The sequence below is a fragment of the Micromonospora sp. NPDC047738 genome, from assembly GCF_040642675.1.
Classification (GTDB): domain Bacteria; phylum Actinomycetota; class Actinomycetes; order Mycobacteriales; family Micromonosporaceae; genus Micromonospora.
Map to the genome: position 1 here is coordinate 115,344 of NZ_JBEYSO010000005.1, position 115,343 is coordinate 230,686.

General features: G+C 70.8%; 94 protein-coding genes and 1 pseudogene (2 of these 95 cut by a window edge). 55 read left to right on the top strand and 40 right to left on the bottom strand.

Annotated features, from left to right (window positions below):
- Together ABZ783_RS10715 and ABZ783_RS10720 are read right to left on the bottom strand one after the other, a co-directional pair.
- On the bottom strand, nt 1-926 hold the 5' portion of the coding sequence (locus tag ABZ783_RS10715; RefSeq protein WP_357436103.1) for a sugar ABC transporter ATP-binding protein. It extends 580 nt beyond the left edge of the window; only the first 926 of its 1,506 coding nucleotides appear in the window; its start codon is at nt 924-926; the stop codon falls past the left edge of the window.
- Nucleotides 927-999: 73 nt separating this feature from the next.
- Complete coding sequence (locus ABZ783_RS10720) at nt 1,000-1,836, bottom strand: DeoR/GlpR family DNA-binding transcription regulator (RefSeq protein ID WP_357436105.1); 837 nt, start codon at nt 1,834-1,836, stop codon at nt 1,000-1,002.
- A 259-nt stretch (nt 1,837-2,095) separates the two neighbouring features.
- On the opposite strand from ABZ783_RS10720, the gene ABZ783_RS10725 reads away from it, so the two are divergent.
- The 6 genes from ABZ783_RS10725 (at nt 2,096) to ABZ783_RS10750 (ending at nt 11,733) form a co-directional block, all read left to right on the top strand.
- Nucleotides 2,096-4,582, top strand: a complete 2,487-nt coding sequence (locus tag ABZ783_RS10725) for a LamG-like jellyroll fold domain-containing protein (RefSeq protein ID WP_357436106.1) — start codon at nt 2,096-2,098, stop codon at nt 4,580-4,582.
- Between the two features lie 106 nt (nt 4,583-4,688).
- Nucleotides 4,689-5,753 carry an ABC transporter substrate-binding protein gene (locus tag ABZ783_RS10730; protein WP_357436108.1) on the top strand — a complete coding sequence of 355 codons (1,065 nt, stop codon included), beginning with the start codon at nt 4,689-4,691 and terminating at the stop codon, nt 5,751-5,753.
- The gene (locus ABZ783_RS10735; RefSeq protein WP_357436109.1) at nt 5,753-7,279 is read left to right on the top strand and encodes a sugar ABC transporter ATP-binding protein; all 1,527 of its coding nucleotides are present in this window, start codon (nt 5,753-5,755) and stop codon (nt 7,277-7,279) included. Before ABZ783_RS10730 ends, ABZ783_RS10735 begins: the two co-directional genes overlap by 1 nt.
- Complete coding sequence (locus ABZ783_RS10740; protein WP_357436110.1) at nt 7,272-8,234, top strand: ABC transporter permease; 963 nt, start codon at nt 7,272-7,274, stop codon at nt 8,232-8,234. Before ABZ783_RS10735 ends, ABZ783_RS10740 begins: the two co-directional genes overlap by 8 nt.
- Complete coding sequence (locus ABZ783_RS10745) at nt 8,231-9,250, top strand: ABC transporter permease (protein ID WP_357436112.1); 1,020 nt, start codon at nt 8,231-8,233, stop codon at nt 9,248-9,250. The genes ABZ783_RS10740 and ABZ783_RS10745 overlap by 4 nt, the downstream gene beginning before the upstream one ends.
- Before the next feature lie 236 nt (nt 9,251-9,486).
- A complete protein-coding gene (locus ABZ783_RS10750) occupies nt 9,487-11,733 on the top strand; it encodes a penicillin acylase family protein (RefSeq protein ID WP_357436114.1) in 2,247 nt (748 codons plus the stop codon).
- Here ABZ783_RS10750 and ABZ783_RS10755 read toward each other — a convergent pair.
- Nucleotides 11,715-11,936, bottom strand: coding sequence for a hypothetical protein (locus ABZ783_RS10755; protein WP_357436116.1), 222 nt, complete (start codon nt 11,934-11,936; stop codon nt 11,715-11,717). The two genes, ABZ783_RS10750 and ABZ783_RS10755, sit on opposite strands and share 19 nt — an antisense overlap.
- 99 nt (nt 11,937-12,035) lie before the next feature.
- On the opposite strand from ABZ783_RS10755, the gene pdxY reads away from it, so the two are divergent.
- The 3 genes from pdxY (at nt 12,036) to ABZ783_RS10770 (ending at nt 16,119) form a co-directional block, all read left to right on the top strand.
- Nucleotides 12,036-12,887, top strand: a complete 852-nt coding sequence (gene pdxY, locus ABZ783_RS10760; RefSeq protein ID WP_357436118.1) for a pyridoxal kinase PdxY — start codon at nt 12,036-12,038, stop codon at nt 12,885-12,887.
- A 100-nt stretch (nt 12,888-12,987) separates the two neighbouring features.
- Complete coding sequence (locus tag ABZ783_RS10765) at nt 12,988-14,496, top strand: aminotransferase class I/II-fold pyridoxal phosphate-dependent enzyme (RefSeq protein WP_357436120.1); 1,509 nt, start codon at nt 12,988-12,990, stop codon at nt 14,494-14,496.
- 297 nt (nt 14,497-14,793) lie between these two features.
- Nucleotides 14,794-16,119: a phospholipase D-like domain-containing protein gene (locus ABZ783_RS10770; protein WP_357436122.1), complete on the top strand. Its 1,326-nt coding sequence runs from the start codon at nt 14,794-14,796 to the stop codon at nt 16,117-16,119.
- Nucleotides 16,120-16,536: 417 nt separating this feature from the next.
- Here the strand turns inward: ABZ783_RS10770 and ABZ783_RS10775 are convergent, their stop codons facing one another.
- Nucleotides 16,537-17,538, bottom strand: a complete 1,002-nt coding sequence (locus ABZ783_RS10775) for a WYL domain-containing protein (RefSeq protein ID WP_357436124.1) — start codon at nt 17,536-17,538, stop codon at nt 16,537-16,539.
- A gap of 70 nt (nt 17,539-17,608) precedes the next feature.
- Here ABZ783_RS10775 and ABZ783_RS10780 point away from each other — a divergent pair, with 70 nt between their 5' ends.
- The 7 genes from ABZ783_RS10780 (at nt 17,609) to ABZ783_RS10810 (ending at nt 22,778) form a co-directional block, all read left to right on the top strand.
- Complete coding sequence (locus ABZ783_RS10780; RefSeq protein WP_357436126.1) at nt 17,609-18,409, top strand: DinB family protein; 801 nt, start codon at nt 17,609-17,611, stop codon at nt 18,407-18,409.
- A gap of 2 nt (nt 18,410-18,411) precedes the next feature.
- A complete protein-coding gene (locus ABZ783_RS10785; RefSeq protein ID WP_357436128.1) occupies nt 18,412-19,098 on the top strand; it encodes an alpha/beta hydrolase in 687 nt (228 codons plus the stop codon).
- 152 nt (nt 19,099-19,250) lie between these two features.
- A complete protein-coding gene (locus tag ABZ783_RS10790) occupies nt 19,251-19,817 on the top strand; it encodes a GNAT family N-acetyltransferase (RefSeq protein ID WP_357436130.1) in 567 nt (188 codons plus the stop codon).
- 178 nt (nt 19,818-19,995) lie between these two features.
- Nucleotides 19,996-20,643, top strand: a complete 648-nt coding sequence (locus ABZ783_RS10795; protein ID WP_357436131.1) for a hypothetical protein — start codon at nt 19,996-19,998, stop codon at nt 20,641-20,643.
- A gap of 244 nt (nt 20,644-20,887) precedes the next feature.
- A complete protein-coding gene (locus ABZ783_RS10800; RefSeq protein WP_357436132.1) occupies nt 20,888-21,748 on the top strand; it encodes an aldo/keto reductase family oxidoreductase in 861 nt (286 codons plus the stop codon).
- Nucleotides 21,749-21,918: 170 nt separating this feature from the next.
- Nucleotides 21,919-22,206: a DUF2277 domain-containing protein gene (locus ABZ783_RS10805; RefSeq protein ID WP_073838320.1), complete on the top strand. Its 288-nt coding sequence runs from the start codon at nt 21,919-21,921 to the stop codon at nt 22,204-22,206.
- A gap of 107 nt (nt 22,207-22,313) precedes the next feature.
- Complete coding sequence (locus tag ABZ783_RS10810) at nt 22,314-22,778, top strand: hypothetical protein (protein WP_357436134.1); 465 nt, start codon at nt 22,314-22,316, stop codon at nt 22,776-22,778.
- Nucleotides 22,779-22,867: 89 nt separating this feature from the next.
- Here the strand turns inward: ABZ783_RS10810 and ABZ783_RS10815 are convergent, their stop codons facing one another.
- The 5 genes from ABZ783_RS10815 to ABZ783_RS10835 form a co-directional block, all read right to left on the bottom strand.
- Nucleotides 22,868-24,679, bottom strand: a complete 1,812-nt coding sequence (locus ABZ783_RS10815) for a glycoside hydrolase family 15 protein (RefSeq protein WP_357436136.1) — start codon at nt 24,677-24,679, stop codon at nt 22,868-22,870.
- Nucleotide 24,680: 1 nt separating this feature from the next.
- Nucleotides 24,681-25,157, bottom strand: coding sequence for a hypothetical protein (locus ABZ783_RS10820; protein WP_357436137.1), 477 nt, complete (start codon nt 25,155-25,157; stop codon nt 24,681-24,683).
- A gap of 368 nt (nt 25,158-25,525) precedes the next feature.
- Nucleotides 25,526-26,713 carry an ArgE/DapE family deacylase gene (locus ABZ783_RS10825; protein WP_357436138.1) on the bottom strand — a complete coding sequence of 396 codons (1,188 nt, stop codon included), beginning with the start codon at nt 26,711-26,713 and terminating at the stop codon, nt 25,526-25,528.
- A 133-nt stretch (nt 26,714-26,846) separates the two neighbouring features.
- Nucleotides 26,847-28,121: a Zn-dependent hydrolase gene (locus tag ABZ783_RS10830; RefSeq protein ID WP_357436139.1), complete on the bottom strand. Its 1,275-nt coding sequence runs from the start codon at nt 28,119-28,121 to the stop codon at nt 26,847-26,849.
- An 81-nt stretch (nt 28,122-28,202) separates the two neighbouring features.
- Nucleotides 28,203-29,318, bottom strand: coding sequence for a diaminopropionate ammonia-lyase (locus ABZ783_RS10835; RefSeq protein WP_357436140.1), 1,116 nt, complete (start codon nt 29,316-29,318; stop codon nt 28,203-28,205).
- Between the two features lie 111 nt (nt 29,319-29,429).
- Here ABZ783_RS10835 and ABZ783_RS10840 point away from each other — a divergent pair, with 111 nt between their 5' ends.
- Nucleotides 29,430-30,356: a LysR family transcriptional regulator gene (locus ABZ783_RS10840; RefSeq protein ID WP_357436143.1), complete on the top strand. Its 927-nt coding sequence runs from the start codon at nt 29,430-29,432 to the stop codon at nt 30,354-30,356.
- A gap of 148 nt (nt 30,357-30,504) precedes the next feature.
- On the opposite strand, the gene ABZ783_RS10845 is transcribed toward ABZ783_RS10840, so the two are convergent.
- From ABZ783_RS10845 to ABZ783_RS10855, 3 genes are read right to left on the bottom strand one after another with little or no spacing between them, the layout of a single operon-like run.
- Nucleotides 30,505-31,470 carry an ROK family protein gene (locus ABZ783_RS10845; protein WP_357436145.1) on the bottom strand — a complete coding sequence of 322 codons (966 nt, stop codon included), beginning with the start codon at nt 31,468-31,470 and terminating at the stop codon, nt 30,505-30,507.
- A gap of 4 nt (nt 31,471-31,474) precedes the next feature.
- Nucleotides 31,475-32,944, bottom strand: a complete 1,470-nt coding sequence (locus ABZ783_RS10850) for a M81 family metallopeptidase (RefSeq protein WP_357436146.1) — start codon at nt 32,942-32,944, stop codon at nt 31,475-31,477.
- 12 nt (nt 32,945-32,956) lie between these two features.
- The gene (locus tag ABZ783_RS10855) at nt 32,957-34,102 is read right to left on the bottom strand and encodes an ROK family transcriptional regulator (RefSeq protein ID WP_357436148.1); all 1,146 of its coding nucleotides are present in this window, start codon (nt 34,100-34,102) and stop codon (nt 32,957-32,959) included.
- A gap of 294 nt (nt 34,103-34,396) precedes the next feature.
- Between ABZ783_RS10855 and ABZ783_RS10860 the strand changes: the two genes are divergently transcribed.
- From ABZ783_RS10860 to ABZ783_RS10880, 5 genes are all read left to right on the top strand, one after another.
- Entirely contained in the window at nt 34,397-36,202 is a 1,806-nt protein-coding gene (locus tag ABZ783_RS10860; RefSeq protein ID WP_357436150.1) for a peptide ABC transporter substrate-binding protein, read from the top strand.
- Between the two features lie 77 nt (nt 36,203-36,279).
- A complete protein-coding gene (locus ABZ783_RS10865; RefSeq protein WP_357436151.1) occupies nt 36,280-37,239 on the top strand; it encodes an ABC transporter permease in 960 nt (319 codons plus the stop codon).
- Nucleotides 37,236-38,159: an ABC transporter permease gene (locus ABZ783_RS10870; protein ID WP_357436153.1), complete on the top strand. Its 924-nt coding sequence runs from the start codon at nt 37,236-37,238 to the stop codon at nt 38,157-38,159. The genes ABZ783_RS10865 and ABZ783_RS10870 overlap by 4 nt, the downstream gene beginning before the upstream one ends.
- 12 nt (nt 38,160-38,171) lie before the next feature.
- The gene (locus ABZ783_RS10875) at nt 38,172-40,292 is read left to right on the top strand and encodes an ABC transporter ATP-binding protein (RefSeq protein WP_357436154.1); all 2,121 of its coding nucleotides are present in this window, start codon (nt 38,172-38,174) and stop codon (nt 40,290-40,292) included.
- A 22-nt stretch (nt 40,293-40,314) separates the two neighbouring features.
- On the top strand, nt 40,315-41,028 hold the full coding sequence (locus ABZ783_RS10880; protein WP_357436156.1) for a copper homeostasis protein CutC: 714 nt from the start codon (nt 40,315-40,317) through the stop codon (nt 41,026-41,028).
- A 17-nt stretch (nt 41,029-41,045) separates the two neighbouring features.
- Here the strand turns inward: ABZ783_RS10880 and ABZ783_RS10885 are convergent, their stop codons facing one another.
- The 5 genes from ABZ783_RS10885 to ABZ783_RS10905 all read right to left on the bottom strand — a co-directional run bounded on the left by ABZ783_RS10885 (nt 41,046) and on the right by ABZ783_RS10905 (nt 47,581).
- Complete coding sequence (locus ABZ783_RS10885) at nt 41,046-43,097, bottom strand: glycogen debranching N-terminal domain-containing protein (RefSeq protein ID WP_357436158.1); 2,052 nt, start codon at nt 43,095-43,097, stop codon at nt 41,046-41,048.
- A gap of 2 nt (nt 43,098-43,099) precedes the next feature.
- On the bottom strand, nt 43,100-43,462 hold the full coding sequence (locus ABZ783_RS10890; RefSeq protein WP_357436160.1) for an SCP2 sterol-binding domain-containing protein: 363 nt from the start codon (nt 43,460-43,462) through the stop codon (nt 43,100-43,102).
- A 105-nt stretch (nt 43,463-43,567) separates the two neighbouring features.
- Nucleotides 43,568-46,021 carry a pyruvate dehydrogenase gene (locus tag ABZ783_RS10895; protein WP_357436162.1) on the bottom strand — a complete coding sequence of 818 codons (2,454 nt, stop codon included), beginning with the start codon at nt 46,019-46,021 and terminating at the stop codon, nt 43,568-43,570.
- Nucleotides 46,018-46,695, bottom strand: a complete 678-nt coding sequence (locus tag ABZ783_RS10900; protein ID WP_357436164.1) for a phosphoribosylanthranilate isomerase — start codon at nt 46,693-46,695, stop codon at nt 46,018-46,020. The genes ABZ783_RS10895 and ABZ783_RS10900 overlap by 4 nt, the downstream gene beginning before the upstream one ends.
- A gap of 28 nt (nt 46,696-46,723) precedes the next feature.
- Nucleotides 46,724-47,581, bottom strand: coding sequence for a MurR/RpiR family transcriptional regulator (locus tag ABZ783_RS10905; RefSeq protein ID WP_357436166.1), 858 nt, complete (start codon nt 47,579-47,581; stop codon nt 46,724-46,726).
- A 106-nt stretch (nt 47,582-47,687) separates the two neighbouring features.
- Here ABZ783_RS10905 and ABZ783_RS10910 point away from each other — a divergent pair, with 106 nt between their 5' ends.
- The 12 genes from ABZ783_RS10910 to ABZ783_RS10965 all read left to right on the top strand — a co-directional run bounded on the left by ABZ783_RS10910 (nt 47,688) and on the right by ABZ783_RS10965 (nt 59,218).
- Nucleotides 47,688-48,983 (top strand): extracellular solute-binding protein, encoded by a 1,296-nt coding sequence (locus ABZ783_RS10910; RefSeq protein ID WP_357436168.1) that lies wholly within the window; start codon nt 47,688-47,690, stop codon nt 48,981-48,983.
- A 68-nt stretch (nt 48,984-49,051) separates the two neighbouring features.
- Nucleotides 49,052-49,957 (top strand): sugar ABC transporter permease, encoded by a 906-nt coding sequence (locus ABZ783_RS10915; RefSeq protein ID WP_073838336.1) that lies wholly within the window; start codon nt 49,052-49,054, stop codon nt 49,955-49,957.
- The gene (locus ABZ783_RS10920; protein ID WP_357436170.1) at nt 49,954-50,850 is read left to right on the top strand and encodes a carbohydrate ABC transporter permease; all 897 of its coding nucleotides are present in this window, start codon (nt 49,954-49,956) and stop codon (nt 50,848-50,850) included. Before ABZ783_RS10915 ends, ABZ783_RS10920 begins: the two co-directional genes overlap by 4 nt.
- A gap of 38 nt (nt 50,851-50,888) precedes the next feature.
- Complete coding sequence (locus ABZ783_RS10925; protein ID WP_357436171.1) at nt 50,889-52,067, top strand: aminotransferase class I/II-fold pyridoxal phosphate-dependent enzyme; 1,179 nt, start codon at nt 50,889-50,891, stop codon at nt 52,065-52,067.
- Nucleotides 52,068-52,143: 76 nt separating this feature from the next.
- The gene (locus tag ABZ783_RS10930) at nt 52,144-53,082 is read left to right on the top strand and encodes a pseudouridine-5'-phosphate glycosidase (protein ID WP_357436173.1); all 939 of its coding nucleotides are present in this window, start codon (nt 52,144-52,146) and stop codon (nt 53,080-53,082) included.
- A 14-nt stretch (nt 53,083-53,096) separates the two neighbouring features.
- Nucleotides 53,097-54,077 carry a carbohydrate kinase family protein gene (locus ABZ783_RS10935; RefSeq protein WP_357436174.1) on the top strand — a complete coding sequence of 327 codons (981 nt, stop codon included), beginning with the start codon at nt 53,097-53,099 and terminating at the stop codon, nt 54,075-54,077.
- Between the two features lie 223 nt (nt 54,078-54,300).
- Nucleotides 54,301-54,699 carry a hypothetical protein gene (locus tag ABZ783_RS10940; protein WP_357436175.1) on the top strand — a complete coding sequence of 133 codons (399 nt, stop codon included), beginning with the start codon at nt 54,301-54,303 and terminating at the stop codon, nt 54,697-54,699.
- 127 nt (nt 54,700-54,826) lie between these two features.
- The gene (locus tag ABZ783_RS10945) at nt 54,827-55,768 is read left to right on the top strand and encodes a DUF817 domain-containing protein (protein ID WP_357436482.1); all 942 of its coding nucleotides are present in this window, start codon (nt 54,827-54,829) and stop codon (nt 55,766-55,768) included.
- A gap of 131 nt (nt 55,769-55,899) precedes the next feature.
- Entirely contained in the window at nt 55,900-56,142 is a 243-nt protein-coding gene (locus ABZ783_RS10950) for a hypothetical protein (protein ID WP_357436176.1), read from the top strand.
- A gap of 123 nt (nt 56,143-56,265) precedes the next feature.
- Nucleotides 56,266-57,072, top strand: coding sequence for a tryptophan 2,3-dioxygenase family protein (locus ABZ783_RS10955; RefSeq protein WP_357436177.1), 807 nt, complete (start codon nt 56,266-56,268; stop codon nt 57,070-57,072).
- Entirely contained in the window at nt 57,069-58,199 is a 1,131-nt protein-coding gene (locus ABZ783_RS10960; protein ID WP_357436179.1) for an aminotransferase class V-fold PLP-dependent enzyme, read from the top strand. The genes ABZ783_RS10955 and ABZ783_RS10960 overlap by 4 nt, the downstream gene beginning before the upstream one ends.
- A complete protein-coding gene (locus ABZ783_RS10965) occupies nt 58,196-59,218 on the top strand; it encodes a methyltransferase (RefSeq protein ID WP_357436181.1) in 1,023 nt (340 codons plus the stop codon). The genes ABZ783_RS10960 and ABZ783_RS10965 overlap by 4 nt, the downstream gene beginning before the upstream one ends.
- 7 nt (nt 59,219-59,225) lie before the next feature.
- Here the strand turns inward: ABZ783_RS10965 and ABZ783_RS10970 are convergent, their stop codons facing one another.
- Genes ABZ783_RS10970 through ABZ783_RS11005 form a run of 8 tightly spaced genes read right to left on the bottom strand, consistent with a single transcriptional unit; the run spans nt 59,226 to nt 67,298 of the window.
- Entirely contained in the window at nt 59,226-59,951 is a 726-nt protein-coding gene (locus tag ABZ783_RS10970; RefSeq protein WP_357436183.1) for an aspartate/glutamate racemase family protein, read from the bottom strand.
- A complete protein-coding gene (locus tag ABZ783_RS10975; protein WP_357436185.1) occupies nt 59,948-61,225 on the bottom strand; it encodes an FAD-dependent oxidoreductase in 1,278 nt (425 codons plus the stop codon). Before ABZ783_RS10975 ends, ABZ783_RS10970 begins: the two co-directional genes overlap by 4 nt.
- A 16-nt stretch (nt 61,226-61,241) precedes the next feature.
- Nucleotides 61,242-62,117 (bottom strand): family 3 encapsulin nanocompartment shell protein, encoded by an 876-nt coding sequence (locus ABZ783_RS10980; RefSeq protein WP_357436187.1) that lies wholly within the window; start codon nt 62,115-62,117, stop codon nt 61,242-61,244.
- 17 nt (nt 62,118-62,134) lie between these two features.
- Nucleotides 62,135-62,974: a methyltransferase domain-containing protein gene (locus tag ABZ783_RS10985; protein ID WP_357436189.1), complete on the bottom strand. Its 840-nt coding sequence runs from the start codon at nt 62,972-62,974 to the stop codon at nt 62,135-62,137.
- A gap of 22 nt (nt 62,975-62,996) precedes the next feature.
- Nucleotides 62,997-63,827, bottom strand: a complete 831-nt coding sequence (locus ABZ783_RS10990) for an SDR family oxidoreductase (RefSeq protein WP_357436192.1) — start codon at nt 63,825-63,827, stop codon at nt 62,997-62,999.
- 5 nt (nt 63,828-63,832) lie between these two features.
- A complete protein-coding gene (locus ABZ783_RS10995; RefSeq protein WP_357436193.1) occupies nt 63,833-64,807 on the bottom strand; it encodes a sulfotransferase domain-containing protein in 975 nt (324 codons plus the stop codon).
- On the bottom strand, nt 64,804-65,976 hold the full coding sequence (locus ABZ783_RS11000; protein WP_357436195.1) for an MFS transporter: 1,173 nt from the start codon (nt 65,974-65,976) through the stop codon (nt 64,804-64,806). Before ABZ783_RS11000 ends, ABZ783_RS10995 begins: the two co-directional genes overlap by 4 nt.
- The gene (locus tag ABZ783_RS11005; RefSeq protein WP_357436197.1) at nt 65,973-67,298 is read right to left on the bottom strand and encodes an aminotransferase class I/II-fold pyridoxal phosphate-dependent enzyme; all 1,326 of its coding nucleotides are present in this window, start codon (nt 67,296-67,298) and stop codon (nt 65,973-65,975) included. The genes ABZ783_RS11000 and ABZ783_RS11005 overlap by 4 nt, the downstream gene beginning before the upstream one ends.
- Nucleotides 67,299-67,939: 641 nt before the next feature.
- On the opposite strand from ABZ783_RS11005, the gene ABZ783_RS11010 reads away from it, so the two are divergent.
- A complete protein-coding gene (locus tag ABZ783_RS11010; RefSeq protein WP_357436198.1) occupies nt 67,940-71,182 on the top strand; it encodes a S8 family serine peptidase in 3,243 nt (1,080 codons plus the stop codon).
- A 62-nt stretch (nt 71,183-71,244) separates the two neighbouring features.
- Here ABZ783_RS11010 and ABZ783_RS11015 read toward each other — a convergent pair whose 3' ends face one another.
- Nucleotides 71,245-72,300 carry a S8 family peptidase gene (locus tag ABZ783_RS11015; RefSeq protein WP_357436200.1) on the bottom strand — a complete coding sequence of 352 codons (1,056 nt, stop codon included), beginning with the start codon at nt 72,298-72,300 and terminating at the stop codon, nt 71,245-71,247.
- Nucleotides 72,301-72,715: 415 nt separating this feature from the next.
- A complete protein-coding gene (locus ABZ783_RS11020) occupies nt 72,716-73,288 on the bottom strand; it encodes a histidine phosphatase family protein (protein WP_357436203.1) in 573 nt (190 codons plus the stop codon).
- 281 nt (nt 73,289-73,569) lie between these two features.
- On the opposite strand from ABZ783_RS11020, the gene ABZ783_RS11025 reads away from it, so the two are divergent.
- Entirely contained in the window at nt 73,570-74,187 is a 618-nt protein-coding gene (locus tag ABZ783_RS11025) for a hypothetical protein (protein ID WP_357436205.1), read from the top strand.
- Here the strand turns inward: ABZ783_RS11025 and ABZ783_RS11030 are convergent.
- From ABZ783_RS11030 to ABZ783_RS11045, 4 genes are all read right to left on the bottom strand, one after another.
- A complete protein-coding gene (locus ABZ783_RS11030; RefSeq protein WP_357436206.1) occupies nt 74,184-74,909 on the bottom strand; it encodes a phosphotransferase in 726 nt (241 codons plus the stop codon). The two genes, ABZ783_RS11025 and ABZ783_RS11030, sit on opposite strands and share 4 nt — an antisense overlap.
- Before the next feature lie 75 nt (nt 74,910-74,984).
- On the bottom strand, nt 74,985-75,887 hold the full coding sequence (locus ABZ783_RS11035) for a carbohydrate ABC transporter permease (protein ID WP_357436208.1): 903 nt from the start codon (nt 75,885-75,887) through the stop codon (nt 74,985-74,987).
- Nucleotides 75,884-76,726, bottom strand: a complete 843-nt coding sequence (locus ABZ783_RS11040) for a sugar ABC transporter permease (protein ID WP_357436483.1) — start codon at nt 76,724-76,726, stop codon at nt 75,884-75,886. Before ABZ783_RS11040 ends, ABZ783_RS11035 begins: the two co-directional genes overlap by 4 nt.
- Before the next feature lie 182 nt (nt 76,727-76,908).
- The gene (locus tag ABZ783_RS11045) at nt 76,909-78,174 is read right to left on the bottom strand and encodes an extracellular solute-binding protein (RefSeq protein WP_357436210.1); all 1,266 of its coding nucleotides are present in this window, start codon (nt 78,172-78,174) and stop codon (nt 76,909-76,911) included.
- Between the two features lie 273 nt (nt 78,175-78,447).
- Between ABZ783_RS11045 and ABZ783_RS11050 the strand changes: the two genes are divergently transcribed.
- A complete protein-coding gene (locus ABZ783_RS11050) occupies nt 78,448-79,617 on the top strand; it encodes an ROK family protein (RefSeq protein ID WP_357436212.1) in 1,170 nt (389 codons plus the stop codon).
- A gap of 6 nt (nt 79,618-79,623) precedes the next feature.
- On the opposite strand, the gene msrB is transcribed toward ABZ783_RS11050, so the two are convergent.
- Entirely contained in the window at nt 79,624-80,067 is a 444-nt protein-coding gene (gene msrB / locus ABZ783_RS11055; protein WP_357436214.1) for a peptide-methionine (R)-S-oxide reductase MsrB, read from the bottom strand.
- A 251-nt stretch (nt 80,068-80,318) separates the two neighbouring features.
- Here msrB and ABZ783_RS11060 point away from each other — a divergent pair, with 251 nt between their 5' ends.
- Together ABZ783_RS11060 and ABZ783_RS11065 are read left to right on the top strand one after the other, a co-directional pair.
- Complete coding sequence (locus ABZ783_RS11060; RefSeq protein WP_357436216.1) at nt 80,319-80,981, top strand: methyltransferase domain-containing protein; 663 nt, start codon at nt 80,319-80,321, stop codon at nt 80,979-80,981.
- 211 nt (nt 80,982-81,192) lie between these two features.
- Nucleotides 81,193-82,359, top strand: a complete 1,167-nt coding sequence (locus tag ABZ783_RS11065) for a hypothetical protein (RefSeq protein WP_357436218.1) — start codon at nt 81,193-81,195, stop codon at nt 82,357-82,359.
- Nucleotides 82,360-82,382: 23 nt separating this feature from the next.
- On the opposite strand, the gene ABZ783_RS11070 is transcribed toward ABZ783_RS11065, so the two are convergent.
- The 3 genes from ABZ783_RS11070 to ABZ783_RS11080 form a co-directional block, all read right to left on the bottom strand.
- The gene (locus tag ABZ783_RS11070) at nt 82,383-82,622 is read right to left on the bottom strand and encodes a hypothetical protein (RefSeq protein WP_357436219.1); all 240 of its coding nucleotides are present in this window, start codon (nt 82,620-82,622) and stop codon (nt 82,383-82,385) included.
- Nucleotides 82,623-82,677: 55 nt separating this feature from the next.
- The gene (locus ABZ783_RS11075) at nt 82,678-85,869 is read right to left on the bottom strand and encodes a patatin-like protein (protein ID WP_357436221.1); all 3,192 of its coding nucleotides are present in this window, start codon (nt 85,867-85,869) and stop codon (nt 82,678-82,680) included.
- Nucleotides 85,870-85,997: 128 nt separating this feature from the next.
- Nucleotides 85,998-87,974, bottom strand: coding sequence for a BTAD domain-containing putative transcriptional regulator (locus tag ABZ783_RS11080; RefSeq protein WP_357436222.1), 1,977 nt, complete (start codon nt 87,972-87,974; stop codon nt 85,998-86,000).
- A gap of 98 nt (nt 87,975-88,072) precedes the next feature.
- Between ABZ783_RS11080 and ABZ783_RS11085 the strand changes: the two genes are divergently transcribed.
- The 5 genes from ABZ783_RS11085 (at nt 88,073) to ABZ783_RS11105 (ending at nt 92,763) form a co-directional block, all read left to right on the top strand.
- Nucleotides 88,073-88,951, top strand: coding sequence for an alpha/beta fold hydrolase (locus ABZ783_RS11085; RefSeq protein WP_357436223.1), 879 nt, complete (start codon nt 88,073-88,075; stop codon nt 88,949-88,951).
- 65 nt (nt 88,952-89,016) lie between these two features.
- On the top strand, nt 89,017-89,466 hold the full coding sequence (locus tag ABZ783_RS11090; RefSeq protein WP_073838364.1) for a helix-turn-helix transcriptional regulator: 450 nt from the start codon (nt 89,017-89,019) through the stop codon (nt 89,464-89,466).
- A 33-nt stretch (nt 89,467-89,499) separates the two neighbouring features.
- Nucleotides 89,500-89,850, top strand: a complete 351-nt coding sequence (locus ABZ783_RS11095; RefSeq protein WP_357436226.1) for a VOC family protein — start codon at nt 89,500-89,502, stop codon at nt 89,848-89,850.
- The gene (locus ABZ783_RS11100; RefSeq protein WP_357436228.1) at nt 89,847-90,299 is read left to right on the top strand and encodes a pyridoxamine 5'-phosphate oxidase family protein; all 453 of its coding nucleotides are present in this window, start codon (nt 89,847-89,849) and stop codon (nt 90,297-90,299) included. The genes ABZ783_RS11095 and ABZ783_RS11100 overlap by 4 nt, the downstream gene beginning before the upstream one ends.
- A gap of 64 nt (nt 90,300-90,363) precedes the next feature.
- A complete protein-coding gene (locus ABZ783_RS11105; protein WP_357436230.1) occupies nt 90,364-92,763 on the top strand; it encodes an excinuclease ABC subunit UvrA in 2,400 nt (799 codons plus the stop codon).
- Between the two features lie 63 nt (nt 92,764-92,826).
- Here the strand turns inward: ABZ783_RS11105 and ABZ783_RS11110 are convergent, their stop codons facing one another.
- The gene (locus ABZ783_RS11110) at nt 92,827-93,957 is read right to left on the bottom strand and encodes an FAD-dependent monooxygenase (RefSeq protein ID WP_357436232.1); all 1,131 of its coding nucleotides are present in this window, start codon (nt 93,955-93,957) and stop codon (nt 92,827-92,829) included.
- Nucleotides 93,958-93,981: 24 nt separating this feature from the next.
- Between ABZ783_RS11110 and ABZ783_RS11115 the strand changes: the two genes are divergently transcribed.
- The 3 genes from ABZ783_RS11115 (at nt 93,982) to ABZ783_RS11125 (ending at nt 97,579) form a co-directional block, all read left to right on the top strand.
- A complete protein-coding gene (locus ABZ783_RS11115) occupies nt 93,982-94,707 on the top strand; it encodes a TetR/AcrR family transcriptional regulator (RefSeq protein WP_357436234.1) in 726 nt (241 codons plus the stop codon).
- Between the two features lie 414 nt (nt 94,708-95,121).
- A complete protein-coding gene (rox, locus tag ABZ783_RS11120) occupies nt 95,122-96,546 on the top strand; it encodes a rifampin monooxygenase (protein ID WP_357436484.1) in 1,425 nt (474 codons plus the stop codon).
- A 184-nt stretch (nt 96,547-96,730) separates the two neighbouring features.
- Nucleotides 96,731-97,579 carry a GNAT family N-acetyltransferase gene (locus ABZ783_RS11125; protein ID WP_357436236.1) on the top strand — a complete coding sequence of 283 codons (849 nt, stop codon included), beginning with the start codon at nt 96,731-96,733 and terminating at the stop codon, nt 97,577-97,579.
- Between the two features lie 13 nt (nt 97,580-97,592).
- On the opposite strand, the gene ABZ783_RS11130 is transcribed toward ABZ783_RS11125, so the two are convergent.
- Complete coding sequence (locus ABZ783_RS11130) at nt 97,593-100,199, bottom strand: AMP-binding protein (RefSeq protein WP_357436237.1); 2,607 nt, start codon at nt 100,197-100,199, stop codon at nt 97,593-97,595.
- A 107-nt stretch (nt 100,200-100,306) separates the two neighbouring features.
- Between ABZ783_RS11130 and ABZ783_RS11135 the strand changes: the two genes are divergently transcribed.
- Genes ABZ783_RS11135 through ABZ783_RS11145 form a run of 3 tightly spaced genes read left to right on the top strand, consistent with a single transcriptional unit; the run spans nt 100,307 to nt 103,919 of the window.
- Entirely contained in the window at nt 100,307-101,320 is a 1,014-nt protein-coding gene (locus tag ABZ783_RS11135; protein WP_357436486.1) for an iron ABC transporter substrate-binding protein, read from the top strand.
- A 53-nt stretch (nt 101,321-101,373) separates the two neighbouring features.
- Complete coding sequence (locus tag ABZ783_RS11140) at nt 101,374-102,894, top strand: iron ABC transporter permease (protein WP_357436488.1); 1,521 nt, start codon at nt 101,374-101,376, stop codon at nt 102,892-102,894.
- Entirely contained in the window at nt 102,891-103,919 is a 1,029-nt protein-coding gene (locus ABZ783_RS11145) for an ABC transporter ATP-binding protein (protein ID WP_357436239.1), read from the top strand. The genes ABZ783_RS11140 and ABZ783_RS11145 overlap by 4 nt, the downstream gene beginning before the upstream one ends.
- A gap of 27 nt (nt 103,920-103,946) precedes the next feature.
- Here the strand turns inward: ABZ783_RS11145 and ABZ783_RS11150 are convergent, their stop codons facing one another.
- Together ABZ783_RS11150 and ABZ783_RS11155 are read right to left on the bottom strand one after the other, a co-directional pair.
- The gene (locus ABZ783_RS11150) at nt 103,947-104,099 is read right to left on the bottom strand and encodes a contact-dependent growth inhibition system immunity protein (RefSeq protein WP_357436241.1); all 153 of its coding nucleotides are present in this window, start codon (nt 104,097-104,099) and stop codon (nt 103,947-103,949) included.
- Nucleotides 104,100-104,239: 140 nt separating this feature from the next.
- On the bottom strand, nt 104,240-109,777 hold the full coding sequence (locus ABZ783_RS11155) for a carboxyl transferase domain-containing protein (RefSeq protein ID WP_357436243.1): 5,538 nt from the start codon (nt 109,775-109,777) through the stop codon (nt 104,240-104,242).
- A gap of 329 nt (nt 109,778-110,106) precedes the next feature.
- On the opposite strand from ABZ783_RS11155, the gene ABZ783_RS11160 reads away from it, so the two are divergent.
- Nucleotides 110,107-110,667, top strand: a complete 561-nt coding sequence (locus tag ABZ783_RS11160) for a GNAT family N-acetyltransferase (protein ID WP_357436245.1) — start codon at nt 110,107-110,109, stop codon at nt 110,665-110,667.
- Nucleotides 110,668-110,680: 13 nt separating this feature from the next.
- On the opposite strand, the gene ABZ783_RS11165 is transcribed toward ABZ783_RS11160, so the two are convergent.
- On the bottom strand, nt 110,681-111,538 hold the full coding sequence (locus tag ABZ783_RS11165; protein WP_357436246.1) for a hypothetical protein: 858 nt from the start codon (nt 111,536-111,538) through the stop codon (nt 110,681-110,683).
- Nucleotides 111,539-111,680: 142 nt separating this feature from the next.
- On the opposite strand from ABZ783_RS11165, the pseudogene ABZ783_RS11170 reads away from it, so the two are divergent.
- The 4 genes and pseudogenes from ABZ783_RS11170 to ABZ783_RS11185 form a co-directional block, all read left to right on the top strand.
- Nucleotides 111,681-112,457: pseudogene (locus ABZ783_RS11170) on the top strand (ThuA domain-containing protein); the annotation flags it as partial.
- A 199-nt stretch (nt 112,458-112,656) separates the two neighbouring features.
- Complete coding sequence (locus ABZ783_RS11175) at nt 112,657-113,007, top strand: YciI family protein (protein WP_357436248.1); 351 nt, start codon at nt 112,657-112,659, stop codon at nt 113,005-113,007.
- 23 nt (nt 113,008-113,030) lie between these two features.
- Nucleotides 113,031-114,284 carry a DUF6596 domain-containing protein gene (locus tag ABZ783_RS11180; protein WP_357436490.1) on the top strand — a complete coding sequence of 418 codons (1,254 nt, stop codon included), beginning with the start codon at nt 113,031-113,033 and terminating at the stop codon, nt 114,282-114,284.
- Between the two features lie 4 nt (nt 114,285-114,288).
- Nucleotides 114,289-115,343: the 5' portion of a P1 family peptidase gene (locus tag ABZ783_RS11185; RefSeq protein ID WP_357436250.1), read on the top strand. 79 nt of this gene lie beyond the right edge of the window; the window shows 1,055 of its 1,134 coding nt (coding positions 1-1,055); it begins with the start codon at nt 114,289-114,291; its stop codon lies off the right edge, out of view.

Below are 115,343 nucleotides of genomic sequence, written 5' to 3' on the forward strand. Positions count from 1 at the left end.
GCGCCGGCGATCGCCTTCGCCGTCTCGCTCCGGCCCGCACCCAGCAGCCCGCTGAGGCCGACGACCTCGCCCGGCCGGAGGTTGATCGACACGCCGCCGAGAACGTGGCGGCGGGTGAGTCCGGTGGCCTGCAGGATCGGCGGGTCGGCGGGCTCCGCGGCCACGCCGCCGGGGGCCGGCGCCCCGCGCGCCACCCGCCGGCCGAGCATCAGCGACACGAGCCGCATCCGGTCGAGGCCGGCGAGCGGACCCGTGTGCACCAGCCGGCCGTCGCGCAAAACGGTGGCCCGGTCGCAGATCCGCTCGATCTCGGCGAGGCGGTGGCTGACGTAGACGATCGACCGGCCCTGGGCCCGCAGCGCGTCGAGCATGGCGAGCAGTCGTTCGACCTGATCGTCGTCCAGGCCGGCCGTGGGCTCGTCGAGGACGATCACCGAGGTGCCGATGGCGACCGCGCGGGCCACCGCGACCAACTGCTGGATCCCGGCGTCGAACGACTCGACGGGCTGGCGTACGTCGATCCGTAGGCCGCAGCCGGCCATGATGTCGCTCGCCCGGGTGTTCATCGCCGCGACGTCGATGAGGCCGAGCCGGTGGCGCGGTTCGCGGCCCAGGAACAGGTTGCGGGCGACGCTCATCTGGGGGACGAGGTTGGCCTCCTGGTGGACAGCGCCAATCCCGGCGCGCTCGGCGTCGCGCGACGAGGAGAACCGCACCGGCGTGCCGCGCAGCCGCAGCACGCCCGCGTCCGGTCGGTCGATGCCGCAGAGCACCTTGACCAGGGTCGACTTGCCGGCGCCGTTCTCGCCGAGGATGGCGTGCACCTCGCCCTGTCCGAGGGTGAAGGAGACGTGGTCGAGCGCGCGGGTGCCGGGGTAGTTCCGGACCACGCCCGCGGCTTCGATCACGGTGCTGCTGCCTACCACGGTGCCTCCTCGCAGCGGCCGGCGAGCCGGCTGAGGCGAATGATCGCGCACGGCGAGTGGAATGGTAAAGATGTCAGGGCCGGGCGACGTGCAGCCGGATGGCCCGGTTGGCCAGTTCGTCGAGCACGTCGCGGGGGGCGGCGTCGTCGGTCACGAGGTGGTCGATCTCGTCCGTGGGGATGGTCTGCACCATGGTGTCGACTCCGATCTTGGTGTGGTCGGCGAGTACGACGATCTCCTCGGCCGCCGCGGCGAGCGCCCGGTCGACGCTGGCGACCTGCATGTTCGGCGTGGAGACGCCGCGTTCGGCGGTGAGGCCGTTGCCTGAGATGAAGGCGCGGCGGACCCGCAGACCCGCGAGCGAGCGTTCGGCGGCGCTGCCGACCAGCGCGAGGATGGCGCCGCGCAGCGTACCGCCGGTGAGGACGACCTCGACCCGCGGCGCGTTGGCGAGCGCCTGGGCGACCAGCAGCGAGTTGGTCACGACGGCGAGTTCGGCATACCGGGTGAGCTGTTGGGCGAAGAGTTGGGTGGTGGTGCCGGCGCCGATGACGATGGCGTCGCCGTCCTCGACGAGCGATGCCGCGAGCTCGGCGATGGCGGCCTTCTCGGCGGCGGCGACCTGGGCCTTTTGGGCGTACGTGGGTTCCCGGGACAACGCACCGGGCAGGGTGGCCAGCGCGCCGGGCAGGGTGGCGCCGCCGTGATGGCGGTTGAGCAGCCCGTCGGCCTCCAGGATCCGCAGGTCACGTCGGACGGTGACCTCGGAGGACTGCACGGCCTGGGCGATGTCCCGCAGCGAGACCGCGCCGTTGGCGTGCATCAGTTCGAGGATGCGTTGCCGGCGCTCGGCGGCGAACATGGTCCGCCGGCCCTCGGTCGCCGTCCGGGAGTCGTCGCCAGGTGCCACGTTGTCCTCTCTTCGTGAACGGGTCGGTCTGGTTTTGATCGTACTCCGCACGGTCGGAGGGCCAGGTGAGAGCGCTCCCGGATCGTTTCTGATCGGATCTGATCGAATGCTATTGACTTGAGATCGTGACGATGATTGATTGTTTCCCAACGATTTCAGGCAGGCCTCCACCCGGTCCGGCCGGCTCAGCTCCGGCCCGCTGCCCGGGCGCTCCGGCCTGCCCTCTCACGCCATGCTCGTGAGAAAGGGGCCCTGAACGATGAGAAGAGCAGCCACCGTGCTGGCCGCCGTGGCCTGCGTGCTCGGCGGCGTGCCAGGGGTCGCGCGCGCCGAGGCGACCTGGCATCCGGGCACACCACCGATCGCCACGCCATGGACCGGCCAGGTGTCGCCGGACAACGCGCTTCCCGACTACCCCCGTCCGCAGCTGGTCCGTAAGAGGTGGGAGAGCCTCAACGGGGTCTGGCAGTTCGCGGGGGCGCACGAAGGCGAAGCTCCGCCGATCGGCGAGCAGCTCAGCGAGCGGGTGCTCGTGCCGTACCCGATCGAGTCGGCGCTGTCCGGCATCCAGCGGCACGAGGACCGGATGTGGTACCGGCGCACGTTCGGCGTGCCGGCGAACTGGCGGATCGGCGGCGACGAGCGGCTGCGGCTCAACTTCGGCGCCGTCGACTACGACGCCACGGTCTGGGTAAACGGCGTCAAGGTCGCCACCCACCGCGGCGGCTACGACGCCTTCAGCGTCGATGTCACCGACGCCCTGCACGGCCGGGGAGCCCAGGAGTTGGTGGTCGGCGTCGAGGACCGCACCGACCAGACCTGGCAGCCGGTCGGCAAGCAGCGCAACCGGCCCGACCGCGGCATCTTCTACACCTCGTCCTCCGGCATCTGGCAGAGCGTGTGGATGGAGCCGGTGTCGGCGAGCCACGTCGAGCGGCTGCGGATGACCCCGGACGTCGACGACGCCAGCCTCCGACTCACCGCGCAGGTCGCCGGCGGCAGCGGCCGCACGGTCGAGGCCGTCGCCTACGCCGGCAACAAGGTCGTCGGCCGCGCGTCCGGGCCGGCCGGCGCCGAGCTGCGCGTCCCGGTGCCGAACCCGCAGCTGTGGTCGCCCGACTCTCCGTACCTCTACGACCTGCAGGTGCGGGTGCTGGACGGCCGGAAGGAGGCCGACCGGGTCGAGTCCTACTTCGGCATGCGCGAGGTGACCAAGGTCAAGGGCGCCGACGGCAAGCTTCACCTGGCCCTCAACGGCAAGATCCTGTTCAACATGTCCACCCTGGACCAGGGCTTCTGGCCGGACGGCATCTACACGGCACCGACGGACGAGGCGCTGCGCTTCGACATCGCCGAGACCAAGCGGCTCGGCTTCAACACGATCCGCAAGCACATCAAGGTGGAGCCGGACCGCTGGTACTACTGGGCCGACCGGCTGGGCCTCATGGTGTGGCAGGACATGCCGGCCATGCGTACGGGGGGTATCCCGCCGGTCGACGCGCAGCAGGAGTTCGAGCGGCAGCTGAAGGAGATCGTCGCCGAGCACCAGAGCTGGACCTCGATCACCGTCTGGGTACCGTTCAACGAGGGCTGGGGCGAGTGGGACCGCTCGGCGACCGGGCGGATCGCCGACGAGCTGCGGGCCCAGGACCCGAGCCGGATGGTCAACGCGCACAGCGGCGTGAACTGCTGCGACTCCAAGGGTGATTCGGGGCGCGGCGACATCGTCGACTTCCACCAGTACGTCGGACCGGCCTCGCCGGTGCCCGGCGGGGACCGGGTCGCCGTGGACGGCGAGCACGGCGGCTTCGGTCTGAAGGTCGACGGCCACATGTGGTTCGGCGACGGCCACGCCTATGAGATGACACCGGACAGCGCCACGCTCACCCGACGCTACGTGGAGAACCAACGTGACCTGCTGACCGTGGCCAACCGGTGCGGGCTCTCCGGCGCCGTCTACACCCAGACCACCGACGTGGAGCACGAGGTCAACGGCTTCTACACCTATGACCGCCAGGTCCAGAAGATGGACTTCGACCGCGTCCGGGACGTCAACCGGGCCATCGTCCGCTCGGTCGACGGCACCGGCGCGAACGCCCCGCAGCTGCCGCCGGGCACGCCCGGGCTGACCGGGGTGGGCTGGTGGCCGCTGGACGAGGGCGCCGGCACGGTGACCGACGACAAGGCCGGCAACCACGACGGGACGTTGGTGAACGGCGCGACCTGGACCACCGGCCACTCCGGCGCCGCGGTGCAGCTCAACGGCGTGAACCAGTACGTCGACACGGGTGCCGCGATCCTCGACACCACCGGCAACTACTCCGCGTCGGCATGGGTCAAGCTGGACAGCCGCGGCGGGTTCGCCACCGCGGTCAGCCAGGACGGCGGCAGCCACAGCGCCTTCTTCCTGCAGTATTCGGGCGCGGACAACCGGTTCGCGTTCAGCTTCGCCGGGGTCCGGGCGCTCGCTCCGGCCGCACCCGAGACCGGCCGCTGGTACCACCTGGTCGGCGTGCGGGATGCCGCTGCCGGCACGTTGACGCTCTACGTCGACGGTCAGCAGGCTGGCACGGCCAGTTCCTGCCTGGGCGAGGCGTCCAGCGGACCGACCGTCATCGGGCGGGCCAGGTTCAACGGCGGCCCGGTCGACTACTGGCGCGGCGCGATCGACCAGGTTCGGATCTACGACCGCGCGCTGTCCGCCACCGAGGTCGGTCAGCTGTACGCCTCCGGAGGCCTGCGGTGAGGCGAATCCGCCTCCTCGCCGTCGCCGCCGCGGTGCCCACCGCGGCGGCGACGGCCCCCGACCCCATCCCCGCTGAGTGAGAACCGCCTCGGGAAAGGAAGCCCTCATGTCCAGGACATCCGGATTGGCGGCGGTCGCGCTGGCCGCCCTGCTCGCCACCGCGGCGTGCGCCAAGGGCGAGGACAGCGGCGATACGCCCGCACCGGCCGGCAGCGCAGGCCAGCAGGTCGTGCAGAGCCAGGGCGCCGCCGGCCCGACCTGCACCTTGCAGAGCTTCGGCGGGCAGAAGTTCGACCTGAAGAAGGACGTGGTCGGCTTCTCCCAGTCGGAGAAGGAAGCCAACCCGTTCCGGATCGCCGAGACCAGGTCCATCAAGGACGAGGCCGCAAAGCTCGGCATCGCCAACCTGCGGGTCACCAACGCGCAGTCCCAGTTCTCCAAGCAGATCTCGGACGTGCAGCAGCTCATCGCCCAGGGCGCCAAGCTGCTGGTCATCGCGCCGTTGAACTCCGACGGCTGGGAGCCGGTGCTGAGGCAGGCGGCGGAGAAGAAGGTCCCGATCATCACCATCGACCGCAAGATCAACGCTCAGCCGTGCACCGACTACCTCACCTTCATCGGGTCGGACTTCTATCAGCAGGGCGAGCGGGCGGCCGACCAGATGATCCAGGCCCTCGGCGGCCAGGGTGAGGTCGCCATCCTGCTCGGCGCGCCCGGCAACAACGTCACCACCGACCGGACCAAGGGCTTCAAGGACCGGATCCAGGAGAAGGCACCGGGCATCACCATCTCCTTCGAGCAGACCGGCGAGTTCACCCGGGAGAAGGGCCAGCAGGTCACCGAGCAGCTGATCCAGTCCCGCCCGGGCACCAAGGGGATCTACGCCGAGAACGACGAGATGGCGCTCGGGGCGGTGACGGCGCTCAAGGGCGCGGGTAAGTCGCCCGGCCAGGTCAAGATCGTGTCGGTGGACGGCACCCGCGCCGCCGTGCAGGGCATCGTCGACGGCTGGCTGTCCGCGGTCGTCGAGTCGAACCCACGCTTCGGGCCGCTCGCCTTCTCCACCACGCAGAAGTTCCTGGACGGGGAGGGGATCCCGGCCACGGTGATCATCAGCGACCAGGAGTACACGACGGCGAATGCCAAGGAGAGCCTGGGAAACGCGTACTGATGGCGACCGCGGTTCTGGAGGCCCGGGGAATCTCGAAGGGGTTCCCCGGGGTCCTCGCCCTGGACGACGTGTCCTTCCGGCTGGATGCGGGGCAGGTACATGCCCTGGTCGGCGAGAACGGCGCCGGCAAGTCGACCCTCATCAAGGTCCTCACCGGCGTGTACCGGCCGGACCGGGGGACGCTCCTGCTGGGCGGCGAGCCGGTCACCTTCGACCACCCCCTTGCCGCCCAACGGGCCGGGATCTCGACCATCTACCAGGAGGTCAACCTCGTCCCGCAGATGAGCCTCGCGCACAACCTGCTGCTCGGGCGGGAACCGCGCAGCCGGCTCGGGGTCATCGACATGACGCAGCTGTACGTCGAGGCCGAGCGCGTGATGACCCGGTACGGCATCCGCATCGACGTGCGCCGGCCGCTGCGCTCGCTCGGCATGGGCACCCAGCAGATGGTGGCGCTCGCCCGCGCGGTCTCCATCGACGCCCGCGTGGTGATCATGGACGAACCAACCTCGGCCCTGGAACCGCGGGAGGTGGACACCCTCTTCGGCGTCATCGCCGGCCTGCGGGCGCAGGGCATCTCGCTGATCTACGTGAGCCACCGCCTCGACGAGCTGTACCGGATCTGCGACCGGGTCACCGTGCTGCGCGACGGCAGGGTGGCGCACGCCGGACCGCTCGACGAGCTGCCGCGGGTGGATCTCGTCGCGCTGATGCTCGGCCGCGACCCCGCCGAGATCCGGCGGGAGGGGGCGACGAAGTTCTCCGGCGAGCACACCGCCGCAGCCAGCGGGCCGCTGCTGGAGGCCCGATCGCTGTCCCGCCGACCAGCCCTGCGTGACGTGTCCGTGCAGGTCCGTCCCGGCGAGGTGGTGGGCCTGGGCGGGCTGCTGGGCGCCGGGCGCAGCGAGACGGCCAAGGCGATCGCGGGTGCCCTCCCGCTCGACGGCGGTACGGTGCTGGTGGCTGGGCAGGAGGTGCGCCGCGGTTCTCCGGCGGCCGCGATCCGGGCCGGCGTCAGCCTCGTCCCCGAGGACCGCAAGGCCGAGGGCATCGTGCCGACCCTGTCGGTAAAGGACAACATCGCGCTGGCCGCCCTGCCCCAGCTGTCCCGGTCCGGAGTGGTGTCCGACGCCCGGGTTGACCGGATCGTCGACAGCTTCATCCGGCGGCTCCGTATCAAGGCCGCCTCCCCAGACCAGAAGGTCGCCGAGCTGTCCGGCGGCAACCAGCAGAAGGTCCTGCTGGCCCGCTCGCTGGCGACCGGCGCGAAGGTGCTGCTGCTCGACGAGCCGACCCGGGGCATCGACGTCGGGGCCAAGGCCGAGGTGCAGGCACTCATCGACGAGTTGGCGGCCGAGGGGCTCGGGGTGCTGCTGATCTCCTCCGACCTGGAGGAACTCGTCGAGGGGGCGGACCGGGTCGTGGTCCTGCGCGACGGCGCGGTCGCGGGCGAGCTGAGCGGGGATCAGGTTACGGAAGAAGCGATCATGGCAACGATTGCCGCGACAGGAGAGACCGATGGCTGACCTCGCGGTCGCGCCGCGCGCCTGGGGCGGGCGGGTACGCCTGCTCGCGTGGCTGCAGGAGTACGGCGTCTACGTGTCGGTGCTCGCGCTCCTGCTCTTCAACGTGGTGTTCACGCCGCACTTCCTCGAGGTGGCGAACTTCCGGACCCAGCTGATCCAGGTGGCGCCCGTCGTGATCACCTCGCTCGGGATGGCGCTGGTGATCGGCACCGAGGGTATCGACCTGTCCGTAGGTTCGGTGATGGCGCTCGCCTCGGCGGTGGTGGTGCTCTACCTCGGGTACGGCGCTCCGGTCGCGATCGTCGCGGCCCTGATCGGCGGCGCCGCCGTCGGCGCCGGCGGCGGCGCGCTGGTGGCGTACGTGGGGGTGCAGCCCATCGTGGCGACGCTGGCACTGCTGGTGGGCGTACGCGGCCTGGCGAACGTGCTGGTGCCGCAGCTCACCGAGTTCCGCAACCCCACGCTGATCACCCTCGGCAGCCGGTCCGTGCTCGGCCTGCCGCTGGTGGTCATCATCGCGGCGGCGCTCACCGTGCTGGTCGCTTTCCTGGTCAAGCGCACCACCTTCGGCCGCCAGCTGGTCGCCGTGGGTGGCAACCGGGCCGCGAGCCGGCTGTCCGGCCTGCCGGTACGACGCGTCCTGGTCACCGTCTACCTCATCTCCGGTCTACTCGCCGCGGTGGCCGGGGTGCTGGCCACGTCCCGGCTGCAGGCCAGCGACCCCACCTCGCTGGGCCTGCTCATGGAACTGTCCGCGATCACCGCCGTGGTCGTCGGCGGGACCCCGCTCACCGGCGGCCGGGTCCGGGTGCTCGGCACCGTGCTGGGCGCCCTGCTCATCCAGCTCCTCCAGGCCACGCTCATCAAGCACAACCTGCCGCAGTCCTGGACCCAGATGGTCCAGGCGGTCATCATCCTGGCCGCCGTCTACGCCGCCCGAGGGAGGCGCGCATGACCACCACCATCGCCGACGCGGACGCGGACGCCGGCGCCGAGGCGCGGCGCCGGCCGGGCGCACTGCGCCGTGAACGGGTCGGTCACCTTCTCCAGCATCACGGCGCGCTCATGGTGCTGGCGGTCACCGTCGTGGTCGGGGCCGTCGCCTTCGACTCGTTCGCCACCCCACAGAACGCCGCGAACATCGTGGTGTCGTCGTCGTTCCTGGCGATCGTCGCGATCGGGATGACCTTCGTCATCATCAGCGGCGGCATCGACCTCTCCGTCGGCTCCTCCTTCGTGCTCGCCGGGGTGCTGGCCGCCTACGGCTCCCGGTACGGGCTGCTCGTCGCGTTGCTGCTGCCGCTCGCGGTGTGTGGCGCGATCGGGCTGGTGCAAGGGCTGATCGTGGCGCGCACCGGCATGGCGCCGTTCATCGTGACCCTGGCGGGCCTGCTCGGCATGCGTGGCCTCATGCTCGCGGTCTCCGACGAGGGGGCGAACACCTACCTGGTGCAGAACGACGCCTTCAGCGCGCTGGGCCAGGCGTCCGTCCTCGGCCTCACCGCGCCGGTCTGGATCACGCTAGGTCTGGTCCTGCTCGGCGGCGTGCTGCTGCAGCGCACCGGCTTCGGGCAGAAGGTGTATGCGATCGGCGGCAGCGAGGAGGCCGCGGTGCTCATGGGCGTGCCGGTCGCCCGGGTCAAGGTCCTCGTCTATCTCATCTCCGGACTGCTGGCCGGGTTGGCGGGCGCCCTCAACGCCGCCCGCCTGTCCTCCGGCGTCACCATCCTCGGCGCCGGCATGGAACTCGACGTCATCGCCGCCGTGGTGATCGGCGGCACGCTGCTCACCGGCGGCGCCGGCGGGCTCACCGGGACGATGGCCGGCGTGCTGCTGCTCGGCGTGATCCAGAGCCTGATCAATCAGATCGGCGTGCTCACCTCGTCGTTCCAGCAGGTCGTCAGCGGCGCGTTTCTCGCTCTGGTGGTGGTCCTGCAGCGGATCCTGCACCGGGCGCAGCGACTGTCCTGAAGGCGGTATGCGTCGCTGGTCCACTCGCGATCGGCCGCGACTCCACTCGCGACGGATCTCGATTGTCACGAGCATGTCTCGCAGGTCAAATAGCTGTTGATCTCTATTGCCACGCCGCCCGAGCGAGTGGTACGCAGTTTGGGCCAGGTTGATCCCCAAGCGGTCAGGAGGCGGCGATGACCGTTGTCCTTCGCTGGCCGAACGGCGGCTGCTGCCCCAGAAAGGTGGACCCATTCATGAACCACGCGCAGAACGAAGGGCTGAGCCGACGCCGCATCCTGGGCGGGGCTGCCGGGCTGGCGGCGGGAGCCGCGGCCGTCGCGGCGGGCCTGCCATCCGGCAGCGCGTCCGCCGCCCCCGCGCAGAACGCGCCCGACCTCGCCCGCTGGCGTAGGCAAGCTGCGCACGTGACGATCACGCGCGACGACTGGGGCGTCCCGCACGTGGTGGGCAAGACCGACGCCGATGCCGTGTTCGGGATGATGTACGCCCAGGCCGAGGACGACTTCAACCGGATCGAACGCAACTACCTGGTGAGCCTCGGCCGCCTCGCCGAGGCCGAGGGCGAGAGCGCGATCTGGCAGGACCTGCGCCAGCGGCTGTTCATCGACCCCGAGGCGCTGAAGGGGGACTACGCGAAGAGCCCGGCCTGGTTACGCGAGCTGATGCAGGCCTGGGCGGACGGCCTGAACTACTACCTCGCGACCCACCCCGAGGTGCAGCCACGCGTGATCAACCGGTTCGAGCCGTGGATGCCGCTGAGCTTCTCCGAAGGCAGCATCGGCGGCGACATCGAGCGGGTGCCACTCACCCAGCTCGAAGCCTTCTACGGCAGGCGCGCGGTGCCGATGACCGATGAGGAGCGCGGGCTGCTGTTCCGCGAACCGAGCGGCTCGAACGGCATGGCGATCGCGCCGAGCCACACCCGTGACGGCCATGCGCTGCTGCTGATCAACCCGCACACCAGCTTCTTCTTCCGCTCCGAGCAACATGTGACGAGCGGCGACGGGCTCAATGTCTACGGCGCCGCCACCTGGGGGCAGTTCTTCATCTACCAGGGCTTCAACGCGAACACGGGCTGGATGCACACGTCGAGCGGCGTCGACAACGTCGATGAGTTCGCCGAGACGATCGTGACCGGAGCGGACGGCAGCCGCTCCTACCGCTACGGCAACGAGCTGCGGCCGTTGACGACGAAGACGATCACATTGTCGTACCGCACCGCGGAGGGCGGGCGGGCGCAGCGCAGCTTCACCACCTTCGCCACCCACCACGGCCCGATCGTGCGTGAGGCGGACGGCAAGTGGATCGCGTTCGCGCTGATGAACAAGCCCGTCGAGGCGCTGCAACAGAGCTTCCTGCGCACCAAGACGCGGGACTACGAGGACTTCATCCAGGTGGCGGGCCTCAAGGCCAACAGCTCGAACAACACGCTCTTCGCGGACTCGACGGGCGAGATCGCCTTCCTGGTGCCGCAGTTCATGCCGGTCCGAGACGATCGCTTCGACTACCGCAAGCCCGTCGACGGCAGCGATCCGGCAACCGACTGGCGCGGGCTGCACAGCCTCGGCAGCCTGCCACAGGCGGTGAATCCGGAGAATGGCTGGGCGTTCAACACGAACAACTGGCCCTGGACCGCGGCCGGCGCGGACAGCCCCAAGGCCGCCGACTATCCACGCTACTTCGACCAGGCCGGCGAGAACCCGCGTGGGCCGCAGGCCATCCGGGTGCTGAGTGCCCGGCGGGACTTCACCCCGCAGACGCTGATCGCAGCCGCCTTCGATACGTATCTCACCGCGTTCGCCCGGCTGGTGCCGGGGCTCGCCGCAGCGTGGGACAAGCTGCCGGAGGGCGACCAGCAGAAGGCGAAGCTCGCCGCGCCGATCGGCCTGCTGCGCGGCTGGGACTATCGCTGGGGTGCGCAGTCAACCGCGACGTCGTTGGCCGTGTTCTGGGCCGAGGCGCTCTGGGCGCCCCTGGCCCAGGCGGCGCGAGATGCCGGTATGTCGATGTGGGACTACCTCGCCGAGCGCGCCACCGATGCGCAGCGGCTCGCGGCGCTCGAGGCGGCGGTGGGGCGGCTGACCCAGGATTTCGGCAACTGGCAGGTGCCCTGGGGCGAGGTCAACCGGTTCCAGCGCAACGACGGGGCGATCGTCCAGACGTTCGACGACGCCAAGCCGAGCAGCCCGGTGCCCTTCACCTCCGCGCAGTGGGGCTCCCTCGCCTCGTTCGGGGCACGGCGCTACCCGGGCACGAAGCGCTACTACGGCACCAGCGGCAACAGCTTCGTGGCGGTCGTGGAGTTCGGGCCGCGGCTGCGCGCCTGGGCGGTGACGGCGGGGGGCGCGAGCGGGCATCCCGACTCGCCGCACTTCAACGACCAGGCCGAACGGTACGCGAGTGGCGACCTCCGGCCCGTCTACTTCTATCCCGAGGAGCTCAAGGGGCATGTCGAGCGGAGCTACAAGCCGGGCAAGTGATCAGTCGCCAGCGAGGAGTTGATCGGCAAGCCGCTCCGCCGCGCTGACCCGCCCCTATGGTCTTCGTCGATGCCGATGCGCGTGCTGGCCACCCGGTCCGTGCGCGCGTCGGCGTCGGCGCTGATCCGGGCCACGACCGTGGCGAGGGAGGTGTCGTCCGGCCGCCAGGGCTCCGCCGCGCCGACCTGCTCGGCCTCGGACACGTCACGCAGGGCGCGGTGTCTCGGCGGCCCGGAGTGGGTCAGCCGACAGAAAGCCCGGGTAGCGCGTAGCGGACCGGCGGGAACCGCCATGATGAGCAGGTGAAGATCCTCTCCATCCAGTCGTCGGTCGCCTACGGCCACGTCGGCAACTCGGCGGCCGTCTTCCCCCTTCAGCGGCTCGGGCACGAGGTCTGGCCGGTACTGACCGTCCACTTCTCCAACCACACCGGGTACGGCGCGTGGCGCGGGCCGCTGCTCGCGCCGGTCGACGTGGCCGAGGTGATCGCGGGCATCGCCGATCGCGGGGTCCTCGGCAGCGCCGACGCGGTGCTGTCGGGCTACCAGGGCGACCCGGCGATGGGCGCGGTGATCCTCGACGCGGTGGACAGGGTCAAGGCGGCCAACTCGGACGCGGTGTACTGCTGCGACCCGGTGATGGGCGACGTGGGCCGCGGCCTGTTCGTCCGGCCGGGCATCCCGGAGTACCTGCGGGACGTCGTCGTCCCGCGCGCGGACATCATCACCCCGAACCAGTTCGAGCTGGACTTCCTCGCCAGCCGGAGGACGAACTCGCTCACCGAGTTGCTGGCGGCGGTCGACGTGGTCCGCGAGACGGGGCCACGGCACGTCCTGGTCACCAGCGTGCTCCACGGCGACGTGCCGGCGGGGTCGCTGGAGGTGGTGGCCGTCTCCGACGAGGGCGCCTGGGCGGTGACCACACCGCTGCTGCCGATCAACCCGAACGGCGGCGGCGACGTCACCGCGGCGCTGTACCTGGCGCATCTGTGGACGACGGGCTCGCCCGCGACAGCACTGGAACGCACCATCGCCTCCGTCTTCGCCGTACTCGAGGCGACCCTCGCGGCGGGCACCCGGGAGCTCCAGCTGATCGCCGCCCAGGACGCGATCGCCGAGTCGCCAACCACGTTCACCGCCCGGCGGCTGCGCTGACGACGTCCATCGGCGCCACGGGTGCCGTGCGGCGCGGTCAGGGCTCTCGCGCTCCGGAGTGGGCGACCGCCAGGAGGTGATCCGAACTACTCTCCAGCCCATGACTTCGATCTCACCGGACAGGCGCGGCGTCGACTCCGCCCTGGACCCCTCGGCGGAGCAGATCCGGGACATGGGTGCGCGCGCCGTCGAGTGGATCGCCGCCCACCACGACTCGATCCGGGACCTGCCCATCGCCCCGCGCACCTCCGCCGCCGCGCTGAAGGAGCTGCTCGCCGAGCCGCTGCCCGTCGAGGGTCGGGACTTCACCGACCTGCTCACCGTCTTCCGTGAGGTGGTCGTCCCCGGCAGCCGGCACAACGGGCATCCCCGCTTTTTCGGGTACGTCTCGGCACCAGGCACCGCGGTCGCCGCAGTGGCCGACCTCCTCGCGTCGGCGCTGAACCCGAACCTCACCGCGTGGCGGTCGGCGCCGGCTCCCGTCGAGCTGGAGCACGTGGCCATCGACTGGATCAAGGAGGCCCTGGGCTGCGACCCGGGCGCCGGGGGCCTGTTCATGAGCGGCGGCTCGATGGCCAACTTCACCGCGCTCGCCGCCGCACGACACCGGCACTGCGGCGAGGCGGTCGCCACCCACGGCGCGGCCGCCCACCCCGCGCCGCTGCGCGTCTACGCCTCCACCGAGACCCACCACTCGATCCACAAGGCCGCCGCGCTGCTCGGCATCGGCCGCGCGAACGTCCGCGAGATCCCGGTGGACGCCCGCTTCCGGATGGACGTCGACGCCCTGGTCCGCGCCATCGAGGAGGACCGGGCCGCCGAGGCGGAACCGCTCTGCGTGGTGGCGAACGCCGGCACCGTCGTCACCGGCGCGGTCGATCCGCTCGCCGAGATCGCGGCGGTCGCCCGGCGCTACCGGCTGTGGATGCACGTCGACGCCTGCTATGGCGGATTCGCGCGGCTCGCTCCCTCGGCCCGTCCGCTCTTCGACGGCATGTCGGAGGCCGACTCGATCGCCCTCGACCCGCACAAGTGGCTCTACCTACCCGCCGACTGCGGCTGCCTCATCTACCGCGACCCGGAGGGGGCGCGGCCGGCCTTCAGCCTGGACGCCGACTACACCCGCGTCATGCAGACCGAGCCCGCCGAGGCCTTCGCCTTCTGGGACTACGGACCCGACCTGTCCCGGCGATTCCGGGCGCTCAAGGTCTGGATGGCGCTGGCGCACGCCGGTTCGCGAGCCGTCGGCGACGCGATCGAGGGCAACCTCGACTGCGCCCGCCACCTGGCCGACCTTGTCGACGCCAGCGCCGACTTCGAGCTGCTCGCCCCGGTCGAGCTCTCCATCTTCTGCTTCCGCTACCTGCCGCGCACCGCACCTGCCGGCCCACGGTCCGAGGCCGACGAGGAGGAACTCGACCGCCTCAACGAACGGATCATGGTGGCGTTGCAGCAGGCCGGCAGCTCGTACCTGTCCAACGCGACCATCAACGGCCGCTTCGCGCTGCGCGGCTGCGTGCTCAACTACCGCACCACCCGCCGGGACATGGAGATCCTGCTCGACGACGTACGCCGCGCTGCCGAGCAGGTGATCGAGGAGACACGCTGACGAATCACGGAGTTGCCGGCGGCGTGACGGCTCGCCACTCTCGCCGAGGCCTCCGGTGCCGCCGCGCAGATCACCGATCGTGCCGGCGACTCCCGCACCTTTTCACGCTCCTTCCACAGTGCTTCCACCATCCGCCGGCACATTCGAAGTCAGTCAATGTCAACGGCCGTTTCCGGCGGCGGGGTGACCGGGTCCCGGTGGCAGGTGATGCCCGCCGCGACCCCTGGATCACGGGGAAGGACTGATCACCGTGCAATCGACATCGTGGATGGCCCGGACGAGGGAGTTGAGTGCCGCATGACCAGAAAACCGTATCTGCGCGGCCTCGCCATGGCCGCCGCCGTGCTGACGGCGGTCTCGCTGCCGGCGGCCCCGGTCGCGGCGGGAACCGCCGCCGAGGCAGCCGCTCCCGCCGCGGCGGCGGTGGTCCCCATCGCCGCCGGCGAGGTCCACAACTACGCCTGGTTCAACAGCAAGCAGGAATTCCCCGACATGCACAAGGGGGTCGGCGCCCACGTGGCCCGGCTCATCAACGCGACGCCGACCGGGGCAACCCTTTCGCTCACCCTCTACTTCTTCAATCGTCAGGAGGTCCTCGACGCGCTCAAGGCCGCCGCGGCGCGTGGGGTGCGGGTACGCATCGTCATCAACGGCAGCCAGGTCTGGGCCGGGGACGCCTTCTACCAGGCCCTCAAGGCGACCCCGTCGATAAGGGTCGTGGAGTGTGGCACGAGGCGCCCCGACAAGCAGTCGACCCGCGGCTGCATGACCGACCGTACGGGGTCCCCGTTGAACAACCCGCCGCTGCTGCACGACAAGTTCATGACGATCTCCAGCGTGCGGCTGGCGGGAGGTGGAACGGCGAGGAACGTCCTCTACGTCTCGTCGGCCAACCTCGACTACTACGCGGCGTACGAGGATGCCATCACCATCAGCCACGCCGGCCTGTACGCGGACTACCTGCGCTACTTCAACGACCTGATGGCGCACGGCAGGTCAGGGGCGAGCGACGACAACGCGGGCCGGACCTACGCCGCCGGCGCACACCGCCTCTACACCTTCCCGCGCCGGGAGGCCGCCGGCAGCACCGCGCGCAGCGGGAGCAACGACCCGGTCGTACGCATTCTCAAGGGCCTCAGCTGCTCCAGTTCGACGAAGGTCGACCTGGCGAACTTCCGGATCCAGCGCCGGGCCGTGGTGAACGAACTCATCGCCGCACGTAAGCGCGGGTGCCAGGTCCGGATCGTCACCGGCGCCAAGTCCGGGGCCCCGCACGACAAGGGTAAACCCATGGCCGCGTTGGTGGACCTCGCCAGGGCCATGCCCGTCCACCTCTGCGGCTACACGGAGAACGAGAAGGGCGAACAGCAGGGCATCCCGATGCACGAGAAGTTCATGATCATCCGTCAGGGTGCCCAGTCGACGCTCTACCTGGGCAGCCACAACCTGACGTACCGGGCGCTGCGGCAGAACGACGAGAACATCCTGGCGCTGCGTAACCACCCGCTCGCCACGCCGTTCCAGCGGCGGTTCGAGTCCCACCACAGCACCTGCTGGGTCTACAACCCGCCGGCGGGCGTCGCCTTGACGCCGAGCGACGCCGACGACGAACCCACCGCCTGAACACGAGGAGCCGGCGGCTGAAGCCTCCCGGCGTCCGGCGGGGGTGGCCGGCCGGGTGCCTGATGCCCACTCCGCCGGCACCGCCGCGCCAGGGCCGACCGTCCGCGGTCGGCCCTGGCGCCGCTGACCGCTGATCGTTCCCCGGGTAGCGCTGTCGGCCGGCCCTTCGGGCGTGATCTTCGACGTGGTACAGGTGGACGTCAAGCTGACGGGGTCTCTTCTTGGGCCGGGTCAGCCGCCGTGGTTGTATGGCGCGCCGACGGTGTAGAGCAGGGTGGCGAGCGCGGCCAACGCAAGAGCGATTCTCAGCTTCATGGCACTCGATGCTATGCATTGACGGACATCGACCGCTTCGGCGGTATCGGTGGCGGCCTGGCGCTGTTCGTATGCCGATGCCGGATGATCAGGTAGCTGGATTCATCGATCAGTGGTCGGCGTATCCTCCGACATCGCTGTCGAGGGTCGGTCCGCCAGGGCGGCAGCGAAACGCGCCGCGAGCGTCGCGATCGCGGCACGGAGCTCTTGTCCGCCAACAACGCGGAAGGCGAACGGCACACTCGCCAACCACTCCTGGGCATACATCACCGGATTGCTCGTGCTGCCGACAAGCACGCACCCGTCTCCTGATGGTTCCAGCCGTCCCATGGGAGGCCGGATCCACGGGGCCACCTCAGCCGGTGGAGCGTCGAACACCACATGGGTGGGGAACTCCCACCCCATGCCCAGGTTCTCCTCCAGCGCGGCAACCGGGTCGAGGTCGTCGGGCGGCTCGAACTCGCGCGTGGTCTGCTGGACCGCGCGGACCCGGTCAACGCGGTAGGTGCGGATCGCGTCCGCCCGATGGGAATGACACAAGAGGTACCAGCGCCCGTGGCGGACGACGACCGCCCAGGGGTCCACCTCGGCGTCCCACTGGTTGCCGGTCTCGCTCCGATACGTGACCAGCACGCGGCGTCGGGCCGCGACGGCAGCGACGAGTGCGCTGGTGGTGGCGGGATCTGGACGGGCCGAGTACCGGTCGGGCGCGGCCGACGCATGCTGCCGCAGCGCGGCCGCTTGCCGGCCGACGCTCTCGGGCAGGGCCTGGATGACCTTGCTGAGGGCAGCACCTACGAGGTCGTCGACGTCGGCGGCGGCCGGCTGGCCGTCGAGCACCGCCATGACCAGACCAAGCGCCTCGGCCTGCGTGAAGATCACCGGGGGCAGCCTCGTCCCGCGCCGGAGCCGGTACCCGCCGTGAGGGCCCCGAGCCGACTCGACGGGGATGCCCGCCTCCCGGAGGATCCCGACGTACCGGCGCGCGGCCCGCTCCGTGACACCGAGCCGCTCGGCGAGTTGGTCGGCGGTCGTGCCGGGGCGGGTCTGGAGGATCTCGAGGGCACGTAGTGCTCTTGCGGTGGGGCTGGGATCGGTCGGCACACGAGCAGGCTAGGAAATCACGAGATGAACCGGAAGTGGATCGTCCGGAACTGGCCCTAGCGTGATGTCCGTGACCGAGTTCCGCGAGCAGGACCTCACCGGAGCGCGCTTCGAGCGCGTGAGCCTCCGAGGCGCCACGTTCACCCAGGTGGCACTGAACGACGCCAGCATACGCGCAGTCGACCTCACCGGGGTGCAGGTCCGCGGAGCCCTGTTCAACCGCTGCCGAATGCGCGGCGTCGAGCTGGTCGACGTCGAGATCAGCGGCGAGCTACAGAACGTCGTCGTGAACGGCGTCGACATCGCGCCGCTCGTCGACGCCGAACTGAACCGTCGCATGCCAGACCGGATGCGGATGCGCCCCGACGACAGCGACGGGTTCCGTGCGGCGTGGGCAATCCTGGAGCGGCTGTGGGAGGGCACCGTCGCGCGGGCGAGCGCGTTCCCCGAAGCGGCGCTCCACCGTAGCGTCGACGACGAGTGGTCCTTCATCCAGACCCTGCGGCACCTCAACTTCGCCAGCGCTGCCTGGGTGGACCGGATGATCCTCGGCAACGCATCGCCATGGCACCCGTTGGACCTGCCGTGGGACGAGGCGCCCGGTTGGGACGGCATCCCCTGGGACCGGGAGGCACGACCCTCGCTCGACGAGGTGCTCACGGTCCGACGCGAACGCCTGGACAGAGTCGGTCGCGTCATGGCGTCGCTCACCGACGAGCAGCTCGCCGCCGAGGTGACTTGCACCGAGCCGGGATGGCCCCGGTTTGACCGCTTTCCCGTCAAGGAATGTCTCCGCATCGTCCTCACGGAGGAATGGGAGCACCGGCGCTATGCCGAACGTGATCTGACCGCACTGGAAGAAGGGAACTGATCATGGAGATCGTGCTCGCCGCTGGCCTGTGGCTCGACGGATCCGTCTGGGACGACGTCGCTTCCGCACTCGAGTCACTCGGCCATCGCCCCGTACCGCTCACCCTCCCCGGCCAGGGTGACGGATCCGCGTCCGCCACGCTCGACGACCAGGTGGCAGCGGTCGTCGCCGCCGTGGACTCGGCATCGGGAAAGCCGATGGCGGTGGGGCATTCCGCCGCTTGCACCCTGGCTTGGCTGGCCGCTGAGGCGCGACCGGAGCAGGTCGGCAAGGTCGTCCTCATCGGGGGCTTCCCGTCCACCGACGGGGAGGCCTATGCGAACTTCTTCGAGCTGAAGGATGGCGTCATGCCCTTCCCCGGCTGGGGACCATTCGAGGGGCCAGATTCTGCGGACCTCGACGAGGAGGCCAGGCGAGCCATCGCGTCCGCGGCGATTCCGGTCCCCGAGGGAGTGGCCAAGGGCGTCGTGCGGTTGGCCGACGAGCGGCGGTTCGATGTCCCGGTCGTGCTCGTGTGCCCCGAGTTCACCCCTGCCCAAGCCAAGGAGTGGATCGAGGCCGGTGACGTGCCCGAGCTCGCGAAGGCCAAGCACCTCGACTTCGTCGACATCGACTCCGGCCATTGGCCCATGGTGACCAAGCCGGTCGAACTCGCCCGGCTCCTTGCCGCAGCGGCTGCCGAGGTCTGACCGCCGCGGCGCGGTGGCTGGACACCCGACCTGCCCTGGCTTTGGCCACGTTGCTCGAAGTCACGGCAGTGCATCGACCGACCCGGCAGCCAGCGGTTGTCGGCGTTCAGGTCGCGAGCCGGGACGATGTGACGCGCGAGAGGATCCACCCGATGTCATACACGATCCGACCCCTGGACGCCTCGACGTGGGACGCATTCGCGGAGCTTGTCGAGCGCAACAACGGCATCTTCGGTGGGTGCTGGTGCATTGGCTACCACCCGGAGTGCGGCCAGAAAGGGATCAGCTACCGCGCGGCCAAGGAGGACCGGGTCCGGACAGGCCGGGCTCACGCCGCGCTCGTCCTCGACGAAGACGGCACCGCGCAGGGGTGGTGCCAGTACGGCAGCCCCGAGGAACTACCGGGCATCAAACACAGGCGCGAATACGACAAGGATGCACCGCCGCGCCCGGACTGGCGGATCACCTGCTTCTACGTCGACAAGAAACATCGCCGCCAAGGCATCGCCCGGGCGGCGCTGGAAGGCGCCCTCGACCACATCGCCCATGCCGGCGGTGGCCTCGTCGAGGCCATCTCCGAGGTGACCACCGGCCGTGAAGCGCCAGGCCGTTTCCTGTTCAGCGCGACCGTCGAACTGTTCGAGCAGTTCGGATTCACCCGCGGCCGGCAGGTTGGCAAGCACGCGTGGGTCGTGAGCACAGTGGTCGATGCGGTGTGAACTTCCGCTTCCCTAGCCTGCTCGAAAACTCGTGATCATCACCGCCGCCGCCCGGCTACCATCCCCGGTGATGGCGGAGTTCGTGCATATCACCACGGCGCGATCGGCTCGACGCATCGCGCGTTCGGGAGTCGCCGCGCGCAGCCGCGGGCGGGCCGGCGGACGGGGCGTGTACTGCATGCCCGTACTGCCGTCGTTCACTCTCACCTACCAGTGGGTGCGCGAGCTGCGGCGTTGGCACTCGGGCGTCCTGGTTGCGGTGCAGCTGCGGCTGCCCGACGACGAGCCGGTCACCGTCGGGCGCTACACTGCCCCACCCCGCGAGGCCACCGCCGCACAGGCGGTCGCGGCGGTGCGCGAGTTCGACGATCCGCGCGGCTACGAGGTGTTCGTGCCCCGCGCGATCGTCGTCGCCGAGGTGCGCCGGATCCGTGACGTTCCGCAGGGAGTCGGTTGGCGGTACCTGCCGGCGGCCCACGGCCGGCGGCCCTGCCCGTGTCCCGTCTGTCTGCCGCGCGGGGGGTACAAGGTGGCCAACCTGCGCCGCCGGTTCCCCTACGACGAGCCGCCCAGACCGAAGAGCGAGCTGATGACGCGGCTGCGGGGGGCGTCCACCGCCGACGAGATCATCGACGTGCTCGGCGAACTGGGCCGCGGCCGGCGCGGCGGTGCCGAGGAGCTGGCGTACCTGGCCGATCATCCCGATCCGGACGTACGCGACACGCTCGAAGACATCCTGCGGGCGTACCGCGGCCGCGAAGCGCGGCGACTACGCGAGCGGTTGCAGCTCAGCGGCTCATCGGGGTCAGATCAGAACAGCTGCTGATCTCCGTGCCGCCCAGTCGGGGCTCATAGCATGTCAGCCAATGGCTAACCGGGGTCGAGTGTCGCCCGGAGCCGCCTGGCACCGGCCAGGAGGGGAACCGCATCAATATGTGACTCCGAGACCGATCATGTCGGCGCCGGCGCCAGCGACCGCGCCGAGGATCGCCGGCTGGACAAGCGCCGCGGTTTGGTGGCGGCGTCGGCGGGAAGCTCACGAATTTGCGACCACATGGAGAGGGATTCTCGTGACATCGACGCTTCCCGGCGGGACGTTCCCGCTGGGGGATTTGACGGTCGCCCGGATGGGGTACGGCGCGATGCAGTTGGCCGGCCCGCACGTCTTCGGCCCGCCGGCCGACCGCGACGCGGCCGTGGCCGTGCTGCGCGAGGCCGTCGAGCTGGGTATCAACCACATCGACACTGCCGACTTCTACGGCCCGTACGTCACCAACGAGATCATCAGGGAAGCCCTGCACCCATACCCGGACGATCTACGCATCGTGACGAAGGTCGGATCATTGCGTGACGCCGAGGGAAACTGGCCCCGAGCGCTCGCTCCCGAGCAGCTGCGCCAAGCCGTGCACGACAACCTGGACCACCTCGGGCTCGACGTGCTCGACGTTGTCAACCTGCGCGTCGGCGGGTTCGACCGGCCCGCTCCCGGCTCGATCGCCGAGCCGTTCACAGCCCTCGCGCAGCTGCAGCAGGAGGGCCTGATCAAGCATCTCGGTCTCAGCACGGTCAACTCTGAACAGCTCGCCGAGGCACAGTCCATCGCGCCGGTCGTGTGCGTGCAGAACTACTACAACATCGCAAACCGGGACGACGACACCCTGATCGGCTCCCTGGCCGCGCAGGGTATCGCCTACGTGCCCTACTTCCCGCTCGGCGGCTTCTCCCCACTGCAGTCGGAGGAACTGAACGCTGTCGCCGCCCGCCTCGACGCCACACCGATGGCCGTCGCGCTGGCTTGGCTGCTCAAGCGCTCCCCGAACATCCTGCTCATCCCCGGCACCTCATCCGTCGCGCACCTGCGCGAAAACGTCTCCGCTGCCGCGCTGCCCCTTCCCGAGGACGCGCTGACCGAACTCGACCGGATAGGTTGACACTCAGTGGCCGATCTCGGTCAACGCCGCGCTGCGCGAGATCACCGCGAGCCAGCTGGCGATTTCCTGCGGTCAGCGTGGCAGCTCAGGCAGTAGCCGCACAGCGACGCAGACCCGAAACGAAGCTCCAGGGAAGCTCGCGGTGGCCAAGGCCGTGGCATCGTGGAGGCATGTGCCGGAACATTCGAGTGCTCCACAACTTTGAGCCGCCTGCGACCGATGACGAGATCGAGGCGGCCGCCATCCAGTACGTGCGCAAGGTCAGCGGCGCGACGCGGCCGTCCGCGGCCAACGAGGAGGCGTTCGACGAGGCGGTCCGCGCGGTCACCGCGGCCACCCGGACCCTGCTGGACAGCCTCGTGACGAAGGCGCCTCCCCGCGACCGCGAGGTGGAGGCCGCGAAGGCCAAGGCGCGCGCGGCTGAACGGTACGGGGTTCGAGCGACGGCCTCGGGCTGACGGCCAGGGCGGGCGGATCAGGGTCAGCTTCAATCTGGTCCGGCCGCCATCGATACAGCCAAGGGCAGCCGAAGCCAATGTCGCACCCGCGTGGTGGAGTACTCGCCATGGGCGTGCTGTTTGACTACTTCCGGGCAGAGGATGACGCTGCGGCTGTCCGAATGATGGCGGATCTCGGTGGCGGGCCGGCCGCCTTCAGCGGAGACGGCGCAGCTGTCGATGCGATTGACCTCAAGGGCATCGAGCCGGCAGTGACCCTCGGCAAGCTCGTGAGCTTCGTTCGAGGTGTCGACTGGGAGGTGAACCTGGTTGATCTCAACCTGCTGTGGAGCGTGGACGACCAGGAAGGACCGTGGCTGATGTCTCTCGACCGCGCCACGCGGGACGCCCTGGCCTCGATCAACGACGGGCAAGTGCGTGAGTTGTCGGCGCGATGGGGCCGGATCGAAGAGCTGGCGTGGAGCGGCCCGTTGCCTGAGGACGAGATGGTGCCCGTCATCAAGGAGGTCGCCGCCCTTGCCCGGCGTGCGCGAGACGCGGGCGAGGACCTGTACTGCTGGTGCTGCCTGTGACTCGTGCAAATGAGCCGCTCGCCGCCTCATCGGAGGAGTCGCGGACGTAGTCGCTCTGGTCTCGCGCTGGCGAAGGGCGTTTCCAGCGGTCAGCCGGATCCAGGCACATTTGCGGGGGCGTCTCGAATTGCCAGTGCGGCCTGGACGAGCGCCGCGTGGGTCAGCGTCTGGGGGTAGTTGCCGAGGTGGGCGCCGGTCGCGGGGTCCAACTCCTCGGCGTAGAGGCCGAGTGGACTGGCGTGGTGGAGCATGGTCTGGAACAGTTCCTCCGCCTCGATGCGGCGTCCGGTACGGGCGAGGGCTTGAACGAGCCAGAACGAGCACGGCAGGAACGCGCCCTCGTTGCCGGGGAAGCCGTCACGCCCCGGCGGGTAGCGGTAGAGGAGCGGACCGCCGGCGGAGAGCCGGTCCCGAATGGCGTCGATGGTGCCCCGGACGCGGGGTGAGTCGATGCTGTCCATGTCCAGCAGCGGCAGGACGAGCAGGGCCGCGTCGAGGTCCTGGGAGCCGTAGCTGCGGACGTAGCTGCCCATCGTCGGGTCGAAGCCGTGCGTCCGGACCTCGGCGGCGATGGCATCTCGTGCCTTCTGCCAGCGTCGACGTTGGCGGTCCGGCAGCGGGTGGGTGTCGGCGATGCGCAGTGCCCGGTCCAGGGCGAGCCAGCCCATCAGCTTGGAATGCACGTGTTGGGCGGGCGAGCGGACCTCCCAGATCCCGGCGTCGGGCTCCTGCCAGCACCGGGCGACCAGGTCGGCGAAGCCGCGCACCGCCCGCCACGTCTCCGGGTAGAGGAGGTGCCCGGCCTGCGCGAACGCCCAGGCGGCGTCGATCACCCAGCCGTAGCCGTCGAGTTGGTGTTGGCCGGTGGCGCCGTTGCCGATCCGCACCGGGGCGCTGTCGAGATAGCCGGGCCAGCCGGGCATTTCCCGTTCCGCTGGTACGTGGCGGCCGTGCAGGGTGAACACTGCCGGCAGGCGTGGCCGCTGCAGTCGGCTGGCGTGCAGCAACCAGGCGAGGAAACCGTGGGCCTCCTCGGGTTTGCCGACGCTGAGGAACGCGCTGACGCCGATGCTGGCGTCCCGGGGCCAGACATAGCGGTAGTCCCAGTTCCGTATCCCGCCGGGATCCTCGGGCAGTGATGTCGTGGGTGCGGCCACCGGGGCTTGCGACGGCGAGTAGGTCAACAGCCGCAGGATCAGCAGGCTTCGTGCGACGTGGTCCCGGAAAGGCAGCGATTCGTCGATTTCGGCGGTCCAGGCCCGCCATCGGTTCTCGTCCTCGAGGAGCAGTTTCCAGGCTGCTGCCGGCTCGACGTGGATCAGCGGTTCGCGGTGGGCCACGGCCAGCACGAGAGTGACCGGACGGCCTGGCCCGACCGTGATCGAGGCAGACCGACCCGGTTCGATGGTGAGCCTGGGTGCGCTGCCCAGCGAGACCGCCAGCGACCCCCACTCACACACCAGGGCCTGGCGCCGCTGGTGGACTCGGGGCCGGCGGTGCCGTACGCCGAGGCGGGGATCGAACTCGATGACGGCGTCGACCGTTTCCTCCTCGGCCGACAGGCGCCGCACGATCAGTGTCGTGGGCAGCAGGTGGCCTCTGATCTCGGCCACCATGCCCTCGGTGAGGGTGAGGCGGCCGTTGCCGACCGCCCAGGTCGTCTCCAGGGTGGCGGTGTTCGGCCGGTAGCGCCGTTTGACGACTGCGGCCGGCCGGGCCGGCCCGACCCGGAACGTGCCCGCCTCCGGGCCCCCGACCAGCCGGCCGAACAGGGGCTCACCGTCGAAGCGGGGCACGCAGAGCCAGTCGAGTCGGCCGTCACTGGCGACGAGGGCGGCGGTGCGGGTGTCGCCCAGCAGGCCGTAGTCGCTGATCGGCGCCGAGGGCGGAGGGCTCGTCACGTCAATCGGCCTTGAGGAGCAGTCCGAGGACGATCCCGAACATGACGTGGACGACAGCCGTGACCGCGGGAGTCTGGATGCCGTAGTTGAGAGCGAACAGCCCGGGTGGCTCCAGCACCGCGGTGCTGGCCAGGCCGGCCCGCTGCGAGGCCATGCGTGGGTGGACACCCGGAAGCAGCGGCAGGAGCACCGTCAGGGCGATCCCGACGTGGAGGAGCCCGAGCAGCGCGCCGATCCACCAGGTGGCGCGGTGCAGCAGGGCGAACGTGGCCGCGTAGCCGAGGGCGAAGCCCTGGCCGGCACCGAGGTGGAGGAAGAACCCGGCGACCCGGGCCCGGTCGGGATCCTCGGTGACGAGGGTCCCGAGCACCAGGGGAAGGTCGAGGCGAGTGAGGCCGGCGAGTTGTGCGGTGATCAGCGCCGCGGTGAGCGCCGTGGTGGCGACCAGCCCGAACAACGCCCATCCGGCCCAGTCCATCTCAGCAGTGGTCGACGCCGCGGGCGTTCGGCGCGACGACGTGGGCGGCACTTGCGCTGGCGATGCCGGGTCGCCCGGCGTCGGTCATGGCGACGCCGGCACCGGTCGGCCGCGCAGATGGCCGGGTCCGAAGTGCCGAGCAGCGGCTGCACGCCGCGGGCACCCGGCTCGGCGACGTCCTCACAGTCATCGGTCCACCCTTCGGCTGGACAACGTGAAGGTTCTATTGGCTTGATCGGGACGCCCGCGTCGCCCGCAGCTGCGACTACAGTGGCCATTCCGGCTTTTCACCATAAGCCACCGCACCTGTGACACCGGCCCGCTTGCCGAGATACCCCTGGGAGGCGCAGCCGGGGTCTGTCGACGGCTCAGGAGCAGAAGTCGGCGATGGTGCTGGTGAGGATGTCGGTGAGGTGGTCCAGGGAGGCGAGGTCGACGTATTCGGTGGCGGCGTGGGCACCGGCGCCGTCGACGCCGAAGAGCAGGCAGGGGATGCCGGCGCGGTCCAGGAGGGCGCAGTCGGTCCAGAAGGCCTCGGCGCGCACCACGGGCGGGTGCCCGAGAATCCCTTCCGCGTGGCGGACCAGGGTGCGGACGACGGGTGCCTCCGGGTCGGCCTCGAAGGGCTCGCGGTGCAGGCCGCGGGTCAGCCGGTAGCGGAAGTCGGGGACCGTGGCGGCCAGGCGGTCGAGCACGGCGGTCAGTTCGCGCTCGACGCGGTCGGGACTCTCGCCCGGGACGGTGCGGCGCTCCAGGGTGATGCGGCAGTGCGCCGGGTAGGTGGAGGCCTCCTCGCCGCCCTGGATGACGGAGGCGTGCACGGTGCCGGTGCCCAGGCGGGGGTGGGCCGGGCCCGTCATGAGGCGCTGGCCCAGTTCCTCCAGCGCGACCAGGAAGTGCCCGGCTTTGGCGATGGCGTCGATGCCGAGTTCGGGCCGCGAACCGTGGGCGGCGCGGCCCTCGATCTCCACCTCGAACCAGACGAAGCCCTTGTGGGCGAGCGTGACTTCGAGTTGGCTCGGCTCGGTGACGATTGCCGCGTCGGCGGTGACGGACTCCAGCACCTCCGCGGTGCCGGAACTGCCGTGTTCTTCGTCGGCGACGCAGGCGAGCATGACGTCACCGCGCAGTGGACCGCGGGCGGCGCGGGCCGCGGCGACCATCATGGCCGCGAGGCCGCCCTTCATGTCGAAGGCGCCGCGGCCGAACATCTTGCCGTCGCGGATCTGCGGGTCGAACGGGTCGCCGTCGTAGTCGGCCGCGCCTACCGTGTCGAGATGGCCGTTGAGCATGAGTGACCGGCCGCCGCCGGTGCCGCGGGCGATCGCGACGAGCGAGGGCCGGCCGGGGCGCTTCTCGAGTCGATGCACTTCGAAGCCGCGAGCGCCCAGCCATGCGCCGCAGAAGTCGGCGATCTCGGTCTCGCCGGCGCCACCGGGGACGAGGTCAGGATTGACGGAGTTGATGGCGATCAGCCTGGCCAGCAGGCGGCCGGGATGCTCATCCGGGTCCAGGGCATCGGGGGCCGCGGGAGTGGTGGGAGTCTCGAAGAGCATCGGGGACCTTCCATGGTCATCAGGTTCCGGACGGGCGCTCGGACCTGCAGGCCCGGAGGAAGTCGGAAAGCGTCCGGCGGCTCTTCCCGGACCAGACGCGCACTGCTCGGGTCGTTGCCGGGGTGGCGGGCGGTCAATCTTGGTTGGCGAGCCGCAGGAGAGTGGTGGCCAGGACGTCGATGCCGTGGGTGCAGGCCTCGGGGGTGGAGTATTCCCGGGGGTTGTGGCTGATGCCGTCGTACTCGCCGCGGACGAAGATCATGGCGGTGGGGCAGAGCGCGGCGATCTCCTGGGCGTCGTGCCCCGCGCCGGAGAGCAGGGAGACGTGCGCCAGGTCGTGGTCGTCGGCGGCCTGCGCGATGACCTTCTGCACCCCGTCGTCGAAGGGGACGTAGGCGGTCCTGGCCATCCGCCGGGTGGTCAGCGACAGGCCCGGCTGGCTGCCCTCCAGGTCGTGCAGGAACGCGGCCAGGGCCTCCTCGGCGCGGGTCATCTGGGCGTCGTCGGGGTTGCGCAGGTCCACGGTCATCTCGGCGCGGGCCGGGACGATGTTGGTCAGGTCCGGGTGGACGATGAGATGGCCGACGGTGGCCCGCAGGTCGCCGTAGTCGCCGGAGTCGACCAGGGACCGCAGGTGGACGATGATCTGGGCAGCGGCGAGCCCGGCGTCGGCGCGCAGGTGGGTCGGGGTGGTGCCGGCGTGGGCGGCGCGACCGTGGATGGTGATCTCCTGCCAGGAGATGCCCTGGACGCCGGTGACGACGCCGATCTCGACCCCGTGCTCGGCGAGGACGGGGCCCTGTTCGATGTGGCATTCGACGTAGGCGTGCGGCGCGTCGAGGCGTACCTCGACGGGGCCGTCGAAGCCCGTGCGGGCGAGTTCACCGCCGAGGGTGCGGCCGTCGCGGTCCGTCAGCGCGTGGGCGTACGCCATTGTCAGGCGACCGGCGGCGACGGCGCTGCCGAGCATGTCGGTGCCGAAGCGGACGCCCTCCTCCTCGGTGAAGATGCCGACCTCGATGGGGCGGCGGGTGGTGATGCCGCGTTCGTTGAGGATGCGGATGACTTCGATGCCGCCCAGGACGCCGAGACAGCCGTCGAAGGCGCCAGCGGTGGCGACGCTGTCGATGTGTGAGCCGGTCAGTACGGGGGCCGCGGTGGGGTCGGTGCCCTCGCGGCGGCCGTAGATGTTGCCCATCTGGTCGATGCGGACGGCCAGGCCGGCCTGTTCCATCCAGGCGATCACCTGGCGGCGGCCGGCCGCGTCGGTGTCGGTCAGGGCGAGGCGGTTGACGCCGCGCAGGCCGGTGCGCTCGTCGTGGTACGCGCCGATCTCGGCGAGGTCCATCAGCGACTGCCAGAGGCGTCCGCCGTTGACGGTGATCTTGCTGGGGGTGAGGCTCGTCAAGGTCTGTCTCCCAGGAGCTGTCGGTGACGGTGGAGTTGGGGGCGAGCGGGTCAACCGGTGGCGGTCGCGGGCTGCGGATGATCAGTGATCGAGCGTGGAGTGCGGGTTGGCGGCCGGGCCCTCGGTGCTCAACAGCACGACCACCGAGGTCGAATCGAGTCCCAGTGCCGTTCGGCGTTCCCCGGCCCCCACGCCGGTGAGCACCGCACGGAGGCCGGCGAGCGCTGCCGCCCCGCAGGGGCCCGCGTGGACACCGAGAGCGGCGAGGTCAACGGCCGCGCGGGCGCTGTCGGGGTCGGGGATGGCGACGGCGGCGTCCAGCCCGCTGTGCAGGTAGGGCCAGGCGATGCTGGACGGGGTGCCGCAGTTGAGCCCGGCCATCGTGGTGTCGCCGGTGGTGACGCTGACCGGTGCGCCGTGGGTGAGGCTTTCCAGGACGCAGGCGGCGGCCGCCGGCTCCACCGACAACAGTGCGGGCGCCCGTCCGGACGGGCGGCTGCGGTAGTGGGTGATGACGGCCTGGGCCAGTGACCCGACGCCCACCGGTACCGCGACGAGGTCAGGCCCCGCGGCGATTTCCTCGGCGGTCAGCTGCTCGTCGATCTCGACGCAGAGGGTGGAGTAGCCCTCGACGATCCAGCCCGGGATCTGCTCATAGCCCGGCCAGGCGGTGTCCTGGACCAGGACCGCCGCCGGCGCGGCAGCGGCCTCCGCCGCCAGGCGGACGGCCTCGTCGTACGGCCCGGCGACCTCGGTCACCGCCGCCTGCTCGGCGACGATGGCCGCCACCGCCTGCGGATGCACACCCTGCGGCACGAACGCGTGGGCGTGGTGCCCGAGCAGGCGCGCCGTACGGGCCACCGCCCGGCCGTGGTTGCCATCGGTGGCGGTCACCAGGGTGACCGGTTCGTCACCGCTCACGGCCCGCTCGGAGAGTACGCGGTGGACCGCCCAGGACGAACCCAGCGCCTTGAACGCGGGCAGCCCCAGCCGGCACGACTCGTCCTTGACGAAGACGCGGCCCACCCCCAGCTCCGCTGCCAGCGGCGGGAGTTCGGTCAGCGGCGTGGGCGAGTAGTCGGGCAGGGTGGTGTGGAAGTTCCGCACCTCGGCAGGTGCGGGTGTGCACCTCCAGGCGCGGGCGCCGGGCCGCGCAAGCCACGGCATCAGCCCGGGGGAGGAGACATTCTCGGTCACAGCTCCAGGGTGCGACGGACTCCTATGATCGGTCCAGCGAATGTTTCCGACCTATACTCATCGAGAAAACCGACCGTTACGGGTTGCTGCGCGACGGCGAGGAGAGCGTGCATGTTCGACCTGCATCGCCTGCGCCTGCTGCGCGAACTCAAGCACCGCGGCACGCTGGCCGCGGTCGCCGCCGCCCTGTCCTACGCCCCGTCATCCGTCTCCCAGCAGCTCTCGCAGTTGGAAGCGGAGGTCGGCGTCCGATTGCTGGAACCGGTCGGGCGGCGCGTGAAGCTGACCGAGCAAGCCGAGATCCTCGTCGCCCACACCGAAGCGGTTCTCGAACGCCTGGAGCGTGCGGAGGCGGAGATCGCCGCCTCCCTGACCGAGCTGACCGGGACACTGCGCATCGCCTCGTTCCAGACCGCCGCCCTGGCCCTGGTCCCGGCCGCGCTCGGCCTGCTGCGCGACCAACACCCGCACCTGCGCGTCCACGTCACGCAGCTGGAACCCGAAAAGGCCCTACCCGCCCTGCAGGCCCGCGACTTCGACCTGGTCGTGGCCGAGGAGTATCCCGGCAACCCCAACCTGCGCCCCGCCGAACTCGAACAGGAAGACCTGCTCGACGACCCCCTGCACCTCGCCCTGCCCGATGCCGGCCCGGACACTCACGACCCCATGGCGGCGCTGCGCTCACTCGCGGACCACCCGTGGGTGATGGAACCCGAAGGCACCACCGCGCGGCACTGGGCCGTGACCCTGTGCCGCAACGCGGGCTTCGAACCCGACGTACGGTTCGAAACCACCGACCTCCTGCTGCACCTTCGCCTCGTCGAGCAGGGGCACGCTGCCGCCTTCCTGCCCGACCTCGTCTGGAGCGGACAACCCCCAACCGTCACACTGCGACAACTCCCCCGGGATCAGCGCACCCGCCGGGTCTTCACCGTCGTACGCCGCGGCCGCAGCCGGCACCCCGCCGTCCAGGCGTGCCGGGGCGCCCTCCGCCAGGCGGTCACCCTCCGCCCGAGTCAGGCACCGGGACGGAGCTGACCGCTGTGCGCTCCGTGGCGACCACACCGGGGAGCGGGACGAGGCGAGGCTGCGGGTCCGGCTGCCGCCCGGGCCGGACCCGGGAGTCAGTCGGTCCGGGTTGGCGTCGCCCCCGGCCTCCACGGCGCCGGCTAGCGGTCGGCCGCAGTCACGCAACAGGCGGCACGAGCTCGGGTGCGCCCCAGCCGTCAGGAACGGGCAGGCCGGCCTCCCGTCGGGCCATGGCGGCCGCGCCGACCTGTGCGGCCTGGGCGCCGAAGGCGGAGCGCAGCACCGGGGGCGGGGTCCGCCAGGCGAGAGCCGCCCGGAGGGCGTCGCGTACCGGGTCGAAGAACAGCGCGCCCGCGTCGGCGAGCCCACCGCCGAGAACGATGCGGGCCGGGTCGAGGGTCAGGGTCAGGGTGGCCAGGGCCGTCCCCAGAGCCTGGGTCGCGTCGTCCCAGACGGCGCGGGCCACCCGATCGGTGGCCACCGCGTCGGCGATGCCCCGGCTGTCCAACCCCCGGGTTCCGCCGAGCCGGGCATAGCGGCGGGCCAGCCCGCCGGCGGAGGCGTACACCTCCAGGCATCCCCGCTGCCCGCAACTGCACGGCTCCCCGCCGGGGTAGACCGGCATGTGGCCGACCTCGCCGGCCGAGCCGGTCGCGCCCGGCACCGGCGCACCATGCACCACCACCGCCGCGGCGATGCCGGTGCCCAGCGGTAGCAGCAGGAAGTTGTCCAGTCCGCGGGCTGCTCCGGCCACCGCCTCGGCGACGCCGGCCGCCCGTGCGTCGTGCCCGACCGCCACCGGCAGTCCGAGATCGTCCCCGACGAGGGCGCGTAGCGGCACGTCGCGGAACCGGATGTTGGCGGCGTACCGCACCACCCCGTCGATCTCGTCGACGAGGCCCGGTGTGACCACGCCGATCGCGGCGGGTGTGGCGCCGAGGGCGAGCGCGTCGTCGCGCAGCTGGAGGCACAGGGACCGGACGGCCTTGACCGGGTCGTCGTCCGCCCGCGACGGCACGGTCAGCGAGTGCCGGAACTGGCCGTCCTCGCCGACCACGGCCCCCTTGATGGTCGTTCCACCGACGTCGACGGCGAGGACGCACTGGCCTTCGGGCTGCGTCACGCGATCACCCGGTCACCACGGTGAGGTCCGCGGTGAAGTCGCGGTCCAGGGGAAACACCGGTCGCACCACACGCTGGTACGGCAGCCGCGCGAGGTCCTGGTCGACGCCGCCCGGGGTCAGCGCGAGCAGCCAGTCGCCGGCCGCGTCGAACAGTTCGGGTTCCAGGTAGCCGATCTTCACCACGACGAGATCCAGCTCGTCGACCGCGATCCCCAGCCGTGCGTAGGAGTCCAGCAGGCGGTACTGCATCCGGCGGGACGTGACGAAGACGCTCAGCCCGCCGACCCGTACGCTGGCGCACCGCCCACCGTCGGGATCCTCGGCGACCGCCTCAAGGATCCCGTCGAGCGGCAGCGGGCCCGGGTCCCGGGAGTCGATTCGCCCGCCGACCGCCACCCGGACCGGTGAGCCGAGCGGCTGGTCGGCGATCTGCGCTACGGCCTGCGGGTCGACCAGCGAGGCGAACACGGCGCGGCGGGAGCCGTCGCGGATCTCGGGGCGGGCCAGCAGCCGGTCGAGGGCGAAGGTGACGTCGTCGGCACCGCCGGCGCCGGGGTTGTCGCCCGAGTCGCTGATGAAGAAGGGTCGCCGGGCCGGATCCGCGACCGCGGCCAGGGCCGTGTCGAGGCACTCGTCCATCGAGCCGGTGGGCGCGACGAAGGCGAAGTCGTCGCGGGCCGCCCAGAAGTGCCCGCCGAGCTCGCGGGCCGCCTCGGCGGTGGCGGTGGCGTCGGTGCCGGTGACGACGACCGCGCCCCGGCAGCGCGGCTGGTCGGCCCAAGCGAACCCGATCCAGATCGCGGCGTCGACGATGCCGTCCCGGGCCTCGACCTCGGGGATCCTCGCGTAGAGCCCCCGGGCCGGCTCCTCGCGGGTGCTGGTCATCTCGCCGGGCAGCAGGATCGGCACGTGGACCAGGGCCTTGTGCGGGCGCCGCTGCCGGCGCAGCGCCTCGACCAGGTTCCGGGCGGCGCGCTCACGGGTCTCCCACACGTCGATGTGCGGGGCGGTGCGATAGCAGGTGAGCAGGTCGCAGGCGTCGAACAGCACCTGCGAGACGTTGCCGTGCAGGTCCATCGCCGCGGAGACGAACGGCTCCGGCCCGAGCACCGACCGGATGGCGGTGACCAGGTCGCCCTCCGCGTCGTCGCGTCCGACGACGCTCATCGCACCGTGGATGTCCAGCAGCATGCCGTCCACCGGGCCGGCGGCAGCGAGCTGCTCCACCATCTCGGTGGCCCAGGCCTCGTACGTCGCCGGGTCCACCGCCCCGCCGGGCAGGGCCCGGGCGTGCACGAGCGGTATCCATTCGACGTCAGCGGCCCAGGGCTGGGCGGGGGAGAGCCAGCCGTAACGCGCCAGCAGCGCATCGCCCCGGGTGACCTCGAAGTCGTGGGCGGTGCTGAGGTGGGGCGAGAAGGTGCTGGATTCGATGTGGATGCCGCCGATGGCGATGCGGAGGGGACGGGGCACGGGTGTTGCTCCTCAGGAGGGTCGTACGTCGGCCGTCATGCGCAGCAGGTGCCCGAGGCCGACCAGGGCCGCATCGGGGCCCGCGACGCTGGCTTCGATGGTCAGGGACTGGGTCATGGACGGTAGGCAGCGCTCGTAGAGCATCCCCCGGGTCGCGGCCACGTAGACGTCGAGGCTGGACAGCGCGCCGCCGATGACGACGGCGTCGGGGTTGAGGAAGTTGACCAGGCCGGAGAGCGCCACGCCGAGCAGCCTGCCGGCGTGACGCACCATGGTCACCACGGTCGGGTCGGCGTCGCTGACCGCTGCCATGATGTCCCGGACGGTGGTCGCCGATGAGCCCTGCTCGGCCAACTGGCGGGCCAGGGCGGCGCCGCTGGCGACGGTCTCCAGGCAGCCCCGGCTGCCGCAGGAGCACTCCCGCTCGCCACTGTCCGCCACGCGTACGTGGGTGACATCGCCGCTGAGGCCGCGACCGCCCCGGTAGACCTGTCCACCGCTGACCAGACAGGCACCGATGCCGGTGCCGGCCTTGACGTAGATCATGTCGCCGAACTCGTTTCTCCGGGTGACGTACTCGCCGATCGCCGCCGCCTTGGCGTCGTTGTCGACGGCCACCGGCACCTGGAACCGCGCGGCGAGGTGGTCCCGCGCATCGACACCGCTCCAGCCGGGCATCCGGGCCGGGCCGACCAGCCGGCCGCCGGGGAACTCGACCGGGCCCGGTAGGGCGACGCCGACCCCGAGCAGCTCCTGGCCCGGCGCGGCCGTCGCCTGGAGCCGCGCGAATGTCGCCGCGACAACGTCGAACACCTCTTCGGGCCCGGCGGCGATGTCGAGGGCCACCTCCTCGGTGGTGCGCAGCCCGCCGTCGGGCGCGCACAACCCCACCCGAGCGTGCCGGCCACCCAGCTCGGCGACGGCGAGGACCCCCTTGGTCTCCCGCAGGCGCAGGATCCGGGGGCGCCGCCCCCCGGTGGACCGGCCCACCCCCTCCTCCAGGATGACGCCCTCCTCGAGCAGGCGGCGTACCACGCTGGTGACGGTCGAGGGGGCGACCTGCAACGCCTCGATGAGGTCGGCGCGCGAGGTGGCCGCGCCGCTGGCCAGCAGGTCGAGGGTCTGGTCGCGCAGGGTGGCGGAGATCGATGGTTCCAAGGTGCTTCTCCTTGTTTGGGCGGTCCTCCGGCGCCGCCTCAGTGTGTCGCAGTGCCACGGCAGGGTGCGCTCCGGAGCCCACGCGAAGAGTATCGGTCGATGCTTCGCCGACTTCGATCGTACCCTGGCCAAAGTTGCCGAATAAAGAGGGTAACTTTCGTTGACTCGGCACTTCGGCGCGGTTACATTCTCCGCGTCGAACGTCGAGGAGCAGCAGCACCAGGCGGCGGGACGCATGCCGACGCCGCCGGCGCCCGGAGACACGGGGCACGTGCACATCAATCGAGGAGACTCATGAGGAGCAGATTTCCCGGGCGCGCCCTCCGCGGCGCCGTGGCGGTAGCCAGCGCGGTCGCCCTCGGGGCGGGCCTGGTCGCCTGCGGTGGCGGCAGCGGTTCGTCGAAGGCGGGCGGGAGTCAGGGCAAGGACACCGTGACTGTCGCCTTCCGTACCCCCAACTGGATCCTGCCGATCTCGGCACCCGGCTTCACCCAGGGCGAGAACGCCATCTTCGGGCAGGCGCTGTACCGGTCGCTGTACCAGTACAAGCTGGACGGCACCGCGCAGTACAACATCGACCCGCAGCGCTCGATGGCCGAGCCGCCGGTGGTGAGCGACGGCGGCAGGACGCTGACCATCACGCTGAAGGACAACACCTGGTCCGACGGCAAGCCCGTCACCACCAAGGACATCCAGTTCTGGTACGACCTGGTCACGGCGAACAAGGACAAGTGGGCGTCCTACCGGGCCGGCGGCCTCCCGGACAACATCGCGCAGTGGTCGGTCAAGGACGACAAGACCTTCTCGATCACCACGAAGGAGGTGTACAACACCGCCTGGTTCGTGGACAACCAGCTCAACAAGATCACCCCGATGCCGGAGCACGCCTGGGACAAGGACTCCGCCACCGCGGCCGTGAGCAACCTGGCCAGCACGCCGGAGGGCGCGAAGAAGGTCTTCGACTTCCTCACCGCGGCCTCGAAGGACCCCAAGACGTACGACTCCAACGAGCTGTGGAAGGTCAACAGCGGCCCGTGGAAGCTGGCGAAGTACGTGCCGAACGGCGAGGTCACCCTCGCCGCCCAGCCGAACTACTCCGGAGTGGACAAGCCGAAGCTCGCCAAGGTCGTGCTCCGGCCGTTCACCGGCGACGACGCCGAGTTCAACGTGCTGCGCGCCGGTGACATCGACTACGGGTACGTGCCGGCGGCCAACCTGTCCCAGGAGGCCTACCTCAAGTCCAAGGGCTACACGGTCTCCCCCTGGTACGGCTGGTCCGTCACCTACCTGCAGCTGAACTTCAACAACCCGAAGACCGGGGTGCTGTTCAAGCAGCCGTACCTGCGGCAGTCGATGCAGATGCTCATCGACCAGCCGACGATCAGCAAGGTGATCTGGTCGGGCACGGCCGCGCCGACCTGCGGCCCGGTGCCCGCCAAGCCGGGCACCAACGGCACCGACGCCGCCGGCTGTGTGTACTCGTTCGACCCGGCCAAGGCCAAGGAGCTGCTCGAGAGCCACGGCTGGCAGGTGACCCCGGACGGGCAGACCACCTGCCAGACGCCGGGCACCGGACCGAACCAGTGCGGCGACGGCATCGCCGCCGGCACGGCGCTGAACCTCACCGTGACCAGCCAGACCGGCTTCGCCGCCACGACCAAGATGTTCGCCGAGATCAAGTCGCAGATGGCCAAGCTCGGCATCCAGCTGACCATCAAGGAGGTGCCCGATTCGGTCGCGGTCACCCCGGCCTGCAAGCCGACGGACGCGACCTGCTCGTGGGACATGTCCTTCTTCGGCTCGCAGGGCAGCTGGTACTACCCGGCCTTCGCCAGCGGCGAGCGGCTCTTCGCCACCGACGCCCCGGTGAACCTGGGCAGCTACAGCAACCCCGAGGCCGACAAGCTCATCGAGGCCACGCAGTTCTCCGGCGACGAGAGCGCGCTCAAGGCGTACAACGACTTCCTCGCCAAGGACCTGCCGGTGCTCTGGATGCCGAACCCGGTGTTCCAGGTCTCGGCGTACCGGGCCGGTCTGCAGGGCGTCGAGCCGCAGGACCCGATGAACTTCATGTACTTCCAGGACTGGTCCTGGAAGTAATCGATCACTGATCGTCCCGGCTCCGGCGGCGCCCACCGCGCCGCCGGAGCCCCGACCGGGGAGGAGGAACCGCCCAGGTGGTCCGGTACCTCATCACGCGCTTGGGCCAGGCCCTCATCGTCGTCGTGCTCGTCACGGTGATCGCGTTCCTCATCCTGCACCTGCTGCCCGGGGGCGCGGCGCGGGCCACCCTCGGCAAGGAGGCCACGCTGGAGCAGTTGGCGGCGTTCAACCACGAGATGGGCTACGACCGGCCCTGGATCCAGCAGTACGGCATGTACGTGCAGCGCCTGCTGCACGGCGATCTCGGCTACTCGTACCAGCTCAACCAGCCGGTCGTCGAGGCGATCAGCCAGCGGCTGCCGAAGACCATGGTGTTGTCGCTGCTGTCGACCCTGCTCGCCATCGTGCTGGCGATCCCGCTCGGGGTGATCCAGGCGGTGCGCCGCAACCGCTGGCCCGACTACGCCATCACCTCGCTGTCGCTGCTGGCGTACGCCACGCCCATCTTCTTCATGGGCCTCATGATGATCATCCTCTTCTCGCAGGTCTGGCCGATCCTGCCGCCGGAGGCACCGCAAGGGTTCACGGTGGCGGAGGTGCTCGCCGATCCGGCCGGGCTGGTCCTGCCCACGGTCACACTCGCCATCGTCACCATCGCGGTCTACTCGCGGTACGTACGCTCCGCCATGGTCGACAACCTCAACGAGAACTACGTCCGCACCGCCCGCAGCAAGGGTCTCTCCGAGCGGCGGGTCGTCCTGCGGCACACGCTGCGCAACGGGTTGTTCCCAGTCATCACGCTGCTCGGGATGTACCTGCCCGCGCTGTTCAGCGGGGCGTTGGTCGTCGAGTCGCTGTTCAACTTCCCCGGCATGGGGCAGTTGTTCTGGCAGGCGGCGCTGAAGCGTGACTTCCCGATCCTGCTCGGGGTCACCGTCATCATCTCGATCGCGACGGTCGTCGGCGCGCTCGTCGCCGACCTGCTCTACGCCGCCGTCGATCCCCGGGTCCGACTCCGCGGGAGCGCGTCATGACCACCCTCTCCCAGGCGGTCCGCCCAGGCACCGCCCCCGACCAGCCGGCGGACGCGGCCGAGGCGCCGGTGCGCGGCCTCTGGCGGCAGGGGCTGGTCGTCTTCTGCGAGAACCGGCTCGCCCTGGTGGGCCTGGGCCTGTTCGTCCTGCTGGCCGGGATCTGCTTCCTCGGCCCGCTCTTCTACCACACCGACCAGGTGCACACGGACCTCACCGCCGTACACCTGGCCCCGGGTGAGCAGGGGCATCCGCTCGGCACCGACGGGGTCGGCTACGACCAGTTGGGGCGGCTCATGCTCGGCGGTCAGACCTCGATCATCGTCGGGCTCGCGGCCGGGATCCTCGCCACCGCCCTGGGCACGCTCTGGGGCGCCGTCGCCGGGTTCGTCGGGGGGTGGCCGGATTCGGCGATGATGCGGGTGGTCGACGCGATGATGTCGATCCCGTCGCTGTTCCTGTTCATGCTGCTCGCCGCCATCGTCACCCCGAGCGTGTCGATGCTCATCCTCATCATCGGCGCCTTCGCCTGGCTGGGGCCGGCCCGGCTGGTCCGGGGTGAGGCACTGACCCTGCGCTCCCGCGAGTACGTCCAGGCCATGCGGGCGATGGGCGGCACGGGCGGCCGGGCCGTGCGCCGGCACATCGTGCCGAACGCCATCGGGACCGTGATCGTCAACGCGACCTTCCAGGTCGCCGACGCGATCCTCTACGTCGCGTACCTGTCGTTCCTCGGCCTCGGTGTCCCCCCGCCGGCGGCGAACTGGGGCGGGATGCTCTCCGACGGCCTCGCGGACACCTACAGCGGCCACTGGTGGCTGCTGTATCCGCCCGGAATCGCCATCATCCTCATCGTCCTCGCCTTCAACTTCATCGGCGACGGGCTGAGGGACGCCTTCGAGGTCCGCCTCCGGCGGCGGTAGCAGGAGCAGGGAATGAGCGAATCGACCGACCTTCGGCACTCCTCGGCGGCCGGGCAGCCGGCAGGGGCCCAGCCCCTGCTGGAACTGCGCGATCTCGACACCGACATCGCGCTGCGCCGCGGCACGGTACACGCCCTCGACGGGGTCAATCTCGAGGTCATGCCGGGGGAGACCCTCGGCGTCGTGGGTGAGTCCGGCAGCGGCAAGACGATGACGGCGCTGTCGATCATGGGGCTGCTGCCGCCCGGCGGCCGGGTGTCCGGCGGGCAGATCCTCTTCGAAGGCCGGGACCTGCGATCGCTGCCAGCAGACGAGGTACGCCGGATCCGTGGTGTCCGGATGGGCATGGTCTTCCAGGACCCGCTCACCTCGCTCAACCCGACCATGCGGATCGGCGTCCAGGTCGCCGAACCGCTGCGGGTGCACGAGCGAGTCGGCAGGGCGGAGGCCCGGGAGCGGGCCATCGAGATCCTGCGCCGGGTCGGGATGCCACGCCCGGACCGGATCGTCGACAACTACCCGCACGAGTTGTCCGGCGGGATGCGGCAACGGGTCGCCATCGCGATGGCACTGGTCTGCTCCCCGCGCCTGCTCATCGCCGACGAGCCGACAACGGCGCTCGACGTCACCACGCAGCGGCAGATCCTCGAACTCATCGACGACCTGCGGGAAGAGTTCGGGATGGCCGTCATCCTGGTCACCCATGACCTGGGGGTGATCGCCGGCCGCGCCGACCGGGTCGCCGTCATGTACGCCGGACGGGTGGTGGAGACCGCGGCGACCGAGCAACTGTTCCGCTCGCCTCGGCACCGCTACACGGAGGCGCTGATGGAGGCGCTCCCCGAGTCGGCGATCCGGGAGAGCGGTGCACACGCCCGGCTCTACAGTATCCCGGGACTGCCGCCGGACCTGTCCCGGCCCCTGGCCGGCTGCCGGTTCGCGCCACGCTGCCGGCACGTCACCGACGAGTGCCGGACCACCGAGGTGGCCCTGTCGGTCGGCGAGCACCGGCACGCCTGTCTGCACCCGGTGCCCGCCGCACCGGTCACCCTGCCGCCTCGGGTGCGGGTCGAGCAGGCGCCCGAACCGGCCGACTCGACGGCCGGAGCAGACCAGCCGGCGGCGACCCCGGTCCTGTCGGTGCAGGCGCTGGTCAAGAACTACGCGGCACACGGCCGCGGGCTGCTGCGCCGGTCCGCCGGGCAGGTGAGCGCCGTGGCGGGTGTCTCCTTCGACGTCGGCCCGGGGGAGACCTTCGGGCTGGTCGGCGAGTCGGGCTGCGGCAAGTCCACCGTGGGACGGCTGGCCGTCGGGCTGGAGCGGCCGACCGCCGGGCAGATCCTGCTGGACGGCACGGACATCGCCAGCCTGGCCGGGCGGGAGCGCCGCCGGATGCACCGGCAGGTCCAACTGATGTTCCAGGACAGCTACGCCGCGATGAACCCGCGGATGCGTGTCGACGCCATCCTCGCCGAGCCGCTCGAGATCCAGAAGGTGGGCGACGGGGCAGCGCGGCGGGCGCGGATCGCGACGCTGCTCGACCAGGTGGGGCTGTCGCGGCGGGTCCTGGAGCGCTACCCCCACGAGTTCTCCGGCGGCCAGCTGCAGCGCATCGGGCTGGCCCGGTCGCTGGCCCTGCAGCCCCGGCTGATCGTCGGCGACGAGCCGGTCAGCGCGCTTGACGTGTCGATCCAGGCGCAGGTGCTCAACCTCATGCGGGACCTGCAGCGCGAGCTCGGCCTGGCGTACGTCTTCATCAGCCACGACCTGTCCGTCGTCGACTACATGGCGGACCGGATCGGCGTCATGTACCTCGGCAAGCTCGTCGAGGTCGGTCCCGCCCGGGACGTGGTCCGGGCCGCCCGGCATCCGTACACGCAGGCGCTCATCGACGCCGTCCCCTCGATCACGCCGAACGCCGCGACCGCTCGCGACGGCGTCACCATCCGAGGCGAGCTGCCCAGCGCGTTGAACCCGCCCACCGGGTGCCGGTTCCGGACCCGCTGCCCGCTGGCGCAGGAGATCTGCGCGACGGAGCCGCCGCTGGCCGGCGACGGGCACCAGGTGGCCTGCCACTTCCCGCTGCGTCCGGAGTCGAGCAAGGCGGCCGCAGGGGCCGGGGCGGCCGGATGACCAAGCGAAGCGAGGAGGCGGCATGACCACGGTGGAGATCTGCGTGAGTGACGTGCCGACCGCACTGGTGGCCGAGGCCGCCGGGGCCGACCGGCTGGAGCTCTGCGCCGATCTCGGCCAGGGCGGCACCACCCCCAGCCTGGGCACCGTCGAGGTCGCCCTGCGGACGTTGCGCCGGGTGGGGGTACGCGTCATGGTCCGTCCCCGGGGCGGTGACTTCCGGTTGAGCGAGATCGAGGAGCAGGTGATGCTCGCCGACATCGCGGCCATCCGGAGCCTGCCCAATCCGCACGGCCTCGCGGTCGGGGTGGTGGTCGGCGCGGTCACCGCCGACGGCGGCCTCGACCTGGCCGTGCTCCGGCGCCTGATCGAGGCGGCGGGGCCGCTGCCGGTGACGGTGCACAAGTCCTTCGACGAGGTCGGCGACCAGCTGGAGGCGATCGAGGAGATCATCGACCTCGGAGCCGACGCGGTGCTCACCTCCGGCGCGGCGCCCACCGCGCTGGCCGGCGCCGCGCGGATCGCTGCGCTACGGCAGCGGGCCGGCGACCGGTTGCGGGTCATCGCCGGCGGCGGCATCCGGTCGCACAACGTCCGGCAGGTGCTCGCGGAGACCGGGGCGCGGGAGGTGCACCTGCGGGCACCGGTGCGGCGCGACGGACGCGAGGCCACCGACGGCGACGAGGTACGCCGGGTCGTCGCCGCCACACGCACCCAGTCCGACACAGGGGAGTGAGCGCTCCGATCCTCGGGTCAGCCGGGCACCGGCAATCGGCCGTGGGCGACGGCGTCCAGCCGTCCCCACGGGCCGGGCACGCCGAGCAGTTCGACGAGCCCGATCGTCTCCGGGACCGCCGGTTCGACCGACAGGTGCCCTTCGCAAGGTTCCACGCCCAGCAGGGTGCGTAGCAGCATGAGCGGGGCTGAGGCAGAGATGGCCTGCGGGGAGCCGATTCGTGGCAGGGTGACCGGGTACCTGGTCAGGCTCCGGCCGTATCCGGCGAACGCGCCGGGTAGTCGTCCGTCGAAACAGCTCGCCGCCGTCAGGATTCCTTCCGCGACCCGGGCGGCCTCCCGGTCATGCCCGTACCGGCGTAGGCCGTAGGCGATCAGCGCGTTGTCGAACGGCCACACCATCCCGGTGTGGGTGCCGATCGGGTTGTAACGGTGGTTGTCGGTGGCCAGTGTCCGGATTCCCCAGCCCGAATACAGCCGGTCGCTCATCAGGTGCTCGGCCACCTGGGCCGCTTTCTCCTCGGTGGCGATCCCGCTCCACAGCAGGTGGCCGATGTTCGAGGTGAGCCCGTCCACCTGGGTACCGTCGGCCTCCAGAGCGACCGCGTAGTAACCGCGATCGGCGATCCAGAAGTCCCGGTTGAACCGGTCCTTCAGGTCTGCGGCCTCCCGCTCCAGGCGATCGGCGTACGCCGGGTCGTCCCAGACCTGCCGGGCCAGCCGGGCACCGCGTAGTTTCGCGTCGTACGCGTAGCCCTGCAGCTCACAGGTGGCGAGGGGATAGCCGGGCAGCCGCCCGTCGCGGTAGGAGATGCCGTCCGGGGTGTTCTTCCAACCCTGGTTGATGACGCCGCACCGCTGGTTGCGCCGCTGGTACGCCACGTATCCTCGGCCGGTCAGGTCGGCGTACTGGTCGATCCAGGCCAGCGCCATGCGCGTCTCGTACTCAAGCTCGCGCACCAGGCTCTCGTCGCTGGTCCACCGTTCGTACTCGTCGAGCAGCACCACGAACAGCAGGGTCGTGTCGGCCGCGCTGAAGTCGGCGGCCTGTGGCTGCTCCTCGAAGGCCGCGCTCTCGCCGTACCGGACCTCGTAGAAGACCTTGCCCGGATCCTCTTCCCGGAAGTCGTTCGGCAGGGTGCCGTGCCCGACCGCGCACAACCGCAGGGTGGGCACGCTCAGCTGCGGGGTGAACGAGATCGCCTGCAGGCAGGAGATGAGAGCGTCCCGGGCGATCAGGGTCATGTACCAGGGCATCCCGGCCATGGGCAGCCGCTCCCGGTAGGTCCACGTGGAATAACGCAGCGCACCCAGGTCGATCAAGCTGCGGCGGTAGGTGACGGCCAGCGAGGCCGAGTCGGTGCGCAGGTCTGGTGCCGAGTCGAGCCATTCCTCGAGCTCGCGGCGCATCTCCGGTCGTTTCCGTCCGCGGTGGGAAGCGAGGTTGGCCCGAACGTCCCGGCCGTGCGCGCCGCGCAGCACCGCGTCCACCCGCAAGGTGGTTCGCCAGCTGCCGTGCGGTCCGATGGTCACCTCGAACGTCATGCCCCGTTCGTCGACCGCCGCCGGCTCGGACGACGTCACGATCGTCTCCCGGACGAACGACTCCCGCTCGTAGGTCAGCCGCAGGCCGTCGTTGTCGACCCGGACCGAGGTGCGGCCTTGCCGTGGTCCGCCGCCATCGCGGCGCAGCTCCACCGTGTCTGCGAAGTCGTTGCCGATGTCTATCCTGACCCGCATGGTCACGGGTGACTTGTCGTGATTGAGCACGATCAGCTGCTCGTTGAAGGTGCCCTCGATCGAACGGTGCCGGATCACCGACACCGTCGCGTCCACGTAGTGCGTCGCCGCCCCGGGAACCAGGAAGAACCGCGTCTCGAAGAAGTTCAGCTCGTCCACGGCAAGCAGGTTCAGGCGTTTCCCGTCGACGCTCAGGGCCCACTGATTCAGAAACCGGGTGTCGAAGGAGTACAGCCCGGTCGCAACACCCGCATCGGCGGACATGTCGCCGCGGTTGTCGCTCAGGATGTAGGTGTTGCCGTCCACGGTGCTGACCAGCTTCGGATCCACGTTCAGCCCTCCGGTGTCCGAGCCGCGGTCCGGCCGGCTCGCCGAGCCGCCGGCAGCAGTTCGCGCAGCGTGGCCAGCAGGCTGATGTCGCCTTCGACGCTGAGCAGGTTCCGCCACACGGCGGCGTACACCCCCTGCTCACCGGTCAGTATCCGGGCGAACACGTCCCGCCTGGCCCGGATGACTGAGTCCGCCTCCCGGCTGTCCCTGGCGACCTGCACGTCTCCCGAGTCGAAGATCAGCACCCAGTGCTCCAGCACGTGGTCGACGGTCAGATCGAACCGCATCGTCCCGGCGTACTTCTCGGGAAGATGCGGCCTGCTCCGTTCGATGTCGGCGAAGAACTCCTTGATCGGGTCGGTCATTCGTCCCCCCAGCCGTACGCCGGCAGGGACAGACTCACGGACGCGAGGGCGAGCCGGCGTCACCCGGATCGGGTGATTTCCGTTGTCGGCCACACCCTGGCGCCATCAGGTTCCCAGGGTCAGGGCGGCCAGTGCCGCGTTCGTGATCGATCCAGGAAGCAGGTCGTGGATCTCGTAGAGGTCGGCGACCCTGCCCGATTGTCCGAACTCGTCGACCCCGAGCGGCACCGCGGGCACGCCGAGCGCGGAGCCGAGCCACGCGAGCGCGTGACTGGAGGCGTCGTGGACGGTCACGAGGGGCGCCCGCGTCGCGAACGCGGTGCGCAACGCGCCGGGGCTGGCCGGCGCGGTCGCGGTCCGGATGCCTTGCCGCAGTGCTCGCTGCCAGGCGGTGAAGAGGCGGTCGGCGCAGGTGATGTCCACGACGTGTGCGGCGATGCCTTCCTCGGCCAGCTCGGTCGCCGCCGCGACCGTCTCGGGCAGGACGGCGCCGCTGGCGGCCAGGTAGACCTGCGGTGCGCCGGCGGCGGCCAACTCGGACGCGTCGACCAGCCGGTACGCACCGGCCAGAACCTGCCGGCGCAGGACCACGTCGCCCAGCCGGCTCCGGGCCGCTTCGAACGGTGCCTGGTCGATCGGGCGGGTCGACAGCCGCAGGTAGTACGCCCCGTGGTCGCCGGCGGCGCCCGCCGAGCCCGGGTCACCGGCGGCGATGCGCGACAGGGCGTCGCACATGAGCCAGTCCAGGGCGGTGGCGTATGCGGGCTCCAGGAAGGTCACGCCAGGCAGCTCGATGCCGATGGACGCGGTGATCGTGGACTGATGAGCCCCGCCCTCAGGTGCCAGGGTCACCCCGGAAGGCGTGCCGGCCACCAGGAACCGTGAGCCGGAATAGGCGCCGTGGATGAAGGCGTCCAGCCCCCGGCACACGAACGGGTCATAGACGGTGCCGACCGGCAGGAGCGGTTGGTCGGAGTGGTCCCAGGCCAGGCCAAGCTGCCCGAGCAGCAGGAACAGGTTCATCTCGCTGATGCCGAGCTCGATGTGCTGCCCGGTCGGTCCTTCCGCCCACCTCAGCACCGGGTCGGCGTTCCAGGATCGCCGCTCTGTGGGCGCGAACACGCCGGCCCGGTTGATGAACCCCGCCAGGTTGGTCGATGTCGCGACGTCCGGCGCGGTGGTCACCAGATACGGGGCGACTGCTTCGTCGCGCGAGAGGTCCACCAGGATCCGGCCGAAGGCCTCCTGGGTGGACACCGGCCGGGAGACCCGTACCCCGGTGGCGGTCGGCACGGTGACGCCCAGCCGAGCGTTTCGCGGCTGCCGGGCCAGTTGCCGCGCGCGTTCCTCGATCCACCGGCCCTCGGCCGAGTCGGGATCGAAGCGATCCCATTCCCGGTCGGCGGGGACGCCGGTCTGGGCCCGCAGCGCATCGATCTGCTCACCGGAGAGCAGGGCCGAGTGGTTGCGCGGATTCCCCGCGATGGGCAGGCCCCAGCCCTTGATGGTGTAGGCGAACAGCACGGTCGGTCGGTCCGTGGCGTCGCACTCGGCCAGCCCGTCCAGCACCGCGCCCAGGTCGTGGCCGCCCAGGTCGGTGACCAGTTCGCCCAGGTCGTCGTCGGTGACGTCGGCGACGAGTTCCGCCAGGCCCGCGGGAGCCCCGTCCAGGAGCCGTTCCCGCAGTGCCGGGCCGCTGAGGCCGAACAGCGACTGGTACTGCTCGTTCGGCATCGCGTCGATCCACTCCCGCAGCAGCGGACCGTTGGGGCGGGAGAAGAACGCCTGGAGTCGTCGCCCGTACTTGACCTCGACCACGTGCCAGCCGTTGGCCTCGAACGAGGCCCGCCACTGGTCGATCCGGATTCCGGGGACCACCCGGTCCAGCGACTGCCGGTTGAAGTCCACGATCCAGGTGACCCTGCCCAGCCCGTGGGTGGCAGGATCGGCGACCGCTTCCCAGACGTTCCCCTCGTCCAGTTCGGCGTCGCCGAGCAGCGCGATGAACCGTGACCGGGGGCGCGCCCCGAAGTGGGCGTCCACGTAGCGGCGCACGGCCGCCGCGAAGAGCGGCGCCGCCGCGCCGAGCCCGACCGAGCCGGTCGAGAAGTCGACCTCGTCGGGATCCTTGGTCCGCGAGGGGTACGACTGCAGCCCGCCCCGTGCGCGCAGCTTCGTCAAGTAGGAACGGTCCAGCTTGCCGAGCAGGTACTGGATCGCATGGAAGACCGGCGCGGCGTGCGGCTTGACCGCCACCCGGTCCGCCCCGTCCAGGTGCGCGAACCACAGCGCGGTCATCACCGTCACCATCGACGCCGATGACGCCTGGTGACCCCCGACCTTGACCCCGTCGCCGGTGTCCCGCTCACGGTTGGCCGCATCCACGATCCGCGTCGCGAGCCACAGCACCCGACGCTGGACGGCGTCGAGGACGTCCAGGTCGACGTGCGGTTCGGCGTCCGGACCAGGCGGTTGTGCGGACACCGCGGGGGAGGCGGGGGAGATGTCCGGAGGCTGACCAGGCAATCGGGGGATGGGGTGGTTGACCGTGGTGCTCATGCCGGGACCCGGGCGGCACGCGAGTTGCCGACGAACTCGGCGACGCGGGCGAGGTCCTTCTCGAAGCCACCTCCGGGCAGCGCCCGGTTGGTCAGCGTGAGCGAGTCCACGCCCCAGGGCTGCACGGTCGCGATCGCCGCCGCCACGTTCTCGGGCGACAGGCCCCCGGCGAGGATGACCGGGATGCCGACGGACGCGACGATTCGCGCGCTGATGTCCCAGTCGTGCACCACCCCGGCGGCGCCGACGCCTGCGACCTCGTCGGTGTGGGAGTCGAGGATGAGCAGGTCACTGACATCGGCGTAGGCGCGGGCGGTGTCCACCGCCGCGGACCCGGTGACGGCGATGGCCTGCATGATCTTGCAGTCGGGCAGCCGGCGCCGGAGCGACGCGACGGCGGCCGGCGGCACGGCGCCGGGCTCGCCGCACAGGTGCAGGATGTCGGGCTGGACCCGCGTGGTCATGCGGACGATCTCGTCGAGGTCACTGGAGACGGACAGGGCCACCGAGACCGCCTTCCCGCGCAGCGCACGGACGGCTTCCGCTGCGGTGTCTTCATCGATCTCTCCCGGCAGGCCGAGCTTGGCCGGGGTGAGGCCGACGTGGTCGACTCCTACCTCCGCGAGGGCGAGGGCCTCGCGAGCGGACTGCGCGGTGTAGATCTGGACGATCACTCGGTTCTCCAACTGGTGTCCGAAATAGTCAATAGGAACGCTGTGCGATGGCTTGGTTGAGTCGCTTCTCGTTCTCCAGCACGTCGTCGACGTGCCGCAGCGAGTACGCGACATAGAGGGCGTCGAGGAGTGCCATCTGGCAGGCCCGGGCGGCCAGGGGCTCGCTGCGGGTCTCGTGGGAGACGCTGACCAGCACGACGTCTCCCTGCCGCGCGACGTGGGAGTCCCGGTTGCCGGTCACGACGAGGGTGGACGCCCCGGCCCGGCGCGCCTGGGCCAGCATGTCGGCCACGTCCTTCGTGGCGCCTGAGTAGGAGATGCCGATCGCGAGATCCCCGGGGCGCAGCAGGGAGGCGTGCATGATCTGCAACTGCGAGTCGACCGGGGCGTCGCAGCGGATCCCCAGCCGGTGACACCGCTGGTAGAAAGACTGCGCGACGACCCCGGACGTGCCCACGCCGCCGACCAGGACGTGGTCGGCGGCTTCGAGAAGGTCCAGCGCCCGTGCCATGTCCTGGCCGGTCAGCAGGTGGTGCGTGTCGCGCAGGGACTGGATGGTGCTGGCGAAGACCTTGGCCGCGACCGTCGCCGCGTCGTCGTCCGGCGTGACGTCGTCGTGGATCAGTTGGGTCGGCGAGGCGAGGTCCTGGGCCAGGCCGAGCTTCAGGTCGGTGAACCCGGCGAAGCCGCTGTTGCGGCACATCCGCAGCACCGTCGTGTCGCTGACGTTGCATGCCCGGGCGACATCCAGCATCGAGCTCTCCAGCAATCCTGCCGGCTGCTCGAGGATCCAGTCCGCGACCTTCCGTTCGGTGTCGGACAGTGCTGGCCTGGCTGCCCTCAGTCGCGCCAGGGCGCTGGTGCCGTTGGTGGTGGAGTTGGTCATTCCCTCGCCCCGTCTCGAATTGAGCAACACCCTAGACCAGGCTGACTCGTGGTGGTAGTACTACTACCCACCAAGTTTTCAAGCAGTGGAACCACGGGAGTCTGGGATGCGAATCAGATCTGCATGGCGAGCGGCACTGGCTGCCGGTGCCGCGCTCGTGATGCTGTCGGCGTGCGCAGGCGCCGGTGGCTCGGCTGACACCTCTGGCGGCGGGAAGACCCTGGAGATCTGGCACGCCTACGCAGGCCAGAAGGACAAGGTCGAGTTCATCGAGTACGCGCTGGACACCTTCAAGAAGGCGCATCCCGACATCAAGGTGAAGGAGGTGTCGGCCGAGCAGTCCTCCTACAAGACGAAACTGCAGACGGCCATGGCCTCGGGCAACGCGCCGGATGTCTTCTACACGCTGCCGGGTGGCTACCTGAAGGCCTTCGTCGACAGCGGCCAGGTCCTTCGGCTGGACGACGAGCTCGCCAAGCAGGGCTGGCGCGACAGCTTCCTGGAAAGCTCGCTGCCGTCGGTCACCTTCGGCGGCTCGACGTACGCGGTGCCGATCGACATCGACGCCGCGCTGGTCTGGTACAACAAGGCACTGTTCGACGCCAAGGGATGGCAGGTCCCCACCACCTGGCCGGAGTTCCTCGACCTGGCCGAGAAGATCAAGTCGGCCGGCGTGGTGCCGGTCGCGCTCGGCAACAAGGACAGCTGGCCCGCGACCTTCTGGTTCCAGTACGCCGAGATGCGCATGCACGGCAGTGGGGTCATGTCCGGCTTCGGCGCCGGAGACAAGAACGCCACCTTCGGACCCGAGGCCAAGGACGCGGCCGGCGTCCTGCAGACGCTCGCCCAGAAGGGATACCTGCCGAAGGGCGCGAACGGCATGTCCGACGCGGAGGCCAACATCCTCTTCCTCAACGGCAAGGCGGCCATGGTCCTCAACGGCACCTGGCAGATCGGTATGTCCGCGGAGGCCCCGGCCGGCTTCGAGCTCGGCTACTTCCCGTTCCCGACCTTCGCGGCGGGCAAGGGGAACCAGAGTGACGTCCTGGCCGGCGTCGCCGCCAGCTTCGCCGTGTCCGAGAAGGCCAAGGACAAGGAGGCGGCCCTGGCGTTCCTCCGCCACATCACCAGCCCCGAGGTGATGACCAAGTACGTCCAGATCCGCAAGACCATGGTCGCCCGCAAGGGGGCGACCACGCCGGAGGCGGCCGGCCCGCTGCTGGCCGGGGTGGTCCAGGACGTGATCGGCAAGGCCGAGACCCTCGACCCGTTCTACGACACCGCGATGGCCCCCAAGACCACCGAGACGTACTACTCCACCCTCCAAGGGTTGATCGACGGCTCGATCCCGCCGGCGGCGGCGTCCGAGGCCATCGAGAACGCCGCCAAGGCCGGCAAGTAACCACTGCGATCCGTTGCCCGAGCGCCCGCCCCGGCTACGGGCGCTCGGGCGGCGACCCAGGAGGTCTCGTGTCCACATCCACGCGGTCCGTCGCCGCCCGCCGCGACGCTCGGGCAGCACTGCTGTTCCTCGCGCCCGCGGTGCTGTTCCTGGCGGTCTTCGTCGCCTACCCGCTGCTCACGGCCGGGGTCCTGTCGTTCCACTCATGGGACGGCGTCTCGCCCCGGCAGTGGACCGGCCTGACCAACTACGAGCGGCTGCTCGGCGACCGGATCTTCTGGGGGTCACTTCGTAACAACGTCCTGGTCGCGCTCACCGCGATCGTGTTCCAGGTCGGCGTCGGCATGGTCATCGCGTACTGGCTGGTGCGGGTGGTGCCCCGGATCAAGCGGTTCGCCATGTTCGTCTACGTCGTGCCGGTGGTGATCAGCGAGATCTGCATCGGGTTGCTCTGGGGTTTCGTCTACAACCCCTACTTCGGGCTGCTGAACGGCTTCCTCAACGCCGTCGGGCTCGACGAACTCGCACGCGGGTGGCTGGGCGACCGGTCGACCGCGATGCCCGCGGTGCTGGTGGTCATGAACCTGACCTACCTGGGGCTGTACATCCTGCTCTTCGTCGCCGCGTTCGAGAACGTCGACGAAGCGGTGTACGACGCGGCGGCCATCGACGGCGCCGGCCACTACCGGACCTTCTTCTCCGTCAGCGTCCCGATGGTCTGGTCGAACGTCCAGGCGACGACCCTGCTGGCGGTCGTCTCCTCCTTCAAGACGTTCTCCCTCGTCTACGTGCTCACCCGAGGGGGACCGAGCAACGCCACCGATGTGGTGTCCACGTACCTCTTCCAGACCGGCTTCGGGAACTTCGAAGCCGGCTACGCGTCCACCATCGGATTCGCCCAGATCCTGCTGACCGCCGCGGTCGGCGTCTTCGTCCTCGGCCTGATGCGCCGCGGGAAGCGAGGAGAGGCGTGAGTTCCTCGACCATCCACGTCACCAGGCAGCACCCGGCGGCCGTACCGGCAACGACCGGCCGCGGGCGGCCCCGCCTCAGCACCGGCACCGCGATCGTGTACCTCATCCTGGCGGTGCACCTGACCGTGGTCATCTTCCCCTTCCTCTGGATGGCCTACAGCTCGCTGAAGAGCAACCAGGACTTCCTGGCGTCCGTCTGGTCGCTGCCCACCGACCCGCAGTGGGCCAACTACGGCAAGGCGCTCGGCGAAGGGAAACTGCTCGTCTACGCCGGAAACTCCCTCGCGGTGACGGTGGTGTCGGTCGCGTTGACCGTCGCCATGGCCACCGCCGCCGGCTACGCCTTCGTCATCTACCGCACCCGTTGGATGCCGTGGGTGGAGATCGCGATGCTGGTCGCGATGGCCATCCCGGCGTACGTCGCACTGGTGCCGCTGGTCGCGACGCTGCGCGACGCGGGCCTCCTGGACACCCGTACCGGAGTGGTCCTGCCCACCGTGGCCTTCAACCTGCCGGTGTCCGTCCTCATCATGCGGGCGTTCTTCAGCACGGTCCCACGGTCCCTGGTCGAGGCAGCCCGGGTCGACGGCGCGTCCGAACTGCGGGCCTTCCTGCGCGTCATGGTGCCGATCGCGCGACCGGCAATGTTCACCACCGCCATCGTCAACACCATCTGGGTCTGGAACGACTTCCTCTTCCCGCTGGTGCTGCTCAACACCCCCAGCAAGAAGACCTTGCCGCTGGGACTCACCGACTACGTGGGCGAGCGGGTCACCGACTACCCCGTGCTGCTGGCGGCGGTTCTGCTCGCCGCGCTCGGTTCGTTCGTGGTGTACGTCGCCCTCCAGAAGCAGGTCATCGGCGGGCTGACCAGCGGCGCCATCAAGCAGTGACGGCCAGCCCGGCCCGCCCCAACCCAAGGAGACACCCCATGGACGACCTCGACTTCGCCAGCCGCGCCGTCTACTACGAGCCCGAGGCCAGCACGCAGTCGATCAGCTACCCGATCTACATGTCGGCCAACTACCAGTACGCCGACGACATCTACGACCAGATCGTCGACGGGGCTCGCAAGGAGGTGAACATCTACAGCCGCTGCGGCAACCCCAGTGAGTACAAGCTCGAGGAGCACGTCGCCCAGCTCGCCGGCGCGACGGCGTGCCTGGCCACCGCCTCCGGGATGGCGGCGATCTCCCACGCCCTGCTCGGCCTGCTCAAGGCCGGGGACCACATCGTCGCCGACCTCACCACCTACAGCTCCACGCACGAGTTCTTCGACCACCGCATCCAGGACTTCGGCATCGAGGTCACGTTCGTCGACGCCAGTGACATCGCGGCGGTGGAGGCGGCGATCACCGACCGCACCCGCGTCCTCTACGTGGAGACCATCGCCAACCCGACGATGAAGATCGCGCCCCTTCGCGCCCTCGCGGACCTCGCCCACTCGCGGGGAATCGTCGTCTTCTGCGACAACACCTTCGCCAGCCCGGCGGTCTGCCGGCCCCACGAGCACGGCGTCGACGTGGTGCTCGAGAGCGCCACCAAGTTCATGGGCGGCCACAATGACGCGGTGGGTGGGGTCATCACCCTGCGCTCGGACATCCTCCCCGCGGACTGGCTGGAGCAGGTTCGCTGGAACACCCTCACCAAGCTCGGCGGGGCGCTGTCCCCGTTCAACGCGTGGCTGCTGCTGCGGGGGCTGCAGACCCTTCCGCTGCGGGTCGAACGGCAGACCCAGAACGCGCTTGCCCTCGCCGAATGGCTGGAGAAGCAGCCTCAGGTCCGCAAGGTGTTCTACCCGGGCCTGCCCAGCCATCCGCAGCACGAACTGACCCAGCGGCAGTTCGACATGCCGGGTGCGATGCTGGCGTTCAGCCTGGACACCGAGGACCAGGCGGTGCGCGTCCTCAAGGGCCTCAAGCTGGGCTCTTTCGCGGCGAGCCTGGGTGGGGTGCGGACCGTGACCCAGGTACCCGGGACGATGGCCTTCCTCGACATCCCGCCAGCGGAGCGGGAGCAGATGGGCATCACCGACGGCATGATCCGGGTATCCGTCGGCATCGAGTCCGCCCGCGACATCATCCGTGACTTCGAGCAGGCCATGCGGTAGCTCCCCGGCCGGCCCGGTCGTTCCGCCCGGGCCGCGGTGTCCCCACCCACCACGAGATCATCAGGACGATCGAGACATGACAACCCCAGCATCCGACCGGTGGGGCGGCCTGCCCGTCGAGGTTCATCCAGAGGTGGCCGAGGCCCTCCGTCACGGCGGGCCCGTCGTCGCGCTGGAGTCCACCATCATCAGCCATGGCCTGCCCCGCGACAGCAACATGCAGGTGGCGCGCGACATCGAGCAGTCGGTGCGAGCCGCGGGCGCCGTGCCCGCCACCATCGCCGTCCTGGACGGTCGCGTCCGGGTCGGCCTCGATGAGGATGCCCTCCACCAGATCGCGAGCCGCGACGACGTCAACAAGGCGAGCATCCGTGATGTCGCGGTCACCCTTGCCCGTCGGGTTCCGGGCGCCACGACGGTGGCCTCCACGGCCTGGCTGGCCAGCCTGGTGGGCATCGAGGTCTTCGCCACCGGCGGTCTTGGCGGCGTGCACCGAGGCGCGGCGACATCGTGGGACGAGTCCGCCGACCTCATGGGGCTCGCGACCGCACCGATCGTCGTGGTCTGCGCCGGGGTGAAGTCGATCCTCGACGTGCCGGCGACCCTGGAACGGCTCGAGAGCCTGTCGGTGGGCGTCGTCGGATACCGCACCGACATCTTCCCCGGCTTCTACGTCCGGCAGACCGAGATGGCGGTGCCGTGGCGGGTGGAGACCCCCGAGGAGGTGGCCCGGATCCACGCCGCCAACCGGGCCCTCGGCAACAGCCGGGCCCTGGTTGTCGCGAACCCGATCGAGCCGGAGAGCGAGATGGATCCGGACCTGCACGACGAAGTCCTGGCGGCAGGGCTCGCGGCGTTGCGGGAGCAGGACGTGCGAGGCAAGGATGTGACTCCGTTCCTGCTGGCCTTCTTCCATGAGCGGACCGGCGGCGCCAGCCTCCAGGCCAACGTCGACCTGGTGCTGGCGAACGCACGCCTTGCCGGCCGGATCGCAGTGGCCGGGACCGGCGGCTGAGAGGTGACAGCGCAGTGACCGCGAGCCAACTCGTGGCAGAGGTCAGTGGGCAGCGGGACGCCGTCGTCCTACTGCTCGGTGACATCAACGTCGACCTGATTCTCGAGCTCGCCGAGTACCCACGGCCCGGTGGCGACGGTGTCGCCTCGTCCCAGCGGATCGGGCTGGGCGGCTCCGCGGCCAACAGCGCCATCATGCTCCGCCGGTTGGGCCTGCGGCCCAGCATGCTCAGCGCGATCGGCGAGGACCGCTGGGCCGAGGTCGCGGTCGAGGCGCTGCGCGCCGAAGGGGTCGGCTTGGAGTACGTCGTCCGCGACCCGCACGAGCCGACGTCGCTCAACGTGATCGGCGTGACGCCGGACGGGGAGCGCACGATGATGGCCTACCGCGGAGCGAACCCTCGGTATTCGCCGGCCCACCTGCCGGAAGAGGCGATCGCCGCCTGCGATTTCCTGCACGTGTCCGGTTACGCCTTCCTGCAGGCGCCGCAGTCGCTCGCCGCGGTCCGGGCGATCGAGGTGGCCACCGCGAACGGCGTGCCGGTCTCCCTCGACATACCGGTGGATCCGGCCCGTCGTGAGCCGGCCACCATCCGGCGGTTGTTGAGGTTCACCGATCTGCTGGTCGTCGGCGTTCCGGAGGCCCGGCAACTGGTCGGGACGGCCGAGCCGGCGGAGGCCTGCCGCCGGCTGTGCGACCTGGGGGCCAAGACCGTCGCGCTCAAGGTCGGCCGCGACGGCACCATCATCGCCACCGCCGACGAGTTGGTCGAGCTGCCCGGGCTGTCGGTGCGGACGGTCGACACGACCGGCGCGGGTGACTCGTTCTGCGCCGGCGCCATCGCGGCGACGCTGGCCGCCCTGCCGCTGGCGAAGATCGGAGCGTGCGCCAACCTGCTCGGCGCCGCCGCCGTCGAGAAACCGGGGGCCGGACGCTCGTTGCCGACCCTCGACGAGGTACGAACCGTCGAGCGGCGCCAGCCGACCCGTCGGTGAACGAGCACGGCGAGCCCGACCGGCATGCCTTGCCGTCGATGTGACCGGCCGCGTGTGCGGTGCCGCCGCTGGCCAGGTTGCTGCGCTGTGTAATGTTGATCATCCGATAAGGACCAATGGCGCCTGACCCGTGCGTGATCTTCGCGCCAGAGCTTTGGAGGACTGTGTGCGCGTGCTAGCGCGACGACTGTCGATCTCGGCACTCTCAGTGGCTGTTGCGGTGGTGACGTTCGGTTCGCCGGCCCACGCCGCGACGAACCCGTTCACCCCGGCACAAGCCTGCAACAACGACTTCGGCGGCTCGTGGGCCCAGGCTTCCGACGGTCACCGGTCGATCTACTCCGGCAGCACCAAGGTGGGCGACGTCTACCTGATGTACAACAGCGCGACCGGGTACAACTGTGTCGCCACCCTCAAGGCGGTGGCCATCGGATCGACGACCGGGGTTGCCGCCAGTTTGCGAGTTGAGGGCAGCTCCTGGGCCACCGACTCGGGCAACTACAAGTACTACGCCGCGAAGCAGCGCGCTGCGCGGGACACCTGCGTCCAGTACGAGGGAGAAGTCCTGTACGGCACGATGTGGGCAGGCAACGGTAGGTACACCTGGGGTAACTGCGGCTGAGCGGCCGCGAGACTGCGGGTACGCGTATGCGTACCCGCAGTCACCCCCGACGCGGGGAGCGGCCGCGCGCGTGAAGCTGGCCGAGACCAAGGCCGCTGACCTGCGCCGGCACGATAGCGTCGGGGCGATGCACACCCCTTCCGAACCAGCCGCCATGACCACCGCCGAACGCGCGATCGATGCGCGCTTCCGCGCGATCCTGGCGCGGCTGCCCCAGCGTGGTCCGATCGGCTGGCTGATCGAGCTCGCGGTCTTCGGACTCAAACAGGCCTGGGCGTGCGTGTTCGGTGGGGCGATGCTGGCGGTCATCTTCGCGGCGCACCTCTGGTACCCGAGGGATGCGGTGTTCGCCCGCAACGACTTCCTGACTCTTGCCGCGGTCGCCATCCAGATCGCCATGGTGGCCGGACGCCTGGAAACCCTGCGGGAACTGCGGGTAGTGCTCCTGTTCCACCTGGTCGGTACAGCAATGGAGCTGTTCAAGACCCACATCGGCTCGTGGTCCTACGCGCCCGACGGGATGCTGCGGCTCGGTGCGGTGCCCCTTTTCAGTGGCTTCATGTATGCCGCGGTCGGCTCCTACCTGGTCCGCGTCAACCGGCTGTTCGACCTGCGTTTCGCGCGCTACCCGAAACGATGGGTGACGGCTGCCGTGGCCGTCGCGATCTATGCCAACTTCTTCACCAACCACTACGTCTTGGACGTCCGGTGGCTGCTCATCGCCGTCGTCGCCCTCGTGTTCGGGCGCTGTGTCATGCAGTTCCGCATCTTCCGGTTCCGTTGGCGCATGCCGCTCCTGCTCGCCTTCGTCCTCGTCGCCTTCTTCATCTGGCTCGCGGAGAACATCGCCACCTGGTCGCATGCCTGGCTCTACCCCAGCCAGCTGGGCGGTTGGCAGCCGGTTTCGCCGGCGAAGCTGGCATCGTGGTTCCTCCTCATGATCATCTCGGTCGTGATGGTCACCTGGATCTCACCGCCGCAGCCGCCCGACGACCGGCAGTCGGCCACAGCGGTGGGCGCGGACGCGGCGGAGCTTCCTCCTGTCTCAGCGTCGCGGTCGCCGCGGTGATCCGGTTCGATCGAGGGGCTGGCTCGGGCAGGAAGGCGAGGTGATCTGGGGGAGCAGAGCGTACGCCGTGAGACCGGCCGCCCCGTGCGGCTGAGCCGGCGTTGACACCTCGTGACACGATCATCGTGCCGGTGGCCGTACGGCCGCCGGGGCGGAGGGGGGACGCGGTGGCCGGCTTCTTCGGTGCGGCGCTCAACTTCCCCACTGTGCTGTTCAGCTTCCTACTGCTGGTCGTGGTCGGCTACTGGCTCCTGGTGCCGACCGGAGTGCTGGATCTCGGGGACGACCTCGACGTCGAGGCGTTACGCACGGGCGCGACGCCCTGCGGCAATTGTCCGCCGATCGATCAACGCATAGTAGATCGTCAATGTTAAATGGGCAATGCGGTGAGCTTGTGAATCACCTCGCTCGGTGAGGGCTGGTAGCCGAAACTGTTATTTGCTTGACTGTGCGGCGGTGCCGCAGAGGAGCAGCGGCATGACTGGAGGCTGTGCCGCGTGAGCAAATCGGATCCGGAAAAGACAGTCGGCAACGTGCACGAGGCACTCAGCCGGCCGCTGTTCAACCCCGTGTTGAAAGTGACGGTCGGCGAAGGAAAGCTCGACTACGAGATCTACCTGCGCACCGCCGATCTGCTGCGGCTGCAGACACCCAGGTCTGAGCTCGTCGACGCGGACGAGCTCATGTTTCAGGTCGTGCATCAGGCGCAGGAACTGTGGCTGAAACTACTCGCCCACGAGGTGGCCGAGGTCGTCGGCGATCTCGATGGTGATCGCCTGTGGGAGGTGACCGCCCGGCTGGACCGAGCTGTGCGGATCACGCACTGCCTGTCGCATGAGCTTCGCGTGCTGGAGACCCTCACACCCGACACCTACCAGGTGATACGCCGGCATCTCGGTAACGGCAGCGGGCAGGAATCCCCCGGCTACAACGCCGTACGGGTGGCCGCGTCGTACGCCGCCGAGGCTCTGGACCGGCTCCTCGCGCGGCACGAGGTCACGCTTGCCGACGTCTACTCCGGTCTCCGAACCGAACTGAAGCGGGTCTGCGAGCTCCTCGTCGACCTCGACGAGGGCTACCAGACGTGGCTGTTCACCCACTACCTGCTGGTGCGCCGGACGATCGGGGTGGGCCGGGACGTCGCGGCGCTGGACGGAGTGCCCACCCAGATTCTCGTCGGGCGGATGACCCAGCCACTGTTCCGAGCACTCTGGGCGGTCCGCAACCAGCTCACCGCCGAGTGGCGGCGGGAGGGCGGTCTGGCGCCCGGGGCCGACCGCCGGGAAGCGCGGGTGCCGGCGTGACCACCCGGCTACGGAAGCACTTCCCTCTGCTCGAGACCTGCGTGTACCTGAACAGCAACTCCACCGGCGCGGTGCCGCGCGGGGCCGAGCCCGTCCTCCAGCGTTACTGGGAGACGCTGTGCGGCTGGCGCGACGACGTGTGGGACGGGTGGCTCAACGAGCTGCGGGCCTACGGCGACGCCGTCGCACGGTTCATCGGCGGTTCCCCGGGCAGCGTGGTCACCGACGCCAACGTCAGCACCCTCCTGGGCCGCATCGCCTCCTGTTTCGACTATCGTCCGTCCCGCAACCGGGTGGTTACGACGCACCTGGAGTTCCCCACGGTGCCGTTCATCTGGCGGGCGTTCGGCCGCTACGGCGCCCGACTCGACGTCGTCGACGCCGGTGGGCCCGGGTTCGACGAGGATGCCCTGGAGCGGCGGATCGACGAACGCACGCTGCTGGTGTGCGTGCCGCACGCCAGCTACGCCACCGGCGCGGTGATCGACCTGCCCCGTCTCGTCAAACGCGCACACGACGTCGGCGCACTCGTTGTCGTCGACGCCTTCCAGACCATCGGCACGGTCCCGTTCGACGTGGCAACGCTGGACGTCGACTTCGTCCTCGGCGGCGCACACAAGTGGCTGTGCGGCGTCGGGACGGCGTTCCTGTACGTCCGGCCCGAGCTGCTGCCGACCCTGCGGCCAGCGGCGACGGGATGGTTCGCCGGCGACGCCGCGCTGACCTTTCGCCCTTCGTCGGACTGGGCCGGCGACGCCCGCCGGTTCGCCGGTGGAACCCCGTTCCCGCTCAGCGCCCAGATCTCCCGAGTCGGACTGGACCTGCTGGCCGGCGTGGGCATCGACGCCATCCGCGAGCACTCACTGAACTGCACCGAGCGGGTGGTGCACCGGGCCGCGGCCGCCGGCATCCCCGTGCTCGGCCCCACCGCGCCCGCGCAACGGGGCGGTGTCGTCTGCCTGGCCGTCCCGGACGGTGAGGCAATCAAGCGCAGCCTCGCCCGGCGGCAGATGATCTGCAGCTGGCGAGGGGCCCTGCGGGTGGCCCCGCACATCTACAACACCATCGACGAGGTCGACGCGTTCATGGACGCCCTCGAACTGGAGCTCCGGCAGGTCAGATCATGACCGGCGCACCGCTGTCCCCGAGGGCACTCATGAGCCTGCTCGCCAACGGCGCCAAGGCCATCGACGTGCTGGAGACCGCCCTGAACATCGGGCTGCTCGACGCGCTGGAACCGGGCCCGATGCGCCTCGGGCAGCTCAGCGCCCGCTTCGACCTGCGCCCGGGGCGGCTCTACAAGCTCCTTGACTGCCTGGAAAGCCTCGGTTTCGTGCACCGCGACGAGCGGACCGACGACATCAACGACACCGAGTACCGCGCCGTCCCGGGGCTCAAGGACGCCGTCGTCGAGGTGGTCGGGCCGGACGCGATCGAACGCGACCGCGACAAGTACCCGTGGCGGCAGCTGCACGGCAGGCTGGCGGACACCCTCCGCGGGCAGCTCAGCATCACCGAGAACGACTTCGCCTGGCCACCGAGGACGGCAGCCCAGATCGCCGACTTCGAGAAGAGCATGGCGGCCGGCCTGGGCCCGATCATTGAGGCGTTCCGCACCCACGCACCGCGGCTCTGGCCCGACCGCCACCGGCTGCTGGACGTGGGAGGCGGCGACGGCACGCTCGCCACGTACCTGCTCGCCGATACGCCCGGCCTGACCGTCGACGTCTACAACCTGCCCCCGGTCCAGCCCCTCGTCGACGAGACCCGGGTACGGTCCGGCCACGGAACCCGGCTCGGGTTCGTCGGCGGGGACTTCCTCACCGAAGCGCTGCCCACCGGCTACGACACCATGGCGTTCGTCCGCGTCCTGCACGACTGGCCGGCGCGCGTCGCCCACCGCCTGATCGAGAACGCCTACCAGGCGTTACCGCCCCGCGGCCGCCTGCTCATCTGCGAGGAGTTCCGCACCTCGGAGCGGCTGGCCATGCAGTTCTTCTGGTCCTACTTCCTGATCGGCGTCGACAGTTGCGCCAGCCGCCTGCGGGAAACCACCTTCTACATCGGCGCGCTGCGGCAGGCCGGCTTCGACGGGATCGAGGTGTTGCCCGGCCGGTTCGAACTGATCTCGGCACGTAAGCCGTGACCGGGCATCACCGCTGGGGCTCGAGGTCGAGGCGGCGGGTGAACGGCTGGCGGGTGAGGCTGTCGTACAGCATCCGGGTGAGGGTGACGATGTCGAAGACCGGCACCCCGAGCCGGGCCTGGATCCGGTGCGCGAACGGCACCAGATCCGTGCACTCGATCACCAGCGCGCCGAGATCCGGGTGGGCCCGGGCGAGGGCGTCCACCTGTTCGTCCACCTCGGCGGCCAGCCGGTCGACGTCGAGGGTGTCGCGGCGTCCCTCCAGCATCACCTCGCGGAACTCGCGTTGACCGGCCATGCCGGTGATTGCGAGCGGCAGCTCCCGCGCCCCGACCGCGGCGAGGTGTCGGGGGGTCAGCGCCGCCTCGTCGGCGACCAGCAGCCCGACGATGCGGCCCGGCCCGATCATCTGGTGCACCAGGGGTAGCTGGATCAGGCTGGAGGACCACAGCGGTACGTCCACCACGGCGGCCAACTCCGCCTGGAAGAGCACGAGGAAACCGCACGCCCCGGTGATCCCCGCGACGCCGGCGGCCTGCAGGTCCCGGGCGGCCTGGAGGAACGGTTCCAACAGCGTCGGGTCGGCCTCGCGGACCAGCCGGCGGGGGGTGGCGCCCCGGACCACCCGGTAGTGGACCGGGAAGTCGAAGGTGGCCGGGTTGCGGATGTGGCCGGGAATCTTGTCGAAGCTGGTGTCGAGGCAGAGCACCCCGATCGCCGGCCCATCGGTCATCGCGTCCTCCCGAACCGGTCCAAGGCGAACGTCTCCAGCGGCAGGTCGGGCCGCACGCCGCCGATGAGCTGGGCGAGCAGTTGGCCGCCGGCGGGGGCGAGACCCATCCCGATGTGCCCGTGCCCGGTCGCCACGCTGACGTTGCGGTACGCCCCGGCCCGGCCGATCAGCGGCAGGCTGTCCGGGGTGCACGGCCGCAGCCCGCTCCACACGTGCAGCCGCCGATCGGTGTCCAGCCCCGGCAGATACGACCGCACGGTGCGCAGGATCCCGTCGACCCGTCGCGGCGACACCGAGGTGTCCAGGCCGGACAGTTCCAGGGTGCCGCCGACGCGTACCCGGTCGCCCAGCGGCATCACCGCCACCTTGCCCTCGCTGAGCAGCAGGGGCCGGGTCGGCGTGCCCGGCCCGGCGGCGACGGTGACGGTGTAGCCCTTCGCGGGTTGCAGCATCAGCCCGACGCCGAGCGTACGGGCGCACGCCCGCGACCACACCCCGGCGGCGATCACCACCTCGGCCGGGCGCAGGTCGCCCCGGCTGGTGCGGACGGCGCGTACCCGCCGCCCGGTCACCTCGAAGCCGCGAACCTCGGCGCCGGTGATGATCTCCACGCCTCGCTCCCGCAGGGCGCGGGCGAAGCCGACCAGGAAGGCGGGGATGCGCAGCGCGGCGCCCTCCTCGTTGAGCAGCGCCCCGGCGATGGCGAAGTCCACCCCGGGTTCCAGCCGGGCCAGCTCCGCCCGGTCCAGTTCGCGCAGCGGCACCCCGCGCTCGACCGCCGCGGGGATGCCGTGCCGGGCCTGCGCGTACCCCTGCTCGGTCTTGCAGGCCAGCACCATGCCACGGGCGGTGAGGGTGTCGGCGAGGTCGCCGGCGCAGACCTCGTGGAGGATGGCCAGGCTGCGCTGCTTGAGCGCGAGCAGCACCTCGAACCCGGCGCGGGCGTGGCGCTCGGTGCAGTACCGCCGGAAGTGCCACAGCCAGGCGAGCAGCCCGACGTCCGGGCGCGGCCGGACGTGGAACGGGCTTTCCGGGTCGAGCAGCCAGCGCAGCCCTTTCGCCGGTACGCCCGGCTCGGCCAGCGGCGCGGAGCCCTGGGTGCCGACGAAGCCGGTGTTCCCGGCCGAGCAGGCCGCCGGATCGCCCACCTCGCCCCGGTCGACGACCGTGACGGTGTGCCCGGCGGCCCGCAGGAACCAGGCGCAGAACAGGCCGACGACACCCGCGCCGATGACCAGGACGTCAGGGTCGTGCCGGGCGGGCGTCGCTGTCATCGTGCCTTCTCGCCGGTCAGATGGTGACGACGAAGAAGCAGGTGGGCAGGTTGACCACGACCCGCTCCCAGATCTGTGCGCACAGCGCCACCCCGGGCTCGGCGAACGTGCCGGGCGGCGGCTCGGCGAACCGGATCACCGACCGGCCGGCGTCGAACAGCAGCGCACCGTGGCCGAAGTCGCCGACGATCGCGGTGCCCGGGTCGACCAGCCGGGTACGCACGATGAAGACCCCGTTGTCCTCCACGTCCCGTAGCAGGGTCCCGGAACCGAGCAGCCGGTAGTAGTCGGCCGGGTTGATGATCAGCCCGTCGGCGGTGCTGCCCATCTGCTCGACCTCGTTGCAGGCGGCCAGGATGGTGGAGGCGAACCGGCCGGGGTCGGTAAGCCGGCCGATGTCCGGCATGTTCAGCAGCCCGCCCTCGCCACGGAGGATGGTGTGGTTCTCGGCGGTGGCCAGCCGCACGACGAGCCGGTAGTTGATGAACTGCTCGAAGCTGGCCGGGTCGTCCCAGAGCGTGTCGGGCACCTGCACCCAGGCGGTGGTGGTGAGCAGCGGGGGGATGGGGGAGCGGTGGAAGTGGTTGGCCGCCTCGCGGCGCAGGTCCGCGCCGTCGACGGTGGGGTCACCGGCCCGGGGTGGGCTCTCGTGCCAGTATTGCTCCTGCGGCTCCCGGGACAGGTCCACCACCTTGAGCATGTTCCGCGACGGGTAGCGGGGCTTGCGCCGTGAGCTGGTCAGCGAGTCGGTGATGGTGACGTCGTAATCGACGCGGGTGTCGAAGCCGTCCTTGGCGAACGCCTCGACGAACACCCCGCCGGGCGACATCTGGGTCTTCCGTTCGGCGACGACCTCGGCGATCGTCCGCTTGATCGTGTCGGTGCGTTGCATAATCGGCTTCCCTCCCGTCAGGCCGGCTTGCGGGCGACGAACATGCCCCAGCCGAACTCGTCGCGGTCGATCGCGGCCTGGATCTCGTCGCAGGATTCCGCGAAGTTGCGGATCCAGGTCCGCGCCGCCTCGTCGTCGGTCGCGGCGGCCCGCTCCCGTGCGGTCCGGCCCAGCACCCGGTACGTCTGTCGGATGTGGGTGTCGAGGCTGCGCGCGACCACGTCGACGAAGCCGGCCCGCTGCAGCGCCTTCCGGTAGCCGTCCAGCGAGTAGCCGCTGTTCCAGCGCACCCGGTCGTAGACGTGCCGCCGGGCCGCCGCGCCGATCTCCGGCTTCGGCTGCAGGAAGTCGGCGATGGCCAAGACTCCGCCCGGAGCGAGCACCCGGAACATCTCGGCGTGGCTGCGCGGCTTGTCCGGCACCAGGAACAGCGCGTCCTGGCTGACCACGTGGGTGAAGGTCCCGTCGGCGTACGGCAGGGCGGTGGCCGAGCCGTGCCGGAACGCGACGGGCAGCCCGTCGCCCCGCTCGGCGAGCTTGCCCTGGGCGAAGCGGACCCGCTCGATGCTCAGGTCCAGGCCCGCACCGCGGCATCCGGTCCGCTCGGCGAGGCGCAGCAGGAAGTTCCCGCAGCCGCAGCCGACGTCGAGCACGTTCGCCGCGGCGTCGATGCCGGCGTCGGCGGCGAGGATGTCCGAGGTCCGGTCGGCGGCCGCCGCGTAGTCGGAGTCGTCGTCGGCGGCGAAGTAGCCGGTGTGCAGCACGCCCTCGCTGTCCCAGAAGCTGAGGTACGTCTGCGTGGTCTGGTCGAAGAACTCGGAGACGTCCCGCTCGGTGAACCGGCTGGTCGTGGACATGGGCACTCCTTGCTGCGGCGGGTCAGGCGTAGGTGTCCCTGCGAACCCCGGTCAGGTGGGGCAGCTCGGGACCGGTGGCGGCGGCGCCGCCGTCGATCAGGTGCACTCCGGCGGTCACGTAGGACGCCCGTTCGCTGGCCAGGAAGGCGGCCAGCGCCGCCACCTCCTCGGGGTGGGCCAGCCGGCCCAGCGCGCTGTGGTGCCCCATCGCACGCAGCCGGGCCTCGACGTCGCCGCCCTCACCGGCCAGCCGCGCCGCCGCGCGTTCCATCGGCGGCGTGCGCACCCCGCCGGGGGCGAGCACGTTGACGGTGACCCCGCTGCGGCCGACGTCGACGGCGAGGCCCTGGGCGAACCGCACCAGCGCCGCCCGGGTCACCCCGGACAACGTCAGTGGACCGATCGGCACGCAGGCGGTCTCCGAGGCGACGAGCAGCAGCCGACCCCAGCCGGCGGCGCGCATGTGTGGCAGCGCGGCCAGCGAGACCCGGACCGCGGGCAGGAGTACCCGGTCCACGGCGTCGCGGTAGTCCGCCGCCTCGAACGCGGTGGCGGTGCCGATCGGCGGGCTGCCGCCGCTGACCAGCAGCACGTGCAGGCCGCCGAGGTCCGTGGCGACCTGGTCGACCCAGCGCGCGGCGGCGTCGGCGTCGGTCAGGTCCACCCGGCTGGCGCTGACCCGCCCGGTGGCGATCGCGACCAGTTCCCGTTCCGCGGCGGCGAGCCGGTCCGGGTCGCGGCCGCAGACGGCCACGTGGGCGCCCTCGGCGGCGAACTCCCTGGCGCACGCCAGCCCGATGCCGCTGGTGCCGCCGGCGACGAGGGCCACCCGCCCCTTCAGCCCGAGATCCATGTCGGTCACCTCTCCGTCGCGTCGGCCGCCGATGACACCCCGCCGGCGTGCCGGGGCCTCCGGCCCGTCCCGCCGGCCTGGTAGCCGTACCGGGTGAACAGCGGCCAGGCCAGCGCAGTCACCGCCAGCCGTTGGCCGCGGGTCAGCGTCCGCCGCCACCCGTCGTCGGCGTCCCGCACGGTGGTGGGGCCGGTGCGGAACCGGTCCGGGTTGCCGGTCACCGTGTGGTTGCCGTGCAGCTCGACGGTGCGGCCGCGGACCGGGTTGCCGGCCGGGTCGGCCCCGACGAGCCGTAGCAGCGCGTCGACGGTGCCGGCCGGGTCGGCGATGAACTCCTCGTACCGCAGGAACATCGACCGCTGCGGGTGCCGGCGGGTGATCGCCGCCGAGGCCAGGTTGAACCCGTGCCAGTACGCGGTGCTGCGGGCGGCCGACATGGCGTAGACGTACTCTTTCGGCTCGCGCCATGAGTGCGCCACCGCGCGGGGGTCGCGCACCAGGTGCAGGTAGTACGTGGTGATCCCGGGGACGTGCGGCAGCAGCGCCGCCTCGCCGGGGATCTTGGTGCTGTCCACGATGACGCGCGCGCCGGTCCGCTCGGCGACCGCCCGGTAGACCCTGCTCATCAGCGCCGCGTGCGTCCGGGTCGGTTCGTCGTACGCGCCCCGGCGCAACAGCCGCCAGGTGTGTCGGGTGCGGACCCGGGTGCGCTGGCGCCGGATGACCTCGGCGGCGTGCGCCTCCAGCGAGCCGCCGGCGGGCATGCCGATCGGCAGGATCTCCGACCACAGCGGGCAGTCGGTCAGTCGGCCACCGCAGCCGCAGCGGTCGTTCACCCCTCGGCCGGTGGCGTTCTTCCACAGAAAGTGCAGTTCGCCGACGTGAAGGAAACCGGGCACCTCGCCCAGGACGTTGCCGATGATGGTGCTGCCGTTGCGGCACCATCCAGTGATGCTGAGCACGGTCAGCGACTCGTTCATGCGACCACCTCCGCTGTTGGCGCCGGGGCCGGGCGGCCGATCCGTACCGCCATCACCGCCGCCACCGCGGCACACGCCGCCCCGGCGGCGAAGACCGCTGGATAACCGAGCCCGGCGGCGACCAGGCCGGTCAACGGACCCCACACCGCCAGGCCGAGGTCCCAGAAGGACGTGTACGCCCCGATCGCGGCGCCCTGCCGGGCCGGGTCGGTCCGGTTCAGCACCATCAGCGCCAGCGACGGGTGCAGCAGGGAGAACCCGACGCCCATGACCACGCTGCCGGCCACGGCGACGGGCAGGTTCGGCGCAACCGCGATGACCAGCAGGCCGGCCGCCTCGCCGACACCGCACCACGCGGCCACCCGCCGGGGGCCGAGCCGGTCGGGCAGGTGGCCGATGACCAGACGGGTGCCGGCGTACACGGCGCTGAAACAGCTCAGCACCACCACGCCGTGCCCGACGCCCCGGGACTGCAGATGCAGCACCACGAACGCGGCCAGGCCGGCGTATCCGGCGGCGCCGAAGGTGAGCGCGACGCCGGGCAGCAGCGCCGGCCGCACGAGCAGCCCGCCGCCCCCGCCCGTCGGAGCGGTCCGCGGCGCCGGCGCCAGGGCGACCAGTCCGGCGGCGAGCAGCGGCGCGGCGGCGCTGAGCGCCCACACCGCCGGGTAGCCGGCCGGCTGCACGCTGGCGCCGAGGAAGGTGCCGGCGGCGATGCCGCCCCACATGCTCACCCCGTACAGGCCGATGAGCTGTCCGCGCCGGCTGTGCGGGGCGAGGGAGACGGTCCACACCGCCCCCGCGGTGAACAGCGCGGCCTCGCCGGCACCGAGCAGCAACCGGACCGTCACCAGTGCCGGCACGTTGAGCGGTGCCAGGTAGAGCAGGCCGCCGGCGGCCAGCACGAGCGCTCCGACCAGCATCACGGTGCGGTGCCCGAACCGGTCGGCGAACGCCCCGGCAACCGGACGCACCAGCAGCGCGGTCACCGCGGTGCCGGTGACGACCAGCCCGACGACGAGATCACCGGCCTGGTGGCGCTCGCGCAGGAAGTCGGGGAGCACCGGGATCACCGCGGTCAGCCCGAGGTAGCCGGCGAACAGCCCCCCGAAGATGCCGACCAGGGCCAGCCGGGGCAGGCGGCCCTCCCGGGTGTCTGCGGCGGTCATGGGCGTAGCGGCCGGGCCGGCGCGGCGTCGCGGGCGGCGGCGGCCACCTTGCGGACCGCCCGCACCAGGTCGTCGCAGTCGTCGAGGGTGAGGTTGGAGGACAGCGGCACGTCAACGGTCTCCGCCAGCAGCCGGGCGGTGCACGGCAGCAGCGCCCGGACATCGGCCGGGTCGGCGCCGCCGTACAGGAAGCGCCAGTTCCAGAAGGCGCGGACGTTGAGGTCGTCGTCGGCGCCGATGTTGCGGGCGTCGACACCCTCCGCCCGCAGCGCGCGGGCGAACCAACCCGCGTCGCCGCCGGGCACCCGGAACACGAACGCCTCGCCAAGGTACGCACCGGGCGCGACCGGCCGGCGGACCGCGATGCCGGGCAGGTCGGCCAGGGCAGTGGCGACGTGGGCGTAGTTGCGGTGGAACAGGGCCAGCCGTTGGGGCAGCCTGGCCAGTTCGGCGCGGAGCAGGGCGGCCCGGATCTCGTCCATCCGCATGCTGAGCAGGGGCAGGTCGAGGCCGGTGAGCGGCGGTTCGGCGTCCGGGAAATGCCGCCGCAGGCGCCCCTCGTACGCCCCGGACAGGGCGACCGCGCGGGCGAACAGGGTGCTGTCGTCGGTGACCAGGAACCCACCCTCGCCGCAGTTGAGCGCCTTGTCGGACTGGGTGCTGAACGCTCCGGCGGCGCCGAACGTGCCGAGCTTGCGGCCGTTGAGTTCCGCCCCGAGCGCCGGAACGGCGTCCTCGATCAGCGGCACCCCCATCTCGGCGGCGAAGGCCGCGAGAGCCTCGACGTCTGCGGCGAAGCCGCGCATGTGTACCGCCACGATGGCTCGGATCTCCGGCCGCCACCGCCGGCGCAGGTCATCGAGATCCATCCGCAGGTCCTCGTCGACCTCGACGAGAAATGGCCGGCAGCCGGCCAGCACAATCGCGCTGGGCGTGGCGACGAAAGTGAACCCCGGGCAGGCGACCAATGATCCGTTCGGCACCGGCGCGCCCATGATGGCCAGCGCCAGGGCAGCGGTGCCGCTCGAAACCGCGAGAGCGTGCCGGGTGCCGAAATAGCGGCACAACTCGTCCTCGAACCGGCCGCATTCGGTTTCGTTCTGCGGGCGATGGTCGTATCGGAAGTAGAGATGACTTCGGACGGCACGAAAAGCGGCTTCCTCATCCTCCGGGTGGACGAAGACAGCGCCCTTGTCGTACGTGGGCCAGGCGGTGTGACGGACCGGGCTGCCGCCGTGGAGGGCGAGCTGTCTGCCTGGTTCAGCGCTGTGTGACGCCGGCATCGGCCGGGTCGGCGCGGGAGCTTCGTTGTTCCCGTTCACCAGCGGCTCCTCGGGGCAGCGGCGGCTTTCCGATTCGCGTGACCGGACTTGCCCGCCGCGTCAGGGGGCGGGACGACCCGGGTGGTCGCGGCCGGAGACGCAATCCCGTCGAGGACCAGGAAGCCGCCGGATCCGACATTGACCGGGTCGCAGATCCAGTGACCAATATGATTGCCCTCCGAGCCCGACACGTCAACCACGCATTCACAAAGATGCGCGGCCGGCCGCTCGTCGGCCCGCTGTGATGTGGATACTCGATCGGCCGTGGCGGCGACAAATGCGAATTGTCGCCTGTGGATGCCAAACGCGACCGACGCAGCGCCGGCGCCGCTCCGCTGCCGGCTCTCGACCCGGGCCCTCGCCTGACTGGATGCGGCCGACGTCACCCGACCAGCCGGTACTGGCCTCGCGGTCGGATCCACCGGCTTCCGGCAGCGGCACGTCGTAGCTCGAGATGCGTTGTCGCAGTGACCGGTGGATGGGCCGGCGGTGAGCCATGCCGCGCCCCCCCGCACATAGACGCTCGGCGGCCTGTCAGGCACCTTCCAAATTGCTCACCTGGTTTCAGCAACTTATCGACGCGGCCGAGCGTCTCTACAAGCGACAGTCAAGGCGGACTGCTCGAATGAACGGGGAGGCCTATGCGTTCCAGCAGAAGCACAAGAGCATTGCTGGCCGGGGGGATCGTCGCTGCGTTGCTGGCGGGCGCGCCCGGCATCGCGGGTGCCAAGCAGGCGGCCGCACCTCAAGCGGCCAAGTCCGCGCCGGCCACTGGAGAGGCCCGGACCGTGACGCTGATCAGCGGTGACCGGGTGACCGTGCTTGGCAACGGCCGCGTCAGCGCCACGCCGCGAAAGGGCGTCACGTTCCACAGCTACCGGACCGGGGGACACCAGTACCTCATCCCGTCCGACGCCGTGCCGCTGCTCCGGGCAGACCGGCTCGACCAGCGGCTGTTCGACCTGACCGAACTGCTCGCGGCGCAGGCCACAAGCCCGTCGTCGCTGCGGCTGATCGTCTCCGGCGCCACCACCGCACCCGGCCTGTCCGCCCAGCGGCGACTCCCCGCGGTGCAGGGCTTCACCGCCGAGACGCCCATCGCGTCGCTCGCTGACCGCTGGCAGGCGACCCGCACCGGCCTGACCAGGGGCAAGATCTGGCTCGACGCCGTACGCAAACCCGCGCTGGACCAGAGTGTCCCGCTGATCGGCGCGCCCACGGCCTGGTCCGCCGGCTTCGACGGCACCGGCGTCCGCGTCGCCGTACTCGACACTGGCATCGACACCGCGCACCCTGACCTGGCCGGGAAGATCTCCGCACGGCAGAACTTCACCGAGGGCGAGGAGGACGACCGCGACCACGTCGGCCACGGCACCCACGTCGCGTCCACCATCGCGGGCAGCGGCGCCGGCTCCGGCGGGAAGTACAAGGGCGCCGCTCCCGGCGCGTCCCTGCTCGACGGCAAGGTCTGCGTCGAGTTCGGCTGCCTGGAGTCATGGATCGTGGCCGGCATGCAGTGGGCCGCCGAGTCCGGGGCGGACGTGGTCAACATGAGCCTCGGCGGACCGAACACCCCCGAGGTCGACCCGCTCGAGCAGGCAGTCAACAGCCTGACCGCGCAGCACGGCACGCTGTTCGTGATCGCGGCGGGCAACGACGGCGCGGACGACACCGTGGGCTCCCCGGCCACCGCCGACGCGGCGCTGGCCGTCGCGGCCTTCACCAAGTCCGACGAACTCGCCGAGTTCTCCAGCCGGGGCCCCAGCGCTGACGGTTGGGCCGTCAAGCCCGAGATCGCCGCGCCCGGCGTCGACATCGTCGCAGCGCGCAGCAAGGACGGCTTCCTCGGTGAACCGGGTCAGCTCTATATGCCGCTGGACGGCACCTCGATGGCCACCCCGCACGTCGCGGGCGCAGCCGCACTGCTGAGCCAGGCGCACCCGCAGTGGACCCCCGCCCAGCTCAAGGCGGCGCTCATGGCCTCCGCCAAGCCGGCCAGCGGCGTCGGCGTGTTCGCGCAGGGAGCGGGTCGGGTGGACGTGGCCCGAGCGATCACCCAACAGGTCACGACCACGCCGACGTCGGTGACGTTCGGGTTGCAGGAGTGGCCGCACGCCGACGACGATGTGCGCAGCAGCGTCGTCACCTACCACAACGGCGGCAACTCCGCGGTGACCCTGCAGCTCGCGCTGACCACCGCCGCGCCGCCCGGAATCTTCTCACTCAGCGCCGACACGGTGACCGTGCCGGCCGGCGGGCAGGCCTCGGTGACGCTCACCGCCGACACCCGCCAGGGCGGCGACGTGACCGGCGGCCTCGGCGGCCAGGTCACCGCGACCGCGGCAGGCGTCTCGGTGCAGACGCCCTTCGGCGTGGTACGCGAGGAGCTCAAGCACCCGGTGAAGGTCACCGCGACCGAGCGTGACGGCGACCCGGCCGAAGGCGCGTTCACGGTGATCCTGAGCAAGAACGACCGCCGGGAGTACCTGGCCTTCGGCGCGAGCGCCGACCTGCGCCTGCCGCCCGGCGAGTACTTCGCGTTCAGCTGGGTCAGCGAGCAGAACGGGGACAGCTACAGCACCTCGCAGCTGGTGTATCCGAAACTCTCGGTCAGCGGGCCGGTCACGGTGGCGATGGACGCCCGCGGCGCGAAGGGCTTCGAGGTCACGGTGCCCGACCCGAAGGCGGTGCCCCTGCTGACGTCGTACGGCGCGAGGTATGTCGAAGGCGCGAACTTCGACCTGGAAGTCGGGGTCTTGGGCAGCGACTTCACCTCGATGTTCACCAAACTGGTCGGACCCAAGCCGGCGAAGGGCCTGAGCTCCCAGCTCACCGGCGTCCTGGCCGAGGTGGACGAGCAGGGCTACCCGACCCGTTCGCCGTACGTCTACAACGTCGGCTGGCACCGCAAGAACGACCTGCTCGGCGGGCTGGTCAAGCACCTGCGGCCGCAGGACCTGGCCACGGTGAAGGCCTCGTACGCGGCGGCGGCGGCGGGCACCAACGGCGTGAAGCTGTCCTTCCTCGCCCCACCGGACGGCAGCGGCGGCTGGGCGACCGGCTGGCCCACCCCGCTCCCGTTCACCCGCACGGAGCTCTACGCGGGTGACGCGCCATGGCAGAACGAGTTGATGGTGGAGCTGCCGGCCGAGGGTGAGGATTGGCCGGAACTGCTGACCGACCAGGGCGGGCTGGCCACGTACCGCGCGGGGGTCACCTATCAGGAGCAGTGGAACAAGGGTGTGTTCGGGCCGAGCGTGGCACCGTTCTTCCCCGGCGCCGTGCCGGCGCTGCGTGAAGGCGACGTCATGTTCATCTCGCCCGCGCTGCTCGGCGACGGCCAGGGACGCGCCGGCTTCGGGAGGATCACCTCGGGGCACGGGGCGCTCTACCGCAACGGCACGCTGATCGCCGAGTCCGACCAGGCTCCGAGGGTGTTCGCCGAGGACGTTGCGCCGGGCGGGGCGACGTTCCGCTTCGACGGCAGCCTGGAGCGCGACACGCGCCTGACCACCAAGCTGTCGGTCAGCTGGACGTTCCGCTCAGCGCACACCGACAGGCTCAAGGCGCTGCCGCTGACCGCGGTCAGCTTCGCGCCGCTGCTTGACGACCACAACGTCGGCAAGGCCGGCAACCTGGGCGTCTACCCGGCGACGATCACCCAGACCGAAGGCTCGGGACGTGTGGTCAAGCTGGCCGTGCAGGTGTCGTACGACGACGGGAAAACCTGGAAGAAGGTGCCGGTGCTGAACCACGGCGGGTCGTGGCAGGTGTCGGTGCCGCACCCGAAGGCGGGCGGCTTCGTGTCGCTCAAGGCCTCGGGCTCGGACGCGATGGGCAACACCTTCGACCAGACCGTCATCCGGGCGTACGAGCTGCGCTGATCATTTGTTTGAGGCGGCCCCGGCGACCATCACCGGTCGCCGGGGCCGCTTCCTCTGCTGGATCAGAAGTTGAGCGTGTAGAGCAGCCGGTTGGGGGTACCGCTGCCCGGCGACGACACCACACCGGTCGTGGCGTTGCTGTTGATTGCCGATGCCACCGTCGCCGGTGACGCCGACGGGTTGTTGGCCAGGTAGAGCGCCGCCGCGCCCGCCACGTGCGGCGTTGCCATCGAGGTGCCGCTGATCGTGTTGGTGCCGCTGTCGCCCGAGTTCCAGGACGACGTGATGTCCACACCCGGCGCGAACAGGTCGACGCAGGTGCCGTAGTTCGCCCACGACGCCTTCTTGTCGGTGCTGTCGGTCGCCGAGACCGTCACCGCCTCAAGGACCCGGGCCGGGGAGGAATTGCAGGCCTTCTGCGGCAGGCCGAGGAAGTTGCCGTTGCCGGCCGCGATCGCGTACGTCACGCCCGCCGCGATCGACCTCCGGACGGCGTTGTCCAGCGTGGTGTCCGCACCGCCACCGAGAGACATGTTCGCGACCATCGGCTGGCTCGGGTTGCTGTTCTTCTGTGCGGTCACCCAGTCGATACCCGCCACCACACCGGAGGTGCTTCCACTGCCCGAGCAGTTGAGCACCTTGACGGCGATGAGGCTGACACCCTTGGCCACGCCGTGGGATGCGCCGCCGACCGTACCGGCGACGTGCGTGCCGTGCCCGTTGCAGTCGGTGTTGTTGCCGTCCCCGGTCGTGTTCGTACCCCAGGCCGCCCGGCCGCCGAAGTCGGTGTGGGAGGTCCGGATACCGGTGTCGATGATGTACACCTTCACGTTGCTCGCCGTGGTGTTGTAGGTGTAGGAGCCGCTCAACGGCCGGGTGCGCTGGTCGATGCGGTCCAGACCCCACGACGGCGGGCTGGTCTGGGTCGCGGTGCTGGTGAAGACGCCGTCCTGCTGCACGTACGCCACCCGCGGGTCGGCGGCGAGCCGGCGTGCCTGCCGCTCCGACATGCGGCCGGAAAAGCCGTTCAGCACGCTGTGGTACTGGTGTGTGACGGACGCGCCGTGCTTACCGGCGACGGCGGTCGCCTGGTCACCCGCGCCATCTTTCAGCACCACGATGTAGCTACCCGCTACCGACGCACCGACCGCAGCCCTGATCGTGCCTTCCGCCGGAGCGGCGCTTGCCGCCGTGCCAACGCCGATCGCGGCGGTCGTGACCACCGCGGCGAATCCGGCTGCCAGAAACCTCCTGGCGCATGCGGAATCTGCCATCTGCTTCCTCCCCTTCCGGTCCCCTCTGGAGCACCGACCGGCTGATCAGCTACTCAACCAATCGATGGAAGGAAGTTAGCTGTTTGGTTAACGGATCGGAAGACTTGCATGTTGCCGGAGGTGGTCCCACGCGAGGACGGGGGTACATGTCCTGGGGCGCGCTAGCCCAGGGCGAGCGGACGGGGCGCCTGCTTGTCGAGGTGCACACCGCCGGCAATCAGCTACCGACCGAACCGCGCGCTGCCCCGGCGGGATCGGATCAGAGGTGCCCGGTGTCGTTGAAGCAGACCAGGGTCGGTGGTCGGTCGGTGTCCCACTGCACGATGGTCAGCCCGCAGTTCTCCTGGTTGAGGCCCATCCACCGCCACGTCGGAGCGTCGAGGACGTGCCGGACGAACCACCCGATGACGAAGTTGTGCGTGATCACGAGCTCCTGCCGGTCCTCGGCATCGGCGGCACCGAAGTGCTCGACGGCGGCCTGCAATCCGGCGGCGTCCTCGTCGCGCTCCTCGCTCGGCACCCGGTCCAGCCAGGGGAGGAAGCGTTCGGGGTACTCGCTGCGGTGTTCGACGGAGGGCACCGGCGTTCGATCCATGGCGAAGTCGCAGCCATGCCGTGGGACGTCTGGCAGGTAGTCAGCGATCACGTCAGCGGTCTGGACCGCCCGGGGAAGCTGGCTGTAGTGGATCGCCGAGAACGGCACGCCCTTCAGCCGTCGGCCGAGCCGATCTGCCTGATGGCGGCCCAGTTCGGAGAGGCCGCCGTCGGCCGTATGGCCGAGCGTTGGGTCCTGCTCGCCGTGACGGACCAGGTACAAAAGCGTGCGAGCCATCGTTGCTGTCCCTTCGGTCGGGCCGACGTTCCAGATGATCATGGCAGACGTCAGGTGGGACGCGGATCAAGCAGCGTTGGGAGGCGGGCCCCCGTTTGGGGGCGCCGGTCGTCGACGGCGGCCGGCCCTGCCTGACGGAGTGCCGCGTCGGCAGGCGATGATCGTGCTATGGGCATTCCAGTACCCCTGGGCGAGTCGTTGCACGATCCCGCATTCTGGGCGCGGTACACCTTCGCAGCGGAGGACGGCCCGGCGCCGATCGGCTCGGCGTCCTAGCGGAGTTGCTCGATGACGATGACGATGACGAGCGGGACACCGCGCTCAACGTCACCTTCGACGTCGGTGGCGGTCATCTCATCCTGCTCGACGTCGACACCCGGCTCGGCTCATACGAGCTGGGCATCACCGGACCTGGTTTCGCCGAGCCTGCTGAGCTGGGCTGGGACGACTTGGCGCACTGGCACCCGTACGCGCTGCGCTGGTCGGAGCTGGATGTGATCTGCCGGGCAGTCGCCGTGCGGGATCCGCTGCTGCCGCACCCCGGAGCGCCGATGGCCTTGCTCTGCCGGTTCGCCGCGGTCTTCGAGGACGACGACGTGGACGCCGCCGTTGCCAGCGTGGACGCGGCGTATGCCGCGCTGCGGCCCCAGGGCTGGGACGGCTACTGGCCCAGTGGCGCCGACTGGCTCGAACGCGCCGACTTCCGCGGCCAACGGGTGGTGTGGCACCGCGACGAGGCAGGCAACCTGTGGGCTGAGCAAGACGACGAAAACGACGCCGACTTCTACAGCACCCGGGTAGCACCGCCGGCGGAGGCCGAGGAGCGGTTTCCGTATACCCGGCTCAGGAAGCTGCTGGCCGCCGCCGCGACCACGATAGCGGCCGGATCGCGACCCTAACCCACGGAGTTCAGCGCGGCGGCGAACGTCTCCTGGTTGGCCTCGAAGTAGGCGAGTTCGCGTTGGGTCCAGGCGAGCACTTCGGCAGAGCGTGCATTCGAGGCCGCTCCGTCCTCGAGGATGTCTCGCCAGAATGCCTCATTGCGGCGCAACCGCCCGCAGATGGCGGCCGGCAGCCGGCCACGGTCGGTCGGACATAGGCCGTAGGCGTCTGCCAGGGTCCGCACCTGGCGGGCCTGTTCTATCGCGGGCCCCCGGCCGGGGCGCGACGAGATGCACCACGCCCACGCCATGTATCCCACGTCCTCCAACGGCTGGCCGGGCGCCGCGAAGTCGAAGTCGATGAACGCGACCGGCTGATCGTCGCGGAAAACCGTGTTGTTCGGACCGGGGTCGTGATGGCAAACCACCTCACCCCCGAGGCTGGACGCCAAGTCTCGCGTGGCGTCGTGCATCTGCCGCAGCAGCGTCGCTGCCTGTCTGACCTGGTCGTCGACGAAGTGCTGCCATCGTGGCGGGACATGACCGGGCACGAACGACAACCTGTCCCGACCATGTTGGTCCCACCCCAGGTGCTGAGGGCAGCCGTCGAAACCTGCCTTGGCGAGATGAGCCAGCAGCCGCGCCACGAAGGGCGACGCGGGCGAGGCGGGACGGCGCACCGTGTCTCCAACCCGGACCACACCCGCCGTCAAGCGCCCGCCGGCCAGGGGTTGCTCCATGTCCTGCTCGCTGCCTGGGCCCATTCCGCGACCCTAACGGCCGCGAACACTGAATCATCTTCTCGACCGGTGGGTTCAGCTCTTGACCGAGCCTGCCATGAGCCCGCCGATGAACCAGCGGCCCAGCACGATGTACACGAGCAGGGTCGGCAGTGACGTGATGAGCGCCCCTGCCATCGAAGCCGCGTAGTCCGGGGACTGAGCGCCGGCCAGCGCGTTCAGCGCGATGGTGATGGGTCCGTTGCGGGTGTTCGACATGAAGATGGCGAACAGGTAGTCGTTCCAGGCCGAGGTGAACTGCCAGATGATGGTCACCACGAAGCCGGGCGCGGACAGCGGCAGCATCACCGAGGCGAACGTGCGCAGCATCCCGGCCCCGTCGACCCGGCTCGCCTCGATGAGCTCGACCGGCACGGTGGTGGCGTAGTAGTTGCGGAAGATCAGCGTGCAGATCGGGATGCCGTACACGCAGTGGACGAACACCAGCGTCGGGATGCCGGGCGGGAGTCCGATCTCGTGCACGATCTGACGCAGCGGGATCATGACCGCCTGGTAGGGAATGAACATGCCGAACAGGATGAGCGTGAACACCACGTCGGCACCCGGGAACCGCCACCGCGACAGCACGAAGCCGTTGGCCGCGCCGAGCGCCGAGGAGATGAGTGCCACCGGGATCGCCAGCTCGAAGGTCCGGATGAACGACGGCCGCAGCGCGGTCCACGCCTTCTCCCAGGACGCGAACGTCCACTCCGTCGGCAGATTCCACTGGCCGTTGACGCCGATCTCCCGCCCCGACTTGAGGCTGGTGACCAGCAGTACGTAGGCGGGCATCAGGACGATGACCAGGAAGATGACCAGGAGCGCGTACGTCGCGGCGCGGCCCAGCGGTGAGCGTCGGTTGATTCCGCCGTGCGGCCGGCGGGCCAGCGGCTTGCTGGTCGACGCCTCCGGCGCGGGCGTGATGGTGCTGGCGCTCATGAACGACGCTCCACCCGGTTGTTGTAGATGAGGTAGGGCACGATCACCACGGCGACGAGCAGCAGCAGGATGATCGAGATCGCGGCGGCCTTGGCGTAGTCGCTGGTGAGCAGCGTCTGCCAGACGTAGACCGCGGGGACCTCGGTGATCCACTGAGCGCCCGAGACCGACATGATGAGGTCGAACATCTTCATCGACATGTGACCGAGGATGATCATGGCGGAAAGGGCGGTCGGCGTCAGCTGCGGGAAGATCACGTGCCGGTACAACTGGTAGGTGCTCGCCCCGTCCATCGCCGCCGCCTCGCGCAGGTCGGCCGGGATGCCGCGGAACCCGGACAGGAACAGCGCCATCACGTAGCCCGACAGCTGCCAGATCGCCGGCAGCGCCATGGCCGCCATGCCCCAGTCGGGGTCGGTCCACCATGGGTTCTCCAGGAAGCCCAGGTGCAGGTCGTGGAAGATCCGGTTGAGGCCACCGGCCTGGTCGCCCGTGCCGGAGTTCATCAGCCAGCGCCACACCACGCCGGACGCGACGAACGACACCGCCATCGGAAACAGGTACACGGCGCGGAAGAAACCTTCGCCCCGCACGCCCTGCTCCAGCAGGAACGCCCACAGCACGCCCATCAGCAGGGCCCCGACAATGAACACGACGGTGAAGATCAGCAGGTTCTTCAGCGAGTGGGTGAAGCGGCCGTTGATGTCCTCGGTGAACAGAGCGACGAAGTTCGACAAGCCGACGAAGCCCTTGTTGCCCAGGGCGTCGTGCTCGTCGGACAGTGACAGCTTCACGGTCCAGCCGATCAGCCCGTAAACGAAGACGGCCAGCACGATCAGCGACGGGGAGAGCAGCAGCAGACCCGGCAACCAACGGCGCAGCCGGGCCCGCCGTGCTCCCGGGCTCGGGCTGGGTCGGGTCTGTGGCAGCGTCGGGGTGGCGGTTCTCGTGGTCACCGGTCCTCCATCATGGACGACGCGTTGGGACAGGTCAGCGACCTGTCCCAACGCCGCCGTCGGTTCTACTTGCTCGCGTACTGCTTCGCAGCGGCGACGAGCGCACTCTGCAGCGCCGCGACGTCACCGTCGCTGGAGAACTTGCCCTGCGCCGAGGCCACCGCGCCCTGCCAGCCCTGCGAGCAGGCCGAGCCGTGCGGGCAGGACGGGACGGGCTTGCCCTTGGCCCAGTCGGCGATCGCGGCCTGCTGGTAGGCGGGGTAGTCCGTGGCGTTGGCGTCGGTCCGGGCCGGGATCGAGCCCTTCTTGGTATTGAAGGCCTTCTGTCCAGCAGCGCTGCCCAGCGTCTTCAGCCAGCACTTGGTGCCCTCGGGGTTCTTCGCGTTCTTGGGCAGCACGAACGAGTCGGCCAGCCATTGGTAGGCGTTGCCGTTGCCCGGGAAGACCGAGTAGTTGTAGTCCTTGAAGCCCTTGGCGTCGAGGTCGGCGGCCTCCCAGTCGCCCATGAGCTGGTAGGCGGCCTTGCCCTCCATGACGAGCTTCTCGGCGTCGGTCCAGTCGAAGGTGTCGCGGTCCTTGTTGCTGTACGACAGCAGCTTCTTGTAGTCGTTGATGGCGTCGGTGATGTCCGTGCCGGCCCAGTCGGTCTGGCCGGTCCAGAGGCCGCTGAACTTCTCCGGCCCGAGCTCCGAGATCAGCACCGCCTCGAAGAGCATCTGCTGCGTCCAGTCCTTGCCGAGCGCGAGCGGCGCCGCGACCCCCTTGGCCTTGAGCGTGTCGAGCTGGGAGAAGAACTCCGGCAGCGTCGTCGCCGGGGCGGTGATGCCGGCCTGGGCCAGCACGGTCTTGTTTCCCCACAGCACATTGGCACGGTGGATGTTGGCCGGCACCGAGTAGATCTTGCCGTCGACGGTCAGGCTGTCGACGAGTCCCTTGGGAAACGCCGAGTCCAGGCCCCACTCCTTGTACTCCGCGCTGAGGTCCTCGATCTGACCGGCCTTGATGTAGTCGGTCAACTCGGCGCCGGCATGGGCCTGGAAGGTGTCCGGCGGGTCGTTCTGCTGCAGCCGTGAGGCCAGGACCTGCTTGGCGTTGGACCCCGCACCGCCTGCGACCGCGCCGTTGACGAACTCGTACTGCGCGCAGTCGGTCTTGAACTGGGCGACCAGGCCGTCGAGGCCGGCCTTCTCGCCGCCGTCGGCCCACCAGGTGAAGACCTCGACCTTCTTGCTGCCGGCTCCGCCGTCGCCGTCGTCGGCGCCGCAGCCGCTCGCCAGCAGGGCGAGCGCCGTGCCGGCCGCGGCGACGGCCGTGCGAGTGCGCAAGCGCATACGTCCTCCATCAGGTTCTCGTGGGTGTGGGGCTGTGATGGAACATGTCCAAGCTTGGTAGAAACGTCTACTGTGACCCTCGCGCTGTCGCCTGAGTTGTGTCAACTGTTGGCAATCAAAATGTGATCCCGGGGCAATGCTCCGGCCAGCTCGGCTGGTTTTGTCGATTCTTGACAGAACTCTGGCGCGGACAGGAAGATTCGCGCCGTGGCCAGGCAGCGGATCGACCCGCGGACCCTGTGGCGTCCCGGCGCCCCCGCGATCGTGCGTCGCGTGGCCACGACTCTGCGGGTGTACGGACCGAGCACCCGAGCCCAGCTGGTCGCGCTCAGCGGTCTGTCCCGGACCACCGTCTCGGCCGCCCTGGCCGACCTCGGCGCCGCCGGTCTCATCGGCGAGCGCACCAGCACGCACGGCCCCTCCGGCGGCGGCCGGCCCGCCTCGGTCGTCCGGCTGACCCGTCGCGCCGGGCTCGCCGCCGGCATCGACATCGGCCGGCGCCACGTCCGGCTCGCCCTCGCCGACCTCGCGCACGAGGTGCTCAGCGAGTACGAGACCCGCACCGACTTCGACCTCGACGACCGGCCGGACGACGCGCTCGCGACAGCCGTCGGCCTATTCGACGCCGCCCTGGCCGGGATCGGCGCCGGCCGCGACGACATCGTCGCCGTCGGTCTCGGCGTGCCGGCCCCGATCACCCGCGATCGGCGTATCGGCTCTCCACCGATGCTGCCCGGCTGGGCCGGCCTGCGTCCGGCCGACGCGTTCGCCGACCTGCTCGGCCGGCCCGTCCGGGCCGAGAACGACGCCAACCTCGGCGCGCTCGGCGAGTACGTCTGGGGTGCCGGTCGCGGCTGCAGCGATCTCGTCTACGTGAAGCTGGCCACCGGGGTCGGCGCCGGCATCGTGCTGGACGGCCGGCTGTATCGCGGCGCCGCCGGCACGGCCGGGGAGCTCGGTCACGTCACCCTCGACGCCCGGGGCGCGGTCTGCCGCTGCGGCAACCGCGGCTGCGTCGAGCTCGCCGTCGGGGGCCGGGCGCTGCTCGCCCACGCCCGGCAGGCCAAGCCCGAGCTGGCCGACCTCGCCGCGCTCATCGCCGCCGCCCGGGACGGCGACCCCGGCTGCCGCCGGCTCGTCGCCGACGCCGGGACGCAGCTCGGCTACGCCCTGGGCAATCTGGTCAACCTCATCAACCCGCAGCGCGTCGTCCTCGGCGACGAACTCGGCGCCGCCACCGACCTGCTTCGCGAGCCGTTGCAGCGTGGTCTCGCTGAGACCGCGTTCGCTGCCGCGGCCGAGGCGGTCGAGGTGGTGCAGAGCGACCTGGCGCTGCGGGCGGCGGCGTACGGTGGGATCGCGCTCGCCCTCGGGGTCGACACCGTTCCGTTCGCCGCCCTTCGCCCGGCAGAGCCGGCAGAGCCGGCTGACCGGGTGCCGTAGCGGTGCTCAGGCAAACAACGCGCGGTACTCGCCGTAGCCTTCGCGCTCGAGGTCGTCGCGCGGTATGAACCGAAGCGCCGCCGAGTTCATGCAGTAGCGCAACCCGCCCGCCTCCGGGGGGCCATCGTCGAACACGTGGCCGAGGTGGCTGTCCCCGTGCGCCGACCGGACCTCCGTGCGAGCCATGCCCAGGCTCGACTCCTGTGCTTCGACCACATTCTTCGGTTCAATGGGCCTGGTGAAACTCGGCCAGCCGGTACCACTGTCAAACTTGTCGACGGAGGCGAACAGCGGTTCACCGGAGACGACGTCGACGTATATGCCCGGCTCCTTGTTGTCCCAATAGGCGTTGTCGAAGGCCGGCTCTGTCCCAGCTTCCTGAGTGACCCGGTACTGCTCCGGCGACAGCCTGGAAATTGCCTCGGCGCTCTTGCGGTACTCGTGCGGCACGGCGCTTCCTCCGGATATGGGTAAGCGGCAAGAAAGTCTGTTCAACCACCCCCGACAGGGCGCGGCCCGAATGCCTACCCGGCGTGCCGTCGAGTAACCACCAATCCCGCCGCCGCGTCTCGGCTCCGGTCGGCTGCCACCGCCCACCTCGGCGTTTGCCGAAACGGCAAGATTTCTTGCCGTTTCGTTTCCCGGCGGCGCACCATCGCCCGGTCGGGGGCGGCGGGCGTCCGCCCGGCGAGGAGGGCAACATGATCGAGCACGACGCGGACCCGGTGGACCCGGCGGTGGACGACGCCACCGCCCGGTTCTGGGATGAGCTGTACCAACAGCGCGAGCGGGTGTGGAGCGGCCGGGCAAACGCCGTCCTGGCCGAGGTGGTCGAGGCGCTGCCGCCCGGCACCGCGCTCGACCTGGGCTGCGGTGAGGGCGGCGACGCGATCTGGCTGGCCGGCCAGGGCTGGCAGGTCACCGCCGTCGACATCTCGACCACCGCCCTGGACCGGCTCACCGCCGAGGCGGCCCGGGCCGGCGTGGCGTCCCGGATCACCGTGGCCCGGCAGGACCTGACCCGGACCTTCCCGGCGGGCCGGTACGACCTGGTCTCGGCGCAGTTCCTCCAGTCCCCGCTGGAACTGCCCCGGGAGGCGGTGCTGCGTGCGGCGGCGCGCGCGGTCGCGCCCGGCGGTCGGCTCCTGGTCGTGGAGCACGGCGCGCCGCCGCCGTGGGCCCGCGACAGCCACCCGCACGCCCGCTTCGCCAGCCCCCAGGAGATCCTCGCCGCCCTCGACCTCGAGCCGGAGGGCTGGCACACCGAACGGCTCGGGGCCGCGCACCGGACGGGCACGGGCCCGGACGGCGAGACGGGCAACCTCGTCGACCACGTCGTCCTGGTCCGCCGCGAGCAGCGCTGAACCACGCCAGCGAATTCGGACGAAAAACAGATCGTTGCCTGGGGAGCGGCCTACCCGAAAGAGTGCGGTCGCAGTTCTGGGCGTACGAGCACTATTCTTGCCCGCCGTACCGGTAAGGCCGGCGCCCAGCGCGAAATATGGCTGGAAGCGCCGGCCAGGACAAAGCCGTCCGAGACTGCCCCCCAATGCGACCGACGCGGCGTGGAGAGACATGACGAAGAAGATGCGAGGTTTGGCCGCTGTCCTGCTCGTTGCCGTTTCCGCCGCGATAATCGTCGGCCGTGCCGCCGACGCGAGCCCGTTCGAAACGGACGTCGCGACAGCGTGGCCCCACAGCGGCGCGCCGGACCCGGATGTGACGAACAACGACGGGCCGACGGCCGAGCCGGCCGATCTGTTCAACGGGACGGCAACCCTGAACCAGGCGAGCCGGTCCCCGTTCCCGGAGGCCATCGGCAGTCACGCCGAGAGCACCTCGATCATCTGGAACGGGCAGTACCTGATTTACTACCGGACCTTCATCAGCCCGACCGGGACCACCTGCTCCATTCCGCAAGGCGTGGCGATGGCGACCTCGAACGACCGCGGAGCCACCTGGACACCGGTCAACGGAGGACGTCCGTTGTCGGCCCTGCAGACGGTCCAGCAGGGCCAGAGCTGCCGCTTCGACGACAACGTCACGAGCACCTGGGTGTACTCGCCCGACGTCATCGCCGACGGATCCCGCTTGGTCATGGTGTTTGAGCAGCGTGACCACGACCCGAACTACGTCGCTCCAGGGCAGGGACGGAGCCTGCACTCCGTTCGATATGTCACCAGCACCGACGGGCGTAACTGGTCGAACAGCGCCCTGCTGCTTCGGCCCGGGGCGGTCGGTGCGTGGGACGACGAGGTCGGCACGCCCGATATCGAGAAGGACGGAACCGGCTACCTCCTGACGTTCCACGGGCACGACGCGACCGGGCGCCTGAAGCAGACGCGCGGGGTGGCCCGGCTCGACACGCTGGCCAGTGAATACACCGGCGTCCGTCAGAAGATCGACCTGTCGCCGACCCCGGACTGGGCCAACTTCGGCGTAGGTATGGCGGACATGACCAGGGGGCGCGACGGCTACTGGTACATCGTCTTCGAGGCCTTCTCGGGCGCGAGCGGAGCGTGCGGCCGGACGGACACCCGGACGGTGGTCGGCATCGCGCGTAGCGCTGACGCCGTGATCTGGTCGGTGGCCCCGACGCCGTTGATCTACGGCCGCGACGGGCTCAGCTGCGGTTACGACATGCCTGCCTGGCAGCTCCTCGGCGATGTTCGAGGCATCGTCACGCCCAACGACCCGCCGGAGGGCGGCAGCCTGGTGCGCTGGGACATTCTCGCCAGGTAGTGCTGGGCAAGCCGCCCGCCTGCTCAAGCGGCCACCAGCAGGCGAAGCCCCTTGAGCAGGCAGGCGGGCGGTGTGCGGCCCGGCAGGGAGCAGCTGAACCCCTGCTGTGCCGTCGCCGGAAGCTGCTGCGCCGCCCCCCAGAGCGCGTACCCCACCCCGTCGGCTCCCCGGTCGTCCGGCGCTACCGCCGTCGACGTGAGCCGCAGCCAGGTGAGGGCACCACTGACTGCCACGACGCCCGCGTCGATCGTCCACCGCCGCATCCGGTCACTGTACGAAGGCAGCACATCGGACGCGTACCGCAAGCGCGGTATCCGCCTATCGCCGGCCGCGTCCGGGCCGGCGGGGCTGTGCACGGGCGACCCACCAGCCGAGCAGGACGACGAGCACCGAAACCCCGAGCTTGATCGACAGGCTCCAGATCAGCGCCGCAGAGCCGTTGCGGGCCCAGTCCCACCACAGCACGCCACCGAGAGCGAGGAGGACGACGAGCACCGCCGCTGCCAGGCGCACACCGACCGGCCTGGCCCGGGGCGAGAGCAGGGCAGCAGCCGAGAAGCCGGCCAGGAGAAGGAGAACAGCGAGCAGGGTCAGGGCGACCGGTACCGCAGGCACCAGCAGTGTGACGGCAAGGAGGACTCCGCCGGCCGCGACCGCGATCTCCACCGCACGCGTACCCACGGCGCTGCCGCGGGTGAGCATGGCCACCATCGCCCAGACGGCGAGGGCGTAGCCGCGGAAGGCGGAGAGGACCGCGGTCACCGGCCTGATGCGAGCCGAGTCCCCGGCGACATTGGCGAGGACGGTGGCGGTGTGCGACACGGTTCGCGCGAACGTGTCACTTCCGACGTCGCCCTCGATGCGTTCCCTGCCGATCTTCGCGGCCTCGTCCCACAGCCGCCACAGTTCCTCGGCCGGCAGGTTCTGACCGGCCTTGCGGTCGGCGGCGTCAAAGGACTCCAACCAGCTGCTGCTCGTCCGGGACCGGTCGGTGCCCTCGCCGCGCACCGCGATGGCGAGGCTGGGGAGGTCTTCCCTGAGCACTGCGGTCTGGATCGGTCGGGCCATGGCTCGGGGGCAGGCGCACAAGGACGGTGCATCCGGGCCAGCAATGATCTGTTCGACCTCGAGTTCGCATGCCGCCCGGTCCTGTGCCCACTGCTCGGCCAGCCACCGTCGGTCCGGTGACTGGTCGGGAACCGCGCAACGCTCGAGTGCCGCCATGAGCTGGGCCACGGCCTCCGAGGGAGCCGGCCGGGGACCGGCGGGCGCCGCCGAGCCGGGTGTCAGCAGGCACTGCCGCAATCGCTCCGGTGCCAGCAGGATCCGGATGAGCTGTTCGACCGCGTCCATCCGGCCGTGCAGCCAGTCGTTCATTCGCCAGGAGCCGCGGTAGAAAGCGCCGAAATGGTGCAGCTGGATGCCGGTCAGCCGGTCCGGGTTCACCGACGAGACCTTGGCCAGTTCCACCTCCTGCTCCGGCTCGGGGCTGGCGCTGGTGAACGCCAGCTGTACGACGTCGAGGCGGAGCATGTTCTGCAGCACGGTCTCGTCGCTCGCCCGTTCCGCACTGCGGGCAGGACCCGCATCGGCCGTCACCGTCGGGTGCATCGCCCCGCTCGCGGCCTGGGTGGATTGCGCCGGGACGAGGAACCGGTGGAGTGCGGCAAGCCGCTGCGCCCACTCGCCGTCCGGATCGAGGACGTCGTTTCCTGCCTCGCTCACCGCCCGTACGGCCGGGGCGACCTCGCGGAGGCGCCGGGCCAGTTCGAGGGCCTGTCGGTACAGACGAGCCCGCCGGGCGGCGTCGTCGGGCGCGGGTAGGGCATCCCACGCGACCAACGCAGCTGCGAGCCATCGTTCCAGTTCTGGGAGGTTCTCGGCGGTCTGGTTCAGCGAGCCCCGGCGTGCGGGCATAGGGCCGATGCCGTACCGGGTCGGTCCGGTCGGCGCCGTGGACCAGTAGCGGTTGAGATCTTCCCGGTCGGCGTGGATCTCCTTCAGCGTGGCAGCCACCTCTTCGCGGCAGCGCACGATGGCCGCGCGCTCCGGCGACCCGAGGTGGGCCAGCCACACCGCTCGTTTGAGCAGGTCGACGGTCATGTCTGCCAGCCGTTGGACGGTGGTCTGCCCCCAGTCCCAGCTCACCCCGACTCTGCCGAGCGCTTCCGGAAAGGCGCCCTGCGGGATGAACGACATCGGCTGTCGGCGCAGCGCGGTAAGGAGTTCCTGCCCGCTCCACTGCTCGGCGGGCCGGCCGCGTTGCCCGGCCGCCAGCAGCGGGGCCAGCGTTCGGGCCGCGTGCTCGGCGCGAACCTCCAGGTAGGCCGGCCACGCCCGTTCGGAAAGCTGGTCGGCGACGTCCGTCATGGTCATCGCGAACCGGTCACGTGCCCGGCGGCGCTGCCGCGCACTGGCGTTGCGGTTGCGAATCTCCGTGAGCTCCCGGGAAACGGAGTCTGTCGCCCGCAGGCGGGTGAGGACTCCCAGCAGCACCTCGCGGGCCGACGGCAGCGGCGACGCCGGCCGGTCGGCCGCATCCGGTTCAAGCATCGCGTCGGCCGTGGGGGAGTAGACCTCGCCCGGATCCGGAGCGACGTAAGCGAGCACTCGACGCACCTGAAAGCCGGCGGTCTGCCGGTACACCGCCTCCAGCGCGGGCCTGATCGGCTTGTTGAGCAGGACTCCGCCGTCCACCACGTACTGTGCTTCGCAGAAGTTGGCTCGACCCGCCGCGGACTCCCACCGCAGGTCCCCGGCCGGGGGTCCGGGGTCCACCCGAACGAAATGCGGCTCGAACGCGCCGGGGAAGGAGGAGGTGCATCGCGCCGCGGCGGCCAACTCCTCGAGTACGGCGTCGGCGGCCAGGTCACCGCTCACGGGCCGACCATCGCGGTAGCCGGCCCGTAGGTCGGCGAACCGGAAGGTGGCGTCGTGGTCGGTTTCGGTGATGGCGACGCCCAGGTCGTCGGTGAACGTCGTGGACCTGCCCTGCCAGAGCGTCCCGGTCAGGACCAACTCGATCGGCACCCGGTCGTCGTCGGTTCGGCTTGCGGGGCGCCGGACCTCCGAGATCACCTTCTCCAGCGCTTCTCTCACCTTGGGCAGGAAGTAGTCGTCGCCCTTGAGCAGGGACTTCGGGTTGCGGGTCAAGGGATCGCGCAACAGTCGGTCCAGGCTGCCGTGCTCGTGCCACAGGTCGCGCATGACGGACAGGTCCCCGCCCCGGGCGAGCCCGAGCGCCAGGAAAGCCCCGTTGAGACCGCCCGCCGACGTCCCTGAGATCACATCAACGCGGACGTCGGCCCGAAGCAGATCCAGCAGCGATGCGTACGCCGATCCCGCGCCTCTGCGGGCCGTGGCCAGCCGAAAGAGTTCAAGAGTGACGCCGCTGATCCAGACTGCCAGGCTGACTCCACCGGTCATGACCGCGGCAAGTCGAATGTCCTGTCGGTCGGCGTCCCGGGCAGGGGACGGCGCCCACTCCTGATCCTCCACGGTCTCCGCCATGTACTACCCGACAGTGACCGCGTGCGTGAGAACTCGCCCGATTCGTGGAACCATGTCCGGTATGGTACGGCTGACTTGCGGCTTGCCAAATCCTGTTCCTTGCCGACACGCCGCGCAGCTGGGCCGGGTCATGGGCCCGGCGTACCGCCGAGCGCGGCAGCGAGATCGTCGAGGTGGCCTGAGACGGGGCCGACCGTGAGCATGCCGCTGCCGGCTCCGGCCAGCTCCCTCGCCGCCGGCGCGAGTTCCGTCTGGGCGCGTCGCATCATCGCCCGGTCGTCCAGCGCGATCGCGGCCTGGGCGGTCAGGCACCACAGGGCCTCGAAGAGCAGGTCCGCTGGCGGGTTCGGAGTCTGACGCAGGGCCGCGGCGGCGTCGGGTCGACGGTCCCGGGCCAGCAGGAGCAGCGGGCGGGCCCACGGGGCGTACGGGCCCCAGTCGGTGTCTTCACCGAAGCCGACCGGGAGACCGCGCCACACCCGCAGGCACAACAGGGCCAGCGGCAGGAGACCCTGCTCGACCCCGGGCATGCCGGCGCCGGGGAGCTGCGCCCCCGCCTCCCGGTAGGCGGCTTCCGCGTCCGCCGGTGACGCCCCGGTCGCGGCCAGCCGCAGCGCGCGGTACCACTGGGTGAACACTCCCACGAGGGGGCGCTCGTGCCGCGCGGCGAGCCGGTCGGCGGCGGCGGCGTGCTGGTCGGCCGTGCGGAAGTCCGCGAGTGCGCTCCGGGCCTGCAGGCGGATGAGGTGCCCGAGGATCTCGAACGAGGCCAGGCCGTGCCGCGCGGAGAGGGCGACGAGGCCGGCGCCGATCTCGTCGCGCTCGGGGGCGAGACCCGCACGGTGGAAGGTCTGCATGAAGGCGCCGTTGAGGGCGAAGGCCAGCAGTGCCGGGTCGCCCAGGCGGCGGGCGATCCGTTCCGCTTCCCGGGCCGCCTCGGGTCCGCGCGCCGACCGCGTGCCCCGGGACTCGACCGCGATGGTGGCCAGCAGGCCGGCGCGAGTGGCCTCGGGAGAGGTGGGGTGAAGGGTGGCGAGGGCCCGCTCGGCCGCCGCCACGATCCGCGCCGCCTGGTCCGGATCATCCGAGCGGGTCCAGATCGCCGGTACGTCGTACCCACCGATCACCCGCGCGGTGAGTTCGGGATCGCCCAGCTGCTCAGCCGCGGCGATGGCCGCGACCCGTTGTTCCCGCGCCGCCTCCAGCCCGCCCGGCCCGGCCACCGCGAGGCTGCGCAGCAGGCCGACCGTCGACTCGAGCCGAGTCCGCGAGCCGGACGCGACGGCACGGTCGTAGGCCGCCGCGGCGTCCGCCCACACCCGCTCCGGACCCAGCGCGTCGAGCGCGTCAACCGCTCGTTCGGACTGACGGAGGATGTCGACTTCCAGGCGACGCAGACGGGGGCCCGGATCGACACCGAGCTGCGCCAGGAGCAGGCCGCGGGCTCGGCGCAGCACCGCGAGCGCGTCGCCCTGGCGTCCCGCCCGATACAGGGCCAGCGCAAGCAGCCGCCACGCCTCCTCCCGCCACGGATGCTCCGCCACGTGCGCGTCAAGATCGGGTACGACGTCGGCGGCTCGCCCGAGCGCCAGGAGCGCCTCGGCCCGCCGCTCGACCGCGTTCAGCCGTAGCTGGTCAAGCCGGGAACGCTCCGCGCGCGCCCATGGCTCGTCGTCGAAGCCCGCATAGGCGGGCCCCCGCCACCAGCTCAGGGCCCGGTCGAGGCGCTCGAGCGCCTCCTGCGCCGACGCGCCGGCAGCGGCGGCGACCTCGTCCTCGAACCGCCAGGCGTCCACCGTCTCCGGGGCCGCCCGCAGCACGTAGCCCGGCCCCTCGGTGATCAACAGCTTGGCCGGCTCCCGCGGCGGCCGCTGCGGCTCCAGCGCGCGCCGCAACGCGGCCACGAACGTGCGGACGGCGCTCACCGCTCCGACGGGCGGCTCCGCCCACAGGTCATCGACGAGGCGGCTGACCGGGACGACCCGGCCGCGCGCGACGATCAGCCGCGCAAGCACCGCCCGGTGGCGGGGCCCCTTCAGATCGATCGGCGTGCCGGCTTGGTCCCAGGCGTCCACCGGCCCGAGAACACCGAACCTGACCTGCACCGATCGACCACCCTCCCGCGCCTGAGAGCAACGTATCGCGCTCATCGGTTGCTCATCCGCAGCCGGCACGCTGAACGAGCCAACGAGAAAGGACAACCATGACAAGTGTCATCCCCGGTTTCGAGTACCAGCGCGTCGCGGTCGCCGACGACGTGACGCTGAACCTGGCGGTGGGCGGCGCCGGCAGCCCGATCGTGCTGCTGCACGGCTTCCCGCAGACCCACCTCATGTGGCGGCACGTCGCCGTCGACCTAGCCACCGATCACACCGTGATCTGCCCCGACCTGCGCGGCTACGGAGCCAGCGACAAACCCGCCGCGCACCGCCCCGACACGTACGCCAAGCGGACGATGGCCGCCGACGTCGTCGCCCTCGCCCGCCGGCTCGGGCACGACCGCTTCGCCCTCGCCGGACACGACCGCGGTGCCCTCGTGGCCATCCGCGCCGGCCTGGACCACCCGGACGCGATCACTCACCTGGCCGCGCTCGACGTCCTCCCCACCCTGGACATGTGGGACATCCTGCACGGTGCGCCCGCCGCGGTCGCCTTCCACCTCTACCTGATGGCCCAGCCGCCGGGCCTGCCCGAACAGATGATCAGCGCGAGCGCGGATGCCTTCTTCGGCTACTTCCTCGACCTGTGGGCGCAGAACCCGCAGGCCATCCCGGCGGACGTGCGCGCCGAGTACCTGGCCGCCTCCCGCGCGGCGGTCGACTCCATCGTCGCCGACTACCGCGCCTCGGCCGGCATCGATATCGAGCACGACCAGGCCGACCGGGCCGCCGGGAACCGGCTGGCCATGCCGGTGGCCGTCGTTCAGCAGGACTGGGGTGCCGCGCTCGGTTACGACGCCGCCGCACTGTGGCGGGCCTGGGCCCCGGACCTGGAGCACCACACCACGTCCGCGGGGCACTTCATGGCGGAGGAGGCGCCGGCAGAGATCGTCAAGAAGCTGCGCTCCCTCCTCACCCGGTAGGCGCTGACACGGAGTGGGGCCACCGGTGTTGGGCAACTCCGGCGAGGCGTGGCACGATTTCGCGGGTGACCAGCAGATCCGCCGCGGCCCAGCGGCTGTTTGACCTTGCGCGGCTGCGTCGCGTGCGTGATCGGATCGACCGGGAGTACGCGCGGCCGTTGGATGTCGAGGCGCTGGCGCGGGGTGTGAACATGTCCGCCGGGCATCTCAGCCGTGAGTTCCGGGCTGCTTACGGCGAGTCGCCGTACGCGTATCTGATGACGCGGCGTATCGAGCGTGCGATGGCGCTGCTGCGTCGTGGTGACCTGAGTGTCACCGAGGTCTGTTTCACGGTCGGTTGCGCGTCGCTGGGTACCTTCAGTAGTCGGTTCACCGAGCTGGTCGGTGTGCCGCCGAGCGTGTACCGGCGGCAGGCGGCGGGGGCGGCGGCGGGGATGCCGTCGTGCGTGGCGAAACAGGTGACCAGACCGATCAGGAATCAAGAAGCGGGGGGTCACGGGCCGCAACTAGCCTGATCGACGTTGCGATCCACGACCCCAGGAGTGACCATGACTGCCACGCAGGGAATCATGACCGTGCTGCATCCCGTGTCCGACCTGGCGGCGGCCAAGGCGGTGTACACCGCCCTGCTCGGCGTACCGCCGCAGACCGACTCGTCCTACTACGTCGGCTTCGAGGCCGCGGGTCAGCAGATCGGGCTGGTGCCGGGCGGTGGACCGCAGGGCATGACCTCACCGGTGGCCTACTGGCACGTGCCGGACATCGAGGCGAAGCTGGCCGAGGTGACCGCGGCGGGTGCCACCGTGAAGGAGCCCGCACACGACGTCGGTGGGGGCCGCCTGGTGGCCACCGTCACCGACCCCGACGGAAACGTCCTCGGCCTGCTTCAGGACCGATGAGCGCCGCCCCCCGCTCCCGCGCTCAGCGTCGTCACGACACCGAGCATCGGCTCACCCACGACATCGATCTCTGGGTGGCCAGCGCCTCGGCGGACGGCGGGCCGTACCTGGTGCCGCTGTCCTTCGACTGGGACGGCGAGGTGCTGCTGATGGCCACGCCGACGGACAGCCCGACCGGGAGGAACCTGGCCGCCACCCGGGCAGTTCGGCTGGGGCTGGGCCACACCCGCGACGTGTCCATGATCGAGGGGGAGGTAGAGGTCCTCGAGATCGACGCGCTGCCGCGGGAGCTGGGCGACCGGTTCGCCGCGCGCACCGGCTTCGACCCGCGTGCGCTGGCCACGCCGTACCGCTGGTTCCGCATCTCCCCGCGCCGCATCCAGGCGTGGCGCGAAGTGAACGAGCTGCCCGACCGCGACCTGATGCGCGACGGCCGCTGGTTGGTCTGACGCCTCGCCAGGCGGCGCCGACGGGAGCCGCGAAGGCGGTCCCCGCCCAACAGATGGAGACACAATGAGCATTGCCACGAGGACGGACTCGCAGTCGCCTGCGCTGAACGTTGCCGACAGCCACGACCTGATCCGCGTGCACGGCGCGCGCGAGAACAACCTCAAGGACGTCACCGTCGAAATCCCGAAGCGCCGGCTGACGGTGTTCACCGGCGTCTCCGGCTCGGGCAAGAGCTCGCTGGTGTTCGCCACGATCGCCGCCGAGTCGCAGCGGATGATCAACGAGACCTACAGCTCCTTCGTGCAGGGCTTCATGCCGACGCTGTCGCGGCCGGAGGTCGACCTGCTGGAGGGCCTGACGACGGCGATCATCGTCGACCAGGAGCGGATGGGCGCCAACCCCCGCTCCACCGTCGGTACCGCCACCGACGCCAATGCGATGCTGCGGATCCTGTTCAGCAGGCTCGGGCAGCCGCACATCGGCTCGCCCAACGCGTACTCGTTCAACGTCCCGTCGGTGACGGCCAGCGGTGCGATCACCGTCGAGCGCGGTGCCGGCAAGACGAAGACCGAGAAGGCGACCTTCCACCGGCTGGGCGGCATGTGTCCGCGCTGCGAGGGCATGGGCTCGGTCAACGACATCGACCTGACCCAGCTCTACGACGACAGCAAGTCGCTCAACGAGGGCGCGCTCACCATCCCCGGCTACAGCATGGACGGCTGGTACGGCCGCATCTTCCGCGGCTGCGGCTTCTTCGACCCGGACAAGCCGATCCGCAAGTACAACAAGCGGGAGCTGCACGACCTTCTCTACAAGGAGCCCACCAAGATCAAGGTCGAGGGGATCAACCTGACGTACGCGGGGCTTATCCCGCAGATTCAGAAGTCGTTCCTGTCCAAGGACGTCGACGCGCTGCAGCCGCACATCCGCGCCTTCGTGGAGCGGGCGGTGACGTTCACGACCTGCCCCGAGTGCGACGGCACCCGGCTCAGCAAGGAGGCCCGGTCGTCGAAGATCAAGGGCAAGAGCATCGCCGACGTCTGCGCGATGCAGATCAGCGATCTGGCCGACTGGATCCGGGGCCTCGACGAGCCGTCCGTCGCCCCGCTGCTCACCGGGCTGCAGCACCTCCTTGACTCGTTCGCGGAGATCGGGTTGGGATACCTCTCGCTCGACCGTCCGGCGGGCACCCTGTCCGGGGGAGAGGCCCAGCGCACCAAGATGATCCGGCACCTCGGCTCGTCGCTGACCGACGTGACCTACGTCTTCGACGAGCCGACGATCGGCCTGCACCCTCATGACATCGAGCGGATGAACAACCTGCTGCTGCGGCTGCGGGACAAGGGCAACACGGTGCTCGTCGTGGAGCACAAGCCCGAGACGATCGCGATCGCCGACCACGTCGTCGACCTCGGTCCCGGCGCCGGCACGGCGGGTGGCACGGTCTGCTTCGAGGGCACCGTCGAGGGGCTGCGGGGGAGCGACACCACCACCGGCCGCCATCTCGACGACCGGGCGGCTCTCAAGAAGTCGGTGCGGTCGTCGTCGGGCGCGCTGGAGGTCCGCGGCGCGTCGACGCACAACCTTCAGGGCGTGAACGTCGACATCCCGCTCGGGGTGCTCTGCGTGGTCACCGGCGTGGCCGGCTCCGGCAAGAGCTCCCTGATCCACGGCTCGGTCGCCGACCGCGACGGCGTGGTGGTGATCGACCAGGGCGCGATCCGCGGTTCGCGGCGCAGCAACCCGGCGACGTACACCGGGCTGCTCGACCCGATCCGCAAGGCGTTCGCGAAGGCCAACGGGGTCAAGCCGGCGCTGTTCAGCTCCAACTCCGAGGGTGCGTGCCCCACCTGCAATGGCGCCGGCGTCATCTACACCGACCTGGGCGTCATGGCCACCGTCGAATCCACCTGCGAGGAGTGCGAGGGCAAGCGCTTCCAGGCGTCGGTGCTGGAGTACACGCTGGGCGGCCGGAACATCGCGGAAGTGCTCGCGATGTCGGTGACCGAGGCCGAGGAGTTCTTCAAGGGCGGCGAGGCGCGTACCCCGGCCGCGCACAAGATCCTCGACCGGCTCGTCGACGTCGGGCTCGGCTACCTCACCCTCGGCCAGCCGCTCACCACGCTGTCCGGCGGCGAGCGGCAGCGGCTCAAGCTGGCCACCCAGATGGCCGAGAAGGGTGACGTCTACGTCCTCGACGAGCCGACCACCGGCCTGCACCTCGCCGACGTCGAACAGCTGCTCGGCCTGCTCGACCGGCTCGTCGACTCCGGCAAGTCGGTCATCGTCATCGAGCACCACCAGGCGGTCATGGCGCACGCCGACTGGATCATCGACCTCGGCCCCGGCGCCGGCCATGACGGCGGCCGGGTCGTCTTCGAGGGCACCCCGGCCGACCTCGTCGCCGCCCGCTCCACCCTCACTGGCGAGCACCTCGCGGCCTACGTCGGCGCCAACGATTGAGGCGTCAGGAGCGAGAGCTCGCTCTCGCTCCTGACCCGATCGAGCCGGCTGCGTTGCGCGTTGTCAGTCTGCGGGTGCCGGCTCGGTGGGCCGCGGCGTGAAGAAGCGGATGATGTCGTCGGCTGCGGTGGGGGACAGCATCATTGCTTGGACTCGTGCGGACATTTCGGCGATCGGGTGGATCCTCGTGAACATCGCCTCGTCGTACGTCCGGATCGCCGAGTCGGGGTCGGCGGGTTTGGTGGCGAGTTCGGCGGCGAGCTCGGCGGCGTCGAGCATGGCTTGGTTGGCGCCCTCGCCGACCGGCGGCATGAGGTGCGCGGCGTCACCGATGAGGGTGATGCCCGGCTGATGGGCCCAGCGTGTACCGGTGGGCATCGCCTCGATCCTGCGTGGGGTCGGCGGGCTGTCGGCGGCTTCGATGAGTGCGGTGAGGCTGGGGTCCCAGCCATCGAACATGTCCAGCAGAGCGCGCTTGCTGCCGTAGGTGTCCAGGTGGCGATCGTTCGCGGGTAAGGAGACGCCGACTCGGATGCTGCCGTCGCCGAGGCGTTGCGCTGCCAGGATCTGGCTCACGCCGATGCACCAGAGGTTTCCCGGGCCGACCAGTTCGGCGAGATCCGGGTGGCGCCGGTCGGCGTCGCTGATGCTGAACTCTACCAACGTGGCCACGGAGGACAGTGGCGCGTCGGTCAGCAGCGACCGGACGACCGAGCGTGCGCCGTCCGCGCCGATGAGGATGTCGCAGTCGGCGCTGTGGCCGCCATCGAACGTCAGCCCGAAGCCTCCGTCGGGTCGTGGCGTCGCCGCGACGAGCCGGTGCTGCCAGGCCACCGCGTCGCCGGGGAGCGAATCGAGCAGAAGATCACGCAGTGCGCTGCGGTCGATCTCGGGGCGTCCGGAGAATGAGTCGGGTTGTGGCTTGTGGTGCACGAGGGTGCGTCCGGCCGGGTCGAGGATGCGATGTTCCTCGCCCTCCGGCCGTGCCTCGGACCGGAATCGGCCGGCGAGGCCCGCATCGGCCAGGGCCCGTTGCCCGGACTCCGGGTGCAGGTCGAGCGATCCGCCCTGTGATCGCGCGGATCGGCTTGCCTCGCGTTCGTACACCACCGCGCCGATGCCGTGCCGGTGCAGGATTCGGGCCAGCGTCAGGCCGCCGAGGCCGCCACCGGCGATCGCAACTCGCATCATCATCTCCGTTACCGTACGCTGTACCTTATGGATACGCCGTACGGTAGCGCACCGCTGCCCGTCTGGGAACGGCCCGAGCCTCAGCCGCGGGCGGCGCCGGTGCCGCTGAGCCGCGCGAAGATCGCCGCCACGGCGATCCGGATCGCCGACGCACACGGCCTCGACGGGCTATCGGTACGCAAGATCGCCAAAGAGCTCGGTGTCGGTCCGATGCGGCTCTACGACTACTTGATCAACAGATCCGAACTGCTCGATCTGATGGTCGACGCCGTGTACGCCCAGATCGCCGAGGCCGACCAGCACTCCGAGTGGCGCGCCACGCTGCTGGCCATCGTTCACCGGACCCGCGACGCCGCTCTTGATCATGAGTGGTTCGTCGACCTGCTCGGCGCACGGCCACACTTAGGACCGCACGCGCTCGCCGTGGGCGAATCGACCGCGGCGGCGCTCAGCCAGGCCCCTGGCGTGCGCGGTATCGACGATCTCCAGCGGGCTGTGGGCGCCCTCAACGCGTTCATCGTCGGAGCGCTCCGCAGGGAGATCACCGAGCGCCGCACCGCCCGTTTGACCGGCACTGACGTGTCCGCTTGGCAGGCCGCCCTCGGGCCCTACCTGACCCGCATGCTCGAAACAGGCCGCTACCCCACCATCGCCCGGCTCGTCATCGACGGCGCCCACCTCAACGCCGAGGAAACCTTCCACCACAACCTGATCACCATCCTGGACGGCATCGCCAGCCATCCCCACGCGTGACCTACTGATGGACGGCGCCGAGCGGTTGGATGATCCGTTGCTACCCTCGCCACCCCGGATTCGCCCGGCAACCGCACCGGCCCGTTCGGAGTCGTGATCACGTGGCGGGGAAAGGACTGGACGGGATGATGCTCAGGCTTGTAACTTGCAGTTGCCCGTGACACCGCCCGAGGAGGTGAGACCCATGAACGCTGTATCGATGTGGGTGCTCCCCCTTCCCGTCACGGTCGGGCGATTGACGTAGGTGTCGCCGGGAGCGCCTCGCCAACAAGGCACTCCCGAAAGGCAACATCTATGCACTCTCTGCAGTTCACCACCGAGCCGTCGTCGAACGATACGGTCGAGCGCGACTCCACCGCGGGCAACGTCCCCGGACTCCCATCGCCGGCCTCCGGCACCGATCACGCGCCCCTCATGTTCGACGTGATCATTGCGGGGTGCGGGCCGACTGGTGCGATGCTGGCCGCCGAACTGCGGCTGCACGACGTGCGGGTACTCGTCCTGGAGAAGGAAACCGAGCCCAAGTCGTTCGTCCGGATAGTCGGTCTGCATATTCGCAGTCTCGAGCTGATGGCAATGCGCGGACTGCTGGAGCGCATTCGCGAACACGGAAGACAGCGTCCGGCCGGCGGTTTCTTCGCCGCCATCAACAAACCCGCGCCCAAGGGCCTGGATTCCGCGCACGCCTATCTGCTGGGCATCCCGCAGCCGGTCATCGAACATCTGCTCGAAGAACATGCGATCGCACTGGGTGCGCAGGTTCGGCGCGGTTGCGCGGTGGCCGACTTCGAGCAGGACGACGACGGGGTGACCGTCGAGCTGGCCGACGGGGAACGGCTGCGTTCGCGCTATCTCGTCGGCTGTGACGGCGGGCGCAGTACGGTGCGCAAACTGCTCGGCGTCGGCTTCCCCGGCGAGCCCTCGCGGACCGAGACGCTGATGGGCGAGATGGAAGTGGGCGTGCCACAGGAGGAGATCGCCGCCAAGGTGACCGAAATCCACGGGACCCATCAACGATTCTGGCTCAGGCCCTTCGGCGCAGGGGTCTACAGCGTCGTCGTCCCCGCCGCGGGAATCAGCGATCGCGCGGAACCGCCCACCCTCGACGATTTCAAACAACAGCTGCGCGCCATTGCCGGAACCGATTTCGGCGTGCACTCCCCACGCTGGTTGTCCCGCTTCGGGGATGCCACCCGGCTGGCCGAACGTTATCGGGTCGGGCGGGTGCTGCTGGCCGGCGATGCGGCACACATCCATCCACCCACCGGCGGACAGGGCCTCAACCTGGGCGTTCAGGACGCATTCAACCTCGGCTGGAAACTGGCCGCACAGATCCGCGGCTGGGCGCCGGAAACACTGCTGGACACCTACCAGGCCGAACGTCATCCGGTCGCCGAGGACGTGCTGGACAACACCCGCGCCCAGATGGAACTGTCGTCCACCGAACCGGGCCCGCAGGCCGTGCGTAGGCTGCTCACCGAACTGATGGACTTCGACGAGGTGAACCGCTATCTGATCGAGAAGATCACCGCGATCGGCGTCCGCTACGACTTCGGCGCAGGCCCCGACCTGCTCGGCCGCCGCCTGCGCGACATCGACGTGAAACAGGGCCACCTCTACGGTCTGCTGCATCGCGGCCGCGGCCTGCTGCTGGACCGCACCGAACGACTGACCGTCGGCGGCTGGTCGGACCGGGTCGACTACCTCGGGGATCCCACCGCGGTACTGGATGTTCCATGCGTCCTGCTACGCCCCGACGGCCACGTCGCCTGGATCGGCGACGATCAGCAGGACCTGGACAACCACCTCTCCCGCTGGTTCGGCAAGCCCGCCAGCTGATCTCACGCATGCCAGCGTCGGTAGCCGGTCGTGCTGTCCCTGAACACCGGAGACCTCGTGGCCACCTTGGCGATGACGAGGCGACCGATACTTACCTTCTCGACTCGTACCGCATCACCACCGCCCCTGAACGCCTACGCGCTGGTCGGGCAGGATGTGGCGGATGAGGAGAGATCCTGTCCTGATGGTTCGCGGTGCCACCGTTGGTGATCTCGATGCCATCGCGCGTGTCGCGGAGACGGCGGGTCAGCGAGGCGAATGGACCGGCGCAGACCCCGCGTACGTCAGGCACCTGCTGCGGTACGGGCAAGTCGTTGTCGCGATCGATGACGACCGGGTTGCCGGATTCGGTGCGACCCGGGACATCGCCGGACGCGCTGGGGTGACCTCGATGCTGTGCGATCTGTTCGTCGACCCGTCGCACCATGGCCGCGGCCATGGCAGGGCGCTGCTCGCCGAGCTGTGGCCCGAGCGAAACACCCTGCGGATGACGTTCAGCAGCCAGCACCCACATGCGCTGCCGCTCTACACGAGTTTCGGTCTGGACGCCTGGTGGCCGCTGCTGTATCTGACCGGTGATGCCCGTACCGTGCGGTCGCCTGCTGGTTGGACTGTCGAGCCGTCCTCGCCGGATGCGGTCGCAGCGTTCGAGGCGGGCTGGACGGGCCTGGACCGCACCGACGACCATCACGCATGGGCCCGGCGGCCGAATGGACTAGCGCTGGTCGCGGCGCTTGACGGCCAGCCACGGGCCGCCGGGACCGCGGCGGGGGAGGGCGCGGGCTACGGCCTGGTGCATCTGGCGTCGGACGCGCGTCTCACCGACGGCCAGGTTGCCGACAGCGTGCTGGCGGTCCTCGCTTCGCTCGACAGCGTGGACGGGTACGCGCAGGTGTGCCTGCCGGCGCCGCACCCCGCAGTCCGCCCCCTGCTCGCAGCCGGTTGGCGGGTGGCCGAGCTGGACGTGTTCATGGCGACCCGCGTCGACCTGCTGGACGCGCGCCGTGCCGTGCCGTCGCCCGCGCTGGCCTGACGCCCTTGCTGACTCATCCCACCGGGGTGCGTCGGGCTGCCGAGGGCGGATGGGCCATCGATCGTGCCGCGGCGCGGGGCGGCAGGGCGTGGCCGCGCACTGATCGGGCCCGCTGTGCGCGGTGGGACGCGCGTAGCCGGCGGGCCGCCAGCCGGGCGAGCGCCGCGCAACCGACCCCGACGGCCAGGGACACGACCAGCGCCGCGCCTCGCGACCACGGGCTGACCAGTGGCATCACCTGCCAGTGGATGAGGTAGATGTACAGCGAACTGCTGGCCAGTAACCCCGCCACCCGGTTGACGGACCGACTGCTCGGCAGCCTGGGTACCCAGATCAGCAGCGCGAACCCGGCTGCGATGAACGCTTCCCGCAGCGGCTGTCCGAAGAAGCCGGGCACCGTGAGCAGCGCGGTGGCGGTGACCACCACTCGCTGGCCGGTCGTGCGGGCCCGGGCCGCCGCCCAGCCGAGGGCGAACAGCCAGAACACCAGGATCGCGGACGGGACGTGGCCGTGGGAGGTCAGCCCCGGCAGGTCGTACCGGGTGACGAGGCCGAGCGCGGCCAGCGCGAGTGGGAGCCCGAACGGCAGCCGTCGTTCCAACCGGTCCAGCGCCGGGACCGCCAGGAGCGCTGTCGCGGCGAGCAGGATGTACACCAACGCCTCGATGAACCAGAACTGCCACTCGGTGGCCCCGTCGTGCGGGCCGAGGACGCTGTTGAGCAGCAGCACGTTGGTCAGCGTGTAGTCGCCGGTGACGGCGCCGGCCGCGGCGATCCAGGCCACCGACGGCAGCACGATCCGGCCGACCGTGCGCAGGGCGGCGCGTACCCGCTCCTGCCGGGGCGCGGCGGTGAGCTGGAAGCGGGCGAAGTTGAACCCGGCGACGGCGAGCAGCAGGTGCGCGCCGCCCTTGACGGTGAAGAGCGGGATGTGCGAGCCGACGATGACGACGATCGCCAGGGCCCGCAGCGCCACGCCGGTCTCCAGCACCCGACGTGGAGCCGGCCGGTCCGGCATCGGGCGGGCCAGGTCCCGGATGGGGACGGTGTGCCAGTCGGCGGGCAGGTCTCCGAGAAGTTCCTGCAGCCGGATGGACGCCTCCACGTAGGACAGCGAATCGCCGCCGAGGTCGACGAAGCTCTGGTCGGGGCTGACCTCGGGCTGGTCGAGCAGCTCGGCGTAGAGCCGGCAGAGCTGCTCCGGGCCGGTCCCGGTGGGTACGGTGGCGGCCGCCGGCGGCGCGGCGAGGGCACGGACGGCCGCCAGGTCCGGCTTACCGTTGGCCAGCCGGGGCAGCTCGGCCAGCAGGTGCGCGCGGACCACGCGGGCCGGCAGGCCCGCCGCGGCGGCGGCCAGGCGCCGCACCCGGTCGGGGTGGTGGGCGCCGGTCGCGGCGACGACCAGCTCGCGGTCCGTGCCGGCGCAGTACGCCTCGACGCCGGCCTGCCGCAGGTGCTCCGCCACGCGGCGTAGGTCGACCCGCAGGCCGAAGATCTTCGCGAAGTCGGCGACCCGTCCGACGATCTCGTAGAGCCCGTCCGGCCCGCGTCGGGCCACGTCCCCGGTGTGCAGCTCCGCCACGGTGCGCCCGAGGGCCAGGTCGCTCGGCCGCTCGGCGTAGCCGAGCATGACGTTGGGTCCGGCGTAGACCAGCTCGCCGGTGTCCGGTTCGGGGCGGTCCGGCAGGGGACGCAGCCGGAACGAGCCACCTGGGATCGGCACGCCGATCGCCTCGGGCCGGTGCTCGGCCAGTTCCGGCGGCAGGTATGCCATCCGGGCGGTGGCCTCGGTCTGGCCGTACATGACGAAGAACCGCCAGCCGCGGCGGCGGCCGAGGGCGGCGTACCGGGCCACCCGTTCCGGGTCGAGCCGGCCGCCGGCCTGGGTGAGGTGGCGCAGGTGGGGCAGGTGCATCCGGTCGAAGTCGACCCGGTCCAGCAGGTCGAAGGTGTACGGCACGCCGGCCAGGCTGGTGCCCTGCTCGGCGCGGAACAGCTCCCAGAAGCAGCGGTCGGTGACCGAGAGCCCGGTGAGGATCACTGCCGCCCCGCGCAGCAGGTGACTGTTCACCACCGACAGGCCGTAGCAGTAGTGCAGCGGCAGGGTGGTGGCGGCCCGGTCGGTGTCCCGGATGTCGAGGTACTCGGCGATCGCTTCGGCGTTGGCCTGCAGATTCGCCGACGACAGCCGGACAAGCTTGGGGGAGCCGGTCGACCCGGAGGTGCTGAGCAGCAGCGCCAGCTCGGGATGCAGCTCGTGCCGGCTGCCGGGACGGCGCTCGTCGAGGACGACTTCCCCGTCGACGCGGCGGATCACGACGTCCGGGTCGTACGCCCGGGTCAGTTCGGTGGCCGCGGCGTCGTGGTCCCCGGGCACCAGCAGCAGGGGGTGCCCGCCGGCCAGCGCCGCCAGGTACGCGACCAGCTCGTCGACCCGGTTCGCGCCGGCGAGCAGCACCAGCCGGCGGACCGGCCCGAGCCGGGCGGCCAGCGCGTCGACCCGCTCGGCCAGCTCGGCGTAGCTGAGCCGACCGTCGGCGGTGATCACTGCCGGCCGGTCGCCGTGCCCGGCCAGGGCGCGGACGAACGGCGCCGGCCCGGTGTCGGGGAGGACGCGCATGGCCGACAGGTTAGGGGAGCCTCACCTAAATTCCAACGGGGGGTGGGTTGCATCGAAGCGGCTGAGTAAGGTAAGCCTTACCTGTGCGGAAGCGTCTCAGTCTCGTCCTGGCCGGCACCCTCGCCGGCCTGTTGTCCCTGACCGCGTGCGGCGGCTCCGACAGCGACCCGGGCAAGCCCGGCGACAAGCGGCTCACCGTCTACAGCGGCCGCAGCGAAGCCCTCGTCAAGCCGGTGCTGGAGAAGTTCGAAAAGGCCACCGGCATCACCGTCGACGTCCGCTACGGCACCACCTCACAGATGGCCGCCCAGCTGCTGGAGGAGGGCAAGCGCAGCCCCGCCGACGCGTTCTTCGCCCAGGACGCCGGCGCGCTCGGCGCGGTCAGCAAGGCCGGACTCTTCGCCGTGTTGCCCGCCGAGCAGCTCGACCGGGTCCCGGCCACCTACCGCGACGCCAACGGCCGGTGGGTCGGCGTCAGCGGCCGGTCCCGCGTCCTGGCCTACAACGCCGACCAGGTCCGCGCCGCCGAGCTGCCGAAGAGCGTGTTCGAGCTGACCGATCCGAAGTGGCAGGGCAAGATCGGCCTCGCGCCCACCAACGGCTCCTTCCAGGCCTTCGTCACCGCCCTACGGGTGCAGCACGGCGACGCCAAGGCCCGCGAGTTCCTCACCGGCCTCAAGGCCAACCAGCCGCAGGTCCGGGAGGGCAACGTCCAGATCGTCGCCGACATCGACGCCGGCACCCTCGCCGTCGGCCTGGTCAACCACTACTACGTGTACGAGTTGGCCAAGGAGCGCGGCGGCAGCCCCGACGTGCTGAAGGCGAAGCTGCACTTCTTCCCGGACGGCGACACCGGCGGCCTGGTCAACGCCGCCGGCGTCGGCCTGCTCGAGCGGGCCGGCACGGACCCGGACGCCCGGGCGCTGGTCGACTACCTGCTCGGCGCCGAGGCGCAGACCTACTTCGCCACCCAGACCTTCGAGTACCCCCTGGCGGCCGGGGTACCCGCCGCGCCGGGCCTGCCGCAGCTCGCCGCCCTCGAGGCCCCGAAGATCGACCTCAACGACCTCGACACGCTCGACGCCACCGTCACCATGATCAAGGAAGCGGGGCTGGCCTGAGCACCATCCTGGCCGGCGACCGTCGGGGCGCCACCCGACGGTCGCCGCGCCGGCTGATCCGCCGCCCGGCGCTCACCGCCGCCTCGGCCGCCGCCGTCGCGGTCGCCCTGCTACCGCTGGTCTACCTCGCCGTACGGACCGCCGAGGCGGGTGGTGAGCGAATCGTCGCCGAGCTGTTCACCGCCCGGGTCGCCGTGCTCGCCGGCCGCAGCCTCGCCCTCGCCGCCGTGGTCACCGCCGCCTGCGCCGTCCTCGGCGTCGGTACCGCCCTCCTGGTGACCCGCACCGACCTGCCCGGCCGGCGGCTCTTCGGCGTCCTCGCCGCGCTGCCGCTGGCCGTCCCCACCTACGTGGCCGGCTTCGCCTGGACCGCCACCGTCACCGGATTCGAAGGCTTCTGGGCCGCCGCCCTGCTGCTCACCGTCTGCTCCTACCCGTACGTGTTCCTGCCCGCCGTCGCCGCTCTCAACCGGACCGACCCGGGCCAGGAAGAGGTGTCCCGGTCACTGGGGAAGGGACCGTGGGCCACCCTGTTCGGGGTCACCCTGCGCCAGATCCGCCCGGCCGTCGCCGCAGGCTCGCTGCTGGTCGCCCTGTACGTGCTCAGCGACTTCGGCGCCGTCTCCATCGTCCGGGTCGACACCTTCACCCGGGCCATCTTCACCGCGTTCAATCTCGGCTTCGACCGCACCGGCGCGCTGGTGCTGTCCACCGTGCTGGTGCTGCTCACCGTCCTGCTGATCGGCGCCGAGCTCACCACCCGCACCCGCGACGCCCGCTACGCCAGCACCGCCGTCCGACCCCCCGTACGGCTGCGGCTGGCCCGGTGGCGCGGGCCGGCGCTGGCCGGCCTGCTCGCGGTGAACGGGCTCGCCCTCGGCGTGCCGGCCGCCGGCCTGGCCCGGTGGCTCGCGGCCGGGGTGTCCCGCCCCGGCTCCGTCGCCGAGATCGCCGCCGCCGCCGGCGCGTCCCTGTCGGTCTCGCTCGCCGGCGCCGCGCTGACCATGCTTCTCGCCCTGCCCCTGGGCCTGCTCACCGCCCGAGCCCCGGGACCGGTCGCCACCGCCCTCGACCGGCTCACCTACCTGGCCCACGCCCTGCCCGGCGTGGTGATCGGCCTGTCCCTGGTGTTCTTCGCGGTCAACGTGGCGTACCCGCTCTACCAGAGCGCCTGGCTGCTCGCCCTGGCGTACGCGACGCTCTTCCTGCCGCTGGCCGTCGGCGCGGTAGCCTCCGCCGCCGCACAGAGCCCGCCCGCCGTCGAGGAGGCCGCCCGGTCCCTCGGGAGCGGCCCGTTCACGGTGTTCCGCACCGTCACCCTGCCGCTCACCCTGCCCGGCATCGGCGCCGGGGCGGCGCTGACCTTCCTCACCTGCATGAAGGAACTCCCCGCCACCCTGCTGCTGCGCCCGACCGGGATGGACACCCTGGCCACCGAGCTGTGGACCCACACGTCCACCGCCGCGTACGCCGCCGCAGCCCCGTACGCTGCCATCCTCGTCGCGCTCGCCGCCGTGCCCACCTGGCTGCTCGCAGCCCGTACCGGACTCACCCAAACCGGAGCCACCCGATGACCGACAGCATGCTGACCGTAACCGGCCTGGCCAAGTCCTACGGCCCGGTGCCCGCCCTGGCCGGCGTCGACCTCGACGTCACCCGCGGCACGCTGCTGGCGGTGCTGGGACCGTCCGGCTGCGGCAAGACCACCCTGCTGCGCTGCGTGGCAGGATTCGAGCGCGCCGATGCGGGCACGATTGCCGTGGCCGGCCGGACGGTCGCGGGCAACCGGCTGCATGTGCCGCCGCACCGGCGCGGCGTGGCCGTTGTTCCACAGGAGGGGGCACTGTTCCCACACCTGTCCGTCGCCGACAACGTCGGCTACGGGCTGGACCGGGCTGCCCGCCGCTCCGGCCGGGTCGAGGAAACGCTCGAACTGGTCGGCCTCGCCGCGTACGGCGGGCGGATGCCGCACCAGCTGTCGGGCGGCCAGCAGCAACGGGTCGCCATCGCCCGGGCGCTGGCTCCCCGGCCAGCGCTGGTGCTGTTGGACGAGCCGTTCAGCGCCCTGGACGCCCGGCTGCGCGCCGAACTGCGCGCTGACGTGCGACAGGCGCTGCACGCCGACGGCGCCACCGGCGTGCTGGTCACCCACGACCAGGGCGAGGCGCTGTCCATGGCGGACGCGGTCGCGGTCATGGACGCCGGGCTGATCGTCCAGTGCGGCGCTCCCGCAGCGGTCTACCGGGACCCGGCCACTCCGTGGGTCGCCCGGTTCGTGGGGGAGGCCGTGCTGCTCCCGGCCACCGTCGACGCCGACGTGGCGACCACCCCGCTCGGCCGGCTGCCGTTGCGCGGGTCCGCCGCCCGCGGCGCGGCGACCGTCCTTGTCCGGCCCGAGCAGATCCGGCTCACCCCGTCCGGCGGGGCGCCGGCAACCGTGGTTCGACAGGACTTCCACGGCCACGACGCGCTGACCACGGTCCGCCTCGACGACGGCACGGTGCTGACCGCGCGGATGCTGGACGAGGACAACGGCCTGACCGCCGGCACGCGGGTCGCCATCACCGTCCGGGGGCAGGTGCGGGCGTACGCGGAATAGCGGCAACATGCGGGGGCACCAGTACCTCTACGTCGCCTGACCGAGCATGATGCGCAGGTCTTCGACCGTGAACTCGGCCAACGGCTTGCGTCGTAGCTCGAGGCATCGTCTCACGAGAAAGGTGTCGTCCGGGCCAGGATCCGGCCAGACGTCCCGTTCAAGCTCCTCGATCGTGGTCACGGCGATCAGGGTAGTTGGCGCCGTAACTCTGCGTCGCCCGCCAGGTTGGCGGGCCACCCATGGACGAGCCGCCAGCGGCCGCCGCCACGAAGCGGCCCGGCGCGATGATGCGTCGGGCCGCTTGGCGGTGGTTACGCCGATCAGGCCCGCTGATGGCGAGGCCGGTTGCCGTCGGCGGCGCTGGCGAGGCCGCGCTCGACGGCCGCGATGATCTGCGGGCGCAGCTCCTCCGGCCGGATGATGGCATCCACCGAGCCGACCTCGACCGCGCGCTGAATGCTGTGCACGCCGTCGAACTCGGCGGCCACCTCGCCCAGCTTCTCCGCCCGGACCGTGGCCCGGACGTCCATGAGCTGTGTGACCAGCGCCGCCCGCTCCCCACCGGTCGCCGCGGCGATGCGCGCCTCCAGTTCGGCCACTCGCGGATCCTTTGCCGTACGGGCGTTGACGTCACCGGCGAACACCACGGCCGCCGCGGGCGCCCCGCCGATGACGGACGCGAACGAGCCCTCCACCGCGAGCACGGTCATGTTCGGGTTGAGGGCCTTGGAGAACACCACGAACGCGCCGCCGTGATACCGCGAGATCACGCAGAACACGATCGGCCCTTCGAAGTTCACGATCGCCCGGCCGATCTCCGCGCCGTACTCCAGCTGCAGCTGCCGCATCGACTCCGGCGAGCCGTCGAACCCGGACAGGTTCGCCAGCACGACCAGCGGCCGGTTCCCGCTCGCCGCGTTGATCGCCCGCGCGGCCTTCTTCGACGAGCGCGGGAACAGGGTGCCCGCGGTGTAGGTGTCCGGGCCGTCGGTGGGCGGGAATCCGCGCCGCGGCACCGACCGGGACTCGATGCCGAGCAGGCACACCGGGATGCCGCCGAGGTGCACGTCCTGCACCACCGCGGTCTCGGCGTCGGCCATGCCCGCCCAGCGCTCCAGGACCGCGTGATCCTGGTCGGCCAGGGCCCGCATCAGCGTACGGATGTCGAATGCCTTCTTCCGGTCGGGGTTGCGCTCACGGGAGAAGATCTCGCCGACGGTCGTGAAATCGCTGTCCGGCACCGCGTGCGGGTAGTCGGAGATGTCGCGGTTGACCGGGTCGGACGTGACCGCCCGCCGCGGCCGGGTCTCGCCGGGCGCGATGTAGGTGTGGTCGTGGTGGGTCATCAGCAGGTTGCGGGCGGCCCGCAGGTCCGGCGCCCAGTACTGGGCCTGGCCGTTGGGGCCCATCACTCGGTCGTAGCCGCCGATGCCGAAGTTGTCCTCGGCCGACACCCCGCCGGAGAAGTCCAGCGACTGCTTGCCGGTCAGCACCATCGCCGAGTCCGGCGTCATCACCAGGATGCCCTTGGTGTGCATGAGCATCGTGGCTTCGGCGTTCCAGTACGGCTGGGCGCCCACGGTGATCCCGGCGACCACGATATTGATCTCGCCGCCCTGCTGGGTGAACTCCACGATCCGCTTGAGCGCGGCGGCCACCCAGTCCATGTTCTCGGTGCCCGAGCTCATCGAGATCCGCGCGCCCGCCGACAGCGCGAACCAGTCGACCGGTACGCGCATCCGCTCGGCCAGGTCGAGTGCGGCGATCACCCGCGCGCATTCCGGCTCGGCCAGCGCGCCCAGCGCCTTGGTCGGATCGCCGAGCAGCACCACCCGCGTGACGCCTTCGGGATACCGCTCGGTCGGCGTGCTCACCACACCGGCGACGATGCCCGCCTTGTTGTGCCCCTTCGGCCGGTCGACCGGGGCCAGCGCGCCGGTGTCGTCCAGGTCGTACTCGGTGAAGGTGCCGCGTTGACCGGCCAGCATCTCGGTCAGCTCGTACGGGTACGTCGTGCCGCGGCGCCGCGCCGAGAGCACCTTCTGCCGGTAGTCGTCCAGCGGCTGGATCGGCTCGTCCGTCGGCTCGGTGACCGACACCCGCATGCCCGCGTCGTAGGAGATCTGGACCGCGATGTCGGTCAGCTCGCCGGTGACCCCGTCGCGCTGGCGGCCGAGGAACAGCACCTCCTCCAGGCCCGCGCCGGCCGTGATCGGCAGCACGCGCTGGGCGACGGCGTTCAGTTCCTCCATGGTCAGCTCGTTCGGCGGCCAGACGTAGATGGTGATCCGGTTGGTGTCGAACCGCTTCTTCGCCGGCCGCTGCGCCTGGACCTTGCGGATCGCGTCGAGACACGCGTCCAGCGCGCCCTCGACCGCGGGCAGTGCGAGGATCCGGCCGTCGGCGTCGCGCAGCGGCGTCAGGTCACGGACCTGGGCCATCGCCGCCAGCCGCTCGTCGGCCGGGTTGTCGGGGGCGACGCAATGGAAGAGGTAGACCTCCTCGTCCGCGGACGGCAGCCGGGTCAGGTCGAAGTTCCGCAGCCGCGGCAGCTGCAGGCGCTCGGCGATCAGCGGGTGCAGCCCGCGGATGACCCGGTCCTCGCCCACGCCCGGCCGGAACGTGAACTGGTGGTGCATCGGCGTGCCGTTGCGCCCGGCCACCGACACCGTCACCCGCTGGAGCACGTCCAGCAGCCCGGCGCGGTCGACGATCTCCCGCAGCGTCGCGGCCATCGCCTCCGTCTCGGGCTGGTCGGCCCAGGTCAGGTACACATCGGCGACCGACGGCTCCGGGTCGCGGCGCGGCGTCGGAGACGCCGGGCCAGAGCCGTCGCTGGAGTCCGAGCCGGACAGTTCGGCGACCTTTGCCAGGGTCGCCGGCAGCTCGGCGAAGTCCGTGGCCGCCGCGATCAGCCGGAAGCGCTCGCCGTCGCGGTCGTACTCCGCGGTGAAGAACGAGCGCCCCGTCACCTCGACCGTTCGCGCGTCGCTCGCGCCGCGGTTGCCGTAGTAGCGCCGGCTGAGCACTTCGAGCATCGGGCCGTGGTCGGCGTCCGGCTTGCCGATGCGCTGACCGAGCAGCCGGACCAGCGGCTCGGGCGAGGCGACCATCTTCGTGATCCGCTCGGCGCGGTCGGCCGCGTCCGGGTGCTGGTCGAGGTAGCGCAGGTGGCTACGGACGCCCGCGTACACCTCGGCACGCTTGCGGCGCAGCATCGGCTGGGCCGCCCACCGGAACACGACGCTGCGGGCCAGGTCGCCGACCACCGGGAACCGGAGCTGGGTGGCGAAGATCAGGTGCTCCAGCGCCTGCCCGACCAGCTCGCGCAGCCCGTCGCCGGGCAGCGGCTCGGTCAGCCACTGCTGCAGGAACGTCACGATCACCGAGACATCGGCCGACGCCCGCCGCTGCGCAAGGAAGATCCGGAACACGGCTTCCTCCAGCGCGGGCGTGCGCTCGAAGTCCTTGACGCCGTAGTGGGCGAGCACCCGGGCCAGCCGGTTGCGGAAGGTGTCCGGCAGCGCGGCCCGCTCGACGTCAAGGCACTGCAGGTAGGCGTGGAAGTACTCGCGCGGGCTGTGCACCCGGGTATCGGCCCTGGTCTCCTCGCCGACCGGCCGGTTGCGGCTGAGCTCGGACAGGTCGGCGAACACCTGCAGCAGCTCGACCTCTTCCTCCAGCGGACGCCGGCTGAGCTCCGATCGCGCGGCAAGGTAGTGGGACAGCGCCCGACGCTCGTCGCGGGGATCGAGGTCGTAGCCGAGCAGCAGGCTGCGCAGGTCGGCGATGCCGCGGGCGACCCGGGCCTCGGCGGACAGACCGGTCGGCTCGGACGGCAACTCCAGGTCGACGGCCTCGCCCTCCGCGGCCTCGCCCGGGGCTTCGTCGCCGACCGGTTCCAGGCGTAGCAGCGGGGCACCGGCCTCCACCTGGCTGCCGACGGAGACCTGGCACTCGCGCAGCTTCGCCCGGAACGGCGCGCGCAGCACGGTCTCCATCTTCATGCTCTCCAGGACGAGCACGGGCGCGCCCGCCTCGACCTCGTCCCCCACTTCGAGCGGGGTGGCGACGACCAGCGCGGGCGCGGGGGAGCGCAGCACGCCGCCCTCGTCGCGGCTGACGCGGTGCGTGATGCCGTCCACCTCGACCAGGTGGACGGGCCCGTGCGTGTGGGTGACGAGCCGGAACTGCCGGCCGTTCACCAGGATCCGGCCGGTGTGCTCGTCGTACCGATCGAGTTCGGCATCCATCGCGGATGCCTCCCCGATGCCGACCCGGAACCGGTGCGGCCCGGTCTGCGCGACGGTCACCCGGTAGCTCGCGCCGCGGAGCTTGAGGTCGACCGGCCGGCCGCTCTCGTGCTGGACCTGCGGGCGGCCGCCGTGGGCGGTGGACAGCAGCCGCTGCCGCTCGACGAGTGCTTCGTCCTCGTACGCCTCGATCGCGGCCGCGGCCAGCGCGATGCCGGAGTGCTTGGTGGAGACCAGGCGGCCCTGCGCCCGGACCCGGTCGATCCAGCCGGTGTCCGCGCTGGCGTCGATCACCTCGGGCTGGTCGAGCAGATCGAGCAGGAAACTCTTGTTGGTGGCGCCACCCTCGATGATCACCGTGGTCTCGGCCACCGCGCGGCGCAGCCGGCCCAGCGCTTCGTCGCGGGTGCGGCCGTAGGCGATGATCTTGGCGATCATCGAGTCGAAGTCCGCCGGGATCACGTCGCCCTCGCTGACCCCGGTGTCCACCCGGATGCCGGGGCCGCTGGGCAGCGCCAGCCGGACGATCCGGCCGGGCGACGGCGCGAAGTCCCGGTCGGGGTCCTCGGCGTTGAGCCGAGCCTCGACGGCATGGCCGGCCTCGGCCGGGATCCGTTCCCCGAGCCGGCCGCCGGCGGCCACGTGGATCTGGGCCTTGACCAGGTCGAAGTCGGTGGTGGCCTCGGTGATCGGGTGCTCGACCTGCAGCCGGGTGTTGACCTCGAGGAAGGCGAACAGTTGGTCGCCGGGGTGGTAGAGAAACTCGACGGTGCCAGCACCGCGATAGTTCACGGCCAGCGCGAGCCGCTCGGCCGCCGCCTTCAGCTCGCGGGTCTGGTCGGGGGTGAGAACGGGGGAGGCGGACTCCTCGATGACCTTCTGGTTGCGCCGCTGCACCGAGCAGTCCCGGACCCCCAGCGCCCACGCGGTGCCCTGACCGTCGGCGATCACCTGCACCTCGACGTGCCGTGCACCGGTGACCAGGCGTTCCAGGAACACTACCCCGCTACCGAACGCGCGCTCAGCCTCCAGGCTCGTGCGCTCGTAGGCGTCGGTGAGCTCCTCCTCGCTGCGGACGACCCGGATGCCCCGGCCGCCACCACCCGCGGTCGCCTTGAGCATCAGCGGGTAGCCGATGTCGGCCGCCGCGCGCTTGGCCGCGTCCAGGCTCTCCACCGCGCCGCGGCTCCACGGCGCCACCGGGACGCCGACCTCCTCGGCGATCAGCTTCGCGCCGATCTTGTCACCGAGCTCACGCATCGCGCCCGCGCTCGGACCGATGAAGGTGACACCGATTTTCTCGCAGAGTTCGGCGAACGCCGGGTCCTCGGCGACGAAGCCCCAGCCCACCCACGCCGCGTCCGCGCGCGTCTCGACCAGCGCACGTTCGAGGATGCTGTGGTTCAGGTACGGGCGCGCCGACGCGGGCCCGAGGCAGTAGCTGTCGTCCGCTTCGCGGACGAAGGTGGCGGTGCGCTCGGCGTCGGTGTAGAGCGCGATGGTCTCGATTGGCGGGGCCCCGGTCTCGGCGTTGAGCTCGCGAACGGCGTGGATCAGCCGCATGGCGGCCTCTCCCCGGTTGACGATGGCGATGCGGCTGAACACCGAGTAAGCCTCCCAAAAGTGCGTTCACAACATGACGGGGACTCCCTCGGGGCAGGGGTCCCCGTCACAACTTTGTCTGCTACCGGCCGGTAGGCAAATCGTCGGACCCGCCACCGGGGGACGGCGAAAGTTGTGGACACCCGCCAACTGCAGTTGTGGACTCCCGCCAACTTCTAGACATTTCGGTTTCAACACCTGAACAGCTGCCAGGCCCGGCAAGTCAGTCACCAGACCTGCGCGGGCCGGCCAGATCAGCCCACGCCCCGAGCTTTCTGACGAAACGCCAATATCCGGTGGCGGGCCCGCCTCACGCCCGTGAAGATCGCGGCGTGAGTGCCTTCCTGGAAACCGAGCGGCTCGTGCTGCGCCCGTTCACCGACGCCGACGTCGACCACCTGGTCGCCCTGGACAACGACCCCGATGTCATGCGTTTCATCAACGGTGGCCGGCCGACGAGTCGCGACACCGTCCAGGAGCGGACCCTGCAGCGCCTCCTGCACGACTACCCGTGCTTGGGCACCCGTGGCTACTGGGCCGCCGAGGAGAAGGCCACCGGCACCTTCCTGGGATGGTTCGAGTTCCGTCCCCTCGACGAGCACAACCCCGAGGTGGTCGAACTCGGCTACCGGCTGAACCAGGCCGCCTGGGGCAAGGGCTACGCCACGGAGGGATCGCGGGCCCTGATCAGCAAAGGGTTCACCGACCTCGGCGTGGAGCGGGTCACCGCGAACACCATGGCGGTCAACAGCCGGTCCCGGCGGGTGATGGAGAAGGCGGGTCTGTCGTTCCTGCGTAGCTTCACGGGGGACTGGCCCGACGCGATCGAAGGCTCCGAGCACGGTGAGGTCGAGTACGTACTCACCCGCGCCGACTGGGAGCAGCGCCGATAGCCGCCAGCCGTGCCTACGCCCGGCTGGCGGTGAGCAGCAGCGGGGTGGTGACCCCGTGCCAAGCGCCCAGGTCGGCGAGGAAGCCGCCCAGCCAGCCGAGCGCATCCAGTGACCACTCGGCGAGCGTCCCGTGAAAGGTCACGCGGTGCAGCGGCGGGCCGTTCCAGAACTCGTCGTCGAACGGGGCCGTCATGGCCAGCGGATCGTGATCGGCCAGGGACTGCGACTCGCACACGAACACGTCCTGGTCCAGCCCGCTCATCCGCTCCCGCATCACCGACGCCGCCGAGAGGATGGACGTCGCCTGGCCGCTGTCCAGCGTGACCCGCACCGGCGTCCTCGACCGCGGGTCACCGCCGCCGAACCATCCGGCGGTGCGGACCGAAGGTATCGGGGCGTACGCCGGGCGCGACCCGGGGTCGAGGCCCTGGACGGGTAACAACACCTGCACCGCCCGCAGCTGCAAGGTGCCGATCCGCGCCACCGCGTCGCCCGCGCAGCGGAGGAACGGCTGCATCGGCAGCGGCCGATCGCCGGGCACCGCCTCGACCCCCACCTGAAACCATGCGGCCAGTGACGCCTCTGAAGCGGCGCGCGGGTGAGCTTGCCCGGCGTCGTTCATGCCCCACAGGCCCGCCGCCCCGACCTGTCGCTCCTCGATGCCCCAGGCGGTCTTTCGAAGCACCCCGCCGATGTCGTCGAGCCAGCCCATCGCGAGCGACCTGTCGTGGAACAGCAGGTACGCATCCGGGTCGGCGTCCGGGTCCCGCCACGGATGCGGCGCCAGCTCGCCGTAGAACGCCGCGAACATGGTGCCCACCGGGGAGCGGGCACCCGGTGCCAGGCCAGGGCGGGCTTCCTCGCTGGTCATCGGTTGCCTCTCAAGCTGGCAGGCACCCCGGCCTGCCTCACTCCCACAAGGGTGATCTCCCCAGCGTAACGGCGCGCGGAGCCGCGCGGCGCATACTGACGACGTCCCGGCCCGGCACCCCGTACGGCCCCTGGAGAGCGAGATGAGACACCTCCGACCGGCCCTCGGCGCGGCCACCGCTGTCCTCGCCACCCTCGCCTGCACCACCCCGGTCACCCCGACAGCGGCCACCGACGCACCCTACGACGTGCTGGTGTTCACCAAGACCGCCGGCTTCCGGCACGACTCCATCCCGGCCGGCATCCAGGCCATCCGCGACCTCGGCGCGGCCAACAACTTCACCGTCACCGCCACCGAGGACGCCGCGCAGTTCACCGCCGACAACCTCGCCAGATACGAGGCGGTGGTCTTCCTCAACACCACCGGCGACGTGCTCGACCCCACCCGGCAGGCCGCCTTCGAGTCGTACATCGGCGCCGGCGGCGGCTTCGTCGGGGTGCACTCCGCCGCCGACACCGAGTACGACTGGCCGTTCTACGGCAACCTCGTCGGCGCCTGGTTCGCCTCCCACCCCGCCGTCCAACCGGCCACCATCACCGTCGAGGACCGGACGCACCCCGCCACCGCCCACCTGCCGACGGCCTGGCTCCGCACCGACGAGTGGTACGACTACCGCACCAACGCCCGCACCACGGCGCACGTGCTCGCCAGCCTCGACGAGTCGTCGTACTCCGGCGGCTCGATGGGCGGGGACCACCCACACGCCTGGTGCAAGTCGTACGCCGGCGGCCGCGCCTTCTACACCGGCGGCGGGCACACCCAGGACTCCTACGGTGAGGCGGCGTTCCGGGCCCACCTGCTCGGCGGCATCCGCTACGCGGCCGGCCGGACGAAGGCCGACTGCCGCCCCGAGACCGGCTGAGCGCCGCTGGTGAACCGGGACGGACGGGATGCTGGCGTGCCTGACCGGGCAGCCAGCTCGGTGACTTCGCCCAAGGAAGCGGAGCGCCACCGCGAGAAAATTCCTACCGGGTGTGTCCATCAGGCCATGTCCCGTCCGTGGTTATGGCGTACGGCGGCCCGCCGTACCCGACAACGGGATAGCGAGGAGTTTGGACATGAAGTACATGCTGCTGATCAACGCCGGCGCGGTCGACGGGGACGGGCAGGCCGCCGGCTGTGATTTCCAGGACTGGATCGCCTTTGACAAGCAGGTGCGGGACGCGGGGATCTTCGTCTCCGGGGAGTCGCTGGCGGACCTGGTCACCGCCACGGCGGTGCGGGTCGGGCAGGACGGCCGGCAGATCGTGACCGACGGCCCGTTCGCCGAGAGCCGAGAGGTGCTTGGCGGCTTCTACGTCATCGACGTACCGGACCTTGACGTCGCTCTCGACTGGGCCGCCCGCTGCCCGGGCGAGCGCGGGGGCGGATCCGTCGTGGTGCGGCCGGTCGCCGAGTTCGGGGTCTGAGGGTGGCGCCTGCTGACTCCGGGATGGCGGGCGAGGCGTCGCCGGCGTCGGTGGCGGCGGTGTTCCGCGAGGAACACGGCCGGCTGCTGGCGGCGCTCGTCCGCCGGTTCGGCGACCTCGACCTGGCCGAGGAGGCGGCCGCCGAGGCGGTCGAGGCGGCGCTGGCGCACTGGCCGGTTGACGGCGTCCCGCCGAAGCCGGGGGCCTGGTTGATGACCACGGCACGGCGCAGGGCCGTCGATCGGCTGCGGCGCGATCGCGCGTACGCGGCACGGCTCGCGCTGCTGCAGGTGGACGCGGACCGGGCCGATCCCGCCCCACCCGCGGACGCCGGCGGCGAGCTACCGGACGAGCGGCTGCAGCTGTTCTTCACCTGCGCCCACCCGGCCCTTCCCGCCGAGGACCGGGTGGCGTTGACCCTGCGCTGTCTGGCCGGGCTGAGTACGCCCGAGGTGGCGCTGGCCTTCCTCGTGCCGATCGAGACGATGGCGAAGCGGATCACCCGGGCGAAGAAGAAGATCCGCGAGGCCCGTATCCCGTTCCGGGTGCCGGCCGTGGACGAGCTGCCCGCGCGGATGCCGGTGGTGCTCCAGGCCATCTATTCGATCTTCACTGAGGGGTACGCGGCGAGCTCCGGCCCGAGCCTGCAGCGGCTGGGCCTGGCCGAGGAAGCCATCCGGCTGGCGCGGATCCTGCGCCGGCTGCTGCCCGGCGAGCGGGAGGCCGCCGGGCTGCTCGGGCTGATGCTGCTGGTCCATGCGCGGCGGGCGTCGCGCAGCGGCCCGGACGGCGCGCTGGTGCTGCTGGAGGAGCAGGACCGCGGCCGGTGGGACCGCGCGATGATCGAGGAGGGTCGCGGGCTGGTCGAGGTGGCGCTGACCGGCGGGCCGCCCGGGCCGTACGGGGTGCAGGCCGCGATCGCCGCGCTGCACGACGAGGCGGTCGACTTCGCCAGCACGGACTGGCCGCAGATCGTCGCGCTGTACGAGGTGCTGCACGCGTTGACGCCGTCACCGGTCGTCGCGCTGAACCGGGCCGTCGCGGTGGCCATGCGGGATGGCCCGCAGGCCGGACTGGCGCTGCTCGATGCGCTGGTCGGCGAGCCCCAGCTGCGCAGCTACCATCCCTATCCGGCCGCCCGTGCGGAGCTGCTGCACCGGCTGGGACGCGACGCCGAGGCCGCCGCGGCGTACGCCGAGGCGCTCGCGCTGGCCGGCACCGAACCCGAACGCGCCCTCCTCCGGCGCAAGCTCGACGCGGTCGGGCTGAGAGACTGACCGCGTGGAGCAGCAGGCCGGGCAGCGGAGGGCGGGAGCGCGAGCCGGGGCGATCGGGTTCCCCCGTCAGGGCACGAGCGGGCCGTTCGGCGCCATCACCGACGTGCCCGGCGTCGAGGTGGGGATGCGGACCCTCATCTCCGGTGACGGGCCGCTGCGGGTCGGGCACGGACCCGTACGCACCGGCGTGACCGCCATCCTGCCCCGCGGGCGCTCCGGCGTCCGGGACGGGTGCGCCGCCGGCGTGCACGTCCTCAACGGCAACGGAGAGATGACCGGCACCGCGTGGATCGCCGAGAGCGGCATCCTGGCCACGCCCGTCATCCTGACCAACACGCATGCGGTCGGCGCCGGCCACCGGGGCGCGATCGACTGGATGCTGCGCGAGCGTCCCGACACCGACGCCTGGCTGCTGCCCGTGGTCGCCGAGACCTTCGACGGTCGCCTCAACGACATCAACGGCGACCACGTCAGGCCGGCGACCGTCGTCGCGGCACTCGATGCCGCCACCGGCGGCCCCGTACCGGAGGGATCGGTCGGCGGCGGCACCGGAATGACGTGCTACGACTTCAAGGGCGGCACCGGCACCGCCTCACGGATCGTCCGCTTCGCCGGCGTCACGTACACCGTCGGCGTGCTCGTGCAGGCGAACTTCGGCGCACGTCCCGAGCTGACGCTCGCCGGCGTGCCCGTCGGGCGGCTGCTCGGCGGCGAGGTGCCCATGCCGGGCGGCGCCCCGCCGCCGGGAGCGGGCTCCGTGATCGTCGTCGTCGCCACCGACGCGCCGCTGCTGCCCGGTCAGTGCACCGCCCTCGCCCGGCGGGTCCCGCTGGGCCTGGCCCGTACCGGCACCAGCGGCTCGCACTTCTCCGGGGATCTGTTCCTGGCCTTCTCCACCGCGAACCCCGGCGCGCTCGTCAGCCGCTACCCCGGCCCGTCGACGGAACGGCTCGAGCAGCTCGCCTTCGTCCCGTGGGGACACCTGGATCCGTTCTACGAGGCGGGTGTCCAGGCGGTCGAGGAAGCCGTCGTCAACGCCCTCGTCGCGGGCACCGACAT

Bases quoted from the DNA above. Each gene is read 5' to 3' on its own strand.
- ABZ783_RS10970 (WP_357436183.1), bottom strand. From the start codon at position 59,951: ATGACCGATGGGCCGGCGATCGGGGTGCTCTGCCTCGACACCAGCTTC.
- ABZ783_RS10790 (WP_357436130.1), top strand. From the start codon at position 19,251: ATGTCATACACGATCCGACCCCTGGACGCCTCGACGTGGGACGCATTC.
- ABZ783_RS11045 (WP_357436210.1), bottom strand. From the start codon at position 78,174: ATGCGCTTGCGCACTCGCACGGCCGTCGCCGCGGCCGGCACGGCGCTC.
- ABZ783_RS10905 (WP_357436166.1), bottom strand. From the start codon at position 47,581: ATGACCAACTCCACCACCAACGGCACCAGCGCCCTGGCGCGACTGAGG.
- ABZ783_RS10825 (WP_357436138.1), bottom strand. From the start codon at position 26,713: ATGCTCTTCGAGACTCCCACCACTCCCGCGGCCCCCGATGCCCTGGAC.
- ABZ783_RS10860 (WP_357436150.1), top strand. From the start codon at position 34,397: ATGAGGAGCAGATTTCCCGGGCGCGCCCTCCGCGGCGCCGTGGCGGTA.
- ABZ783_RS11105 (WP_357436230.1), top strand. From the start codon at position 90,364: ATGAGCATTGCCACGAGGACGGACTCGCAGTCGCCTGCGCTGAACGTT.
- ABZ783_RS11010 (WP_357436198.1), top strand. From the start codon at position 67,940: ATGCGTTCCAGCAGAAGCACAAGAGCATTGCTGGCCGGGGGGATCGTC.
- ABZ783_RS10745 (WP_357436112.1), top strand. From the start codon at position 8,231: ATGACCACCACCATCGCCGACGCGGACGCGGACGCCGGCGCCGAGGCG.
- ABZ783_RS11145 (WP_357436239.1), top strand. From the start codon at position 102,891: ATGACCGACAGCATGCTGACCGTAACCGGCCTGGCCAAGTCCTACGGC.
- ABZ783_RS10730 (WP_357436108.1), top strand. From the start codon at position 4,689: ATGTCCAGGACATCCGGATTGGCGGCGGTCGCGCTGGCCGCCCTGCTC.
- ABZ783_RS10795 (WP_357436131.1), top strand. From the start codon at position 19,996: ATGCCCGTACTGCCGTCGTTCACTCTCACCTACCAGTGGGTGCGCGAG.
- ABZ783_RS11065 (WP_357436218.1), top strand. From the start codon at position 81,193: ATGACGAAGAAGATGCGAGGTTTGGCCGCTGTCCTGCTCGTTGCCGTT.
- ABZ783_RS11060 (WP_357436216.1), top strand. From the start codon at position 80,319: ATGATCGAGCACGACGCGGACCCGGTGGACCCGGCGGTGGACGACGCC.
- ABZ783_RS11085 (WP_357436223.1), top strand. From the start codon at position 88,073: ATGACAAGTGTCATCCCCGGTTTCGAGTACCAGCGCGTCGCGGTCGCC.
- rox (WP_357436484.1), top strand. From the start codon at position 95,122: ATGTTCGACGTGATCATTGCGGGGTGCGGGCCGACTGGTGCGATGCTG.
- ABZ783_RS10805 (WP_073838320.1), top strand. From the start codon at position 21,919: ATGTGCCGGAACATTCGAGTGCTCCACAACTTTGAGCCGCCTGCGACC.
- ABZ783_RS10975 (WP_357436185.1), bottom strand. From the start codon at position 61,225: ATGACAGCGACGCCCGCCCGGCACGACCCTGACGTCCTGGTCATCGGC.
- ABZ783_RS10995 (WP_357436193.1), bottom strand. From the start codon at position 64,807: ATGAACGAGTCGCTGACCGTGCTCAGCATCACTGGATGGTGCCGCAAC.
- ABZ783_RS10735 (WP_357436109.1), top strand. From the start codon at position 5,753: ATGGCGACCGCGGTTCTGGAGGCCCGGGGAATCTCGAAGGGGTTCCCC.
- ABZ783_RS10750 (WP_357436114.1), top strand. From the start codon at position 9,487: ATGAACCACGCGCAGAACGAAGGGCTGAGCCGACGCCGCATCCTGGGC.
- ABZ783_RS11075 (WP_357436221.1), bottom strand. From the start codon at position 85,869: ATGGCGGAGACCGTGGAGGATCAGGAGTGGGCGCCGTCCCCTGCCCGG.
- ABZ783_RS11180 (WP_357436490.1), top strand. From the start codon at position 113,031: ATGGCGGGCGAGGCGTCGCCGGCGTCGGTGGCGGCGGTGTTCCGCGAG.
- ABZ783_RS10810 (WP_357436134.1), top strand. From the start codon at position 22,314: ATGGGCGTGCTGTTTGACTACTTCCGGGCAGAGGATGACGCTGCGGCT.
- ABZ783_RS10820 (WP_357436137.1), bottom strand. From the start codon at position 25,157: ATGGACTGGGCCGGATGGGCGTTGTTCGGGCTGGTCGCCACCACGGCG.
- ABZ783_RS10870 (WP_357436153.1), top strand. From the start codon at position 37,236: ATGACCACCCTCTCCCAGGCGGTCCGCCCAGGCACCGCCCCCGACCAG.
- ABZ783_RS11130 (WP_357436237.1), bottom strand. From the start codon at position 100,199: ATGCGCGTCCTCCCCGACACCGGGCCGGCGCCGTTCGTCCGCGCCCTG.
- ABZ783_RS10945 (WP_357436482.1), top strand. From the start codon at position 54,827: ATGCACACCCCTTCCGAACCAGCCGCCATGACCACCGCCGAACGCGCG.
- ABZ783_RS10875 (WP_357436154.1), top strand. From the start codon at position 38,172: ATGAGCGAATCGACCGACCTTCGGCACTCCTCGGCGGCCGGGCAGCCG.
- ABZ783_RS11000 (WP_357436195.1), bottom strand. From the start codon at position 65,976: ATGACCGCCGCAGACACCCGGGAGGGCCGCCTGCCCCGGCTGGCCCTG.
- ABZ783_RS10930 (WP_357436173.1), top strand. From the start codon at position 52,144: ATGACAACCCCAGCATCCGACCGGTGGGGCGGCCTGCCCGTCGAGGTT.
- ABZ783_RS11070 (WP_357436219.1), bottom strand. From the start codon at position 82,622: ATGCGGCGGTGGACGATCGACGCGGGCGTCGTGGCAGTCAGTGGTGCC.
- ABZ783_RS11175 (WP_357436248.1), top strand. From the start codon at position 112,657: ATGAAGTACATGCTGCTGATCAACGCCGGCGCGGTCGACGGGGACGGG.
- ABZ783_RS10985 (WP_357436189.1), bottom strand. From the start codon at position 62,974: ATGTCCACGACCAGCCGGTTCACCGAGCGGGACGTCTCCGAGTTCTTC.
- ABZ783_RS11100 (WP_357436228.1), top strand. From the start codon at position 89,847: ATGAGCGCCGCCCCCCGCTCCCGCGCTCAGCGTCGTCACGACACCGAG.
- ABZ783_RS10925 (WP_357436171.1), top strand. From the start codon at position 50,889: ATGGACGACCTCGACTTCGCCAGCCGCGCCGTCTACTACGAGCCCGAG.
- ABZ783_RS10880 (WP_357436156.1), top strand. From the start codon at position 40,315: ATGACCACGGTGGAGATCTGCGTGAGTGACGTGCCGACCGCACTGGTG.
- ABZ783_RS11095 (WP_357436226.1), top strand. From the start codon at position 89,500: ATGACTGCCACGCAGGGAATCATGACCGTGCTGCATCCCGTGTCCGAC.
- ABZ783_RS11115 (WP_357436234.1), top strand. From the start codon at position 93,982: ATGGATACGCCGTACGGTAGCGCACCGCTGCCCGTCTGGGAACGGCCC.
- ABZ783_RS10980 (WP_357436187.1), bottom strand. From the start codon at position 62,117: ATGCAACGCACCGACACGATCAAGCGGACGATCGCCGAGGTCGTCGCC.
- ABZ783_RS10895 (WP_357436162.1), bottom strand. From the start codon at position 46,021: ATGAGCACCACGGTCAACCACCCCATCCCCCGATTGCCTGGTCAGCCT.
- ABZ783_RS10740 (WP_357436110.1), top strand. From the start codon at position 7,272: ATGGCTGACCTCGCGGTCGCGCCGCGCGCCTGGGGCGGGCGGGTACGC.
- ABZ783_RS10990 (WP_357436192.1), bottom strand. From the start codon at position 63,827: ATGGATCTCGGGCTGAAGGGGCGGGTGGCCCTCGTCGCCGGCGGCACC.
- ABZ783_RS10965 (WP_357436181.1), top strand. From the start codon at position 58,196: ATGACCGGCGCACCGCTGTCCCCGAGGGCACTCATGAGCCTGCTCGCC.
- ABZ783_RS11110 (WP_357436232.1), bottom strand. From the start codon at position 93,957: ATGATGATGCGAGTTGCGATCGCCGGTGGCGGCCTCGGCGGCCTGACG.
- ABZ783_RS11165 (WP_357436246.1), bottom strand. From the start codon at position 111,538: ATGACCAGCGAGGAAGCCCGCCCTGGCCTGGCACCGGGTGCCCGCTCC.
- ABZ783_RS10890 (WP_357436160.1), bottom strand. From the start codon at position 43,462: ATGACCGACCCGATCAAGGAGTTCTTCGCCGACATCGAACGGAGCAGG.
- ABZ783_RS10725 (WP_357436106.1), top strand. From the start codon at position 2,096: ATGAGAAGAGCAGCCACCGTGCTGGCCGCCGTGGCCTGCGTGCTCGGC.
- ABZ783_RS10910 (WP_357436168.1), top strand. From the start codon at position 47,688: ATGCGAATCAGATCTGCATGGCGAGCGGCACTGGCTGCCGGTGCCGCG.
- ABZ783_RS11035 (WP_357436208.1), bottom strand. From the start codon at position 75,887: ATGAGCGCCAGCACCATCACGCCCGCGCCGGAGGCGTCGACCAGCAAG.
- ABZ783_RS11125 (WP_357436236.1), top strand. From the start codon at position 96,731: ATGGTTCGCGGTGCCACCGTTGGTGATCTCGATGCCATCGCGCGTGTC.
- ABZ783_RS10765 (WP_357436120.1), top strand. From the start codon at position 12,988: ATGACTTCGATCTCACCGGACAGGCGCGGCGTCGACTCCGCCCTGGAC.
- ABZ783_RS10840 (WP_357436143.1), top strand. From the start codon at position 29,430: ATGTTCGACCTGCATCGCCTGCGCCTGCTGCGCGAACTCAAGCACCGC.
- ABZ783_RS10770 (WP_357436122.1), top strand. From the start codon at position 14,794: ATGACCAGAAAACCGTATCTGCGCGGCCTCGCCATGGCCGCCGCCGTG.
- ABZ783_RS11030 (WP_357436206.1), bottom strand. From the start codon at position 74,909: ATGGAGCAACCCCTGGCCGGCGGGCGCTTGACGGCGGGTGTGGTCCGG.
- ABZ783_RS11020 (WP_357436203.1), bottom strand. From the start codon at position 73,288: ATGGCTCGCACGCTTTTGTACCTGGTCCGTCACGGCGAGCAGGACCCA.
- ABZ783_RS10785 (WP_357436128.1), top strand. From the start codon at position 18,412: ATGGAGATCGTGCTCGCCGCTGGCCTGTGGCTCGACGGATCCGTCTGG.